Here is a 115,343-nt window from a genome sequence, read left to right as displayed (position 1 = left end):
GCCATTATTTTAATAGGCTGTAATTCCATACTAACTAAACAAAGGCCCGAATTTTTGGGCTTTATTACTGCTTTTATTACGGGAATTGGGATTGATTTGTGGTTATTTTTGTTACACAATCAGTTAACACCTGTAGCTTGGTATAATCAAGTTGTTTGTTTTGGTGTTGGTTTAGTTGTGATTGGGTTAGGGACTGCCACCTATTTACATACGAATTTTGCACCGATTCCTGTTGACCGATTAACATTAATAATTAAAGAGCTAACGAAAAGGAGCATCTTTTTTGCAAGAACGACTATTTATATCCTGTTTTTAGTGCTAGCGTTAATAGTGAAAGGCCCAATTGGCTTTGGCACAATCATAACGGTTTGTTTTGGAGGGTTCATCCTCCATCTCTTTATGCCGATTACTGGTAGAATACTAGATAACATCCTACACCGCTCTACTCCATCTCAAAATGAAGAGCTCAAAAGCTAGTATTCTTGTTTTGAATGGGGGGATGTCATTTGATAAAGTTTTTTTGCCTAGTAGCTGGCAGTCCCCCATTTCTTCCATAAAAAAATCCTGCTACTAACAGGATTTTTAAACGAAATCTATAATGTTACACTGTTTTCTTGAAAAAACCTTTTCTTATCCTCTTCGGTAAATTCTTCTAATGATTGATAGGTATAATGAGGATTTCGATCCTTATCAATGACGACGGAGCGTACACCTTCATAGAAATCCCTATGTCTTAAAAAATTCCTTGCCAAAATGAAATCGGTCTTAAAGCATTCTTCTACTGTTTTTTCACGAGCGTCAATGAGCTGCTGTAACGTAATTTTTAAAGAGGAGGGTGATTTCGATAGAAGCAAGTGCTTCGTGTCACGAGCAAATTCGCTTGGGTCATAGTCTAGGGATTGTATGATTTCCTCTATTGTATTTCTTGAAAAATGATGGTTTATTACTGTTTGAAGCTTCTCAAGTTCACTGTTCGCGGCTGGCTTACCAGAATATTTCTTTATTAGTTGGTTTAAGATTGAGTTTATATTGTTAGAATGCCAGTCCGTCTGTTTTACACTTTGAAGGAAATCAAATAACTTATCACTCGTCATATAATGATCTGCACCATTAGCAAAAAGGACGTCTGCTGCTTTAATAGTGGATGCAGTTAATGCTAGGTAGTAACCAATAAAACCTGGCGCTTTGTTTAAGAAATAGCCCGCTCCAACATCTGGAAAAAAGCCAATATTCATTTCCGGCATCGCCCATTTTGTACGCTCTGTAACGATTCGGTGGCTTGCTCCATAGGTTAAACCGACTCCACCTCCCATGACAATGCCATCAAGACAAGCAATAATGGGTTTAGGATAATGATAGATCACCAAATCCACTTCATATTCTACTTCGAAAAAGTTTTCAGCCCCTTGTAATGCATCTTGACTGGATTGTGCTTGATAAAGTGTTTTGATGTCACCCCCAGCGCAAAATCCCTTCTCCCCTGCCCCTTGTAGTAGAATAAGACGTATTTCATCATTCGCTTCCCATTCTTTTAATTTTTCTCTAATGGGGTTAAGCATGTCAGTGGAAAGAGAATTTAAAGCTTTAGGGCGATTCAATGTAATGATTGCCGCACCTCCATCTTCGACCGAAAATAATACTTCGTTTGCCATGTTGGAACCCTCCTTTAACAATGTTTAAAGTGTGGCTGTCTTTTTTCAATAAATGCCTGCACACCCTCTTTAGCATCATTTGTTAACAATAGCTCAGCAAAACGCGTTCGTTCAAGCTCTAGTCCTTGTTGTAAATTAGCCTTCGTGCTTTGAATTACACATTCAATTGTACGAGAGACACTTGTCATACTTTTACCCTCAACAAAGGACTGTGCAACAGTCTTAGCCGTCATCAAAAGTTCCTCAGGTTCTGTTACGAGTTGGATAATACCGAGCTGTAATGCCTCGTCTGCACTCAATTGTTTACTTGTTAAAATTAATTGGAGCGCCGTTGCTGGATTTGTTATTCTGCTAAGTCGTTGAGTCCCCCCGAATGTAGGGAGTAGCCCAAGCTTTAATTCTGGTAAGCCTAGAATGGCTTGATTCGAAGCAATTCGGAAATGACATCCTAACGCTAGTTCGAGTCCTCCTCCAAGGGCCGGTCCATTAATGGCCGCAATAACTGGTTTCTTCATGGCTTCTACTTCATCGCATAGCGCTTGCCCTGCTTGAGCCATTTGTAATGCTTTGTCCTGTTGGCCAAAGGCTGAAACAAACTCCTTTATATCAGCCCCAGCGACAAAAAATCGGCCAGTGCCTGTAATAATAATGGCACTTGTATCTTCATCCTCCGCTAGCTCTTGGAAAATACGACGCAGGTTTTCAATAGAGGCTGATGACAAAGTGTTTGCAGGTGGATGATCTAAATGAATAATAGAAATAGACCCCTCCTTCGTAACGTTTGCCAATGTATCCATCATGTTGCTCCTCCTAACTAATCATTTTTGGGTTGTCAATGAATGTTCTCGCAAGTGCCCTTTTTTTCATAAATAGATTTTGCTGTAGTGGAATATTTAACTGTCGAATATTATTTAGCAAGCTTACTCGTTTTTGCTCACTGCTTTCAGCAGCCGTAATTATAGTAATCGCACTTTCTTCTATTTTTCGGTAACCCTCTTGGCATAATATGTCTGTCATCAATTGTTTTGTTTGCTCATGTACAGCTTTTTTCGACCTCAGCCAAGCTGATTCCATGACATAGCTTTCCGTGGCTATATCCGCCAACAAACGCATAAATTCTTGCTCCTGCTCGAGTTGAATCTGTGCATTCGTAATGACTGTAATTGCTAGTTGCATCAAATGCTTGGAGAGAAGGATATAATGGTGATTTTTTTCTAATGGTTGACAGTGAATAAAATCATCAGCAATTGCAGTTGTTTGTACATTTTTTTTCCACAGCATTTTAGCCAATGTGAGGCGATTGATTTCATTTGTACCTTCGAAAATACGACTAATTCTTGCGTCCCGATACAAACGTTCCACATCATATTCTTGCATATAGCCATATCCACCATGTATTTGGACAGCTTCATCAGCAATTTTTCCAAGTGCTTCGGAACAATGTACTTTATGGAGTGCGCATTCGAGTGCAAAATCGGATATTTTCTGGACCATCGTTTCCTTACTTCCTGATGCAATAGCCTCATCCATTTTTCCAGCCGTTCGGTATGCAGCACTTTCTGCTCCATAAATCAATACGGCCATGTCAGCAAGTTTTTCCTGTATCATTGTAAAATCAACGATAGATCGTTCAAATTGTCTCCGTCCCTTTCCGTAATTCACAGCTAATTGAAATGCCTGTTTGGCAGTTCCTATATTGGAAAAGGCTAGCTTTAGACGTGCCATATTCAAGATGTTCATAGCGACAATATGCCCTTTGCCAACCTCTCCAAGAACATGATCGATTGGCACTATAACGTCTTCTAAAATGAGCGTTGCCGTTGAAGAGCCTTTAATGCCCATTTTCTCCTCTTCCTGACCTACGGATACCCCTTTAAAGGAGCGTTCGACAATTAACGCAGTCATGCCATTATGCGTCTGGGCAAAAACAACGAAGACGTCTGCTAGCTGAGCATTCGTAATCCATTGCTTTTCTCCGTTTACTACCCATGCTGTACCATCTTCTGTTAATCTAGCATTCGTTTTGGGGCGCAGTGCATCAGAACCTGCATCGGACTCTGTAAGTGCATAGGCACCAACCCATTCTCCAGATGCAAGCTTTGGTAAGTACCTCAGCTTTTGCTCCTCATTGCCAAAATAGACATAGGGTAATGTGCCCACCCCAGCATGGATATTGTAGGAAACGCTGAAAGAGCCCCCAAAACCCATTTTCTCTGCTACAAGACCGGAAATTGTTTTATGGAGCTCGAGTCCTCCATAAGCCTCGGGAATTTCAATGGCCAGTAAGCCAAGATCACCTGCTTTTTGAAATAGTTGACGAGTGATCTCATACTGTTGCTGTTCAATAGATGAAATATTCGGTGAGACATCCTGTTTAATGAAGAGCTCAGCAGTTTTTGCAATGAGCTCCTCTTCATCATGAAAATCCTCTGGTGTAAAGATCGTCATTTTGTCTTCTAGTTGATCCATATGAGTCCTCCTTGAAAGAAAGTGGAGAGAAACCATTCAGCTCCCCTACTTTATTTCCTCCTTAGGTAAAATGGTTTTCGCTAATTCACGATCTAAATCCTCGAATTGATAGTAGGAAATCGTTTCATATAATTCGCTTCTTGTTTGCATATCCTCAACTGCTTCTTGTTGTGTTCCAGTATTTTTTATTAATTCAAATACACGCTCGTATGCTTTCGCTGCAACTCTCATAGACGTAACAGGATAAATGACCATCGAGTAGCCCATTTTTTCAAATTCCTTAGCGGTATAATAAGGAGTTTGACCAAATTCAGTCATATTGGCTAATAAGGGTGCATTTAACTCATTGGCAAATTGTTTAAACTCCTTGTCAGTTTGTAATGCCTCTGGAAAAATAGCATCTGCCCCAGCAGCAACATATGCTTTGGCTCTTAGAATAGCCTGCTCTAAGCCTTCAACAGACCTTGCATCCGTGCGAGCAATAATTACTAATGTAGGGGCTATTTGTTTAATCGTTTTTATTTTTTGTATCATTTCCTCTATTGAAATAAGAGTTTTGCCATTTAAATGTCCACATTTTTTAGGAAGATTTTGGTCCTCTAGCTGTACGGCAGCGACCCCTGCCTCTACCATTTCACGAGCAGTACGGGCAACATTTAATACACCACCAAAGCCCGTATCAATATCCACTAGCATAGGTAAATTAGTAGCCCGAATAATATCACTAGCACGCTGAGCTATTTCATTTGAATAAATCATCCCTAAATCTGGTAGGCCTCTACTCGCTGTATACGCGGCACCCGAAAGATACAGTGCATCAAAGCCAACTTTTTTAGCCATTAAACCTGCCATTGCATCATGTGCTCCGGGTATTTGCAAAATAGCTGAACGAGCAATAAGAGCTTTAAATTGTTCAGCTAATTGTTTTTGTGTCTTCGCTTCTTGAACAATCCACGCCATTTTTAAAAACCTCCTCTTTATTGCGTTCGGAATCCTTCTAAATTAAATAAATAGATTAATAAATTCATGGACAGCAATTTGTTCAAGCAGCTCTTTATTTGCACAAACCTCATTTATTGTATTGAGTTGTTTTTGAGAATAATGCGTACTAATGTTTTGCTGGAATTTATTAATGATCTGAGGAAATGCTTCCTCACGGCGGAAACGATGTCCTAAAGGATATTCACACTCAATTAGCTCGGATGATGTACCATCTTTGTAATAAACTTGAACAGCATTCGCAATGGATCGTTTATCAGGGTCTAAATAGTCGATTGTATATTGGCTTTTTTCCACGACAACCATTTTATTTCGCAAGTCATCAATACGTGGGTCTACAGCCACCTCATCTTCGTAGTGATCTGCTGTAATGTCACCATAAATAAGACCAATAGCTGTAATATATTGAAGGCAGTGATCACGATCAGCAGGATTGTGAAGAGGCCCTTCTTTATCGATAATTCGTATGGCTGATTCATGCGTCGTAATGTTAATGCGGTCAATTTCAGCTAGGCGATTCTTTACTTCAGGATGTAAATGAACAGCACATTCTGCAGCCGTTTGAGCATGAAATTCTGCAGGGTAAGACACTTTAAAGAGGACATTTTCCATAACATAAGATGCAAGTGGTCTCGCAAGCTTTAATTCTTGCTTATTAAAGAGCACATCTTGGAATCCCCAGCCTGGTGCAGATAATGCAGTTGCATAGCCCATTTCCCCTTTCACAGCCATCATTGCTAGTTGTACCGCCCTGCTTGTAGCGTCACCAGCAGCCCATGATTTTCTAGATCCCGTATTAGGGGCATGTCGATAGGTTCTTAAACTTGAATTATCAATCCAAGCATTTGATAAAGCATTGACAATTTCTTGATGAGTACCACCTAAAGCCTTTGTTACTACAGCTGTTGTTGCTATTTTGACAAATAAGACGTGATCTAAGCCAACACGATTTAAGCTATTTTCGAGTGCAAGTATTCCTTGTATTTCATGAGCTTGTATCATCATTTCTAAAACGTCTTTTATTTGGAGAGGCTCTTGCCCTTCTGCAACACCTACACGACTCAAATAATCGGCTACAGCTAAAATGCCACCTAGATTATCAGAAGGATGCCCCCATTCTGCCGCCAACCATGTATCGTTATAATCCAACCAACGGATCATACAACCGATATTAAAGGCACCTTTAACTGGATCAAGGACATAGGATGTTCCTGGAATACGAGTACCATTTGGAACGACTGTACCTGGTACTACAGGACCCAGAAGTTTTGTACATTCAGGATATTGTAAAGCTAAAATGCCACAACCTAACGTATCCAATAAAACATATCGAGCCGTTTCGTAAGCTTCTTCGCTCGTAATCTTTGTGTTTAATACGTAATCCGCAATATCAACAAGAAGCTGGTCTGTCATCGTTTTTTCATTCGTTTTAATCATCTATATCTTCCTTTCAAGGTATGAATTTGATATACTAGTATGCTGATGGGCATTGGTCAGAATGTCCATCAGCTCTATGGCGAGTTGTTAAAACTTGATTATACCGACAATTCTTCAAGGTTATGACGCTCGCCTATATAATGAACACGAGGTCTAAATAATCGATTATTGTCATGTTGTTCGATCACATGTGCACATAAACCAATCGTTCGAGAGCCAAAGAAAATAGGCGTATATAATTCAATTGGTAAGCCCAGCATGTAGTACACTGGCGCAGCATAATAATCTAAATTTGGATACAAGCCTTTTTCCTCCACCATCACTTTTTCACCAGCTTCACACATGTGATATAAGCGGTCATCCCCTTGCTCCAAGCATAATTTATATAAAGCTTCTTTCATGATCTGCGCTCTTGGGTCCATTTTTTTCATATAGACACGATGGCCAAAGCCCATTATTTTCTCTTTATTTTTGAGCTTGTTTTTCAGCATCGCTTCAAAGCCTTCCACTGTCTTAGCTTCAAGCAGCATATACATGACTGCCTCGTTCGCCCCACCATGCAAATTTCCTTTCAATGATGCGACAGCACCAGTTAGAGCACCATACAGATCGGATTGTGTGGAGGCAATAACACGAGCAGCAAAGGTCGAATTCGGCATTTCATGTTCACTATATAAAACAAGTGATTGGTCAAAAATTTCCTCTTCTAATGGTGTTGGTTTTCTTCCAGTAATCATGTAATAAAAATTAGCACTATATGAAAGCTCACTATCCGGTTCTACTACCTCTTGACCATTTAATACACGGTAGCTATTCGCAACGATATTGGGCATTCCGCCTAAAAGTCGATATGCTCGTGTTACATTCTTTTCAGTCGAACGATCATTGATGTGCTGATCATACCCTGCTAACGCTGAAATTCCAGTTCTAAGGCCGTCCATAGCATGTGTCCCATTTGGTAATAAGTTGAAAATTTGAAAAAGCTCTTGTGGAACGTGATAGTTTTCTTTCAATTTATCTTGTAAGTCAGCTTGTTGCTCAGTAGTTGGTAGGTTTCCGTGCAATAATAAATGGACAATATCTAAATAGGAATATCGCTGAGATAGTTCAATCAAATCATAGCCCCGTATAACAATTTGGCTTCCTACTACGTCTAAGAAAGACAGTTTTGTTTCCGCAGCAATAACTCCATCAAGACCTGGTGAATACGTTAACTCCATGAATTACAACCCCTTTGTTTAATCATTCTTGTAAGCGTTACCATTCAAACTCGAAAGAACAACAAAAAAACAACTTCTACCCCTTTAGAAGTTGTTAATCTACAAAAGTATGACAGAACAAAAAACAGTGAACTTACATCCATTCACAATCATCATACAGTAGCTAACACCTCCCTATCCTCGTAGGTCAATTGATGCTTATTTAGCGGCAGGTCTCCTGACTTATCATCAACATTCCTATAACACCTTCCCGTTTTGATGAACAAAACAGTGGCCACGTTATGGAACTCCTACATACAGTTGCGGGACAGTGTTGGACTCACACCAACTTCCCTTTTAATCAAATGGAATCAAACCCATTTGAACCACCAAAATTTAGCATATTCAATTTGTCTTTTTACCTTAACATAGAGGTTTCCAAACAATCAATATAGGTAAAATTCAGAAAAGACTGATTATAAAAAGCTATTTTTCATTTTTGACGAACTATTCTGCATATTTAAGCATTATTTCGCTCAAAAAAAGATTGTTAATCAATCCCAATGAAGCTATATTTATGAAGTCTACTTTAAAAAAGCGAATTATTTTGCATAACGATGAAACGTGGAGTGACGGGATGGGCTATATAACAGAATTAAGAAAGCTTATCGGTAATAGACCGATTATAAGCGTCGGTTCGACAGTTCTTGTTGTTAATGATGATAAGAAGATACTCTTTCAACATCGTTCAGATACGTTGGATTGGGGATTACCTGGCGGCTCAATGGAAATAAACGAAACATTAGAGCAGGTTGCTGCTCGTGAACTTTATGAGGAAACTGGACTCGTGGCTACAGAGTTTGATTTTATCGGTGTTTTTTCAGGACCTGATTATTACTACTGTTATCCGAATGGCGATGAAATCCATACAGTCATTCACCTGTATAGAGCTAAACATGTAAGGGGTGTATTGGAAATGAAAGATGGTGAGAGCTTAAGCCTCACTTATTTCAGTAAGGAAGAACTTCCGAATAATATGGAACAGAGGACGGTCGCTCTCTTAAACAACCTAGAAGGTAAAATATGGGGGTTCGAAAGCTCCTTTACGAAGCTTTCCAAATAACAATGTAAGAATTTTAATAAGGACTTTCTTCGCAAAGACATTCCAGTTCATTCTAAAGTATTCTTGTGAATTCTTTCGCGAGGGTGAGTGGGTAAAATCGCGTTGTATAGCTCAAGTGATGCGGAATGCTTAAATGGTTCACCTTTCATACTTTCCTCTACTAGCTGACCATTTTGCATGACAAGGATGCGATCTGAAATAAAGCGTGTAGCCTGTAGGTCATGAGAAATGAAAATGTATGCAAGTTGCAAATCCTTTTGTAGTGTCTGTAGTAATTGAATGATATGTTTTTGCAAAATCATATCTAAACTACTAATGGCTTCATCTAAAACAATTAATTTTGGGTGTAAGGCAAGCGCTCTTGCAATGTTAACACGCTGTTGTTGTCCTCCGCTAAGCTGGGAGGGATACTTTTCGGTAATAGATTTGTCTAACTCTACATGATCAAGTAATTCCTTTACCTTATAATGTCTCTCAGCTGAGCTATAATGCTCGAAATTTAGGTACGGTTCCTCTAAAATTTGAAAAATGGTCTGCTTTGGATTTAATGAATGATAGCTATTTTGAAAGACTGCTTGTAAATCTCTCCGTATCATTTTTTTCTGTTGGCTAGTGGCATCATAAAGATTAACCCCTTGAAATAGAATCTCACCGGCTGTTGGCCTTTCCATTCCTAATATAATTCGGCCCAATGTGCTTTTTCCTGAGCCACTTTGTCCAACAATCCCTAAGCATTCCCCCTCCTGAAGTGAAAATGATACTTTCTGTAATACAGGGGCATCCTGTCTTCGCTTGAATATGAACGGTCTATGTGCATAGTTCTTCTCAATATATCTCACTTCTAGTAGCTTCAATTTTTTCACCTCTAAAACATAATTCGGGATTGTAATAGTTTTTTTGTATAAGGATGCTGAGGTGCATCAAAAAAATCATAGACATTCGCTTGTTCAATTATTTCCCCCTTATACATCACGGCCACGTCATCAGCAAGTTCAGCAATAACGCCTAAATCATGTGTCACAAGAAGGATGGCTGCCTGTGTTTCCAAGCGAATACGGTCAAATAAGGTCAATACCTGCTTTTGATTGACTGTATCAAGAGCTGTCGTTGGTTCATCAGCTATATATACCGAGGCTTGAATTGCCAGTGACAAAGCAATCATTACACGCTGTAGCATTCCCCCACTTAATTGGAATGGATAATAGTGTAAAAGGCGCTCGGGATTAGGTAAATTAACTTTTGACATGCTTTCAATAGCAATTTGTCTTATTTCATTTTTAGTTATAACAAAATGAGCCTTTAATGATTCACGAAAATGACCTTCAATGGTTTGAACACGGTCAAAGGCAGTCGAAGGATTTTGCATAATAATGGAAAGATGTCTACCACGATAAGCTCTCATTTGAGCAGCAGTTACCTTCAATAAATCTTGTTGATGGTAGAAAATTTGCCCTTTGGTGATCTGTGCTCTAGTCGGCAAGGCTTGCATGATAGCTTGGCAAAGCATCGTTTTCCCACTACCGCTTTCCCCAATAATTCCTAACACTCGGCCTTGATAGGCTGTTAAATGAATGGAGGATAAAATATTCTGTTCTCCAACTTTGACCGATAAGTCTTTCACTTCTAAAACTTTCTTCATAACTACCCCTTTACTGATCAGGCTTCTTCAAACTACTTGCTAAAACATTACATACTAGGACAACAAGGACGATAGCAAGCCCAGGATATAGCATTAATTCAGGATGTTGGCGGATATATTGCTTCCCTTCATTTACCATCATTCCCCATTCAGGGGTAGGAGCCTGCACACCAAGCCCAATAAAGGAAAAGCCCGCAATCTCTAATATGACCTTCCCCATATCTAATGCCACAATCGTTACAATCGGTGGCCAAACATGAGGGAGATAGTGACGAATAATTAATTTCGCACCTGTAGTACCACTAATTCTTGCCGCTAGAATAAAATCTTTTTCATTCATGCCAATAAATAAACCTCGAATTAGCCTCGAATAATAAATAAGCTGTGTTAAACTAAGTGCAATTAACACATTTTTCAAGCTCGGTCCTAATACACCTAAAAGCCCAAATGCTAGTACAAGTGTTGGAAAAGCTAATAAAATATCGCATACCCGAATAAATAGCGCATCTATTATACCTCTTTTTAAGGAGACCCATGCGCCCAATAGTATCGCTACTAGAATAGCAACTATTTGTATGACGAGCGCCGCACCTAAAGAATACCGAATCCCTAAAAGCAATCGGGAGAAGACACATCTTCCTAAATGGTCTGTTCCTAATGGATAGTCCCATGAGGGTGCTAAAAATTTCTTAGAAATATCGACTGCTAAAGGGTCATGAGGCATAATGAGTGGGGCAAACAGTCCGAGTAAACCAATAAAAATCAGTAAGGTGAGACTAATATATCTTCTCATATGTATACGTCCTAAGTTCACTTTACTCTCTCCTATCCTTCATCATCAGATGAGGATCCAATAAACGATGCAATACATCTGTGCCTAAATTGGCGAGCACATAGATGACAGCAATCACCAACACATAGCATTGTACAACGGGGTAATCACGATTCGTTATGGATTCTATTAAATATCGACCGAGTCCAGGCCAACTAAATACTTGCTCGACAATGACAGCACCACCTAGCAAATTTCCGAGTGTCATCCCAAACAATGTTGATATCGGTATAGCAGCATTCCTCCCCACGTGTCGAATGAGAATGACCGATTTTTTCAAGCCTCTAAGCTGTGCATATTTTACATATGGCTGCTCGTATTCTTCGATCATGGCAGAGCGGATAAACTGTGAGAACAATCCGATTGTAGGTAAAGCTAAGGTGAAGGCCGGTAAAACTATATGTGCTATCGAACCTTTTCCATTCGTTGGAAAAATGCCAAGTTTTAAGCTGAAAAGATAGAGTAGGATAAACCCTAACCAAAATGTTGGAATGGATACACTTAGGACTGTAAATAATCGAATGATTTTATCGATAAAGGAATGCTTATATAATGCGCTCACAACCCCTAATGGAATACTAAAAGTTAAAATGAGGATAAATGCTACTAAAGCTAATTCAATGGTAGCGGGTAGTTTAGCAAATAGCTCATGAGCCACGGGTAATTTACTAACAAAAGATGTCCCAAAGTCTAGCTGTAAAATGCCTTTTACCCATAGCAGATACTGCATGATAAAAGGCTTGTCTGTCCCTAATTCTTCTCGTAAAGCTTGTATAGCCTCTGGTGTTGGGGCAATTCTTGAGAGTCGAAGGATGACCTCTGCCGGTTCTATTGGTACGAAACGAATAAACACAAAGGTCAGAATAGATACGCCTACTAATACAAATGGTAGAGTGAGAATTCTTTTTACACAAAACATCCAAGTCGATTCGTACATGCCGTCACTTCCTATTTCATCCGATGATAAAAAGAGAGTTGCCCTATTTCGACACACTCTCTCTTTCATACTTAGTTTTCTTTATCCATTTGCGCATATGGAATGTCATACTCAGAAGCACGTGGTGCAAAATCCTTCATATATGGTTGATAAATAACATTATTTGTTTCATACGATATTGGATAGAATAATGCTTGATCGTGGAACATTGTTAAAATATCCGTATATAGCTGCACGCGTTCCTCTTCATCGGTACCGACTAATAATTGATGTATGTTTGTATCGATCTCCTGAGCATTTGGTAAGCCTAATTTTGCTTCATATACACCACTAGCATTTGGCGTAGCTGATTCATTTGCAAAGCTATGTGGATCAGTCGGCGGTCCATTTGTTCGCCAGAAGTTAATATCAACCTGATCATCCATTAATTTTTGCAGACCAACCATAACATCTGCCCCTTCAATATTTAACTGTACCCCTATTTTTGCTAGCTCGCCTTGCATTAATTCCGCCATAGGTTTTTGAATGGCATCAGTAGCAATATAGATTAAATCTAATGTAAGGGGTTGACCATTTTTCGAACGAATTTTTTCACCCTTCTGTAGCGTCCAGCCCGCTTCATCTAGCAATTTCTTCGCTTTTTCAGGATTATATATAATGGGCGCTAAATCAATATTGGCATAAGGAATGGCATTCCAGAATAGCGTGTTTGCCACTTTTTCTGTACCATGTGTAATATTGTCTACCATTTGTTCTTTATTGATAGCATATTGAATAGCTTGTCGAACCTTTAGCTCAGCTAACGGTCCTGACTGAGTATTGAACAGTAATGCTTTCGTAGACAGCGGCTCAGATGTAGCTGTTTTATATTTGCCACTATCTCTTAAGTACGTATAGTTATCTAAACTAATAATCCCTCGACCATAAATGACATCTAATTCTTCATTTTCAAAGGCTAACGAAAGGGATTCCGAATCTGGAATGATCTTAACCTTTATTTTATCTACGAGAGGTTTTTCACCCCAATAATGTTCGTTACGGCTAAATAATGCATATTCATCTTTTTTATAGTCTGTTAATACCCATGGTCCTGTGCCAATAGCTGATTGAATGGAATCATTTGTCGCATCACCGTCTGGAAAGCCATTATCCCCTAAAAAACGGAAAGGTCTGACAAAGGCTAATTCGTTTAACACAGGGTAATATGGTTCATCTAATTGCAAACGTATTGTTGATTCATCTACTTTGACGACCTCTTTAATATGGTTGACCATACCCATCCAAGAATGCATGTCACGATTCGCTAATACTGCATCAAAATTGCGAATCACATTATCAGCATTAAAGGCAGTCCCATCCGAATAGTTAACATCCTTGCGTAAATGAAACGTATAAGCAGTTTTATCCTCTGAGATGTCCCAGCTTTCTGCTAGCTTTGGTGTAATTGTGCCATCATCGTTATACGCCACTAAAGATTCATAAACCATGGCTTGAGCAGTCATCTGATTTGGTAAATATGTATGGGGATTTAATGGCCCTACATCTAATGGCCATCCAATCGTAATCATTTTTTCATCTGTTTGTTCTGTTGGTGCTGAATTTCCTTTGTCCTTTTCTGAGCTTGTACAACCTGCAAGAAAGCTCAAGGTCAAAACAAGCAGGAAAGGCAGTAAATACTTCGTCCATCTCATTTTTTGTCTCCTATCTCTATTCCCTGTTCATATCTACAAATTGAATAGAAAGAAGGCATAAAAAAACCTTATTCCACAAGAATAAGGACAGATAAACCTACAAATACGTAAGCTTCCATCCATCTCCCTATCTTTCGTAGATCATCAATGAATCTTCTTACAAGCAGGCATTCTGGCTTATGATTCATCATTTTGCTTCACCTTACCAAGAAAGAACTTAGTGGTAATCGAAACAAAACTCCTCATTTACAGCTGCGGGACAGCATGGGATTTACACCCATTTTCCTTTTAATTGAATGAAAAATACTTTCATTCAAACTTGTAATGCAATATTTGAAATTAGTAATAAACATAACATGCTGAAATGTTCACGTCAATTTTATTTTCTGAATATAATAAAACCTCTATACAAAAAGACCAGGTAGATGACCTGATCTTTCTTTAACTCCTTTTATTATATTGTTTTCGTTATCTTGATATAGATTCCTTCACCTCCTGACGCAATATTTTAGTAGCACCTACCATATTAGCTAAAGCCGCGATTGTTTCTGGCTCTTTCCTTGTTTTTAAGCCACAGTCAGGATTAACCCAAAATTGATGTTTGTCTAGAACTTGTAAACTATCTTTCATAATGGCTAACATTTCGCCTTCACTCGGCACACGTGGGCTATGAATATCGTAAACACCTAATCCGATTCCTTTTGTATAAGGATTTACTTGAAGGGAAGAAATTAGCTCTCCATGGCTACGTGATGTTTCAATAGAAATCACATCTGCATCTAGCGCGCTAATGGGTTCTATGAAATCGTTAAATTCGCAGTAACACATATGTGTATGAATTTGTGTTTCATCCTTAACACTTGATGTAGCAAGCTTGAAGGCATTGACCGCCCAGTCTAAGTAAGCCCCCCATTCTTCTTTACGAAGAGGTAACCCTTCACGGAGTGCTGGTTCATCCACTTGAATAATGGAGATGCCAGCCGCTTCTAGTGCTTCCACTTCCCTGCGAAGTGCTAATGCAATTTGATAAGCCACATCTTTTCGAGAAATATCATCGCGTACAAAGGACCAATTTAAAATGGTCACTGGCCCTGTCAGCATCCCTTTTACAAAGCGCTTCGTTAAGCTTTGGGCATACGCAGACTTTTTCACGGTAATGGCTGAAGACCATGCTACATCTCCATAAATAATTGGAGGCTTCACACAGCGAGAGCCATACGAAACAACCCATGCTTTTTCAGTAAAGGCAAAGCCCGTCAATTTCTCACCGAAATATTCAACCATGTCTGTCCGTTCAAATTCTCCATGAACTAGTACATCCATATCAAGATCCTCCTGCAAGTGAATCCAGCGCTTTGTTTCCAGTTCAATAAATGCTTCATAGTCTTCATTCGACAATTGTTTCTTTCGCCAAGCATTACGATTTCTCTTCACCTCATCAGATTGAGGGAAGCTGCCAATTGTCGTTGTTGGGAAAAGGGGTAGTCCTAATGCCTGCTGCTGTATTTTTTGACGTTGACTAAAATCATTATGTCGCTCAAAATCCTTTGTTGATAAGGATTGAGCGGCTTGTTGGATAATCTTATTTTGACGAATTGAATGATTTTTTAGTGCTTCAATGGCCTTCATACTTGCTGAGAAATTATGACGTAGCGTTCCGTCTTGATTTTTTCTATATTTAGTGAGCTCAATAAGCTCTTCGATTTTTTCATCAGCAAACGCCAGTGCTTGTTTGAGAACAGGGTCCAGCTTCTTTTCAAGTGAAGTAGATATTGGCACATGTTGAAGGCTACTTGAGGGTTGAATCCACAATTCCTTAGCATCGCTAAGCTTTTCAATAGCTTGAATCGTGGCGTTAGCCTCCGCTAGGTTGGAACGCCATATATCACGACCATTAACAATACCAATAGCTAAAACTTTATCCTGAGGGAAACCAAATTTTCGAAGGGACTCCATATTCCCTTTATAGCCATGTACGAAATCTAAACCAAACCCTTGGACAGGCAATGTAATCAATGTTTCATAGGAGCATAATGCTTCAAAATATGTTTGTAGCATTAGTTTTGCTGCTGGAACGGTTGTCGCTAACTGAGCATAGATTTCCTGTACTAGCTTCCGTTCTGCTGAGTCGAGTGTCGTCACTAAAGAAGGCTCTTCTAATTGAATCCACTGGGCACCTGCATCTACTAATTCTTGAATAATCTGAGCATAGAGAGGTAATAGAGCTAATAAATATTCGACCTGCGTTAATTTATTGTAGCCCTTAGTTAACTTATAAAATGTATAGGGGCCAATAAGTGTCGGCTTCGCAATAATACCGAACGCTTCTTTTGCCTCTAAAAAGTCGGCCAATACCTTATTTTCAGTTAGTTGCAGCGGTTGCCCTTCATATTCAGGGACAATGTAGTGATAGTTGGTATTAAACCATTTGGTCATTTCACTAGCTACTGCTGAATGATTGCCTCTCGCTACACTGTAGTAGGTATGTAAATCTACCCTTCCACCTTGCCAGTTAAAGCGCTTGGGTACTAAGCCAAACATTAAGGCTGTATCTAACATTCTATCGTACAATGTGAAATCCCCCACTGTCACCATATCGATGCCAGATTGTAGCTGCTTTTCAATCCGCGATAACCGAATACTTTTTAGGGTTTCCTGAAAATCCTCTTCCGTTCGTTCTTGACGCCAAAATGCTTCTAACGCCTTCTTCCATTCGCGATCATCTCCGATATATGGATAGCCAATGAGTGTACTAGTATAAGTCATATTTAATCTCCCTTTCATCAATAAGTTTATGGTTACTTGCTCTTACAAATTTGTGTCATCCCATGCTAGATTCAGTGGCTCTATATGAAAACCAGTGGACTTTGCTCTGGAATACAGAATAGTAGCATGAAAAAAAGCCATTCCCCTTCTCGGAAAATGGCTGCATGGTAAATTTATTAAGACAAAAACAATACGAAAAAGTAGAATTTTCGTAAAATCACTTGTTATCGCACAGTGCCTTTTTGGTCACTATTCACCACCTATTTCCACGTAGGTATTTGGTGTGTACTAGAAATTGGCAGGTCTCCTGGCTTCTCATCAACACGCCTCACAGCCTTCCCGGTTTCCCAGTGGCATTTGTGATTTGCTCCGAATTACAGTTGCGGGACAGCGTCGGATTTGCACCGACTTCCCTTTTAAGCCAGACTTTCATCTGGCACCATTTCTTACACTATATTCAGTTATGCCCATACTATACCATATATTTCAGAATAGTAGAAATTGTTTTTACATAAAACTTTATCTATTTACTCTGTTTTTAATTATCAACAATTGGGCTCTTAGTGATAATGCCTTATATTAATTGAACTGATTCCACATTAATTGTACAAGAAAACTATTTATAATCTTTAATTCCAGCTTCAAAAGCCTGTCTATCTCCATTTTCAATCCCGTGCAATGCTTCTTGTAAAGCAAATGTACTTTTATAAAATTTAACTCGTTCAGAAATTTCCTGACCATTAGGATATAGGTTAATACACATATCAAAAAAATCCTCACCATAGCTAGAAAGTATTCCAGCAAAGTCATACGCTGGATCTCCTAAACCCGAACCACCAAAGTCTATTATCCCAGAAATCATACTTGTTTCTGGATCCCACAAAATGTTAGATGCACCGAAATCTCCGTGTATAAGCGTTATATCTAAATTGGAGAATGCCTTCCCGTTTAAAAACGTTTCAAAAGATTGTGAGATTTCCTGTTGAGCGTCTTTTCTCATAAAAGGAAATAATTTATTTCGAATCTTATTATACAAGTTATACATCTCTTCATGAGGATTACGAACCTTTAGTTTCAAATCTCGACTTGCTTTTTCTCCTGATATAGAATGAAGTTCTACAAGAAAAGAAACAAGTTGTTTTGCCAACCCTTTAACTAAATCAACACGCTTCACACCTATTAAACTTTCCTTCCACAAAGGAACACCATCTATTAGATGATATCCGGTGAAGACCTTACCTGGTTCTAACTCTTCAAAAGATTGATAAATTGGATTCGGAATAGGAGTTGAAATGGTACCTTTAATGTATTTTAAAATTTCCGTCTCTCTTTTTAATTGATTGATTCCAATTTTATATTTTGGAAACCTAAAAACCAAAGATTTGTTTACAATTAACACATCATTATTCTGTCCAATTTCATTAGGATAAATGTCTTCAATGGAAAGGTCGGAATAAAGCGATTGAATGTTTTCAATAAAGTTATTATTCATTAGTAATACTCCCTTTCAGTCTCTTTCTAGCTTTTTGATACGTAAACTCTTGTTGAACTATCTGTTCCTTTAGTTTAAAAACAATTCTTCACAAACTCAACTATACTTTAACAAAAAAATCCAAATCACTTAACAAGATGCTCCACAATCTGGCCATTGCCATGAATAAAGACGCTTTCCTTATTACGAAAAGCGCCTGATTGTTGAATAAACAGTGGTGGGTTTATCTCCAACTCAATATTCAAAACTCAATATTGGCTTTGGTCGTTTATTCCAATTAAAAATCTAATTATGAAACTATCTTCTACTTTCTTCGTATATTAATTAAGTCAACTATTTCTAGAGGTGATCATAATGTACGAATACCATTTCGTTAAAGTGGAACTAAATGCTTGGGGTAGTAAACCAAAAGAAGATTATCAAAATATAATTCACCAATACGCATCTGAAGGATGGAGATTTGTTCAAATTTTTGCTCCTTCAACTAAAGGATATGGTTCCGCAGCTTATTTTGAATTAATATTCGAGAGACCCCTTAATTAGATGTGAGGGGTTTTTCTATTTGGGGAAGCATAAATATCCAACCCTCATTTATATGTGTTATTCACCAATTTACTCCTTTTCAGTAATAAAGAAGCTTTCCGTATTACGGAAAAGTTCCCGATTACTGATTATCAAGACGCTGATTTGTCTTTTGATTGTTAAAGTAATGCATACTATTAGCTGAATACATATTTTACTTTTCCGGTGTAAAGTTCCATCTCACTTATTTTGGGACGATACCTAGCAATCTTCTGCCCATTAGCCATATTGCAAGACCAGTTCCCCACAAGATCAAGGCAGAGCCAAAGCCCACTACAGACATAAATGCATTGATTTGATGTCCCCCCAGTGTGACTGTTCCAGGTACAAATAGCCATGTCATAATAGCAAGTAAACAAAGGAGTGCGCCGGTAAAATAGTAGAGTCTGACTTGAAAAAGAGGTGCCAATGGAAAAAAATGGACACCGACAATAAGAGCTATTATGACAGGTATAAGTTCAGGGTGACGAGTAGCATTACTGACAGCAATTGTGATGGCTATAGCCAAACCCTCTGCTGCAAAAATAATGTTAAACCAAAACGACGTACGCTTCCCATGCCTTAAGTCTGTTTTTGAAACCTGATTCGTCAATTCTCTCGATGCTCGTATTAATGAAAAACCGCCGATGAACAGCGCTATACCTATGGCAACAGCAGTAACTAACAATAATGGAACTCCGCAGCCTTGCAATCCCATAATTCCCGTGTACGCCCACAGAGTACCAAAAAACGCCATAAAAAATACACCAGATGCCGTTCCGCGGACTGCGGCACTAGGAATCGCTCTAGATGTTTGTGTCACAAATAAATACCTCCTTTCAACCTAAGTATATGTTCATTACACCCACGTAACAGCCTACAACAGTATTAGATTTAGTTCATTCAAGAAAAATCAAATATCCTTTTTTATCATTATATTCAGGCAGGCAAATGAATGAACTTCTCTGCCCGGTTATCTCAATACATCTCATTCCACTATAAAGACGATTTCGTTATTTCAGAAAAGCACGAGTATTAAACTCTGAAAGTATGGAACATTTCACTTCAGAATTGGAGAATTTACTATTTACACTAACAAACGAATGAAAGGAAAATTAAAAGGAATGAGCCCTGCCCAATACAGAGTTCATTCCTCAGTAACTGCTTAAACTATTCTATAGATGAGATCCTCCACTTGCATCGAGCAATTGACCTGTTACCCAACGGCTGTCTGAGGAAGCAAGAAATACGGCAATATCTGCCACATCCTCGGGTTCTCCCCATCTGTTGAAAATTGAAAGACCAGCCGCATATTTTTGTCCTTCCAGGTTTTCCAAAGTCTCAGCATTCATTTCTGTATTAATAATTCCAGGCTGGATGGCGTTTACCGTAATATTACGGCTCCCTAGTTCCTTGGCTAGAAGACGTGTAAATGTGTCGATAGCACCTTTGGACATACTGTACGTGAAGACACTTGGCGAAGCTGCACGTGTCACAAAGGATGAAATATTAATAATACGCCCTCCATCTTTTAAACGTGGCAAAGCTTGCTGAGTAACAAAAAGTGGTGCTTTAACATTAATGTTCATTACCTCGTCAAATGATTCTTCCGTCGTCTCATCTAAACTGATAATTTGACCAATTCCAGCATTGTTGACAAGAATATCGAATCCACTACCGCCCATATACTCCCGAATTGTATCATCCAAAGTAGTAAATAAATCTTGAATACCATCTAGAGTACTAAGGTCAGCACCAATCGCGCAAGCATTTCCTCCGCTTTGTTTGATCTGGTGAACAACTGCTTCTGCCTCATTACGTCTTTTCCCGTAATGAACGACAACAAAGGCCCCCTCTTGTGCCAGACGCAATGCAATACTGCGGCCAATTCCTCGACTTGATCCTGTAACTAAAGCGATTTTGCCTGTTAACTTACTCATGCTTCCATCTCCTTGTTCAAACATAGTTATATTACATAGAGAATTATAACAAGGAACATTATTTGAAATGTTGCTCTCCTATTCGGTTTCAAGGAGGTTTTTCGTCACAACTGTAATTCAACTCTACGTGAAAATAGCCCAATTGTCTTGAAGATCGTTGCTTATAGAACTAACATATCTGTTCGTTAAGTGTAACTCTTCACAATTACTTGATATTATATAGATGAATAGAAAGTTAAATTAAAATTTAGTTTAGTAGTTGTAATAATTGCTTATTGATTTTATTCCCTTACAACTTTTCAAAAAGGAGGGTGTATGAAAAAGATTATTATTTTTGTATTAACGTTATTTATATTACTTTCAGGATTTCCAACACCAAGTTATGCGTTGTCAGATTCAAAATCTGCGGCAATCCAAGCGTTGCTAGATGATGCCCGTCATATATCAGGTGTGCCGGGCATGTCAATCTCATTACTTGCTGATGATGAAGTGCTCTACTTTTCTTCAGGGCTTGCAGACCGTGAAAAGGGGTTGCCTGCAAGTGAAAATACACTCTATGAGTTAGCCTCGGTCAGTAAAGCTTTTACCGGTATTGGTATTTTGCTGTTGGAAGAGCAAGGGCTGCTCTCAATGACTGACCCTGTCCAAAAATATTTACCTTGGTTTACGGTAAAGTATCAAGGGAAACTGGTTGATATGCAAAGTCTTACGCTAAATAACTTTCTTCACCATACAAGTGGTCTAACAAATAGTAGACATATTCAAAATATTCCACAAGGCAATACACCAGATATGTTGCAGAAGACTGTGGAAATGCTCGTAGATGCTGAATTGGAGTTCCCTCCCGGCGAACAGTATAACTATGGAACCGTTAATTATGACGTATTGGGTTTGGTTATTGAGATTGTGTCGCGACAAAGCTATGAAGACTTTATGAAGGAACAGGTATTTCAGCCGTTAGGTCTTCACCAGACGTATGTTTATAAAAAAGATGCTCAAGCCACTGGACAGTTGGCACAGGGCTACCGTTCTTCCTTTTTTATGACAACTCCATTTAAGGCTCCAGATTATGCTGGAAATAAACCCGCAGGCTACATCATTTCTAATACAAAAGATATGGCGCGTTGGATGGGCATACAAATGGGTATCGTGCAGAACATACCTGAAATATTTCACAGGGTTATTGAAAAATCACATAAGGGTGATATGTCTGTTTCGTCTGTCAACGATATGTATTATGCGGCAGGCTGGTCGGTAAACGCCGACCAAACGATTATAGAACACACAGGGGGCAACCCAAATTTCAGAACCGAAGTACTTATACTGCTAAATGAACGAACAGCCATCTGCTTGCTGAGTAACGGCGCAAATACCAATATAAACCTGGTACTAAAAGTTAAAGATATATTAGATGGCAATCTAACTCAGTCCTATGAAATAAGTGGCACACAGCTTTTGGATATTATTTTGTCGTCTATCACAATTATTCTTTGCCTATTGGCTGTTTTGCTATTTCTCTTAGGATTACGCAGAAGGAAAACAAATGAGCGACATCTAATGACAAAAAAGAGATCAATCGTAACAGTTATTTTCCTGATCGCTACGATTGCCCTGGGTATACTGTGCTTTGCTTTCGATTGGTCAACGATACTTATTTGGCAAACATATAGCGTTCTTACAGCTTTGATTTCGTCAGTATTATTAACAGCGAGCATTACATGGTTTGTATACACTCACCGATAAAATACCTCGCTACCATGATAAGCATATTGTGAAGGAATTACATTTCAATTTATAGGTATCTTTAAAAAACATAAGACACTTTGGTGTCTTTTTTTATATCCTCGACAATTTTCCCCAGTTAAACCTAATTACTATTGCTTCCACTAACCTGCTCCTCTCGTGGAATAAGGATTTTAATCAACTATATTATTTTTGCACAAGCGTCGTTAGGGAACATTTTTTAAGGATTGTTATCCCTCAATCTTGCCCTTTCCATGAAGAAAGACGCTTTCCTAATTTCAGAAAGCGCCCGATTGTAGAAGATTATTTTTCAGGTCCTCAAACTTTCATTTGGGAACATTTTTTTGTTTAGATTGGTAAAACTTTTTTTCATTAGGCTGTTTTCGTATAGATTGTTGCTCCTGATTTTGACTATCTTCTTTAATTAAAGCCCCTGTTAGTTGAACAAAAATGCATCACAAGCGCCGTTTTAACGTTGCAAATCCGCATTTTTCTGATGGGCCCGCTCATAAATATTAGCTTTGTGTGGCGTCTACGGTTATGTAAGTATTGCTATAAAGAAGCATATGAATTCTCTTTACATTCCAAAGTTTCTTAAATTCATTAATCGGAACTTTTCGATTATAGCTCTTGTTATCATCATCACAATTCACTAGATGCCTTAATGATTCTGAAAGGTAAATATACTCCTTGTCATAGCCTACTACGGGGACAAAATGCAAATTATTTCGATTTTTCTGTACTTTTATAAAAACAATTACGGGAGTTCCTTTACTAACTTCATACTTTAATGTATTTATATTTCCTTTATAATAGTTTGTTTGAAAGCCCTTTCTTCTTAATACTTCACGAATTCCCTTTGAATATACAGTGCCTGCCCTTGTTTTACTAGGAAATTGCGTATATAACGCTTCACCCTCTTCCTCCATACCAAAATGGCGCAATACATACGCTGTTGAAAATGCTGCACATTCCGTATTGTTTTGAAAATCTATTCGGTTGTTTTGTAGAATAAGATAGTTAGCCGGATAATTTCTTTTTCGTAAAACAGGTATGGGTAATGTCATTAAATAGGCATTAATGATAGTTGATATAATAATCCATAAAATAACTGTTCTAACTATAAACATATTACTTCCCCCATTTTTTGCGTCCATATCGAAACAATATTCTAAATTCTTCTTGCATTTACCTGCATCATAGTTGGCTAACAACAATCTTTACGAAAACAGTCTTTCTTTAATTTATTAAGTTTGCTTCTAAGTCCAGTATTTTGCTGTTCAATTCAAATGAAATATTATTAGCGTGTAAATGGAACCTTTCAATTGCTTCCTCTATAATTTCAAAAAAGATATCTAGTTCATCTATATCCTGTGTTAAAGTTTCTTCAATGTTTTTAAAAACAACTTGTAAATTACCTTTTTGTGATTGCTGGAGATTAACTACAATCGAATAGCGCCTCGTTGCTTTCTGCTATCAAATAGTAATTGAATAAGGCTTTCATAATAAGGAATAAACTCTCCGTTTTTGATCATAGTCAAAATTTCTTTCTTGCTTGCCCATTTCACATTTTGTACTTCTTCATACTGTAAAGTGAGCTTATGTAACTGCACATTTTCTTCGATTAGATATATATCGTCAAAACCGTTCTCAAAGTTAATGGTTAAATGAGGACGTATTTGCTGAAGATCTAATTGTAAACCTATTTCTTCATACAATTCTCTTTGTGCTGCAATTTGACTTGTATCCCCAGCTATCGCGCTCCCTCCCACAGTAAGGTCCCACATATTTGGCCATCCCTCTTTGAAGGGCTACCTTTGTTGAATGAGCATTTCTCCACTTGAATTAAAAATACAAACATGAATAACTAAATGCCAATCACCAGGTCGAGGTTTTTCACCACGAACCCACATACGTTTTGTTTTAATACGATTTATATCATACACATCCCATAATTCCACAAAATCATCCATTTTCTAATCATCCCTCTCTTTTGCACAATTTTAAAAATTAAGAAAAAAATTGCAATTACCATATATTTTAACATAAATAACTTACTTAATTTAAAAGTGACTACACAACACATTCAGGTCCTCTAATGCAAATGTTGGTTTAACCACATTTTTTGTTTTCGGTCTCTTTCCAAATTTTCATTTGGGCACATTATTTTGAATGATTATGTATAGCTTAAAAACCTTAAATGAGCTAAAGTATCTTGAATTTAAATCTGCTACCTCAACAATTGCGCCCTTTTCCGTAATGACGACTGACAATTTTGGACAAAATGGGAAAGTAGGAATTGAAATTTCCTCTAACTGACAAATTCATAGTTTTATCTTATAATATCTGGAATGATAATCGAGAGGGGAAATGAATTGATGCTGACTTTAAGAGAATACATCATTAACAAGTTAAAACGATGTGAGGGTAAATGTAGCTAAGCCTCAATCCTTTACATAGCGTTCGGCAACGCTACGTTACCCAAGGAGGAGTCTACATGCAAGACCAAGTAAAATCATTTTGTCAAAAATATAATTTATATAAAGAAAATGAAATTCAACAGATACAATTACGTCATCGTTTCGCGTTAGTCGAGGCGTTTGACATTCAAGGAGGCATGCGTGTTCTTGAAATTGGCTGCGGTCAAGGGGATACAACGGTAGTGTTGGCAGACATTGTTGGTGACACTGGACATGTACTTGCACTTGATATCGCAGCAAGTGATTACGGTGCACCGTTAACCCTTGCACAAGCCCATGCGCAAATTCAGTCATCGCCATTAGGGAAGCGAATCTCGTTTCATGTGGAGACAGATTTTTTAACGTTTCATCTTTTAGAGAACATTGATGTGGTCGTGTTGTCCCATAGTTCTTGGTATTTCAAATCAAAGGAACAGCTACTTCAGTATTTTAAACGCGCGAAGCAATTAGGTGTGAAGCTATGTTTTGCAGAATGGGATATGGCGTATACGAGCTTACAGCAACGTAGTCATTTTTGTGCAGTTTCCATTTTGGCGCTTTATTCAGCCTTTATTGAAAACGAAGGGAACATTCAGAATGTGTGGAGTAAAAGTCAAAGTTTAGCTATTGCGGAAACAGCGAATTTTCAGTTGAAAAAGTCTGTTATCGTTGAAGCGGACTATTTGCAAGATGGTGGGTGGGAACGTGATTATGCAAATGCCATCGCTGATGAATTTGAGATAGCACCACTTTCCATTCAAGCTTTAATAAAGTCCTATATAGAAGTGATGAATGAGACACAAGAGGTCGCTTCTCTCAATAGTTTTGTTCAAGTATTTGAATAGTCGAACGTAACACAATCAACAAAGCGGTATGTTCCGTAAACATACCGCTTTGTTGAATTTATTTGTGATATATTCAATCCTACAAGCTCCATAACATTTAGAATAAGAGGTTAAAGAAAGTGCCTTTTTTCTATTGCATATTTTGGTCGAAGTACTATGTTTCGAGACCGTATTGTTCATTCATTATAACGTAGCATAGGGCCAAGATGACAAAGAAGCCATCTCGGTTTTTATCTATATAGCTTGTGTTTTAAACGCACTTTACAGTTGCCTTTTATAATCTAGCACCTTAAACATCTTAGTCTTATACAAACTTGGATTCGCCCTTATTCAACTAACCTTCCCTGTTAGTTTAAGTGAGAAAAATCACAATCTTATTCTAAGATTTCAACAATAATATCCAATTTAACGAAAACGTTCCTCAACAATAAAAGATCTCACTAAAAAAATCTTATGAAACTTCTCCTTCACCTTGTATCGTTATTTTTTTAATATTTTTTAGAAATGTACATGGGATCGTTAGCTGTCTTTACTGTATCCGTACACCGATAACCAATTCTTAAGCAATGATATTAAAGACGCTACTGCTTTATTTTTTCATGATCTCCCTAACTTAACTGGCGCTTAAATTGTTTAATGGCGAAAATGTAAGCGATAACCATGATGCCGACGCACCAGGAAAGAGCAAGCCAGATATCGTTGCCAACAGACCCTTCATATAAGAGGGCACGAATCGCATTCACGATTGAGGTAACGGGCTGGTTTTCAGCAAACGCACGGACAAATTTTGGCATTGTTTCGGTGGGAACAAAGGCTGAACTGATAAACGGTAAGAAAACCAGAGGGTATGAGTAAGCTGTCGCCCCCTCCATAGTCCGTGCTGCCAATCCCGGAATAATGGCCAACCATGACAGAGCTAGCGTAAACAACCCCAGTATCCCAGCCACTGCAAGCCAATCCAGAATTTCAGCGCTGGAACGGAAGCCCATTAAGAGCGCGACGAGGAAAACCACCACAATCGTTATGGCATTAGAAACAAGCGAGGTCAATACGTGAGCCCACAATACAGACGAGCGCTTGATGGGCATGGTCATAAAACGCGCCATCAGCCCGTTCTTTATATCCGTAAACATCCGTGCGGAAGTGTAAGCGCCGCCGGATGCGATAGCCATCAGCAAGATTCCTGGCAATAAATAATTGACGTAGTTATCCGTACCTGTTTCTATGGCGCCGCCAAATACGTAGACAAACAGAAGCATCATCATAATCGGCGTAATCGCCACTGTAATTATAGTATCCGGGCTGCGCATGATGTTACGCATTAATCGTCCTAATAATACCCATGTTTTGCTTGTCATTTATATTCCCTCCTTTTTGCCTATGATTCCGAGGAAGATTTCCTCCAGTGTCGGCTGCTTTTCAATGTACTCTACTTTCGCTGGCGGGAACATCTCTTTGAGTTCGCTTAGAGTACCAGTTGTAATGATTTTTCCGTCATGTAGGATGGCAATACGATCGGCCATTTGTTCGGCTTCCTCCAGGTACTGTGTCGTTAGGAAGATGGTCGTGCCTCCACAAGCAAGCTCCTTAACAGTTTCCCAGACTTCAATACGAGCTTCGGGGTCAAGCCCTGTTGTTGGTTCGTCTAAAAAAATGACTTCTGGCCTCCCAATTATGCTCATGGCGATGTCTAGCCTGCGCTTCATCCCGCCAGAGTATTTGTCTGCCCGGCGGTTTGCCGCATCGGTCAGGCTGAATTTTGCTATCAGATTGTCTGCGATTTGTGAAGGATTGGAAACGCCTCGCAACTTGGCAACCAGCATCAGGTTTTCCCGCCCCGTGAGCATGCCGTCTAAAGCGGCGAACTGCCCTGTCAGGCTGATGCTCTGACGGACATAATCCGGTTGACGCTGGACATCATGACCGCAAATACCTACTTTGCCACCATCAGGCTTCATCAGCGTTGAAAGGATGTTGACTATCGTCGTCTTGCCTGCTCCATTTGAGCCTAGAAGTGCAAAAATTTCGCCACGATGCACCTCAAAATCCACCCCCTTTAAGACTTCCGTTTCTTTAAAAGATTTTTTTAACCCTTTTACAGAAATCACTTCATTAGTCATACTTAATTCCTCCCTTATAAAAATCTCTTTACCGTTTTCATTCACTTCACTACTTAGTATAACTGATAATCTGTATAACTTAGTACTTAATTAAAAGTAAAACTGAATAGCGAAGGCGGTAATTAACAATTGTAATTAGCTATTCAGTCCGAATCATCGGTTCTATTTATTTTTTTCCTAATCGATTCAAAATGCTCTGATTCAAATCTTCACGATACTTGGCGATATAGGTTTTAGCGTTTGCTACTAGTTCATCAGCAAAGGACGCCACGTCTTCACCTGTGATTTCCAGCACTTGTCTGCCTTCCGCTGCACCAGCTTCAAACAAATCGATCAATTCATACTGCATGTGCAGCATATCCATCCCATTGCCCGATGCGAAATTCCACATGTAGTTTTGAATTTTTTTAAATACAAATTGGTAGTCATCCGGAAGTTCCTCAACCCGTGCCATCATCATCTTGTACTCTTTTTTATCACCAATCAATTTTTTTAACATTTCTATCATGTTATTTTCCTCCTTTTTTATTAAGCATAAAAAGATACTTCAAAATTATTGGACGGAATATCATATGAAACTAGATTGACTTCAGGACATTGATTTTCGAAGATATAAAATCCCATTTTTCCCAAAACAACTTAAGTTCTTCACGTCCAGCCTCATTAAGTGAGTAAAACTTGCGGGGCGGTCCCATATCTGACGGTTTCTTTTCAATACTTACCAGATTTTTCTTTTCTAAACGCACAAGGATGGTGTATACCGTCCCTTCTACGACTTCGGTAAAACCTAAGTCATTCAAGCGTCGAGTAATTTCGTATCCGTAGGTTTCATGGCGGCTGATGATTTCCAGTACGCAGCCTTCCAGCGAACCCTTCAGCATTTCTGTTAAATTTTCCATATTTAGAACCTCCTCTACTTTGTCTGACTTATATTCAGTATAACTTAGTACTTGGGTGAATTTATTCAAAACAGCTTTTGAGTAATCAAGCTATTAAGTATTACTTATTACAACTACATAGTATCAACTAGTAGCGTCAGTGTCAACCATTTTTCTTAAATATTTTTAGAATGTTTTCCGTAGCTATCGACACCATTTTTCTTGAAGCTCTTTATTTTTTTCCGTCCACTAACTTATACAGTGGGCTTTCATCTAGGGAAATTTTTATCTTTTGGGATTTCCAGTACCATTCAATAAAATATAGCTAAGTCCATTAACACTCATTATCAGTAATAAGCTTATTTCAATAGATATTAATCATGCAAATTCAAAAAATGAATTTTATTGAATCAAACAAAAACAAGAGCCTCTACTCCAATTAATATGATGCTCATATTCCTTATTTTATTTACGCCATTTAAAAATACCCCTAAAGATAGATTATCCAAGAAAATGTCTAATTATAGACCTCGTATCAAGTTCGTGATTTTTCTATCGCTTGTTAAAACAAGAAAAAATAAATTGAATAACAACAATAATATAACGAAAAACAAAATAAACATATTGATAAACGATAATAAATAAGCTAATATCATATTATCATTAAATCAATGAGGTGCTTCAAATGAATGTTAAACTAAGTTCAACTTTTTTCTTAAAAATCGTTGCTTTTCTTATTGGAATTGCGGTACTTGCTGTGTGTGTATATTGGTTACCTCAAGCAGCTATACGAGATGCGAAAGTGCGTCCCGGAGATTACTCGATATATCCATTATTACTATGTGCCTACGGAGTATGCATTACGTTTTCTGTTGCGTTGTTTCAAGCATATAAACTATTAAGTTATATCCATCTAAACAATGCCTTTTCTGAGTTATCTCTTAAATCCTTGAAGGCTATAAAAAAATGTGCTTTCACAGTTATTTTCTTCATTTTGATTCTACTAGTTTACTTAAGGTTTTTTGCTATGTTCACGGGTGACGATGCAGCAGGTCCGATTGCACTTGGTCTAATAGGGATTTTAATAACAGCTATCATCGCAGCCATTATAGACGTTCTTCAAAAGCCCATAAAAAATGCTCTAGAATAAATGTAGATGTTAACTACTTTCCCTACTGAACCTTAAATGAAAAATGGGCGCCTTTTCTTTTTGAAATGACACCCCCATTCCATTAAGTTAAACAGCTATGAAGGATTGAATCCGGTATTGTCCCGTGTTAAATCCTTTTAATTTCTCTGCACTCAAGTTTTTCTATTTAAAATAGCCATACATGCTACCTTAGTTTATTGATGATGAGCCAAGAATGGAAAAAGAAATCATAACAGACAAACTTTTTTTACTTATTTCTGACCATCGATCACATTGTCATATAGATAGAATAGTGTTCTCTATCTTCTTTTAAATTTCCACTTTTAATAATTTTTTTCTCAAAATAGTTTGAAGAGGATTAATAAAGGTTATATAACACTATAGCGAAATATTTATAATACAAGATAGGAGATGTACAGTATGAGTTTCATTTGGTTTTTAATAATTGGCGGGCTTATCGGTTGGCTTGCAGGAATAATTTTGGGAAAAGATATCCCAGGTGGCATTATTGGTAATATTATTGCAGGTATTATTGGTGCATGGATTGGTGGTACGCTGCTAGGTAGTTGGGGTCCTAAAATTTCTGATTTCTACATCTTCCCTGCTCTCATTGGAGCAATTTTACTAGTTTTCATCGTGAGCTTAATTATGAAATCATTGCGTCAAGCTGCGTAAGCTAAATAGATTTATGAGTTAAACGAATCAGACACTTAATCAACAATAAATGGTGCTGTATTAATGCTAAAAAAGCGGCCTTCCACAATCTAATCTGTGGAGGACCGCTTTTACTTTGTTCTTATTTACTTAACCATCCTCAGCTCCGTAAATTCAAGAAACAGAATGGCTTATGATTCGCTTAAAAAAAAAGAAAATAATGCAGGCTATTAACGAAAAAATCCCTGTCCCTACAGCAATTGTTCCATTAGCAATGTAAATATTTACTTTTCTTTTTCAGCTTAAATATGAAAAGTAGTCCCGTGGCTGTTGTAATAAGGAAAATTATAAAAAAACCGATAGGCACAATATACATTTAATGAATACCTCCATTGTTAGGTTTAGTTTGATATCCATTTGTATCTAGCAAAAAATAATCTTTTTCAATTCTCATTCTAAAATGATTCATTATTCTTATCAGTTTCCTGAATATATATCACTTCCAGCGTAGCTCAAATGCTAAACATTTCATACCAAGAACTAATAGTAGAAATAAATTCTAGTAAATGGTCTCCCCTCACTTAAAATGAAGAATTCGCAAAGTATGGTAGTGGGATAATTATGTGTGTCTATGACTTACTCAACTAAAAATCTATTTAACCAGAAAAATAGATATATCAAACTGATTCGATTACCTATAAAATCACTTATTAACTCAATACTATAAAGCATTATATAACAAGAATATTTGATATGAGCCCTACATATATTGATGTTAATATTTCTATAAAACAAAAGCCTATGTTGATTCTGTCTGAATGATGGAATGTTCGAATAAACGAAATTATTGATAAAGATAGGATGATGACAATTATTGATAAATCTCTTCTTGCTATGGTTATTTTACGGGTTTTATCTGGAAGTATTGAAGTAAGTGCTGGGTTGTTAATGCTAAAGTTGAATAGTTTAGAAAAAGCATTTTATATTAATACACTGCTTGCTTTGGTTGGTCCAACAGTTTTAATCGTAACGACTGCCATTGCCTTATTTGGACTCGCTGATAAAATTCCTGTCATGAGAATCATTTGCCTATTTACAGGAATTACACTTATTCTAATTAGCTCTCATATTAAGTAAGAAAAAATATCCCACAAAAAGGATGTTATTTAAATTTTAAAACATGACATTTACTTTCTATCATGATCACTAAACAAAGAACCATTCATTTCTTCACAGCAACTAGATATTCTATTCATTAATTACAAGCACCACATGTATCTAACCTATCGAAAACAGATAATATCATCTTTTAACGCGATAACCAACAACAGTCTTTTCTGGCTTTGTTTTTACCAACTTCAATGTGGAACTGACCGAGCGGGTGCCTGTACATCTAGAAAACTCCAGAATACGCTACATTTACTCTTCCATCATTTCTAGATAGCCTTGCTGTAAACATGTATCCGTCACAAACTTCTTATTTCCTGTTGTAAATGACAATTCAATCGTGCTACTTGTAACAGCTACTATTTCACCTTCTCCAAAAATCACATGCATTACTTTCGAGCCAACGATTAACGCTGACTCGGTTGTAATTGTCCGCTCATTATAATATTGCTTCAGTGCTTTCCTCGGGCTTTTCTGCGCTTTCTTTGGTACTTCCTGCGGTGAAACGATTTGTTTTAACTCCTTCATGAAAATCGATGGCACCACACTTGTTTTAAAGCGCTTGCTATACGAAATTAATTCCAAATGGCGAATCGCTCGCGTGATACCTACATAAAAGAGTCGCGTTTCTTCTTCTATTTCTTCTTCCTGCTCACTAGGTAAAATCCCTTCAATTAAGTCAATCAAATACACACGGTCAAATTCTAAGCCTTTTGAACTGTGCAATGTTGTCAGTGTAATGGCATTCAAATCTTTTTTTATGTGAGACGAGCGTGCTAAATGTTCAAGCTGCTTCAAACGACCTGCAAATTCGGTCATCGTCTGCGTATGGCGCGCAATTAAACCAAGTACATCTACAATATCTAGTAAATTTTCATAATTAAAGCCGAGAGTCTCACTCATTTTCTTTAAAGTACGCTCATAACCAAAGTCATAACGGATATGCTCTAGCATGGCGGTTGGCGTCGTTTTATCAAATTGAATGCTTTCATACGTTTTGCGAATTCGCTTAATATATTCTGGCTGATAATCCTTTAACTCAACATGCTCTAACAACTGTGTGAATACACAGCATTCCTCCGGCACCCTTTGTAGTGCCTTCAATTGTGCTGGTGTAATATAAGCATTCATTTTTCTGTAAATTTTTTCAAAGACAGTGATGTTTTTTGTATTGTACGCTAGACGCATGAAGTTCATAATATCCTCCACGACCCAATGCGTAAAAAAGCGAATGGTGGAATCTTTCATATAGAAAGGCAAACCTACTCTGTCAATCGCGTCCATAAGTGGAATGGCTGACGTATTATTTCGATATAAAATAGCCGTTGAGCCACGCTTAGACAGATTTTTCAACTGATCCACTAAATATTTGGCCTGTAAATGGTAATTCTCTAGAATCTTAAATGAGATTGGCTCTGCTGCAGGGTTTTCCGTAAACATTTGTTTGTTATAACGTTTTTTATTACGCTGAATGAACATATTGGCTGGCTCTACAATCGATGCAGATGAGCGATAGTTTTGTGTCATCAGTAAAACTTGCGCCTCCGGAAATACCTTTTGGAAATCCAACAAATAGTCTGGGTCTGCACCGCGCCAGCTATAAATGGCCTGATCCTCATCCGCGACGACGCATAAATTTTGATGCACTGCGACAAGCTTCGCGATAATCTCATGCTGGACGGGCGATGTATCCTGACTCTCATCCGTAAAATAATAATCATAGCGACGTTGGTATTGTGCTAGCACTTCTCGGTTTTTCATGAAAATTTCATTTGCCATTAATAGCATATCGTCAAAATCAATTAACAAATGGTCACTACCTGTGCGCTTATATTCCTCATAACGTTGTAAAATCTGTACTTTTCTTGGCACCTTTACGTTTGCAATATCCCATTCCTGTTCTGGCAGCATTTTATTTTTGATAAACGTTATGTACGTCAGAAGCTCGTCTAGCTGATCTTCAGTAATTTTTGTGTCATTTAATTGTTCAAAAATCTCGCGAAGCACTCGTTTTTTAGAAACAACACCCGGCTTGTCCGATTCTTCAATAATGCCGTACGAAATGCCCTGACGTTCAAGTGTCTGCCGCACAACTTGAAAAGCTAAACTATGAATCGTCGAAAAATCAACCGGTGGCAAATGCGGGAAAAACTTTGCAAAACGTGCCTTCATATCACCTGCCGATGCCTTGCTAAACGTAACAGCCTTTATGCGAGAAGGCTTCACACCAAGCTCCTCAATCATATATCCAATACGCATAATAATCGTCGTCGTTTTTCCTGAACCAGGCGATGCCAATAGTAGCAACGGACCATTCGTTTGCAGCACTGCCTGCATCTGCACATCATTTAGACGAACGCCAAGTGAACGTTCCTTTTCCTCAAAAAACGCTTTTTGCGCTCCATTCATATCCATCGCTCCATTCGAAAAATCTATACTATATTATAACCTAATGAATTCTATGATGAGGATTCTTCAGAGGAAAGTCGTACAATTAGAGCCAATACTGGATCTTAATCCACAATAAAAACCGAAATCAGAAATTCCGGTTCGTCTTTTTTATAAGTAAATTGACTTTATTTCAAACCTATAATTTTGGTGTAAAACTTTTAAAGGTAAAAATCACTTATTTACTTTATGAAAAAAAGCGGATTTGAGATAATAAATCCCTTCCGCTTTTTGTTCTTAGTTGATCTCAGTTTCTAATGTTTCTTTCCAATCTTGGTCAGAGTCATCTTCATCAAGAACAACGTTATAAATTTTCCATTTACCATCATCATTTTTCTTAAGATAAGCAGTACCTGATAAGTCAATGTTCATGTTAAAAGACATATCTGGAGCTGTCATAGATATTTTATATACTAGGTTATCAATGCGAACTTCAGCAAAATGATTAGTTACAGAAACTGCATTGATCACATGTTCACCAATCTGTTCCATCGTGAATTTAGTATCTGCATCTTCTTCAATCATACCTGCCATATCCATACTATCAAGTGAATAAGCTAGTTGGTAACCCATTGTCGTTTCATGATAAAGGGCTTTTAATGCTTCTACGTCTTGTTGTTCAGTAAACTTCATCTCGTCTTTAATGTAACGATCCACTGTTTGAATGCTTGCAGCTGGATCTTCATCTGTTCCTGGCACTAAATGTAAGGCACGGTCAATCATCACGATAGCTTCAGCGCGAGTGGCATCATTGTAAGGTTTGAAGATATTTCCATACCCTTTGATAATTCCTAAAGCTGCCGTTTTCATAACCGCTTCATAGGCAAAATTCCCCTTTGGTACATCCGGGAATACTTTTCCTGTTGCTGAAAAATCAAGCGTTGACTCAAATGCACGGTAAATCATGACTGCCATTTCGTTACGTGTAATCTTATCATTCGGTCGGAAAGTGCCGTCTGGTTTACCATTGATTATGCCTTGGCTGCTAGCAACCTTCACATACTCGTAATACCATTTCGCTGGTTTTACATCAGGGAATGATTTAACTGTTTCACCTGCACGTAAATTCATTGAATTCACTAAAATTTTCGTGAATTCAGCACGAGTAATCGAATTTTTTGGTTTTATAGAGACGTATGTATAATCATATTTCTCCCCATCTTCCTCAAACGATTCTGTTTCCACATATCCGTCTATAATATCTGCATACAGGAAACGTTCCAATTCTTCGTATGCCCAATGATCGTAATCAACATCATCCAAAAAATATAAATCAATGGGTTTTTCTGCTGCGGCTGCTGGTGAAACACAAATAAATCCAAAAAATACAAGGGAAGATAAAAAAACATAAAGTGCTTTCATTGGTGGTTGCCTCTACTTTCTTCTATTAAATTTTTACCAATAGACGTAGTTTACATGACTGCTACAAATATTAATAGAGTGTAAAATATGGAAATGAATAGTGTTTTCAAGAAAAATGGTTTATATAAGATTAGTCGCAGTCCACATGAAAGTCTGGCGGAGGTTTAATTAGCTAATATTTTGGTTATAGGCTAGGAGCATTCAGAATCAAAAAATAAATTATTTCAAGAAAACTTTTCCAGAGGCGAAATGGATTGAATATAAGGAGGAGCAGGAATGGAATCATTAATATCATAAAGACGCTTTCCTTATTTCAGAAAAGCGCCTCATTGTTTTGCATGAAAGCCTAATTTATTTTTTAGCGGTAACTAATTATTTTGTCGTTTGTTCACTTCAATTGTAATGAACTCTGGCAAATAGCTGGGCGTACATCCTTTTGCTACTTTTTCATCTTTGTAAAGACCCGTTTTCTCCCCAAGTCTAATACAACGTTCACGATTCTTTTCATCATAAACACCTATCCATCCTGCGGTGAAATTCATAGCCCACTGCACTTCCGGTTCTTCCTGCATAATATTAGCTTCTAATGCAGATAGCAGGTGTGCAGTGTTATCAGGGGGTATTTGCCCAGTCCATCTCAATCGCCCTTGATAATACCAGAATGCTCGCCTTTGAAGAGTTGAAGCACTATTCTCCCATGACTCCATCAACTCCATTTTCTTCTTGTCTTTGGTGAGCTGATTCGCCATTAACCAATCCATTAAGTTATTTCGCTCATCAAAAGTGTGAGTTTGCATATCCTTATCAAGCTTATTTAGCACATCATGTGAAAGACATTTTTTGTCCATAATTAAAATAGCTAATAGTCTAGGCAAAAACTTTTCGGTTGACCAAAGTTCCATAGCTAGTTCATGGTCTTTTTTAATGTCCTTCGCGATTTTTCGTAGGTCGCCTAGCTTCGTTTTACTATTGATCTGAGATAGAATGTTTTCTGCTTTTGAAGGGCGTGTTATTTCTGTATCTTTTTGTTCATCCATTTTATACAGCTCCTTTATTAAAGCATTATTTCATAATACGATATATATCAAAACTTAATTTCGTTATACGTTTTATTGCCGCGATGTTCCTCCAAAGTTTAACTTTTTTCATAGAAAAAGTCCAAGAAATGTTGGTTTAACAGCATTTCTTGGACTTTGATTTCTTTTTGGGACATTCACGTTTTCTAGAGCATACAAATGATTAATTTTGAGATAGTTGTATCCAATCGTTTTACGTCCCATTGAAGAAAATATCGGTTAAATAAAATGATTTAACTATTTTTTCACATTTATACTGTATCCAACAAATAAGATTAAAAACCAAACTGGTGCGACATATAGCGCAATACGCATGTCTGGAATAAACGCCATTAACACAATCACCATTAATAAGAATGCAATGGCAATATACGTAGAAAGTGGATAAAGCGGAATTTTGAATTTCAGCTCGGCTACTTCCCCTTTCGTTTTTGACTTTCTAAATTTCAATTGTGCTAATAATATAATCATCCAGCTTGTTATGACTGCAACAGTCGCAACAGCAGAAATATAGATGAACACTTTTTCAGGTACTATATAGTTTAAGACAACCGCCATTAATAACACCGCTGAAGAAAATAAAATCCCTCTACGTGGACTACCGTTTTTGCTTACTGTTTTGAAATAGGTTGGACCATTCTTTTGTACCGATAAGTTATGTAGCATACGTCCTGAACCGTATAGACCACTATTAAATGCAGACATTGCTGCTGTAATGACAACAAAGTTAATAATGTGAGCCGCAGCAGGAATGCCAACGTAATCGAAAATTTGAACAAACGGGCTACCCTCTGAACCAACTTCGTTCCAAGGATAAATAATCATCATTACACCTAATGCACCAATATAGAAAATTAATATACGCCAAACGATGTTGTTAATAGCTGAAGGAATTGACTTGCTAGGATTTTTTGCTTCTCCTGCAGAAATACCAACTAATTCAACCCCACCGAATGAGAACATAACTAATACAAGTGACATTAAAATACCATGGAAACCGTTAGGCATGAAGCCACCGTGTGCCCATAAATTATCGAAGCCAATTGCTTCACCTTGGTTGCCAACACCGAAGAAAATAATGGCTAACCCTAGAACGATCATACCGATAATCGCAACAACTTTAATCATCGCAAACCAAAATTCGAATTCTCCGTAGGCTTTTACATTTGCTAAGTTTACAAGAGTCATTATAACGAGTACTACAAGGGCAGTTACCCATTGTGGAATATCAGGGAACCAGTAGTTAATGTATACTCCGACTACTGTTAATTCTGCCATACCAACGACAATCCACATGAACCAATACGTCCAACCCGATAAGAATCCAGCAAAGCGCCCTAAATATTTATTCGCGTACGTACTGAACGAGCCTGAAACAGGTTCCTCTACTGCCATTTCGCCTAATGCACGCATAATTGTGAAAATAACTAATCCGCCAATTAAATAAGCTAGTAAAATAGATGGCCCAGCCATTTGGATGGTTGAACTAGAGCCATAAAATAAACCGACTCCAATGGATCCGCCAAGTGCAATTAATTGCATATGACGTGTACTTAATCCGCGCTTTAGCTGTGAATCTTGATGATTGTCTTTCATAATGTCTAACTCCTATTACGTTTAGATTTTCAAATACTTTGCTCAAAAAAGGAATAAAAAAAAACGCCCTTTTGGATTAACCAAAAGGACGATTCAACTCGTGTTACCACCTTTAATTTATAAGCAATTCACATTACTTACCTTAAGAAGTACGGTCATTTGACGATACTCTCGCACATGATTACGGGTGCTTACCGGTGTAGCCTACTTAGAATGATCTTTTCGGTACACAGCTCCAAGATGAATTCTCAATCGTTTTACATGCACCTCTCATCAACCGGTAACTTTCTGTTCGTAAAAATAATTGATACTATTTCTTTTCATAGCCTTTGTTCTATACAAATATTTTTGAATTGTTTTTCATTTTACAGCAAAAAAATATTTTGTCAATATAAAGTTTCTTCATACCCCATTTAAATTGCAAATGATATTTTTCGATACAATTCACCAATTTAATTTATTTTGGAATAAATACAAGTGTCAGTCAGCTTGCTGCCATCTGCGGATAGATCTTCATTCCTTAATATACCTTCCAACATAAAACCAAGCTTTTCCGGAATAAAACGACTTTTAAAGTTTGTTGAATCACATCTTATTTCAATTCTCTTACATTCGAGGTGATTTAATCCGAAGTTCACTAACTCCTTTACCGCTTCCGTCATATAGTCATTACCGCTATATTTGGTATTAATCCAGTATCCTATTTCACATTTAGGAATACTCCAGTCAATCCCATGAAGGCTCGCAGTTCCAATAAGGTCCTTGCCGCCACTTTTATCAAAAATAAGAAAACGAAAGCTTTCTCTTTTTAAAAAATTTATATGAGCATCCCTTAACAAGATTTCTGTTTCTTCAACTGTAGGGAGTTGTTGGAAAAGTGACAACCATTCTTTTAATTCAGTAAAGGAATCTTTAATGGCCTGGTTCACCATTTCTCCGTCTCCAGTTAGAAGCGGTGCACGAAGAATTAACCTTTCTGCTTCTAATTGTAAAGGAATATCTAAAAACAAAGGGTTCATTTGATTTGCCCCAATCCTTGATTTTTTTAGAATAATAAACAACTACATCAAACTCTTCGATTATGGTGATCCTACCTGTTCTCATTAATGGGAGATCCCGCCCCAGCATTATTCCCCCTCCCCACCTACCGAAGTTCTCTTATCATCATAGCCATATGTACATTTCGTATTGATTAATAAAGTATTTTATCCAAAGGAATAGGTTTAGTCAACGACTATTGTTCGACACTATTTGGCCATTTAGATGATCAAAGAAAGACGCTTTCCTCACTATAGAAATGCGTCCGATTGCTGAAAAATGACTGTTCCAAAACCTATTCCCTTTATTAATTGTCTTCTTCACCTTTGTACGCCAAAATATCAAGTGGCTGGCAACCCAAAGTCTTGCTTCTAATGCGAACCGCTTTTGCTTCCCCATTTTTTACAATAGAAAGATTTTCATATTCTTTCCAACCTTTTTTGGAAAGCTCCGTTAAGTTCATTTTTCATTTTGCTCACATCATATCAATACTCATAATAATTGCTATATATCCACCTCAAACGGTCCAATCATTTTCTGATTTTATAAGAATGGCTTCCTGTAGAAGCCGTTGGAGGATAGAAGCAAAAACAGCAATCATCAACGAAGCGAAAATAATGATGAGCACCATTATACCAATAGGAGGGTCAACTTTTCTTGCTATAAAATGAAAGATTGGCATACCTAAAGCATACAGCCCGCTGATTATAATCGCGCAACACTTGATGTTCTTTAATGACTTTACAGATAACTCAGAGAAAGTAATGTCCTCGTCAATATACTTTAAAAGCTTAATAGCCTGATAGAGAGCAAAGAAAAAAGGCATAGCCGCTCCATACATTACGATGAAAATAAGAGATGTCATTGGAGAAAAATTTGGATACAAACTTGATGCGAAATTAGCTATATGGGGCACTAAAAATATACATAAAGCGAGAATTGCAATCCCAGCGAGAAAAATAATTACCTTTAAGAAAGTCGTTGAACCTCGTTTAACATTCATTTGAAGCACCTCACTTAATTAATAACATAATAAATTTACCACAAAATTTATTGATTAGCGATAAAATTACATTGTTTATAATTATATTTTTATTGTTTTATTTGTATACTTTTTTAAATTTAACATTCGTTAAAATAGTCATAATAAAAACTCGACCCAAAACTAATGGATCGAGTTAAGTTTGACTTCCATCTATTCGATTTTTACTTCTGGATATTTTTGTTTATGGGTGGAGATGTTGAGAGCAGCTTGCATTTCTTTATGAATCGAAGAATGAGGCTTGGTGTTTCACCATGAATTTCTATAAGCGATAATTAACTGTTCCTTCTATTTCCTACTCCAATTATTTAGTCTATAGATTGGGCGAAGGCATACTTCAACTCAATATTGGTCAATCAGGTATTTCTGGATTTTCGTTTGCCAACATGATAAAGACACCAAAGTAAATTCTTTGGTGTCTTTATATTACTTAGTTTTTAGTAATCGAAGTGAATTTAAAATAACAATCAACGCGGCCCCAGTGTCACTTAATACGGCAAGCCATAGCGTTAGCCAACCAGGGAATATCAACATTAGCGCAATAACCTTAATGATAATTGAAAAGATAATATTTTGTTTTATAATCATTAAAGCTTTTTTACTGAGTTTGATTGTATGAGGTAACTTATCAAGGTTATCAGCCATTAATACAATATCTGCCGTTTCCATGGCTGTATCAGTACCTGCGCCCCCCATTGCAATGCCCAAATGTGCAGTTGCAAGAGCTGGGGCATCATTTATACCGTCTCCTACCATAGCGACTGTGTAGCCTTCATTTTGGAGCCTTTGAATGGCATTCACTTTATCTTCTGGTAATAAATTAGCGAAGTAACGACCAACATTGGCTTCTGCAGCAATCATTTTAGCAGCTCCATCATTATCTCCCGTTAACATGACAGTTTGATTAACACCTTGTTGCATCACTAAATTTAAAGTTGAAACCGTTGACGATCGAATCATATCTGATACTGAAACTAAACCTAATATCTCTTTTTCTGTACCAATAATAACCACTGTTTTCCCGTGATCTTGCATTTCATGGATACGTTGGATTAATTTATTTAAAGAAACACCAAGCTCCTCGAAAAGCTTCACATTTCCTGCATAATAAATTGTATCCCCAATTTTTGCTTGAACACCCTTCCCGACAATATTTTTGAAATCTGTCCCGATTTTTTTCTCAATATTGTGGTCCACTACATAATTTGTAATGGCTTTAGCAATAGGATGCGTGGAATATTCCTCTAACGTTAGTGCTAGTGATAGAAATTCTACTTCAGCTATCTCTTCCACTTGAACATCCGATACAGTAGGTTTGCCTTCTGTTAATGTTCCTGTTTTATCAAATGCAACGGCATCGATCTTGCCGGCAATCTCAAGAAATGTCCCGCCTTTGATAAGAACGCCATTTTTAGCTGCGTTCCCAATAGCTGAAACTATGGCGACTGGTGTTGATATAACTAATGCGCATGGACAAGCAACGACCAATAACTCAAGACCTTTATAAAACCACTCGCCGGCTGTTCCAAAGCCAAGTATGGGTGGAATAATAATCAATGCTAATGCAGAGATAAATACTATAGGTGTATAGATACTTGCAAATTTATCAACAAATGCTTCTGTCGGTGCTTTTTTCTCTTGTGCTTCCTCTACCAGATGAATTATTTTAGCGATAGTAGTATCTGCAACTAGTTTTGTTACTTTTACTTCCAATGTACCATGTTCATTAATTGTACCCGCATAAACAATATCTCCAATTTGTTTATCTACTGGAATAGATTCACCCGTTATAGGTGCTTGATTAATACTTGACTCTCCCATTAGTATTTCACCATCTAATGGGATTTTTTCTCCTGGTTTAATAACAATGATTTGGCCAAGTATAATTTCTTCAACAGGTTTCTTTTCAATTGCTGTACCTACTTTAACCCAAGCTTTTGGTGGAGCTAAGTCCATTAAATTTGAGATTGAATCTCGAGTGCGTTCGATTGATTTTGTTTGTAGGTAAGTGCCAATAGCAAACAACCAAACAACCGTCGCGCCTTCAAGCCATTCTCCTATCACCATTGCACCTATTGCTGCACCAGACATTAGAACATTCATATCGAGCGCTCGGCTCTTAACTGCATAAAATGCACTTCGTACTGGTTTATATCCACTAATAATTAGTGCAATCCCATAAAAAAGATTAATTAGCCATTCAGGAAGAGCTGTATATGATCCAATAATCCCTAATACTATTAAAACTCCTGAAAAGATGATGACGTTGTTTTCAGTTTTCGATTGCTTTTGTTTTGTGTTTGAGGATTTATTTTCTACAAGAGTAGCTTTAAATCCAATTTTTGAGACTTCAGAAATAATTTCATCTGAAGTTCCATCGTGTTCAACTTTCATTTTTCCAGTAGAAAAGTTGACGTTTACATTTGAAACTGTTGGTATACTCATTAAATGCTTTTCAATACTTTTCGCACAGCTACTACAATCCATGCCACCTACATCATACGTTTTTAAATGATTATTTTGTAGGATGGGTTCTGCCTTAAATCCTAGTTTTTTTACAGTACGTTCAATAGGCAATAATGCTTCTGAATTATCCGCTCTTACCTGCATTTTTGCAGTACTGAAATTCACTTGAACTGTACGAATATCTGGGAGAGTAACTAACCCTTTCTCTATGGTTTTCGCACATGCTGCACAATCCATTCCGAAAATCCGATACGACATTTGACAATGAACAAGTTCTATTTGGTTTGAGTTACTATGATTTGCTGAAATATCTTCAAGTGAAATAGATGTCTGTCTCGATTCTTCACTACAGCTTGAGTTGTTACTGTTATTAGTAGTTTTTAATGTTGATGTTGTTGATGATGTGGAAGAGCAGCAACTCTTACCTATTTGCTCATCATTAACATTTTGATTTGACTCACAGCAACTTTTATCTATCTGCTCATCATTAACATTTTGATTTGACTCACAGCAACTCTCTTCTATCTGCTTATCATTATCATTATCATTATCATTATGACTATTTGAACTACAGCATTTATCGGCCATATCAATCCCTCTAATCTAAATGATTTGCACAGCATGCAACATCAGAGTAAACATCTTCTAAAACTGTATCAAACATTTCAAGAAGTTCGCGAATACGCTCATTTCTCAAACTATAGTAGCAATACTTCCCTTCATTTCGGCCAACAATTATGCCACAGCCTTTTAAACAGGCTAAATGTTGTGAAATGTTAGACTGATTGCCCTTTAGTTCTTCAACAATTTGAGAAACGGTCTTTTCCTTCTCTTTAATACAATCTAATATTTGAAGTCTTACTTTATTGGAAAATCCATGAATTAATTTAATTTTTATATCTAAAGAATTATCTGTCACAAAATCTCCTCCAATTCATATTAGACTTTGCTAATATGTTTTGTTATTATCATATTCGATATCACTAATATGTGTGTCCATCATATTAGCACTTACTAATATGTCTGTCAAAATTTTTTAATAATCAGTTTATTGGAGGTGTGAATGTTAAAAACACTCTTATTAATGCATTAAACCGTTAAGTGAAAGCGGATACATCAACTAGGATTTTAACATCTAATAAGTGATTAAGAGGCTAGCACAACATACTATCAAATATTCAAAAAACAAAAAAATGAGGTTATGTAACATGAAAAATAAAGGCGCAAAAATCGCTGTTATCCTAACGCTACTTGTTTTTGTATTCGTAGCTTGGATTGTTGTATTAAATCAAAAGAATGATCCTGTTCCAGAGAAAGCTCCTACTGGGCCACCGTCTATAGAAGGTCAACCACTTTTAGGGGAATCAAATGCTCCAGTAACAATAGTTGAATTCGGTGATTTCAAATGTCCGGCATGTAAGGCTTGGGGAGATACCGTCTTTCCTAAATTAGTAGATGAATATATTACAAGTGGAGATGTGAATTTTGCCTACGTTAATGTTCCATTCCATGGGCAAGAATCTATTTTAGCTGCTTTGGCAGCCGAATCTGTTTATCAACAAGACCCAAATGTGTATTGGGATTTCCATAAAACGCTCTTCTCCTCCCAACCAGAAACAGCAAAGCATGATGAATTATGGGTAACAACAGAAAAGTTATTAGAGCTTACCAGCACTATGCCATCCATTTCACCTGAAAAATTAACACAGGACTTGGAACAAGAACAGACAATGCCACAAGTGGAAACAGATACTACTTTATATAAAAAGCACGGAGTCGGGGTTACACCAACGATTATCATTGGCGATACAAAAATTAGTGATCCATTTGATTATGCAGAAATTCAAAAAATCATCAAAGAAGAATTGAGTGCTCCAAATGAATAAAGTGATAAAAGGAAATTCTAAAGACATTTATCTACTTTACTTTGCTTGGCTAGTCTCATTAGTTGCTACTTTTGGTAGCTTATACTTTAGTGAAATTAGAGAGTTTATCCCTTGTGAAAAGTGTTGGTATCAAAGGATCTTCATGTATCCGCTTGTTTTTATTTTGGGAATTGCGATGTTTCAACGTGATGTAACCGCGAGAAAATTTGTTTTACCTCTTTCCATTATTGGAGGCTGTATATCTCTTATACACTATCTTGAACAGAAAATCCCTGGATTTGGGGGATTTAAACCATGTGTAAGTGGTGTACCATGTAATATCCAATATATTAATTGGTTTGGGTTTGTAACGATCCCCTTCCTTGCATTAACGGCCTTTACGCTCATAACTATTAGCATGATAGCTATGTCCAGAGCCAAACGAGAGGTGGAGTGATCTTTGCAAAATGAGATTAATTTATTACTAGTCTTCGGAGCAGGATTATTATCTTTTCTATCCCCTTGCTCATTACCGTTATATCCCGCGTTTCTTTCATATATAACAGGTGTATCGTTAAATGAATTAAAAGAAAACAAAGGGATTTTAAGTAGACATGCAATAAAAAACACACTTTTATTCTTATTTGGTTTTTCTATGATTTTTCTAGCTCTTGGTCTCTCCACTTCGTTTATAGGGACATTCTTTATCCAATATAAAGATTTATTGAGACAAATCGGTGCCATCATTATGGTATTCTTTGGGCTAATAAGCGTTGGCATCCTAAAGTTAGATTTTCTACTCTCTGAAAAGAAATACCAGTTTAAAAACCGACCAAGTGGTTACATAGGTTCGATTTTAATAGGGATAGGATTCGCTGCCGGCTGGACACCTTGTACGGGTCCTATATTAGCTGGTGTAATGGCTTTAGGGCTATCAAACCCTGATAAAGGCTTAATATACATGCTCATTTATGTACTTGGTTTTTCAATTCCATTTCTATTGATGTCGCTATTTATAGGCAAATTGCGTTTTTTCCAAAGAAGAAGCCATCAATTTAAGATCATTGGCGGATGGATTATGATTTTAATGGGCGTTTTATTATATTTTGACATGATGACGAAAATTATTGCATGGGTTACACCTATTTTTGGAGGCTTTACAGGTTTTTAAGAGTTTATATGCTTTAATTTTACTGTTGAAAGATGGGATGACAAATTGAATAATACATGGAACAAGATAATTTACAAACTGGGCTCTTCCTTCTACGATAAATTTTTTAACACAGGTATTTTTTTAAAAACTAGAAAGAGGATTTTTCAAGAAGTACCTTTTAAAAACAAACAAAAAATATTGTATGTGGGCATTGGTACTGGAGCGGATTTAGAATTAATTGATTACGCTAAATATGATATTACAGCCATTGATTATTCTCCTGACATGCTAAATAAAGCTAAAAATAAATTCAAGAACTCTACAATTCATTTTTTAGAAATGGATGCTCAAAAAATGACGTTTGAAGATGAAACCTTTGACTATATTGTAGCTAGCTTAATTCTTTCGGTCGTTCCTGATGGGAGTAAGTGTTTTGGAGAGATGATCAGAGTTTTAAAAAAGGATGGAAAAATTCTAGTTTTTGATAAATTTGCTCCTAAAAATCAAAAAATCACATTCACAAAAAAGCTATTACGCCCATTTATCAGCTTGTTAGGAACCGATATTGGTAGGAATTTTGAAGAGCTCATTAATCAAAACAAACATCGGATAAAAATAGAAAAAGATCATCCTGTAATGCTAAATGGCATGTATCGATATATTGAAGTAAGTAGAGTATCTTAGCTACTACTAAATAGGAATAGTTGCCTTAAACATGCACCCTAGAAAATTAATAGTAACAATGCGTACACTAATATTAGTTACAATTAAATATCTTATGTAAACTGAATGCAATAAATTAAATGCACCAATACATGCCCAATGATTATGTATTGGTGCTCCCGTCAGCAATTAAAAGTATTATTAATATTCATCAATCAACTAAGTTTTCTTTCTTCTATAATATCTCTAACATTCAAAATGGCACCTACTGCTAATGCTGAAATAAGAAATCCAAAGAAATCCGTTTATATTAATTTTTCCTTTAATAACAGCAGGAAGAGTTAAAGTCTCGTCCAAATAATCCTTTAACGAAACCATAATTGGTGCACAATTCTCTCCTACACCAATTATCAGGGATAAATCTTTTGGCGAATAGACAACTGTATGTAATGATGTAGTACATCCCATCGGTGGAAAAGAAACATCATATCCGCTATAAAACTTCACGATAAGGTCTAACTCCATCTCTAGCCCATTGGCCATACCTTTAAGTTCCTCTAAAATACCTGGTAAACAGTCTTTAGTACTTCCTGAGCCTTTGTTGAATTAGAATTAGTACTTAACGTTTGAAGCAAATTAAATTGTTCTAACAACATGGATGTTTTAATTTTTTTACTTTGTTTCAATCCTATATTAGGATAGCTACCTTTTAACTCTACAACGCTTACTATCAACTCTTCCCTGTCTCATACTCCTCTCCTTACAATTTGAGTAACTGACATTAACAAATCTAATTCAGTAAAATCCACACCATGACACCACTCCAGGATTGAAGACGTTGGTGTCCATTCATTTTCGGAAGCATAGTGTAATAATTTGTTGTAACCAATTTGAATTGTTGAGATGGAATCTTGGTAAGACATTGCAATGCAGATGCATTGCGGTATGTGTTCTATAAAGGCTGTTTCTGATCAAGTATTTATTTCTAAATCAATTGGGATACCAAAACCAATTTGTGCTTTAATAAATTCATTACCAGATACTTATTTCAGTAACAATTTTTAATAGGAATTTTTATATTTTTTATTTCATTCCCTCTACGCAAAAAGTGTTCTTTAAATTTTCCTACTTTAGATTCTGCATTATACCAAATAATTTGTTCTGCACTTTTTTCTGTTAGATAAATCTCCCTACTTATAGAATCACTTTCTAAATAGCGTAGGCTGACCGTTAAAAAGTCCTTTTTCTTGTTAATATTATTAATCCAATTCTCCATCATCTGCTTTTGTTTTGCTTCATCGTTTTCTGTTAAATAAACTTTTATAACTTTTTGGTATATCAGCTAAACGTAAACTTGAAATCTACTTTACTGTCGCGATTTGATCATTGGAATATATCCGATAACCATTTGTGCTTCTCTCTCGTGGTAAAAGTAAATTCTTTGCTTCATAATACCTTAATGCACTTTTAAAAATACCAGTTTTTTCAGAAAAAAGCTGTATATTCATGAATTCAGTCAAATTACCATCTACCTAAGTCTAATGTTAAACCTTAAAGTAACTTGAATGTAAAGATAAATTTCTCGGAAAAAATGACTCCCCCCAACCAGCTAGTCAATTCAAGGAAAAGGATTAATTATGTAAGCTTCATTAACCTATAGTACGGAAAATGAACTGCGAACAAAAGATATAAAGAGCTACCAACTAAGGGCAAGTTTTCAAAATTTTAGAATTTATAACCTAAAGTAATAATTTTTTTCCAAAAAAAATTGATTAACCATAACTAAAGAACTATAATTAATTAAAAAGTTGAGATAGTTAAAAAGAAGGGGGTAAGTATCTATGAGTCAACAGCTGAAAAATGGTAAGGTCAGAAAAGGAAGTTTAAAAAATCGCATTATCGGATTTACACTTTTACTGTTTATTTCGGTTATCAGCATTAGTTCCTATTTGAATATTAGTACAGTTAAAGAAAATGTTTCAGATGCGCTATTAGAAAAGAGTATCCAGCAAGTCGATGAAATTGCACGTCAAGCGGAGTATATTTTACTTTCTACATCTAATCCTACAGTGGAATTGCAAAATTTTGTTGAAAACAAGGCTAAGCAAAGTGGGATAGCTTATGCAGTAGTCATTGATAAAAACGTTACGGCAATTGCTCATAGTGATCAAGAGAAAATAGGTAAAAACTATGAAGATGACCCCTACTCAGTAGATGGAGCAAAAAATGGGAAAACTATGACGAGTAGATTTTATGCGGATGTTCAGAAAAGTTGGACGTTCGATATAATGGTACCCATTTACATAGATAATAAGCTTTACGGTTCTATGGATGTTGGCATTTTTGAGGGCGATATCACAAAGGTCACGAATGAAATTTTATTCAAGGAAATTATTACAGTTAGTGCTGGCTGTTTAATAATCATTTTACTAATGATTATTATTTTAAATAAAATGTTTAAGCCTTTGTTGTTAGCAGTTGATAAATGCAATGAAATGGAAAAAGGAGAATTCACTGAGTTAATCAATTTAAAATATACAAGTAGAAATGATGAAGTAGGCAAGCTTACACATGCATTAAATGAGATGCAGAATAATTTTGTTGATTTACTTAATGAAATCAGTCTAACTTCAAAAAAGGTAACTGCATCTTCTGAAGAACTTAAAGATGCTACTAGTATTTCTTTAGAGTCTTCGAAGGATTTATCATCCACTGTTGAAGACATCGCTAAGGGTGCAGTGGAACAGGCAAAAGATACCGAATATGGGACTACAAGTATTGGAGAGCTTGGAGTATTAATTGAAAATAATCAAGGTCATTTAGAAAATCTAAATAAATTTGTCGATGAAGTAAGCAATATAAAAGATGAGAGTTTACTCATATTAAAGGAACTTGTTGCTACAACAGAAGAAAATAATATGGCAGCAAATGAAATTTATACTATCATTCTCACGACTAACGAAAGCTCTGGGAAAATTCAAAATGCAAGTCAGATGATAAGAACTATTGCTGAACAGACGAATTTACTAGCCCTAAATGCGGCTATTGAGGCGTCTAGAGCTGGTGAAGCAGGAAAAGGATTTGCGGTGGTTGCGGACGAAATACGGAAATTGGCAGAACAATCCAATCAATTCACTAAGGAAATTGCCACAGTGATAGGAGATTTAACAGGAAAAACTGCACAAGCAGTTCAAACAATGCAAGAAGTGAATAATCTTGTCAATTCGCAAACAAAAAGTGTTGAAACTACAAATGGTAAATTCGAAGATGTTGCAGTTTCTATTGAAAAAATAAAAACGGTAATTGAGGATTTATATAACTTAGGCAATAATATGGGTGAAAAAAAGGACGAAGTAATAGATATTCTACAAAACTTATCTGCTATATCGGAAGAAAATGCAGCTGGTACGGAAGAAGCAGCCGCATATTTACAGAATCAAACAAACTCCATTTATGAAGTTGCCCATTCTAGTGAAGAATTAGCAAAGTTAGCTAATACAATGGAGGAAAATGTCTCTAAGTTTACTATTCAAACAAATTCAAAGCGATAATAAAAGCAAAGCTCAATTTCTCTAATTTATACAGAGAAATTGGGTTTTTTTCAAAAAAACAGCTTTTTATTCTACCTTAGCGCTACCTATCCGCTATACATAAGGTATATGTAAGAATGCAATAAAAAAAGACGATTTATTGTAAGAACTTTTGCATAAAAACTGAAAGATATTGTCTTGTACCTGTATCTTTTGGTTATTTTGTAATTCCTGCAAAAAGAAATAGTAAATTACTATACAAATGAGTTGAGAAATCAGATGTTCGTATAGAAGAGGGATTCTACACTGAAACCGCAGTTTGGACCGAATCCCTACTTTTCAAAAATTTAATTAGCTGTTTATATAGTGAACTTTTGTAGATTTTCTGAACTAAGGCTATATGAAATCACTTTCTCTTTACGCTTCTTGACTACATCCACATGATCATCGTAGGGAAAAATTAAGAAATCCACATCTTTTTTGCCACTTTTTAAGTTGATGACAAAGGGTGTAACACTCGTCTCAGGTTGTAAAAATAATTTTTCATTGCCCGGAAATATATAATATTTTTTCAAAAAGATAGCTTTATTAAAAAAATCTATAAATCTTATTTTTTCTCCCTCTTCTAAATTATATCCATTAAACGTAACCGTAACTTCCTTTGAGTCCAGTTCTTTGTGAAGCTCAAATTTATTTACTACCCATGCCACAGCTATACTTGGTGGGCTCATTAACAATTTAATAATAGATCCAATCACTATCGTAATGATCAATCCCGTTGTCATCTTATATCAACTCTTTCAGCCATTTTTCTTCATAGCTATTACTTTATTAATAATTTGATTTCTCATTAATATGTAATGTCGCTATATGGATGTTTGATCATCCGCCTTTCAATGATAAAGGATTTTAATTTTTTATCACCATCCAATTTAAAAATTTTTTTACCATCCACTTAGGATTAATACAATTTCATCAAAATAAAAGAAACGTCCAAAACGCCTTGTCCTTTATAAGACAATTAGCTTTGGTCGCTCCTTTTATACTAAGCATTTTCATGTAAGGTGGCAGACATTTGCTAAAATATGAGCCTTCAAACTATGTTTCTACCCTTTTCGAATGAAGAACCTTCGCTCATGAGGTTTGTTCGTCAGCAGAGGGACCGTACATGCCAGGGACGGGAATATCGAGAAGGCGCAAGTATACTCCGAGTTGCCCTCGGTGGTGGACCATATGGCTTAATCCGAAGGTACGGAATGCGAGTGCACGTGGCTCACGGCGAATAATATGGTCACCTTGACGCAATATCCATTCTTGACCTAGCATATTTTCGTCACATTCGGCAAGCATTTGTTCCAGCTTGTCAACGTTTCCGTCAAACTCATTTAGAATATCCGATTGTTTTTCTAAAGGTTCTCTTCTTAGCGGTACGGTTAAGAGATCAAACTCTGAGTATTGAAGTATAGCAATTTGCCAGTTCAGTATATTAATCAAATGTGTGGCTAGCCCACCGAGCGTCATCGACTTCTCGTGAGGTTTCCATGACAGATGCTCCTCAGGCAAACGTTCCAAAATACGACGTGTAGCGGTCAATTCATGCAATGTGTCACCGACGATTAGTTGTTTAATCATGATTTCTCTCCTCGCTTTTGGTTAGTTTACTATAAATTTCATTTGAATAGAAAGCCTCTCTAGTTACTAGACTGTTATAAATAAAACGGTGGTTTCAAAAACATAACATTGGTGTCTTCAGCTATGACGGACGCTTCCACCTTCTAATTACAAATAAACTGTTATGTCCCCAAAAAAGAAGCTGCAATCACAGCTCCTTTTATAAAAACTATAGCCATTCTGCACTATTATCAGCAAGTTTTTGCAGCTCATTCATAAAAATCCCTGCATGATAACCATCACAAACTGCATGATGAAACTGTAGCGAAATTGGTAAGCGATACTCCCCATTTATAGAAGCATATTGAGCACCCGTTATAATCGGTAATAGATAATCTCCACCATTATGAATGTTCAAATTAAATCCAGTGAAAGAACACCATGGTATCATGGAGATAGGAATATTATTTTCTGGTATAGGCATTTTGGGAAACATTCGATCTGTACCATTATATGTTTCTATATCTTGCTCATATTGCGTGTAGAATTCAGTAAATGTAGTGAAATTAGATGTCCAAACGCAAGAAAATGTGCATGACTGTTTATCAAAAATTGTGTATGAAGGCAACATTTCCTCCCAATACCCTAACTGCCCTTCTGCGTTAAAGTTAGTTCTGAATTCTTGATGTGCATTGACTATTTTAGTAATCATAAAAATAAACGCAGGATATAGTTTCAAATTCTTTTTCTTTAAATTCTCCATCAAAACAGTAATATTAATATCATTCGTTATACTGAATGATGTTTGTTGTTGCAAATAGTGTTCAAAATACTCTTTTCGTTGCCAATTCTCGCGGTCTATCAAATAAAATTTCATTTTTTCACGCCTCCTAAAATTTTGGCTGGTTTTAGGAGGCTATTTTCACTGCTTTCTTCATTAAATCATCCTTTTTTTCTAAATCGACCTAGAACTTATTTTACAGCAAAATTTTCCATATAAAAAGAAATTTATAAGTGAGCATTTGCTTTGCCAACATGGGATAACAACCTGAATCGCTTAGTCCATTACTTGATTTTGACTATGATTTTCCCCTTAGCCCTTCCAGACTCGGCATATTCCATTGCTTGTTGAGCTTCTTCAAATGAAAAAATTCTATCTATGACAGGTTTGATTTTACCCGATTCAATATAGTCCGCAATTATACGTAATTGCTCACCACTTGGCTTCATAAATAAAAATGAATAGTGAGCATCATGCTTCTTTTCAAGTGCAGTCAGTTTATAACTTGCTGCTGAAAACAATAATCTTTTAAAAAAACCTGAGCCATGCTCTTTCGCAAAGCGTGCATTCGGTAAGCCTGAAACTGAAACGATTTTTCCTCCACGTTTAATTATCTCAAAGGATTTTTCGAGTGACGTCCCTCCGAGTGTGTCGAAAACTGCATCATAATTTTCTAATAGCTCCTCAAACTTTTCTGTCTTATAGTTGATTACTTCATCAGCACCGAGCGTTGTTACTAGATTTGCCCCAGCTTCACTAGCAGTAGTTGCCACAGTTGCCCCCATTAATTTAGCTAATTGAATAGCAAAAGTACCGACACCACCAGACCCTGCATGAATCAATACTTTTTGTCCTGTTTGTAATTGCATGATGTCATGCAATGCTTGGTATGAAGTTAAGCCAACGAGTGGGATGGACGCAGCTTCCTCAAAACTTAAATTTTTAGGCTTTAACGCTATGTCATCCTCATGAATTGCAATAAATTCGGCAAAGGTGCCAATTTTGCTTTTACGTGGCCGTGCATATATTTCATCTCCTACTTTAAATCGACTTACCTTTGTACCAACCCTTACCACAACTCCTGAAAAATCATTTCCGAGGATTAGAGGCATTTCATACTTAATTAATAGTTTTACTTTCCCATCTCGTATTTTAAAATCGATCGGATTAATACTGGCCGCACGAATTTCTGCTAGAATTTCATATTCACCAATATTAGGTGTAGGCACTTCTGCTAAACGCATGGGAGCAGCGCCATATTTATCAATTACCATTGCTTTCATTGTTGATTCCTCCAATTCATGTCTGATACCAGTCGTTTCAATAATATTCCTTTAACAACGATTCAATATCTGTAACAAGTGTTTTTAGTAAACCTAATCTCGTACGTATATCTATATAATAAAAATTTTTTGTCCCTTCTTTACGCATTAAAATAACGCCAGCATCTCGTAAAATTTTAAGGTGGTGTGACACAGCAGGTCTAGAAAGATGTGTTTGCTCTGTGATTTCCCCAACACGCAAGCCTGTTTGACAATCTGTTGCCATTAAAACAAGTAAAATAGATTGACGTGTTTCATCACCAATTGCCAATAATACCTTTTGACAGTTCATAAAATTTTCTTTAATGATGTGTAGCTGTTCCTCTTTAGTCATTAAGTGAATACCTCCTTTAATTAGTTGAATAGTTTAAGTTATTGAACCGTTATGAATACAACAATATAATACAGGGCTATTCCGTGCAATATTGAGAAAGTAAATCGAGACGAATCAATTTTCGAAGCTCGTCTCTATACAACAAAAAAACACAGAAGTCACATGGACCTCTGTGTTACTTGAGTTACTTGCTTTCCTTAATAAGAGCCTTCATATCTCCAACGATTGTTTCAACTGGTACGTTTGTCGCGCCATCATAGTCTTTTACAACTGTGCCGTCTGCATTCACTAAATAATAGCTCGACATATGTATGACTTGGTCTGAGTTAGGATCATTCTTGACTAATGAATTGAATGATTTACGTGCAAATTGCTCGATAAATTTCTGCTGATAGCCTGTTAATAGCTGCCATTTACTTTCATCTACAACGTTATACGTTTTTAAGTAGTTTGTTAATACGTCTGGCTTATCCACTTCCGGATCTACACTAAATGCAACAATTTGATAATCCTCAAGACCTTCATCCTGTAAGGCCTGCTGTACTTCTGTCATATTAAATGTCATAGGCGGACAGATTGTCGTACAGTTTGTAAAAATAAACATGGCCAACCAAGGCTTGCCCTTTAAATTATCAAGGCTCACTTGTTCATTTTTTTGATTGGTTACATTAAAATCTTGAACCTCAATATTTAGAGATGGCTCAAACTTGTAACTTCCGCAAGCAGCTAAAATGCTACTGAATGCTAGTACTAAAACTAGCAGCATGCTTTTCTTTTTCATTTATTTTGCACACTTCCCTTCATTTCTTCACCTTATTTTATGCATTCTAGATTCCAAATACAAGATAATGAGCTTATCCAAGCGTTGCATTTTGTGTAAGTTGTGAACATTAACTATTTTTGGCATTACATCACTCTACTTCTCCCAAATGGCTCTCCTTTTTTTAAAAATTTTCAAAGCTTTTTTTTATCATTTTCTTTATTTCCCAAAGAAAAATTTCATTGTTATATAACAAACGATTCCACACTATTAATCAACACAGGATATTAATAGCAGAATAATAAAATACAGAAAATTCTCTTTTAAGTGATTATTTTCTCCCGCAGTCATTTTTATTAGCAGTAATCTATTTTAAGAATATTATATCAATAGAAATAAACACTCTCTTTCATACAATATTTTTCTAGTAAACCCTTAATATTTCTATGTTATTCCCATAAAAATGAAATGACTAAAAATTATAAAAACTCAAAAATTAGTATTGCATTATAAGAATATCCCCCATAAAATAAGTGAATATAACGGCGAACGAAAAAGAAATATGTCGTTTAAAACAGAAATATATAACTTTAGGGGGAATAATAATGGCGAATGTTTCTAGTGAAAAACAAGCACAACGCGTTGATTATCATGCAATTGAGGCAATGGAATCGTTCAATAGCTTTGTGAAAAGGAAAAACACCTTTCTTTTCTCGATTACAGCAGTGTTTCTTATTCTTTATATTTTGCTTCCGATCCTTGCATTCCAGCCTGTACTACAACAAAAAATCTTCGGAAATATTACAGGAGTTTGGGTTTACTCGGCTGGATTATTTGTGATGACCATCGTGCTCTGTACAGTATATGTAAAAAAAGCTGCTTCATTCGATAAAGCTGCAGCTGCTGTGCTCGCCGAGTATCATGCGAAAGGTGGTAACTAAATGAACATTGTATCCGTAGGTTTCTTTTTAGCTATTGTTGGTTTAACACTTGTTGTTACCTATATTGCAGCCAAGCGTACTTCCTCAGCAGCTGATTTTTATACAGCTGGCGGCGGATTAAAGGGGTGGCAAAATGGCTTTGCGATTGCTGGTGATTATTTATCAGCTGCAGCCTTTCTTGGGGTGTCTGGTGCGATTGCTTTAACTGGCTTTGATGGTTTCTTTTTCTCTGTGGGCTATGTTGTAGCCAACTTAGTTCTTCTATATATCATCGCTGAGCCTATGCGTAATTTAGGCCGCTATACACTTGCTGACATGTTAACGGCTCGTTTTAATGAAAAGCGAATTCGTGGCGTGGCGGCATCAGGTACGATTATTATTGTCATTCTGTATATGATTGCACAGCTTGTAGGTGCAGGTGCATTGATAAAACTACTATTCGGCATTGAATATTGGATTGCCGTGTTAATTGTCGGTGTGATGATGACTACCTATGTATTATTCGGTGGCATGACAGCAACTTCGTGGGTACAAATTATAAAAGCTAGTTTACTATTATTCGGGACAGGCTTATTAGCTACATTAGTATTAGTGAAATTTGATTTCTCTCTAATGAAAATGTTTGACACCATTGCCGTCGATCATGGGGAGGAATTCCTTGTACCAGGAATTAAATACACAAGCACGATTGATTCCGTATCGATGATGATGGCCTTAGTTTTAGGAACATCAGGTTTACCACATATTTTAATGCGCTTCTTTACTGTAAAAGATGCCAAAACGGCTCGCTCGTCTATATCATGGACAACTTGGATTACAGCTATCTTCTTCTCATTAACAATATTTTTAGGCTTCGGTGCGTTAAATTTTGTAGGTTTAGATCAAATTTTAGCTGAAAGTAAGGCTGGTAACACAGCTGCCCCACTGCTGGCACATTATTTAGGTGGAGATGTGTTAATGGCCTTTATCGGTGCTGTAGCCTTTGCGACAATTTTAGCGGTTGTTTCTGGCTTAGTTTTAACGGGTGCATCAGCGATTTCACACGATATATATGGAGAAATTATTAAAGATGGAAAATTAACGGAAAAGCAACAGGTAGTAGCAGCACGGACAGGCTCTATCTCAATTGCAATTGTCTCCATTGTTTTAGCGCTGTTTGCACAAAGCTTAAATGTTTCGTTCCTAGTGTCATTTGCGTTTTGTATTGGTGCATCCGCGAATTTACCTGTCATTCTTTATACGATCTATTGGAAGAAGTTCAACTCTACTGGTGCTGTAGCAGCGATGCTAACAGGGTTAATTTCTTGTTTGATCTTAGGAGCGATGGGACCAAATGTATGGAGTCCTGTTGAAGGTGCAGCTATTTTTGTTGGTAAACCACTTGTACCACTAGCTGTTCCAGCCATTATTACCATTCCATTAGGCTTTATTGCAGGTTATTTGGGATCGGTCCTGTCATCTAGTAAAGTACCAACTGAAGAGGCTGAACGTATTTATAAAGAAATTCGTGTAAAAGCGAATACTGGTGTTTCTGTATCTGATATTTCTCACTAATTTTTATACACTGTATGCATAATGAATTGAAATTCAAAATATACAAAAAAATAGGCAAAAAATTCGATTTTCGGTCGAGTTTTTCGCCTTTTTTGTTATTCAACAACTAGCAAATTACTTATCGAACAATATTATTTGACTTCCAAAATACAGAAAAAAACCAATTTTCACTAAGGCAATAGTGTTTAAATATGGATAAAAAACCAAGGCATTTTTGTGGATTTATCATTCTTTTTTTGTCAAGAATCTAGATTTCTCTTTGCTTCATTTATTTATCTGAATATTCTAAAACCCTAGATGTTCTTGGTTTCGGAGGTTTTTTTCTCTTTCAGGACTATTTTCAGAAAAATTTTTTTTACATAATTTTTCTGAAATGTATTGCAATTTTGTGAACTCTTTCATAAAATGAGAATGTGAATTCACTAAACTAGCAAAATCAAGTCTTAAGGCAGAAAAAATATACACAAAATGGGGAATGTTAATGGCGAACAATCAAGCAAAAAAAGGTGTCGTGATTGACTATGATGCAATTGCAAACCAAGAATCGTTTAAGTCTCTTGTACGCAGAAAGAACTCTTTTCTTTGGTCTATGACTGCCATATTTTTATTGGCCTACATGTTGTTACCAATTCTGACATCGTACACAACAATTCTACACCAAAAGGCATTTGGGGAAATTACTTGGGTGTGGATTTATTCCGCAGGGCTATTCATCATGACATGGGGGTTATGTCATTTATATGTAGCTAAAGCAAACAACTTCGACAGAGAAGCAAAAGCGATTATCGCAGAATATGAGAACGGAGGTGGCCGCCGATGAATAACGGAATGAGTTTTACAGCCATATTCTTCTTCGTAGCCATTGTTGGTTTAACATTAGTTATCACATGGTGGGCATCTAAACGTACATCTTCTGCAAGTGACTTCTATACAGCTGGCGGGGGCTTAACAGGCTGGCAAAATGGACTAGCTATCGCAGGTGACTATTTATCAGCAGCCTCTTTCTTAGGGATTGCAGGTGCAGTAGCATTATTTGGATTTGACGGATTCTTCTTCTCTATTGGTTATTTAGTAGCTTACTTAGTGGTATTATACATCGTTGCTGAGCCATTACGTAACCTTGGGAAATTCACTTTAGCTGACATGATTACAGCTCGTTTCAATAACTCAAAAGTACGTGGAACAGCTGCTTTAAGCACGATTACAATTGTTTTATTCTACATGATTGCACAACTAGTTGGTGCAGGAGCACTTATTCAATTACTTTTAGGTATCGACTACTGGGTAGCTGTATTGATCGTAGGTTTCATGATGACAACCTACGTATTATTCGGTGGTATGACAGCGACTTCATGGGTTCAAATTATTAAAGCTTGTCTTTTAATGCTAGGTACAGTTATTATCTCATTCTTAGTATTAAAAGAGTTTGGCTTCAGTATTGCAACAATGTTCAAAGAAATGTCTACAGCGACAGATAGTGGCGCTGCTTATTTAAACCCAGGTCTAAAATATACAAATGGACTTGACACAATTTCCATGTTAATTGCATTAGTATTAGGTACTGCGGGTCTTCCACATATTTTAATGCGTTTCTTCACTGTAAAGGATGCAAAAACGGCTCGTTCATCTGTTATTTGGGCTACTTGGATTGTAGGTATCTTCTACGTTTTAACAATTTTCTTAGGTTTCGGTGCAGCAGCATTCGTTGGAAAAGAAGATATTATTGCGGCTAACGCTGCTGGTAATATGGCTGCCCCACTTCTTGCAGAAGCACTAGGTGGCGACATTCTATTCTCATTCGTTTGTGCGGTAGCATTCGCAACAATTTTAGCGGTAGTAGCAGGTCTTGTACTTTCAGGTGCCTCTGCCCTATCACATGATATTTATGGGCAAATCATTAAAAAGGGTAAAATTACTGAAAAAGAGCAAGTTCTTGCAGCACGTATCGGTTCGATTACAATCGCTATAATTTCCATTTTATTAGCACTTGGTGCACAAACTTTAAACGTTGCGTTCTTAGTATCTTTAGCATTCTGTATTGCAGGCTCTGCTAACCTTCCAGTTATTATTTACACAATCTATTGGAAACGCTTTAATACAGCTGGTGCTGTTACAGCGATGTTAACAGGTTTAATCTCTGCTTTAGTATTAGTAGCTATGTCACCAAACGTATGGAATCCAGTTGAAGGCAAGGCGATTTTCGTGGGTGATCCGTTAATTATGTTAACGAACCCTGCCCTAATCTCTGTACCGCTTGGTTTCCTTGGTGGTTTCATCGGCACATTACTTTCTAAAGAAACTGATGATGCAAAATATCGTGAAGTTGACGTTAAAGCAAACACAGGTATTTCTGTACAGGACGTATCTCACTAAATCTATGTCATAAACCTCGTAAGTTCTTGCTTACGAGGTTTTACTTTTTCTTTCATTTTCGTTACTATAATTGTTAAAAGGAGGGAATGAAAATGGCTCAATCTAGGGCGAAAAAGAAGCGAATGCAAATAAAAAGAACTGTTGGCAAGGATGTAGAGAAAAATCGCCAATCCAATTCCTTCAGTACACATGAACGCACCACCAAAACAAAGACAGAGAAATTGAAGCATGATTTTACTAAACATAAAAAGCAGTATACGGATAATTAGTTTGTATCCTATACTGCTTTTATTATTGTAGAAAACACAAGTGTCATTTACAAAATTAGTTTAAAGTCGATAAAAGTTTGTCGTATTTTGAGTGATAATTTGAGCCGCTTCTTGTATAGACAATCCCTTGATGGCTGCAATCACCTCAATCGTCGAATGCATCATCCACGGAGACGTAGGTTTATTTGTAAATGGACCTTCAAACGGCCATGGACCATCTGTTTCAACCATCATTAATTCAATCGGGTAGATTTGAATTAACTGTTGAATTTCCTCTTCATACAATGCATCAGGCGTAACGGAGATAAAATAACCTTGCTGAATCATGCGTTTCACAACTGCCTCGTCCCCTTTAAACCAATGGAAATGTGCCTGACGAAGCTGATGCTTTTCTAGTAATTCGCACACAACGGTAGCATCCTCATACACAGCATGCAATACAATCGGTTTGTCCAACTCTTTCGCCAATACGATAAATCGTTCCAATAAAGCCTCATACGGACGAACATCCAAAGCTTGTTCTTGCCTTAAATAATAGGGTAAACCGACCTCGCCGACTGCTATCATCTCATCACTATGCGAGCGAATCCAATCAAATAAAGCCTTCTCTTCTATTTCACTCGGTAAAGGTTGCTCGGGATGGAAACCAAAAGCTGCCTTCACTTTGGGATAGACCTTCGCTAAATTCAACGTCTTTTGACAGGAGGACAGCTGCATACTTACCGCAATTAATGCCTCTACTTCTTCCAATAAAGAAGGTATTTCCACGTCCTTATACTGATCTAAATGAATATGGGCATCAATCAACATGCAAATCACCCTTTTCTTCCTGTAAATACATGAATAATTGTTGCTTCAAGGCTGTGAATGTGGCCGAATGACGAATTTCTTCTTTGCGAGGACGCTCAAACGGGACAATGATTTCTTTTTTCACCGTTGCAGGTCGTTTCGATAAAACAAGTATACGATCCGCTAAAAAGAGTGCCTCCTCAATACTATGTGTGACAAATAAGATGGATTTTCGATGTTCTTCCCAAATGGACAGTAGCCATGCCTGCATTTCCAGTCTTGTAAATTCATCGAGCGCAGAAAATGGTTCATCTAGACATAAAATAGGTTTATCACTGACAATGGCACGGATGAAGGATACACGTTGTTGCATCCCTCCAGATAGCTGGTTTGGATAAGCATGGCTAAAGGAAGCAAGTCCTACCTTTTCTAGCCACCCCTTTGCACGTTCAACATTAGGCTTTTGCTGCAGTTCCTCAACTATAGTTACATTCTCTAAAATAGTACGCCAAGGCAGTAGACAAGGCTGCTGTGGCATATAGCCAATTGTTCCTCTTTTTTGCAGGATATCCTCTCCATTTAATAAAATCACCCCTTGATCAACCGAAGAGACCCCACCAATTAATTGAAAAAGGGTACTTTTACCACTGCCGGATGGACCTACAATGGCCACAAACTCACCATTCTTGACATCAAAGGAAATATTATCAAGAACATGTAGACTGTTAAAGGACTTAGCGATGTTTTGAATGCTGAGCATGATAACTTCTCCCCTTTACCATTAATTTTTCAAGCAAACGAATACTACTAAATAACAATAAGCTTAACAAGACAATCGCAAAAATTGCGACAAACACTCGATCTGTACGGAAGGAGGATTGTGCTAAGGTCATGTATACACCAATTCCCTTTTTCGCACCAAGCCACTCCGCAATGACTGCCCCCATTACGCTATAAGTTGTAGCAATTTTTACACCTGAGAAAATAGCTGGGTAGGCATGTGGCCATTCTAGTTTCCAAAACGTTTGGGCCTTCGTTGCACCAATCATTTCAAAGTAATGCTTTAACTCGGGTGCTGTTTGACGAAAACCGTCCATTGTCGCTATGACAATAGGGAAAAAGCACACTAGACAAATAATGATGAGCTTTGGTAATAAGCCAAAGCCAAACCAAATAATAAGCAGCGGTGCTAACACAAGAATAGGTATGTTTTGCGACATAATGAGAATCGGGTAAAATAACGACCGAATGAAAGTAAAACGATGCAAAACAATTGCCACTGTTAGACCACAGCCAACTCCAATAGCAAGTCCTAGTAAAGCTAATTGCACAGTAGCCAGAGCATGTGGCAGGAACGTCTGATACGATTGAATGCCTTCTACTACAATTATGCTCGGTGCTGGAAGGAGCCATGGAGGAACATCAGCGATATGCACAACAAGCTCCCATATGAATAAGAGGAAGGCGATAAAAATTATCGTCCTTCCCTTTTGTAATGCCCGTTTCATGACTGATATTTCTCCGTTAATGTAGCCATTGTAATTCCATTTGGTTGATATAAAATTTTTACTTGTGTAATGACATTAATGGCTCCTAGCTCGACCATCTTAATATTCATTTTTTCAATGATTTGAAGGAGAGTTGTAAGCTCACCCTCCATCGTTGTTTCAAGTGGATGAACCTCATATTTCACACCAGATGCATTAATAACTGCAATGGCCGCATCTACATAAGGAATGACATCCTCATACTTCTCTGTCTTCGGAATAATTTGGACACTGATTAATGAATTTGCCATGTTATTTGGCCTCCTTTTTCGGTAAGAACTCATTCGTAAACGCTTGTTTAGCATCAAATTCGCCCTCTAATACTTTGTTGCTCGACATCCATTTAGCATAGTTTTCCCATACAGAAAGCTTTTGCTCACCCCATTGTTTAGCGTCATCCTGATACTTATCAGCCAACCACTCTTGGCTTTTATGCACTAATTCCTTATCTAAGTCTGGGGCTTCTTCTAGTAAAATATCGGCAGCTTCATTCGGATGCTCGATTGCATATTCATAGCCCTTCGATGCAGCCGCAACAAAAGCTTTGACGATGTCTGGATTGTTTTGAAGCATTTTTTCATTAGTTGCTAAAACAGGTGTATAGTAATCTAACTGATCACTGTAGTCCGTTAAATACAGCATATTAATCTTTTCCCCACGAAGCTCTGCCTCAATTCCTGTCCAAGCATAATAAATCCAAGCAAAGTCGATGTCTTTTTTCATCATTGTGAAGAAATCTAAATCTCCTGCATTGACAATCTCTAATTTATTAATATCAGCGTTTTCTTTTTGCATTAATGATTGTAATACTGCTTGTTCGAGTGGCGCCCCCCAGCCACCATAAGTTTTTCCTTCAAAGTCCTTTGGAGATGTAATACCCTTTGATTCTACAGAAGCAAATCCAGATGTATTATGCTGGATGATGGCTGCTATTGAGACAAGTGGCACATCCTGAACACGAGCCTGTGTAATGCCCTCCTGATAGCTCACGCCAAATTCTGCCTTACCGGAAGCTACGAGCTGATCGGCTCCTGCCTCTCCTGGCATAATAATATCAACATCTAAGCCCTGTTCTTCAAAATAACCAAGCTTTTTCGCAACATACAATCCTGTATGATTCGTATTCGGTGTCCAATCGAGAACCACTGACACCTTTTTCTTTGTATCAGCAGCTTGCTTGTCCTCCTTGTCGCTACAACCTACTAACGTCAATAGTGCCGCTATTAAAATAAATAACCATTTTTTCATGCTAGGTCCTCCCAGTTTGTAATATGAAAGCGTTCAAGAATGAATGTTGTCACCAGAAGAAAGCGTAATATACGGTTGGTAAGATATTGATTGAAAAACAAAAAAACGCCTAGGATTCCTCCCAGACGTATTGCAATCAATCTCCAAAACTTTTGCTTTTTTGAATAGATGTTCCCTACGCTGGTACGAGCCAAATCAGGTTCAAAGGGTCAGTGTCTATCGGACACAATCTCAGCTAGCCATAACTAGCCCCCCTACATTCTTTCGCTATGAACTTTTCGATGATTATTATACCCATAGTTGATCTAAAATGACAAGATGCTATTTTTGGATAGTTGTTCCACTCCAACAAGTAGCCCAGCTCTACAATATAGAGACTGGGCATGATTTTAGCTTGGTTTTTGTTCTTTTTTGGCCGTTAAGACATGGGAAATGGCTCCATCTGTTGCAATATCCACTTTAAATGAACCATTAGAATGACGATCAGCACGTGTCAATGCTTGAACATCAATAAACTCTTGGACGCCTTTTTCAGTTTCAATCACAACCTGCTCATCGTTTGTCGCTTGAATCACAGCGACAATTCGGTGAGGATTTGCTTTTAATTCTGTCAGGACTTTAAGACCACGTTTGGCACGACCTGCTATTTCTACCTCTGCGACATTCATTTTCTTGACAGCCCCTCGTTGTGTCACAATAACGACATATTGTGTTTCATCTGGCTGTAAAACATTGACCCCTACTAAAGCTTCTCCATCTTTTAACGTAATCCCTTTAACGCCGCCTGTTTTCACACCAGTAACTGGTAATTCCTCAATAGGGAATCGAATAGCATACGCCGTATCAGTTGTTAAGAGCAATTCCACATCATCCGTCATAAACGATGCATAAATCATTGCATCGCCCGCTTTAACATTCATTGTTTTAATCGGCTTCGAGTAACGCGTCACTGCATAATCTGCGAGCGGTGAACGTTTAATTTGTCCATCTTTCGTAGCAGTTAAAATATACGTATTTGGTTGTTCAAATGTTTCAAAGCCATAGACTGCAATAATTGATTCATCTTCACTTGTTGGCACAATACTAGAAATATGCTGACCAAGGTCCTTCCAACGAATATCAGGCAATTCGTGAACTGGCTGATAAATATAATTCCCTCTATTTGTAAATAACAATAGATGATGCTGCGTATTTAAGTTTGCTTCATACAATAAGTAATCGGAATCCTTCATCGCAAAATCTTGACCATTGGAAGCGGCATGAGATCGTGTAGAAGTACGTTTAATATAGCCATCTTTCGTGACAGTCACCACAACCTCTTCGCTTGGAACAAGGACATCTAATGTAATTTTAATTTCTTCAATTTCTTGTTCAATTCTCGAGCGACGCGGCTCTGTGAAGCGTTTTTTAATATCTAGTAATTCCTGTTTAATGACACGTACAAGCTTGGCCTCGCTTTGTAAAATTCCTTCTAGCTTGGCAATCAATTTATTTAAATCATCCTGTTCTTGGCGGAGCTCTGTAATATCGGTATTCGTTAAACGATATAATTGCAGGCTCACAATCGCCTCTGCTTGTACCTCGGTAAAATCGAACTTTGCTTGTAAATTGAGCTTGGCATCCTTCTTATCATTTGAAGAACGAATTGTCGCAATGACTTCATCTAAAATAGACAATGCTTTAATTAAGCCATCTACGATATGGGAACGATCCTTTGCCTTTTGTAAATCATATATAGAACGATTTGTGACCACTTCTTTTTGGTGAGTAATATAGGCGTCCAATAATAATGGTAATGTCATCATCGTTGGGCGACGATTATGAATCGCAATCATATTAAAATTGTAAGCTACTTGTAAATCTGTTGTTTTAAATAAGTACTGTAAAATCCCTTGTCCAGGAACATCCTTTTTCAGCTCGATTACGACACGTAACCCTGTACGGTCAGATTCATCACGAATTTCAGCAATCCCTTCAAGGCGTTTATCTACACGCTGCTCATCAATTTTTTTTACAAGATTCGCTTTATTCACGTCGTATGGTAATTCGGTAACAACGATTTGCTCTTTGCCACCCTTAATAGGTTCCACCACAGCCTGCGCACGGACAATAATTTTACCACGCCCTGTTTCATATGCCTTTTTAATGCCGTCCACACCTTGAATAATACCGCCTGTTGGGAAATCTGGACCTTTGAGTACCGTCATCAATTCATCCACTGTTGCAGTAGGCTTGTCTAAGCGCATCAATACAGCATCTAGCACTTCATCTAGTGCATGAGGTGGAATATCAGTTGCATAACCCGCAGATATCCCTGTAGAGCCGTTTACTAGTAAATTAGGGAAACGTGCTGGTAAAACAGTTGGCTCCATATCCTGATCATCGAAGTTTGGTACGAATTCAACCGTTTTCTTCCCGATATCTCGTAACATTTCACCCGCAATCGCAGATAGTCTTGCCTCAGTATAACGCATGGCAGCTGGCGGATCTCCATCAACTGAACCGTTATTCCCATGCATTTCAATGAGCATATGACGAGCTTTCCAATCCTGACTCATACGTACCATTGCCTCATAGACAGAGCTATCTCCGTGTGGATGGTAATTACCGATTACATTACCGACTGTTTTAGCCGATTTACGGAAAGGTTTTTCGTGTGTATTACCTTCTGTAAACATCGCATATAAAATTCGACGCTGTACAGGTTTAAGACCGTCACGTGCATCTGGCAACGCGCGGTCTTGAATAATATATTTACTATAGCGACCAAAACGGTCACCCATTACTTCTTCTAAAGGTAAATCTTGAAACTTTTCTGTGCTACTCATGCTTGGCCCTCCTCTTGTTGGATGAATTCATTTTCTAAAATGTTAGCATCATCCTCCATACCGAAGTCTACATTGGCTTCGATCCATTTACGACGTGGCTCTACCTTATCGCCCATTAACGTCGTGACACGTCTCTCTGCACGTGCACCATCCTCGATTGTGACACGAATTAATGTACGTGTGTCAGGGTTCATTGTTGTATCCCATAGCTGGTCTGCATTCATCTCACCAAGACCTTTATAGCGCTGTAATATGTAACCCTTTCCAACTTGTTTGATGGCCTTTTGTAAATCATTTTCTGTCCAAGCATATTCAATCACTTCTTTTTTGCCAGTCCCTTTAGAAACTTTATAAAGTGGCGGTAATGCAATAAAGACTTTACCAGCCTCGATGAGCGGACGCATATAACGGTAGAAGAACGTTAATAGCAATACTTGAATATGAGCGCCATCTGTATCAGCATCGGTCATAATGACTACTTTATTGTAGGCTGAATCCTCAACAGCAAAATCTGTTCCAACACCTGCACCAATCGCATGAATAATCGTTGAAATTTCTTCGTTTTTCATAATATCCTGAAGCTTGGCTTTTTCCGTGTTAATCACTTTCCCGCGCAGTGGTAATATTGCCTGGAATGTACGATCGCGACCTTGTTTTGCAGAACCACCCGCTGAATCACCTTCGACTAAATATAATTCATTTCTCGCCGCATTACGTGACTGTGCAGGCGTTAATTTCCCTGACAGAATCGTACTACCCTTTTTGTTTTTCTTACCATTTCGCGCATCCTCACGAGCTTTACGAGCCGCTTCACGTACTTGCTGCGCACGAATCGCTTTACGCACAAGAGATGCCGACAATTCAGCATTTTCCTCTAGCACATACAAAATTTGCTCAGACACCACACTATCTACTGCTGAACGGGCCTCACTTGTACCAAGCTTGCCCTTTGTTTGTCCTTCAAATTGTAATAAGTGCTCAGGAATACGGACAGATACGATAGCTGCTAAGCCCTCTCGAATATCCGTTCCTTCCAAGTTTTTATCCTTATCCTTTAATAAACCAATTTTTCTTGCGTATTCATTAAAAACACGCGTCAGAGCTGCTTTTGCACCTGTTTCATGGGTACCGCCATCTCGTGTCCGTACATTATTAACAAACGACAAAATCGTTTCAGAATAACCATCGTTATATTGGAAGGCGAACTCTACTTCAATATCATCTTGAATACCTTCCACATATTTCACAGGATGAAGAACATCTTTCTCTTCATTCAAATACGCAACGAAAGCTTCAATGCCGTTCTCATAAAAGAACATATCATTTTTGCCTTCCTCGCGCTCATCAATTAATTCAATTTTTAAGCCCTTTAATAAAAAAGCTGACTCCCTTAAACGTTCTGCTAACGTATCATAATTATATTTTGTAACAGAGAAAATCGTTTCATCAGGTAGGAAATGAACAAGCGTACCTGTCTGCTTCGTTTGACCAATTTCTTCAAGTGTTGTCACTGGATGTCCACCATGCTCGAAGCGCTGGCGATATTTTTTACCATCACGATGGATGGTTACTTCTAAAAATGTGGATAGCGCATTCACGACAGAAGAACCTACACCGTGCAAGCCGCCGCTCGTTTTATAACCGCCTTGTCCAAACTTACCACCTGCATGAAGGACAGTAAAAATAATTTCAGGAGTAGGTTTACCCATCTTATGCATACCAGTTGGCATTCCACGGCCAAAGTCGCGTACGCTAATACTCTGGTCTTTGTGAATCTTGACAATAATATGAGATCCAAAGCCAGCCAATGCTTCATCCACCGCATTATCAACGATTTCATACACAAGGTGATGAAGTCCACGGCCATCTGTGGAACCGATATACATGCCTGGTCGTTTGCGCACCGCTTCTAATCCTTCTAATACTTGTATAGCGTCATCATTATAGACGCTAGGTGACTGTTTATTCGTCAAAAAAATTCCCCTCCAAAAAACAAACACTTGTTCTATTTATGTTCTCATCCTAATAATAATAGCATTTCCTGTCAATAGTTAGCGACAGGTCCCATTAAATTTTTAAAAATTGCTCACAGTTTTAATATACACTTTAAATAGTAAACATCTTCAACAGTTGCTTAAAATTGGAATTTAAGCAAAACAGACTACCACTAGTATCCGTAAACACCTGACGCATCGTAGCTTATTTAGTTGCAATATAGTTGATGCGTCAATGTCATGTAAATGAATAAAGTTAGACTTCTATTCTACCAAAGGAATGAACGAATGACAAAATTGCCTTTTTGCCTATATTTTAATAAAGAATTTTTTCGTTCTTTCATCAATCATGCCTAAAAGCCTATCTCTAACTTACTTTAGTTTCTTTTGTATTGAATTCAAGACTCCTTACGAAATCTCCTTCATAACATTGTAGATTAGCAAGAAAAAGTGTAAAATACTTGTTACAAACTATTAGTACCAAGTGATGGACTATGAATGAAAGGAGTCCAACTATGATCAATGGACTTATTATTTTATGTGCTTATCTAATCGGCTCTATACCTTCAGGGCTATGGATAGGTAAAATTTTTTATAATACCGATATCCGAGAACATGGAAGCGGTAATCTTGGAGCAACCAATACGTTCCGAACATTAGGAAAAAAAGCTGGTATTGTTGTGACTGTGATGGATGTTCTAAAAGGGACTGCCGCTGTCTTACTAGCTGCACTTCCAATATTCTCAGACAGTTCTATCCATTCCTTAATCCTAGGTCTTGTTGCAGTGATTGGTCATATGTTTCCAATCTTCGCCAATTTCCGTGGTGGAAAAGCCGTTGCCACATCAGCAGGTGTTTTATTAGGCTATTCATGGCCATTGTTTGTCTTGCTCCTAATTGCCTTTCTTGTGACATTGAAAATCACAAAAATCGTCAGCTTAACATCTATGATAGCCGCTTTAGTAGCACTTATCTATTCAATCGTTTATTATTTTGTTACAGGTGACTTTGCATTAAGCATCTTGGTAGCCTTTTTATTTACCTTTATTATTTATCGTCATCGTGCCAATATTGTACGTATTAAAAATGGCACCGAGCCAAAGGTAAAATGGCTGTAAGAAGAGAGGAGCATTCGCTATGAAAATTGCACTGACAGATGAAGCCCTACAATGGTTCAAACAAGAGATGGAAGTAGAACCTGGCGATACTATTCGCTTTTATGCACGCTATGGTGGCTCAAGTCCTTTTCACGAAGGCTTTTCACTAGGCATGACGCGAGAAGAGCCCATCGTCATTGGAGCAGAAGCAGTCATTGATGGCGTAACCTATTACATCGATGAAAAAGATTTATGGTTCTTTAACGATCACAATCTACATGTGGACGTGGATGCTAGTTTAGATGAATTACAATACGAGTATCGTACATAAAGCAGTATTTTCCTTTCAGTCTCTGAAAGGAAATACTGTTTTTTTATTTGAAAAATAGTAGCTAGAATTTCATTCCTTTTTTCGTTTATCTCCGCACAAAGTTGTCCATTCTATATATAGTGAACATCCATTTGAGGAGGAAAACCCATGTCCATATCAAACAAGATCGATCCCTCCCCATCCCTTACAACGGACGATTTATTAAATACTTCCCTTGCCAAAAATATAAAAGTCATTCAAAACACTCTCGGTCATAGCAATGACATCATTATACGAGAAATTACCATTGGTGAAGCTGAACCCCATCGACTGGCCATTATTTCCATTGATGGCTTATCCGATAAAACGATGATTTCGGATTCAGTGATTGATAAATTAATGGCGAATATTGAGGAAGAACAAGAAATTGAAATTACTACCATTAATCAATATGTGCGAAGTTCCTATTTAACTGTTGGTGATGTGATGAATATCGAAAATTTCACATCATTGTATTATGCCATCCTTAATGGTGAAACCGTCATTTTATTAGACGGCTTTGCTGAAGGCATTGTAACAAGTACGAAAAGTGCAAAGGATAGAGCTGTCACAGAGCCCTCAACCGAATCCGTTATTAGAGGACCTCGAGAGTCCTTTACTGAAACTTTGCGTACGAATACCGCGCTCATTCGACGAAAAATAAAAAGTCCAAATCTTTGGATTAAGTCTCGAGTCATCGGTGAAGTGACACAAACAGATGTCGCCGTGATGTATATACATGGTATCGCCAGTGACAAAATTGTTGCGGAGGTGTTAGCGCGGTTAGATCGCATTAATATCGATGGCATTTTAGAAAGTGGCTATATTGAGGATTTTATTCAAGATTCTAAAAATACCATGTTTCCAACCATTTACAACTCAGAACGGCCAGATGTTATTGCTGGTGAATTATTAGATGGGAAAGTGGCGATTCTAGTAGATGGTACCCCCTTTGTATTAGTGGTGCCTGCATTATTTACTTCCTTTTTGCAATCAGCAGAAGACTACTATCAACATTGGATGATTAGTTCCCTCATTCGTATTTTACGTTTCTTTGGTATTAGTTTGGCATTGGTAGCACCATCTCTCTATGTTGCGATTACGACGTTTCATCAAGAAATGCTACCGACGGCCATGCTAATTAGTATCGCCTCACAACGAGAAGGCGTGCCCTTCCCTGCCGTAGTGGAAGCACTTATTATGGAGCTTGCCTTTGAGATACTACGAGAGGCAGGGCTTCGAATGCCGCGAACAATCGGTCCAGCTGTGTCCATCGTAGGTACGCTGGTAATTGGCCAGGCAGCGGTAGATGCCGGTGTTGTCTCGGCTGTAATGGTTATTATAGTGGCATTAACGGCCATTTGTAGTTTTTTATTCCCTGCTTATGGTTTGTCCAATACGATTCGTGTACTGCGCTTTCCATTAATGATCTTAGCTGCTATGTTTGGTCTTTTTGGAGTTATGTTTGGCATTATTATCATTATTCTTCATTTATGCAGCATTCGTTCATTTGGTGTACCGTATTTAAGCCCGTTTGCTCCTTTAATTTTACAGGATCAAAAAGATGCATTTTTATTGCTTCCTCGTAGACGTTTATTAACACGTCCACGCTTAGTCAATCAGAAAAACGTTGTTAGAGGGCATAAATATGTCCCAAGAACAGGTCGGAAATAAAACTACTGAACAAATGAGGAATAAAATATGGCAAAAGTAAAAGTAATCTGCTTACTATGCATCCTCACTTTACTGTTAAGTGGTTGCTGGAGTAAGCGTGAATTAAATGAATTAGCCATTGTTGTAGCGCTTGGTATAGACAAAGTAGATGATGAGTATGAGATTACCGTTCAAATAGTTGATCCTAGTGAGGTTTCCATGCGACAAGCTTCCACTCAGCGCTCCCCTGTTGTCAGCTATCATTCTAGAGGGGAAACAATTTTTGAGGCCATCCGCAAAATGACTACCATTGCTGCACGGAAGCCATATTTTGCCCATCTACAGGTAGTCGTTTTAGGTGAAGATCTCGCTAAAGATGGAATCAGTGATTCATTAGATTTAATTGCACGAGACCATGAGTTTAGAAAGGATTTCGATGTCATCATGTCTTATGAGGCTACAGCTAAGGAAGTGTTAAATGTTCTCACACCTATCGAAAAAGTTCCTGCTAATAAAATCTTAAACTCCCTCAAAGTTTCTGAAAAAGTTTGGGGCTCTACTATTGCTATTAATATAGACGAATTGGTCACAAGGCTCAGTGAAAAGGACAATGGGGCTTTGATTTCTGCGATTGAAGTTCATGGGGATAAACGGTTAGGGGCCGATCAAACAAACGTCCAACGTGTTAAAACACCTGTGTTGTTAAAATATGCAGGATTGGCCATCTTTAAAGGAGATCAATACATTGGTTTACTTTCAGAGGGAGAAAGTAAAAGTATTAGTTTCCTCAGTGACAAAATACAAAGTACGATTGAAATCGTCACCTGTCCAAAGCAAGGTACACTCTCAACTGAGATTACGAAATCCTCCACAAAAGTAAAGGGATCATTTAAAAATGGGAAACCGCAAATTGATGTCCAAATAAATGTGGAACAAAATGTAGGAGAGGTCGAATGTGATATCAATCTAACGAAAAATAAAACGGTGGATTATATCAATAAAAAAACAGCACAAGGCATCGATGAACGTATTGAAAAAACATTAGAAAAAATTCAACAGCAATACCAAGTGGATGTTTTAGGCTATGGTGATGCCCTACATCGTGCAGATGCTAAACAATGGAAAAAAATCAAAAACGATTGGCCAAATATCTTTCCTGATCTACCAATCCATGTTCATGTAAAAGTGACAACACAAGGTTTAGGCACAATGCAAAACTCATTATTAAAAAAGCCAAAGGAGGGATAGTGGATTGGTACTAGCAATAGCCATCTTAATCATTTCAATCATTATTGCGATACTATATATCCCGAAACTCAAAAAGCAACAAGAGACCAAAACCATTCTTGTTTTTTCAATCCTATTACTAATTGGAACAGCGCTTAATATGGGCATTGCTCTCAAAATAAATATCCCGAGTCCTCTAGATTTTATAACCTTTATTTTTACACCAATTAAAGATTTTATCGTTTCACTCACAAAATAGTAGACACATCGTCATGAATTGGAGGACACTTATATGGAAAAAGAAGTAATTAGTTCAAGACAATTTACAATTATCACATTCCTCCTTTCTATCGGTACTGCCATCTTAATCATCCCTTCAAGTATTGCAAGCTCTAGTAAGCAAGATGCGTGGATTGCTGCAAGTATTGGTGTTGTCCTTAGTTTGCTTGTTGTGAAATTATTTGTGACGTTAGGGGACCAAACACCGACACTGAATTTTATTGAAGCAAATGAAAAACTTCTCGGTCGCTTTTTTGGAAAAATCACAGTGGTGGGCTTCCTTTCTCTTACCCTATTTGCGGGAGGAGAATTACTGTATTTTATTGGTGCTTTTATGAAAACAGAGGTAATGCCAGAGACGCCTACTATGGCATTTGCCTTGTTGTTTATTATTATAATTATGTATGCTACCTATTTAGGGATAGAAAACTTTGCTCGTTCAGCAGAAATACTTTTCCCTATGTTTGTCTTAATTTTTATTTTCTTTGTTGTCAGTATCACCCCACAAATTAAGTTTGAAAATATACAACCGATTATGGAAGCATCCAAAACATCCATCTTATATAGTATCATCCGCTTTGTAAGTGTCTTCTCTTTTTCGTTAGTTATGTTATTAATGATTTACCCTGCTAGTGTCAATGTCCAGCAATCCTCAAAGAAAGGATTTTACATAGGCATGCTTCTCGGTGGATTTGTTCTAGTAACATTGATTACTCTATCTATTTTAGTATTAGGGCCAGCCAACACGGCTTCGCGAACTTTCCCTAGCTATGCCCTAGCACAAAGAATCTCTATCGGAAATTTTTTACAGCGCATTGAAATTATCATGGCTTTTATGTGGATTGTATCCATTTTTATTCGAACGTTTATGTACTTCTATACAACTGTTGTCGGGATTGCACAAATTATGAAATTGAAGGATCACCGTCCACTTATCCTACCAATGGGTATTATTATGGTCGGACTTTCGCAAATTGTTCACCCAGACATCGTCCATTCCAACATTTATAATGATGAGATTTGGCCAATTTATGCATTTGTTTGCACCATATTATTACCCATACTTCTACTCATTGTAGCTGTTATTCGTAACCGAAAATCACAAGGTAATTCGACTGAAATGGGTCATGCGGATTCTAATCAGGGGCAAATGACTGATGCGAGTAATGCGGTTTCTAATCAAGGCAATCAGACGAAACCTGATAATATGGATTTCAATCAGGAGAATCAGACGAAACCTGTTAATACGGATTCCAATCAGGATAATCAGACAAAACCTGTTAATACGGATTCCAATCAGGATAATCAGACAAAACCTGTTAATACAGATTCCAATCAGGATAATCAGGCGAACGATACTAATACAGGTACCACTCAAGTTAATCAGGCTAAACCTGCGACTATGGCTTCCAAGCAAGACAATCAGGCGACACCAGATAATACAGTTTCCAATCAGAAAAAAACAGATAATCCAGTCTCTACTCAAGACAATTCTGAAGCGGGCAACGCTACATCCAAACAGGACGACCAGGCGCCACCAGATAAAACGAGTTCTGACAAGAAAAATCTAGAATAACAAAGTCTAATTCCTTCAAGCTGCTTAGCGAAGAAATTAGACTTTTTAGTGTTATTTAAATATGATATTCAATTTCGTCCACAAAATCCCATTCATATGGTGTCTCTTGGTATACGTAGTAGTTCAACCAGTTGGAGAACAATAAATGCGTATGGGCACGCCATGTATTCATCGGTGCCTTTGCTGGATCATCATTTGGGAAGTAGTTTACTGGAACGTCTATATGGATGCCCTTGGCAACATCGCGACTGTATTCATCGGCTAATGTTGTCGCATCATATTCTAAATGACCAGTAATCATAATGTTTTTATTATCTTTGGATTGCACGATAAATACACCTGCATCCTCTGAATAGGATAATAAGCGTAAGTCTGGATGATTGCGAACCTCGTCAATCGAGACAGATGTATAGCGAGAATGAGGGGCTGTAAATAAATCACTAAAGCCTCGTACTAAATCTACTGTTAAATCAGTAATCACATGAGAATAAACGCCGGAGCATTTAGCAGAAAGCTCGACCTTTCCAATCCCATAATGATGATATAAAGCAGCCTGTGCCCCCCAACATATATGTAGCACGGATGTCACATTCTTTTTTGACCAATCCATAATTTCAGCAATTTCCTGCCAATAGTTAACCTCTTCAAATGGCATTTTTTCTACTGGCGCACCCGTAATGATCATACCATCATAGCGTCGATGACGAATTTGGTTAAACGTTGTGTAGAATAATTGTAAATGAGACTTACTGACATTTTTAGATTCATGAGTAGCTGTGTTTAAAAAAGTAATATTCACCTGTAATGGTGTATTTCCTAGTAATCGTAGTAATTGTAGCTCAGTTTTTTCTTTTTCAGGCATCAAATTTAAGATTAATATATTTAATGGACGTATTTGCTGTGTTCTCGCACGGTCCTCTTCCATTACGAAGATTTTTTCCTCACGTAAATGTTCTCCAGCAGGTAAATTTTTCGGAATATTAATTGGCATCTTGCGTTCCCCTCTCTTTTTTTGCTCCTTTTTCGAAAAAATTAAAAAATCCTCCACATTCCATATGAGATAGAATGAGAAGGATTTTTTTCACGTTCACTCTTATCTCTCAAAGGAAAAACCTTTGCTGGAATTAGCACCTTTCTAACATTTGTTAGAGGTTGCTGAAGCGTCATCGGGCCAAATCCCTCTGCTTCTCTTGATAAGATTATTTAATTATCTTGAATTGTAACATGGACTAGTTAGAATATCAATAATTCATAGAATATTTTGTTATTCCTATGCATGTTCTCCAATCATTTGATAAACACTAAGCTTGCTGTATATGGTTATTCTACATGAAATTTTATGGTAAACATGCCGCTATTATGTTACCATATATCTTTAGTAATAGAGAGGAACGTGAATACTTTGATTAATATTGAATTTCCAAAACCAGATGTAGTCATTCGCCAACGCGAACAAGATGTAAAACCAGGTGATGTCCCAATTACACCATACTTTGGTTTCATCGACTTCCACAAAATCACACGTGATAAAGGCGGCATTTTCTTATTCTATAATGAAAAGAATGAGCTATTATTTGTCGGCAAAGCACGTAAAATTCGTCAACGCATTAAAAAACATTTTGAAGACAATGTATCTCCGTTGAAAAACTATCGTGACGAGGTCTTTAAAATTGAAGTCTATGAAGTAGAAGATCCTATGGAACGTGAAATTTATGAAACATATGCGATTAATACGTTCCGCTCCAAATACAATGTAGATAAAGTATTTTATTAATATCAACAAAAACCGAAATCTCTTTTTTAGGGATTTCGGTTTTTTTATTACATCATAGTCATGCGATCTATCGCCATGCTTTTGCCGTTAATATATAGCTCAATAATCGTCAGCTTCGGGTTTTTATTGATGGCATAGACATACGGTTGAGCTTCTTTCTTTTGCTCGCTTCCTTCCTTGAAATGAATGACTAACCGATCTTCATTTGCTGCCACACTTGCTAGCACATTTCCTTTCGAAAACATGACAAGATAGTACGTCATGTCATCTTCATACAATAACTGAATTCTTTCTTGAGCTATAATATGCTGTTGGATATGGTCAGGAACGATGGTTAGCTCCTGAATCTTAGGTGGAACTAGCAGCGGTGCAGAATCACATCCGCCAATCCATAATACATAAAACAATACTGGCAACATCCATTTTTTCAAGATGCTCCCCTTCCCTTATAGCTACTCTAAGAAAAATGCTTTACGTTCTTTAGCAATCCAGTCCTCAAGCTCTTTATCATCACGCTTCACTAGTCGATTGATAAGAACATCATGCCAAACATAATCCTCTAATAAATAAATATGCACAGGATCATTCGTTATAAAAGCGGTTTCCTGGTTTGACGGCGAGTGACCATAAATCATTTCATGTCCATCAACCGATAAAATAAACCAATGGGGTGTAGAAGTCTTTCTCGTATAGTGTGTGGCTCTGTGCTGATCGATAGATGCCAGATGTTCCCCGACATATAAGGTAATGCCATGCACCTCCACATGCTGTGATACCCCTTCGATATCCTCGCGTAAGGCATCGTACATATCTTCCCACATCGATAGGATGACTTTTGTCTCTGCTTTTTTTAATAAGGTTTGACAATAATTGATGATTGTCTGCTTCCCTTTTAGCATTAACACTTTAGGTTCCGTTTCTTGTTCTTTCGTTTCTAGTTTTTCTAATTGATCACTAATCGACGTAAAATTCGATTGCCACCGCTGTTGAACTTGCTGCAAAAACATCTCGACAGGAATGGAAGAATAAGTCGTTTGATCCGCCGTTTCCTCTTTCAGTACGAATCCCTTCTCAACAAGACCATTTAATATGTCATAGATTCTAGCTCTTGGTATCCCAGAGTTTTTGCTAACTTGGTAGGCACTGACATGACTATTTTGTACGAGTGCTGTATAGGCCTTTGCCTCATATTCTGTCAATCCCAGTTCTTTTAATTGGGCGATTAATTCATTCATATCATCCCTCCATATTTTTATTATAGGCTACTGTTGTGAACATTTGCCAATGAAAAAATTAGGCTTTACAGCATCGAATAAATTAGTTACTATTTCAGTAGTAACTAATAAAAAAAGAGGTGTAAGCATGGTTTTTGATGTGGATGTACATATTTTAATACTATTGATTTCCTTTGGATTTTTGGCAGCATTTATCGATTCTGTCGTTGGAGGTGGTGGTTTAATTTCCTTACCAGCCTTATTGTTTGTTGGCTTAAATCCCGCCGCTGCAGTAGCAACCAATAAATTAGCTGGCGCGATGGGCTCACTCACATCGTCCATTTCCTTTTACCGTTCTGGTCAGCTTGAAATTCGATCTGTCCTGAAATATTTCCCTCTCGCCTTCATTGGATCATTATGTGGTGCTTGGACTGTTCATTTAATTAACCCAGCCCTATTAAAACCATTAATGCTTATCATGCTGGCGGCTGTTGGGATATATACGATCTTTAAAAAGGATTGGGGCGCTGTCTCAACGGTTAAAAATCTATCTAAAACGCACTTATTTTTATTTATGATGCTATTATTTGCTATTGGGTTTTATGACGGGTTTCTTGGTCCTGGAACGGGCTCTTTTTTAATCTTTAGCTTCTTGCTTGTTGGCTTTGATTTTTTAAAGGCGGCAGGAAATGCGAAATTTTTAAATTTAGCAAGTAATGTGGCAGGTGTTTGTATGTTTGCTTACTTAGGTCAAATCCATTATGTATATGGTTTAGTTATGGGGGTTGCTCAAATTGGTGGGGCTATGCTTGGCTCTCGTATGGCCATTCAAAAAGGAAGCGGCTTTGTCCGTACGCTTTTTATCATTGTGACGATGACGCTCCTTGCAAAAAATGCCTACGATTATATGATTCATTAAATAAAAACAACGCCACAGTCAAAAATCTGCGGCGTTGTTTTACATTATATGAGGAAATGCTCGTCCTTGAATTTATGACTAGTAGCAAGACTGACGATTACAAAAATAATGAAGGAAGCTATAATAGGAATCGTAACGGTATGCATACCGAAAGCGGCCGGATAGAACCGGTCAATGAAAATATACAAAGCCATACCTGAAATCATTGACGAAATGCCGCCATATTTGTTTGCTTTCCTCCAGTATAACCCGAGAACTACCGTCCAAATAAAGACTGCCTCAAGTCCACCAAATGCAAATAAATTTAACCACACTAATAAATCAGGTGGATGGAGTGCAAAGAGGACAACCGCTAAGCCAATGACCGTTGTTACTATAAAACTGGCACGCTTAATCTCTGCATCACTTGCCTTTGGCTTCATGTAATTTAAATAGATGTCTTTGACAACCGTAGAGCTTACTAGCATGAGCAGTGCATTGACAGTAGACATGGTAGCGGCCATTGGTGCTGCTAAGACAATCCCTGCTAAAAATGGCGGCAGTACCTTCAATGTTAAGAGTGGCATGACTTTATCACCAATATCGATGCCAGGTAGGACAGGTCGTGCTAACACACCAATTAGATGCATCCCAAACATGATCGTCCCGATGGCAATCGTGCCTATAATGATCGCTAAGTGCATACTTTTAGAATCCTTATAACTCATCGCACGCACGGCGATTTGCGGAAGACCGACCACCCCCACACCAATTAATATCCAAAATGTTGAAACATACAGAGGTGTTAAATCCCCTTCTGCTCCAAATGGAGATACGAAATTGGGATTCTCTGCGACCAGCGAGGTCATAATTTTATCGATGCCTCCACCTGCAATAATAGTACCGATTAATAAAATGACAGTTCCGATAACCATGATGGAGCCCTGTACAGTATCCGTTAAAGCAACTGCTCGGAAGCCACCAATAATAACATACACTAAAACTGAAATCGCAAATATAAACAGTGCCGCCGTATAATGTAAGCCTGTTAAAGACTCAATTAAACGGGCTCCTCCTACCCACTGCGCCATCATCGCTGAAAATAAAAAGACAATAATACTAATAGCAGACAGAATGACAATGACATGGCTTTTATAGCGTTCTCGTAAAAAGTCGATAAGCGTAATAGCTTGGTAACGACGAGCAATAATCGCAAATTTTTTCCCTAAAATCATCAGGACAAAATAGCCAGCAGGTAGCTGTGCCATGGCAAGTAGCACCCAGCCCAGCCCTTTCGTATAAGCTACTCCTGGGCCTCCGATAAAGCTACTCGCACTACCATATGTAGCTATCATTGTCATCGCTAGGATAAATCCACCCATTTCTCGACCACCAAGGAAATACTCCTGTAGAAACGAGTTAGAAGAGCGGACATGTTTATTGGCCCACAAACCAATTCCAAAAATAATAATTAAAAATAATAGCAATGGAAATACAACTTGCCAATGCATTAGCGCTCCTCCCCCTCATCTTCAAATGGAACCTCTTTAAAGAAGAGCTTCATAACGATCCAGATGAGCAGGATCATAAAGCCTGTCCCTGCGATACAGCTATAGAAAAACCAAGCAGGAAAACCCAAAACATACGAATAATTTGCGGGATCCCCTGCACCTAGTCCATAAGCAAAGCCAAACCAAATCGCAAAGTTGACAAGGACTAATCCAATTCCAATAAGCGCCTCTCGATGCGCAATTTTAAAGCGTTGATCTTTCACAAGACAATCCCCCTAACCTACTCTATTTTACTGATATGTTGGTCTGATGGGAAGAGATGTGAAAAAATAAGCGGTAACAAGAACTAAACAACGATAAACAGAGGTTCTTGCACGATTACCAGTCTTAAAAGCGCAATAACCTTCGCCTATTACATGAGACGAAGGTTATATGCAAAGTCAATTTTTATTGGAGCTTTTCCCAAACTTAAAATGTTCCAACGCTAAAGAATTGTGCATGTTGAATAAAAATAATAGGTTCTCCTTGTAACGACGCTATTTTTGATGGCTCTGTCGATTCCGATAATAGAAACACGAGCACTTTTATTCACATGGCGTAGCATCTACAAACATATGCAAAGCCTTTTTATCGATTTTACCGACGCTTGTTTTCGGTAATTCCTCTAAGAAAAGGATTTGTTTAGGGATTTTAAACCTACCTAGCTGTTGATGACACAGGTCGTGGAGTTCATCTAAAATGGTCGCTACTTGATTGTGACAGACAATGAAAGCTGTCACGACCTCTCCCCAATAGTCGTCTGCTATGCCAATTACGGCAACCTCCTGTACATCAGGATGCTGTAATATACACTGTTCGACTTCCTGAGGATAAACATTTTCACCACCAGAGATGATCATTTCTTTTCTACGTCCAACAATAAAGAAATCGCCATCCTCATCCATCATAGCTAGATCGCCCGTTTTTAACCAACCATCTTGCATAATACTGGCCGTTTCCTCCTTGTTATTCCAATAGAAACGAAACATATGCTTGCCTTTTACTAATAGCTCCCCCACTTCACGAGGTGCACAATTATGTCCAGTCGGTTTGATGATTTTAGCTTCAATGAATTGCATGCTTTTCCCAACGGCTCCTTTTTTGGCATAGGCATCCTCGCGAGCAATGAAAAAGTTATTAGGTCCTGCCTCCGTCAAGCCGTAGCCCTCTTTAAAAAATAACCCTTTCCTATAAAATGCATCGTAAATTGGATGAGGACATGGGGCACCACCTGATAAAAATACTTTCATCGAAGGAAATTGATTTTCATGAAAATATTTCGAGGCAATCATTGCTTGATACATCGTTGGGACAAAAAGTGAGATTGTTGTTTCATATTGGTTTGTAGCTCGCAGTGCTGCCTCCGCTTCGAATTTATCACCAATAATAACAGTCCCACCAGCCATCAGTAAGGGGATACAAAGCGCATTTAAGCCACCTGTATGAAACATGGGCATATAATTTAAAGTACGATCTTTGTCGTGCAAACCCCAGCTAATAATTGTATTCATGGCATTCCAATTGACTGACTCAAAGGATAACACGACCCCCTTTGGCCGACCTGTTGTCCCCCCTGTATAAATCATGAGCCAGGGATCATCTACTTCCATAGTTTGCTTATTAACGCTCCCTTTTTTCTGTTGCTGGATACTATGCAGCGAAAACATTTTGTCTAACACGATTGGACAAGTATCCTCCTCTTCAAACAAGAGGATTGAAGGGGTAGCATCCTCCAAAATTTGGGCTAGTTCCTCCTTACTCAAACGCCAATTTAACGGCACATAAATAAGTCCGCGCAGCCCACAGGCAAAGAGAACAGCAAAAAGTTGAATATGATTTTTGGCAAAAACTGCGACTCTACTTCCCTTCAATAGCTGCTGACCCTGGAAAAATTGACACCATTTACTGATTTCCTCACTTAATTGCTGATACGTCCATTGCTCTGCTGTAGCTAGATTAATCAATGCAATGTGGTGAGGTGTTAATGCAGCTCGCTTTAAAATCCACTCGTGCTCAACAAACATGTAGAAAACCTCCCGTCACATCATAATGGCGCCATCCACATGAAGCGTATGACCATGGACGTAGGAGGCTTCATCAGATGCTAAAAACAAGTAAGCATTAGCAATATCGCGAGGTGTACCTAAACGCTGCAATGGGACGATCGATCGCATTTGAGCAAGGATATTTTCAGGCATTTTCTTTACCATATCGGTTTCTGTAAAGCCAGGAGCAACCGCATTGACATTAATCCCTTTCCGCCCTAATTCCTTTGCCCATGTTTTAGTCATTCCTACAATCGCCGCTTTTGTGGCTGCATAATTCGTTTGACCAACATTGCCATAGACACCACTTACAGAGGATGTATTAATAATTTTGCCGCTCCCAGCCGCAACCATATGGGGAATGACTTCCTGTGTACAGTGAAAAACACCTGTCAAATTGACATCTAACACTTGTTGAAATTGATCCTCCGTCATCTTAGTTAGCATGGCGTCTCTTGTAATCCCTGCATTATTCACTAGAATATCGATACATCCTACTTGCTCAATGACGGTTGCCACTAATTGTTTTACGCTCTCCCGATTCGCTACATCCACTTGTATAAATGTCGCCTTTTCACCTAAATGTTGTGCTACAGCATTCCCCGCATCATTATCATAGTCAGCAATAAAAACCACTGCCCCTTCTTCCATAAAACGCTCAGCAGCCGCATAGCCAATACCATTGGCGGCACCTGTAATAATGGCGACTTTATTGTTTAAGCGCATAATTTCTCCCTCCAATTTCTAAAAAGGTTTCAATTTCAGCTGTCAGCTGTGCGACATCATCCACTAATGGCGAGTGCCCACAATCTTTTAAGCCCACAAATTGAGCTTGCTTGCCCAAATCCTGAAGCAATTCTGCATTCATTTTTTCCGTAATGACTAAATCACGATCTCCTCTTAATACTAAAATGGGAATAGTAAGAAGTAGGGCTTCGTGTGTCCCTTTAGCCACCTCATGATCAACTACACTTATATTAAAAGTATTCAGTGCATGATAAACTTCCGCTAAATTTCGCTGTGTCAGCATATCCTCAACATATTCTTCATATTTTTCCTTGGTCGGCTGGTGATGGGTATAAATCAAAGAATTCCACAGTGACTGTAAGCCTTCTCTATTTTTCGTATGATAGAAGCCCTGTATAAGCTTCGTTTTCGATGTATCCACAAGTACCTCTTCATAGCTATACGCTCTCTTAAATGAGGCAGGATTGCCCGTTCCTAAATCCGTGTAAAATGGATAGCCACGTGTGGAAGCAGATGCTAGTAAAATCAGTCGTTGACAATAGCCTGGATAATTGGCGGCAAACTGTAGACAGACTGCTCCACCCGTTGACCAGCCAATCATATCAAAGGTTTGTAATTGCAAAGCATCCACAAATAATTTGACATCCCCACTAAAATCTCTGATGGACGAAATAGGCTGATGGTAGGAAGATCCACCAAAACCTCGTAAATCAATAGCATAAATCGTAAATTTTTCATCTAAAGCATCCATTAGTAAGTCCCAATGCTTAGAGGAGGTCATATTCCCATGAACCAGCACTAAAGGATGCCCTCCACCCGAACGTTTTCGATAGGCAATCGTTTCCCCATTTGCTAACTGAACCGTTTTTAACATTGCACTTCCCCCTTATCCCCAACGTATTGTAATAGCCCCCCATACATAGCCAATGCCTGCACTAACCAATGTAACAATATCGCCAGCTTGTATTCGATTTTGTTCTAAGGCAAGCTGTAAGGACAATATTTGATCAATCTGACCAATATGCCCATATTCTTGTAAATAAATAGATTGCTCGGGCTGCAGACCAAGCTCCGTTAAAATATAGTCATGGGCGGATCTTTTCATATGCAGCATCGCTAAATAATGTAACTGCTCTTCCCTATATCCACTTTTCAATAAAGAGCTACGAATGACCTTCAAAAAGTTGCTTAAAGATTTCTGTTCTAACCGTTCTTTCATGCCAATCGGATCTAGAACATCCAACTGATATAAATGTTCTGTTAAATGAGAGGGTGTTAATGGTGTTTTCGTGCCACCAACAGGAACGACGACATCCTCAGAAAAGGTGCCATCTGTCATGATATCCGCCTCTAAAAGCTGGTTTTTTGGATAGTTTTTTTGTAACAGCATAGCGCCTCCACCAGCTGCCAAATTATACATAAAGCGTGTTCGTGGATTGCTATAATTGATAAAATCAACATTGCGATAACCACCAGCGATGAGAATTGTGTTGATCGTGTCGTCGGAGGCCATTAAGCTTTTTGCGACCTTCAGCGCCATAATGGTCGTGCCACAACGTAATTGCACATCAAATGCCCACGCATTGACTGCACCAAGCTCTTCCTGCATTTTGATGGAGGCTGTCCATAAAGGATATTCCTTATGCTCCTCTCCCATATAAATAACAACATCAATATCTTTCGGCTCTATATGTGCTTTTTTAAGGGCATCCTGTGCTGCCCATATCCCCATTTGCACGGTATGATCATGCTCTCCAGGAATCGGTTTTTCATGAATGCCCATTTTTTGACGGATAATATCCTCTGGAATATTGGAAAGATCCGCAATTTCATTGGATGACATTCTGTTTTGTGGTAGATAAATACCTGTACTGACAATCCCTACTGTCATTCAAATCGCTCCTTTTCCTGCGGCAAGGCAACCTGTGTTTTTCTGTTCTTTACTTTTCCTCGCCATTTCCATATGAGCAAGCGAAGTGTACCAATAAGGCCCTTTGGGAAAAAGATCACCGCTAAAATATAAAGAATGCCAAAGAAAATAATCCAACGTTCAAAAATAGGATAATCTCGTGCCAATCCAGATAATGTGTGCTGAGCATATTCAATGACTGCTGACCCTAATAATGGTCCCACTAAAGTGCCGACACCACCAATAATGGTCATTAATAAAGCATCGAGTGTAATATCCATCGTCATTACACTTGTATTAACGAAGCGTAGGGATACGGCATATAAAGAACCTGCGAAGCTCGCAACAATGCCTGCCACAACTGAAGCAATGACTTTATAATGCAAGGTGTTGAAGCCTAATGATTTCGTCCGTTGTTCATTTTCACGAACAGCAATTAAAATTCGACCTGTCGGAGAATTAACGAAGCGATAAAGGGCTAAAAAGATTAAAACTAGGCTCCCGAGTACAAAAAAATAGAACGTCATACGATCTCTAAACATATCTGGTGCTCGAAATGTAAAGCCATCATTGCCGTAAGTAACCGTGCGCCATTTTTCAGCTAGTACTAGAAATAACCCTGAAAAGGCTAATGTCAGCATAGCAAAGAAATGACTTTTCAAACGAAGTGTCAGTAGCCCTACTAAGAAGCTAATGAGTCCTGCTAACAGCATGCCAATCACGATGGAGAGGACAAAAATAACCATAGTATTTTCCATCTGCTTGAGCATAACCGCTGTTGTATAGGCACCAATACCAAAAAACATGGCATGCCCAAACGACACGATTCCTGTATAACCTAGTAAAATATCATAGCTCATTGCTAGTATCCCAAAAATGAAAATTTGCGTTAATAAAATAAGTAATGTCCTTGAATCATTAACGAAAGGAAGTATGAAAAATATCCCAAATAATAGGAAAAATGCGATATGGCGTAAGGCAATTTTTGGCTTCATGATGTTCGCTCCTTTCGCAATGCAAACAGTCCTTGAGGGCGGAAGATTAATACAATTGCCATTAATATCATATTGACTGCAAGTGATAGGACGGGCACATAATAAGCCATAAAGCTACCTGCTAGTCCTACTAAAATAGCCGCCAGCAAGGAGCCGGAAAAACTGCCCATTCCACCAATGACTACCACAATAAAGCCTAAAATAGCGTATTCCATACCCATTTCTGCATAGATTACGCCTGAATAGGGAGCCATCAACATGCCACTTAGTGCTGCAAGTGCCGCACCAATCATGAAAACATATAAAAACACACGTTTAATATGAATACCAAGAGCCTGCGCCATTTCCTTGTCTTGAACGCCTGCCCGAACAATTAAACCAATCTTCGTGCGCTTCAGCATATATTGGAAAATCCCAAAAATCACAAATCCAATGACAATAATAAATAACCGATATTTGATGATAATAACGTCACCAATTTCCCAGCTACCAGCTAAATAACTTGGTGTTTTCACGGCAACACCATTCGGGCCAAAGACTACTTTAATTAGCTCCTGCAAAACAAGCATCAATCCTAACGTTATTAAAATTTGCTGAATATGATTGCCGTAAACAGGTGTGATAATTAATTTTTCTGTGATAAATCCTAGCAATGCCCCCGTTAAAATAGCACCAATAATCCCTACGATGAAACTTTCCGTATACATATAGGTGAAGATTCCCGCATAAGCCCCCCAAACGAATAACCCACCATGCGCGAAATTTAACACATCCATTAAGCCGAAAATTAACGTCAAGCCTGCCGCTAGTAAAAATATCAGCATGCCTGTTGCCAAGCCATTAATGATTAAATTGACAAACAGCTCCAATGATGGTCACCCCCTTTATCCAATGCCCAAATACTTGCGTTTTAGTTCTTCATTATCAATAAGTTCCTTCATATTGCCTGAATGTACAGTTCTGCCATCATCAATCAATGTATAAGTATCACCGATTCGGCTAGCCATCATAAAGTTTTGTTCCACAAGAACAATGGACGTCTTCTTTTTCATTTCCACAATGGCTTCCATCACCTTTTCAACGACTATTGGTGCTAGCCCTTTCGACGGTTCATCAATCAAAATTAACGGACTATCATTGATAAAAGCTCTTGCCATTGACAGCATTTGCTTTTGGCCACCTGATAAATGGCCGCCAGCCTTCTTCCAAAACTTCTTTAAGTCTGGAAAAAGCTCAAGCACATATTGCTGTCGCTCTACCGTCGCTGTATCCTCCTTACGCATCGCTACCTTCATATTCTCCTCTACCGATAAATCAGCAAAAATCCCTTGATTTTCTGGAACATAGCCTATCCCTAATTTGGCCACCTTGTAAGTAGGACTTTTTTTAATAGAGTGGGAGCGAAAGGCGATTTCTCCCTTTGTGGCAGGTGTTAAGCCCATAATCGTTTTCAGCGTTGTCGTTTTACCTGCACCATTCCGACCTAGCAATACTGTCACCTGCCCCTCCTTCGCTTCAAAATTTACGCCCTGTAAGATGTGATATTGTCCGATATGCGTATGAACCTCATTTAGTGTCAGTAAGGTGTTCATCGTACAATCCCCCCAAATATGCATGTTGTACGGTGTCATTATCCATGATTTCCTCAGGTGATCCATCTGCTAATAATTGACCATTAAACAACACCATTATCGAATCCGATAAATCTAAAATCATATCCATTTTGTGTTCAATAAGCAAAATGGTCTTATTTCCCTGCTGTTTTATTGTGCGAATCACTTCTAAAATGGTTGGTACTTCCTCTAAAGACATGCCAGCAGTTGGTTCATCCAGTAACAGAATTTCCGTATCTAACGCAAGCAGCATAGCAATCTCAAGCTTCCTTTTCTCCCCATGTGAAAGCATCGTTGTAAGGGCGTCGCGTTTATTATCTAGTAACACAAGTGCTAATAGCTCTTCTGCTTTTTCAGTGATCGCCTTATAGCTTTTATAGTGCCGAAATAGCTGATAACGGATTTTCTCCTTGGACTGCACAGCTAAACGAACATTTTCTAAAACCGTTAAGTTTGGAAAAACATTCGTAATTTGAAAGGATCGACCTAAACCCATACGTGTTCTTTCAATGGCCGACTTTTGTGCCAATGATTGCCCCTTAAAATAAACATCACCCGCAGTTGGCTTTAATTCACCACTAATTAAATTAAAGAATGTTGTTTTACCCGCACCATTCGGTCCAATAATGGACTTCAGATGCTTTTCAGGCATTTGAAAATTGACACCATCCACCGCTGTATGCCCACCAAAACGGATTGTTAAATTATCAGTGTGTAATATAGGCTCCATCTCTACTCCCTTCCCTTCTACTAGTTATGTAGAGAGACAGAATTTCTGCCTCCCATATGCTAATTCATAACAGGTGGGGCTGTTTCCTCAGGACTCAGCTCACGAATAAGGACTGGTACTGGGTAATCCACACCTTCTTGATTTTCTAATCGAATGGAATACATAGATTGAAGGGCTTGGTGATCCTCTTCACGGAAGGTCATCGTGCCTTTCGGTGTCTCAAATGACATGCCTTCCATCACATCAATTAGCTTATTGGCATCGGCATCCCCATCCGATTTCTTCAATGCCTCTACAATCGAAATAGCTGCGGACATACCTCCAGGTGTAAATAAATCCGGTACCTCATTGAAACGTTTTTGATGCTCCTCCACTAACCATTTATTCACATCATTTTGAGGTAACGTATGATAGTACACGGAGAAGCCTTCCATACCAACTAATGGATTCATAAATTGAAGCGCAATAATATCAGGCGCACCCGTAGAAATTTTAATGCCTTTTTCTTGAATTTTAAGATCAGCAATTTGATTCCAAGGAGAATTTGCCCCTGCCCATACGACAAATAAATAATCTGGCTTAGCATCCATCACCTTTTGCAGATTCGACGTAAAGTCTGTTGCGGCTGGATCTGCATACTCCTCTAGCACAATTTCTGCTCCCAACTTCTCTGCAGCTGTCTTAAATGCATTCACACCGTCCCAGCCAAATGAATAATCTGGCGCAAACGTTGCAATCTTCACACCATCTCCCGCAATAGCTGCCGCCGCAGCATACGCATCCTGTGATGAATTACGTCCTGTACGGAAAATATATTCATTAAATTCTGACCCTGTAATACTATCTGCTACCGCAGGCTCCACGACCATAATTTTTTCATACTCCTCTGCAAGTGGAAGGACAGCCAACGTATCACCAGAGCTTGACGAACCTACTAGAAAATCAACCTGATCATCCTCTAATAGCTTTGTGGCCTTTTGTACAGCCACCTCAGGCTTCGTCTCCGTATCCTCATAAATAATCTCAATTTTTTTCCCATTGACCTCCATCGTACCCCCAGTGGCATACTCTATCCCTAAATCAAATCCACGCTGCGTTTGTTTTCCATAAGACTCAAGTGCCCCTGTTAACGAAGCAAGCACCCCAATCCTAATCGTTTCCCCTTCCGCCGTAACAGCCTTCGTCTCACCATCAGTAGTATCTGCATCCGCAGCCTCTTCCTTCGTATCTTTTTCGCTACAAGCCACCAACAACACAGCTACCATCACTAAAAGAAACCAAAACCAATGCTTCCTCATCCCATATCCCCCTTCAAAATTCTCTCCAAAGAAAGCGCTTTCGTTGCTATGACCTCACTATATAAAAGACCAGTTACAAATTAGTTACAAAAAATGATCCGGCCAAGAGGACCGGATCATTTTTCTGTCCCGAAAGTGAAGTGAAACGCAACGGCAGGGACAAAACGGGTTTTAACGAAAAGTGCAGAGTATTTTTCTGTCCCGAAGGTGAAGCATAGCGTAACGGCAGGGACAAAACAGGTTTTTATCTGCACGAAAAGTGCAGAGTATTTTTCTGTCCCGAAAGTGAAGCATAGCGCAACGGCAGGTCAAAACTCACCTCTAAATTAAAAAGCGTGTGAAATTTTACAATCAGTAAAATTTCACACGCTTTGCCGTACAATTACAAGAAAGGGATATCGCTTCTGCCACCCACCATTTAGTCGAAAATAATCCAGAGATATCCTTCTAGAAATTGTATTAAGTAATCTTCAGACAACTCCAAAGATTACTTTTTATAATGACTACTTTATTCATGCAAAAAGACCCTTTCAAAAGTAGAAAGAGTCTTTTATAGAAAAATGTTGAAATTAACGTTTTGAGAACTGAGGTACACGACGAGCGCCACGTTCTAAATTCAAACCGATAAAAAAAGAAGACAAAAACGTTGAAAGTACAACATTTTTGTCTTTTATATTTTGGAGCTATTCTTTCGATACTCCCGACTGCATACTGTAATTTCTAATGAGCATACCATTGGATTTCATCATTCCAAATTTCTCATACAAAGGAACTAAGTCATCGTCACAACATAGATCAATCATGTATATATATTGAAGCTCAATGAGCATTCTATTGATTAATTCCTTGCCAATACCTTTACTTTTATAAGGAGGAAGCACTTCAAGAAATGGTATATAGGCAGATAGAACTCCATCACTAATGGCTGTTATAAATCCAACTATTTGATTGGATTGCTCATCAAGAGCCATAACGACTTTGCTGCTATTTTCCAACAGCTTTAGATGTGTTTGTGGGCTTGGTGGGTTCGGCCAATCGACAAAAAAGCCCTTTAACATATCAGATGAAATATCCTCTAGATTGTTTTTATATAGTAACAAATACTAGCTCCCCCATTCATTTAGCATATCCTATCGATAGTTTACTAGCCATTTGTTGACCGCCTCAAACATCGATTTAGCTTGTAGGTACCTATTTTGACCATTCCTGTTTTAATACGCTATACAATAATGAATCTCGCCAAACATCATCCTTCATTAACAAGTTTTCGCGCAGAATCCCTTCTTTTGTCATTCCTATTTTTTCTAACACTTTGGATGATCCAATATTTCTTGGGTCGCATGTTGCATAGATGCGGTGGAGGTTTAATGTTTCAAAACCGAAAGTTATGACTAACTTAGCACTTTCCGTAGCTATGCCTTTTCCCCAGTATTCAGGGTTTACGATGTACCCAATTTCTCCAACCTTGTTTGTAAAATCCCTCATCATGAGCTCTACCGCACCTATTAGCTTTCCTTGATAAATAATGGCAAACACATATCTTTCTCTTGGCGTCAGCTTTGCTTCTTTCAGTACATCATGAATAAACTCTTTAGAATCCTCCTCAGTATTCGGCCCCCAGATTTGATACTGACAGACAATTTCTTGTGAGGCATATTGATGAACATCTGCCCAGTCATGTTCCATGAATTCTCGTAAAATGACCATGTCACTTGCTAGTATTAAGTCATTATTTTTAATCATTTTGATTATGCCTCCCTTGTTCTGCCTCTACTCGATTCAACCATTCACTCATTAAATTGGTAAACAACTCAGGTTGTTCAATTTGCAAATTATGACCAGCGATATCTACTATTGCGAAGGTTGCTCTAGGGAATTTTTTTAAAATCGCAAAGGCATCCTCATAACCAACAACGGAATCCTGTTTGCCTAATAGGAAGATGGATGGTTTAGCAAAGGACTGTTCATCCACAGCAAAAGAGAAGCTGTAACTTTGCTGAATTTTTTCTAAAAATGCATGATCTGCTATACTACATCCTACTAGAACCTCTGCTGTATATCGCTTCCAATTATAAGCATTCAGAACAACTTGATTTGACTGAAAATCTACTAGCTCCTGCTGGCTTAATGTTGATAAAAAGGCATAATCTGATGTCACAACACAATGTTCTGGCACTGTACGTTGCTCCTTCTCTGGAATAATAAGAGGACAAATAAAGGCAGCCCCTAAAAGCCGCTCAGCTGACTTTCGCATAATTCCACGCGCTAAATAGCCCCCATAAGATTCACCCACCAGCAAGTAGGGTTCATCGGGAATCAGTGCTTGTATAAATTCATTGACCACTTCTAACATTTCATCTGAGTTTTGAATCGATGAATAGTTCGTAGTCTTACCCATCCCAGGAAGGTCAAAATAGATACGTTTCCACCCCTCTTGCTCTAAAAAAACCGGCTCCATACACCCCTTCATTAACCGATGATCAGGCGTAAAACCGTGTAGCATAATAATAGGTATTCCTGTTCCGATTATTTCATAGTAAATATTCGCTTTACTAGTCTGACAAAATGGCATTGTTGTACCTCCGAATATATGGTCTAAAATAAAGTTTTCTTTCACGTTCGAATCATGAGTCCCCCACACTGAGTAAGCTTTTTTTGCCAACATTCTCTACCCCATAATCAAATCATAAACAGCCATTGTTGATTCCATTGGAGTAGTGTTCAATTCCTGCTGTAATTGTTGGACGCATTTTTCATACCATTTCAAGGCTAGTGAACGGTTTTGAAGTTGGTAATGACTATACATGAGCAGACGATACCCTTCCTCCCATAACGGGTCCTCTCGAACCATCCTCTCTGCGTAGCCAATAGTCTTTTTATACTGTTGCTGTCTTGTAGCGTTTTGAGCTAGGCGTTCAAGTACCTCAATATATAAATACTGTAGTTTTTCGCGATCCTGTGTCAGCCAGTCTAGTTGTTTTTTTTCCGCATATAATGCGTCCGTATAACTCGCTAGAGCTAATTGTAGCCATTCATTGGACAGCTCTGGATCAAATTCCTCCATGCCTAAATGGAAGTAATAATGAAAGCGTTCTACGTCAATTTGAAGAAAAGAGATATGCTGTAACTGATACATATTATTTTTCCGCTGAATAAAAAGGCTATCCTGTCTGGCATGTCGTTGTGGTTCCAGTACTTTTAGTAAGGTATTCAAAACCACTTTAAAATCTCGATCCAAGGACTCAACGCTCCGTTCAGGCCATAATGCTTGTGCAATTTCTTCCTTCGGTGTAAAGCGATGACGATGACAATACAAATACACGAATAACTCCTTTGCCTTATCACGCTGCCACTCTTTATCTTCAAGCTTTCGTTGTCCCCTTATTAGGCTTACGCTCCCGAAAAGTTGGAGCTGAATTTCGTCATGCGAGTAGCTCATACTATCTTCCGCCTGTAAAAATTGTCGCAGCCCAACGATGGCTGCATGCTCTTCACTACCGCATTGTTGACTGTATTGTAATAGCTCATAAAAAATCATTTGATTGCTTGGGCCAAGGATCATTTTCTTTTGCAGAAAATAATGATAGCCATTTGTCATGCACGATTGGGCGAACTGTTGAAATAAAGATTGAAATTGTTCGATTGACTTCTCTTGAAAGGCAATCACAGATTGATAAAATAAAACATGCATCAGCCCATTACGATCACCACATTCTTGAAACAGTTGCTGGGCTTTTATTAACAACTCCTTCGCCTGTGCCGTTTCATGCTGGGAAACATTGATTTTCACCTCTGCTAGGAGAATTAGCGCCGTCATCCAAGCATCTTGGACCTGTTCCGTTTCCTGTAAGCCAAGCGCTAAATATTTCTTAGCAGCTTCCATATCCCCTAGCATATGTTTGACGATGGCCAGTCCCATATATGGTTCTGCCTTAACCCGTGAGATGTTAATCGTATTCATTAATGTCAATGCTTTTTCATAGGCATGACAAGCCCCTTGATAATCTGGGTACTCCATTAATAACAAAGCATGTGCTTTTCGAATATAGCCAACAGCCTCAATGAAGACAGACTTTTCGCGTAAACCTCTCTGAATACCGTGCTGGGCCGCATACCAAGCATCCTTTCCTTCCCCTAACAATGTATAGACAAAAGCTGCTAACAATTCACTTTCACGATGAGTTGCGACGAGCTGAGGTGGTAATTCAAGCCGTTTTCCTAATAATTCTTTTGCCTCTTGCAACTGCCCTGTGCGCAGTAAGACACGTACATCGACATTGGCTCGTTGTACAACATCCTCTGGTAAAGCCACATTATCGATAAATAATTGTGCCCCCTTTGCCTTCCCTAAGTTTACTAAATTTTCAGCGTATTGACGTTGGAGCTCTACTAATTCCGTCTTCGGTAAGGGAGTATATTTGGCGAGCTCTAAAGCTTTTTCTAAATGAGGTTCTGCCAATGCTGGCTGAATTGTGTCTAAATAGATATGGGCTAATCCTGCTTGTGCTTTTGTCACATAAACATCATCCCGCTGCCGCTGTGCAATGGTTGCACATTTCTCATAGGATTGCTTAGCTTTTTCATAAAAAGCACGGTAGCGATGGCATTCTCCCTCAAAATAATATAATTTATAAAACTTTGTTTTTTCTTGTACGGTAAAGCGATTGATTTTTTCTAACAACCATTCGAATTGACCAGCTCGAATTAATGGCTCTGCATGGAGCTGTAAGAGCTCTCCGCAAAAATTGGGATCATTCGTTTTAAAGGCATGATAAAGGGCAGCTTGAACATTATGTTGATCCACATAAAACAACGCAGCTTGTTGATGAAGGTCATTATATTGATGCGGATACTGTTGCCATTTTATTTCTAAAAAACGACTAAACAACGCGTGGAATCGATAAATGCCATCTGTTGTAGCGGGCTGAATAAATACGTGGCGTTGCGTGAATGGATTCAACATTTGTGCAAGTTCAGAGCCATAAAAATCCTCTAATAATTTTGCTGAAAAGTTTGGAAAAATCGCCAATTTTAAGATGGCCTCTTGTTCAGTGGATGTCATCGTACTATAAACTTCTTCCGACAAATAGCGGAAGAGATCATTTGTCGGGATGGTTAGCCAATGATCTAAGGGAGCATGATGCCATTGCTCTGCTAGTAAAGAAATGCTAATAGCCCAACCTTCTGTCATTTCCAAAATCTTTGCGACTTCAGAGCTTGATAAATGCACATCTACATATTCTTCAAAAAATACAGCAATCTCCTCGTTTGAAAATGCTAGCTCCTTCTCTGTGATAACAAGTAATCTTTTTTGTAGCTTTAATTTCCTCGTAATATCCCAATTAGGTAATGTTCTAGAGGCGATAATGAAATGAACAGTTGGCGGCGCAAACTCAATGATTTTCTCCATTAAATAATTTATGTGAAATACATGATCGACGAGATGATAGTCATCTATAACAATTAGGAGCGGCTCATCCATGTTACATAAGCAATTGACAAACAGCTTATACCAGCGATTGAGCTCCTCCATTTTCGGAAAGCGAGATAATTGGTCCCATGTATCAAATGTCTGACCAAAATTAGGCACAATTCGTTGTACACTGAAAAAAAGATGCGTCAAAAAGGGTAAAATCGTATCATCTTCATCAGAAATACTGTACCAGGAAAATCGTCGAGATTCGTGGTACAGAAATTGAGTGAGGGTGGTCGTCTTGCCATACCCTGCCCCACTATGAATAAGTGTGCATGTATGCTGATGACTTTTTTTTAATGTTCTCATCAGTGACGCTCGATTAATACAATGATTGGATGGATTTGGTGCTATACATTTGGATTGTATGATAATATCTGTCATGGAAACGATAACCTCCGTTTGTGTAAGGTTACAAAAATTCAGATTATTAAATTATTGACAGTTTACCATATTTTTATAGCTTTGATGGAAATAAATAAAAAACCCGACTATCAAATAATGATAATCGGGCTTTTGTTCTATGATTATAGTAATTCTTTACGTAATTCAGCAGCTGATTTTGGTGAAAGCAGACTGAATGGGATATCAAATACTGTTTTCGCCCCTTTATCACCAGCTTGGCTTAGACGGTGTGCTGCACGTGCATAAGCGACTAAAACACTAGACGTGAAGTTTGGATTACTTTCTAATTTTAATGAGAATTCAAGAATTTGTTTATCGTTTGCACCACTATCACCACTGCGGATCACAAAACCACCATGTGGCATACCTGTGTGGTTTGCTGTAAATTCTTCTTCAGAAATGAAGTTTACAGTTGTATTATATTCATCGAAGTAGTTAGGCATTGTCACAATTTCTTGTTCTACTTTTGCCGCATCTGCGCCGTCTTCTAGTACAACCCAGCATTCACGAGCATGTTTCTCACGTGTTGTTAGCTCTGGATTTTCACCGTTACGTACACGATCTACTGCTTCTTTAATTGGTAAAGTGTATTGCACAGCATTTTTAACGCCTTCAATACGACGAACTGCATCCGAGTGACCTTGACTTAGACCATCTCCCCAGAAAGTATACGTTGTACCAACTGGTAATACAGATTCACCTAATAGACGATTTAATGAGAATAAACCTGGATCCCAACCAACTGAGATGACAGATACTTTGCCAGACTTTTGAGCTGCTGCATCAACCGCATCGAAAAATTCAGGAATTTTCGCATGTGTATCGAAGCTATCAATTGTATTAAACCATTGAGCAAAATGTGGACCTTGCTCTGGTAAATCTGTTGCTGAGCCCCCACATAAAATCATAACATCAATGTCATTTTGGAATTTTTCAGCGTCCTCTACTAAATATACGCTCGCATTGCTAGCTACGTTTACTGTTGAAGGGTCTCGACGTGTGAACACCGCTACTACTTCCATATCTGGATTTTGTGATATAGCATACTCCACACCACGACCTAAATTTCCATAACCAACAATACCTACTCGAATTGCACTCATTAAAATTCCTCCTCACGATTACGCGACTTTGTGAAAACCTTCACGTTAAATCTAACTACAATAATACTTCGTGTTAGAAAAATTCACAATAGTTTGAGTATGAGTTTTTTTGAAAGAATATATATCAGTTTTCTATGATTTTTATCCAATGATGGTATGAATACGGTTACAAATTACTAAATATTCCATGAACCTTTAAGTTTTCGTTAAAGCCTTGTAAATGACGGCTATTTTTCGAACCAGTCTTGTACAATAAATGTAACGACAAAAGGGGGCATGTTGAATGAAAAGTACTGGTTACTCATTAAGCACAACAACGGCACAAGGAGAACTACTTGCATTCCATATGACACAAAATTCTGTGGATCACAACAGTGAAGCGTTTCAAACTGTAAGGAAACCGCTTGAAAGTTTTTCACCAAACAAACATTTATGTATCGGTGTTCTACCTTTTGACGTTTCGGAAGACACCTTAGACAAATCCATCCAAAAAAACAGGGTTAATGAAGTCGACTTTTATAATAGCGGTAAGGAAATTGCTCGCTGGCTCATAAAAAAAAGCGAATACAACAAATCTAGCTATGACTTCTTAACTTGAAGTCTGAAGAACAGTATTATCGAGTCTAGATCATGCTCCTCCTAATTTTAATTCCCCAACTACTGAATCTCCTGAGCCAATTGTGCGAGGCGTTTTTCATCAATAATATGGTAGCCAGTCTTGCGTTTCTCTAAAATTTTCTCCTCACAAAACTGAGCCAATACATATAATAAATGGCGATAGGAAACCCCTAAATACTCACAGATTTCTGTATGTTTTTCCTTATAGACACCCTGATCAGCCGATAATTGAATAAATGCTGCTAAACGACTTTCAAAAGGATATGCCTGATTTTGTGTATATTTGGAGGTCATTTTTGTTGCCTTTTCCCCTAAAAATACGCAAAGTCGGCGTAAAAATAATACATCAGCAAGTAACTTTTCCTTACATGACTGAGTAATGGAGTAACAAATTGTCTTCGTTACTGTTTGAATACCCTTCGTATATCTTGCCTCATTTAACAATTCAATTTCTCCCATAAATAAAGGCCCCTCTAAATATTCGATAAGCGAAACCTTGCCATTCTTATGCGTCATATAAAGCTTCGCCTTGCCTTCAATCATGTAATACAATGTTTCTGGAAAGGAGCCTTCCTGGAAAATCCATTCTCCTTTATCAAATTCACAAACTTCTAAATAGGGATCAATATCAAATGAGAAAAAGTCATGGATCGGATATTTTTCGAGATAATGGGTGCGATTTTCTGCTGTTAGAATATGCATTTTTTACTCTCTCCTCTGAAAAATATGAGATATCTCACATTATTGTAGCGATGAACGTGCTATTATTCAACATAGTTAAATGGAGGTACGGTAAATTTATGAATAATCAACGATGGCTTTCTCAAAATTTCTTTACATTTTTTATTACTTGGGGCATATTCTTACCCTACTGGACAGGGTGGCTTGTGGATGCTAAACATCTGACTGTGTCGCAGGCAAGCGTTGTAATGGGCTGTGGGTTACTCGCCCGTGCCACGTCTAATCTTTTCTTCTTCCCTACGCTTGCTAAATATGTAAATAATAAACGACTCATTACCATTTTAGCAGTCGGTGCTCTTCTGACAGCACTGCTGTACATACCTAGTTCAGGCTTTAGTGCATTATTAGTTGTAACTATTTTATTTAGTATTTTTTACCCAGCACTGTTACCAGCTGTAGAAAGTAGTGCCGCAACGCTTGTCCAATATGGCAACATTCATTATGGTAAAAGCCGCTCCTATGGTTCCTTTGGCTTTGTTATTGCCGTATTAATTATTAGTATGCTAACAGGAGTATTCGGTAAAAACATTATCTTTTGGAGCATGATCATTGGTTTAATTGGCATGTTGCTTATGCAGCTATTCGCTACACCAAAGGAATTGCTACTTGTTCCGACAAAAGAGCAACGTGCAAAATCATTGTCCATGAAAACACTATGGAATATTAAAGGCTTCCCTATTGTCTTATTCATTGTTATTTTATTGCAAGGTGCACATGCCTCCTATTATAGCTACGGTTATATATACTTGGAAGACTTACATGTAGATCCATTTTATATGGGCATGATTATTAACATCGCGGTTATTTGTGAAATTTTATACTTTATGAAGGCCGATACATTATTTACGAAATGGCGTTCTTCTTCTTTATTACTGTTAGCAGCTAGCGGGTCTTCTCTTCGTTGGTTACTAATATTTATATTCCCAAATGTTTGGGTATTTATTGCCTCTCAAACTTTGCATGCGTTCTCCTTTGCTCTGGCACATTTTGCTTTTATTCGTTATCTAACGCAAACCCTACCAAAGGAGCAAATTCCAAACGCACAGGGTATATATTCTGCATTAGCGATGGGGTTAAGCACAGCCATCCTGACATTTTTGGGAGGCTATTTATACGAAATATCGCCTGGTTTGTCCTTTGCAGCTATGTTAATTTGTACCGTTCCAGCCATCGCTATATTGCTCATGACACGTAGCAAATATCAATATTAATTTAAAACGCAGGTGAGAATTACTTCACCTGCGTTTTTCATTTCGGATAATAGGAAAATCCAGGATATTTCACCACAGGCCACTTTTCTTTTCTTAGCGCTTGTATTAGCTCCGGACCAACGTGTAGATTGCTTTGTACCAGTTCGATTGGTGTTAGCGCCATCCATTGATTTAAAGAGACGTCCTGGAAACGGTCACTTTTAAACATTTCTAAAAACCATAATGGCTCCGTACCCGTATTTTCAATATAGTGACCGGTCGCAAACGGCACATAGCCGACATCTCCTGCACGATAATCGAATGTTCGTGCAGTTCCATCCCCAGTGAATACCGTCATACGCCCTTTTCCTTGTAGATAATATTGCCATTCATCATTATTCGGATGCCAATGCAGCTCCCGCATTGCCCCAGGTTCAATTTCCACTAATGCTGCCGCAATATTTTTAGAGATTGGGAAATTGGTCGAATCAACAATACGGACACTGCCACCTGGTGTTTTCAAGGGTGGCTGAGCTAGCAAACGGTGCTTAAAGGTTTGTGGCACCTTACCATAGGGAGATTGAATTTTTTGCGAGTCAATCGATCCAGGAACATTGTCTTGATAAATATACACCTGTTCACTCGGAATATCGTCAAAGGCACTAATCGGTACACCAAAGTTCGCTGACAGCACTTCCTTTGGCGTATGAGCAAACCAATCAGAAATTGAAAGTGTATTGAGATCAGAGAAATTCCCATCATCAAAGACTAATAAAAATTCACAGCCACCCGCTAATCCCTGTATGGAATGAGGAATTCCTGGTGGAAAATACCATAAATCCCCTGGACCTACATCCGCAATAAAGTTACAGCCATTTTGATCGACTGCCGTAATACGCGCGTGCCCCAATAGCATATAAGACCACTCTGCCTGCTGATGCCAGTGTAGCTCACGTACGCCCCCCGGTGTCAAACTCATATTAACACCTGCCATTGTTGTCGCAATTGGTAATTCACGGACCGTAATTTCGCGCGACCAGCCCCCTTGATTCAAGGTCATATGCGTGTCTGAAAATGAAAATCGTAGGTTTGGAATCAAACCTGCATCTGTTGTCGGCGGCACCAGCATATCAGGATTTTCTAAATCTCGCATAATATCGCGTGGCCCTTTATCTATGCCTCCTGCCCCATCACTACGCATAGGCTGAGGCACCTGAAAATAACCTGACGACATATTTTCCAATTATTCACCTCTTTATGTTAGAAATCGAACTAAAATGCTATGATTCTCTAAAATGTATGGGTATACAGCTTGGATTATGCACTTTACTTTCAGGGACGGTTTTCACCTATTATTTCGTTTCACTGATTTTGAATTCAACTCTTACTTTTTGCAAACTGTGCAGCCATCATGTACGTGCGTTACAAAATATCCGTAGCCTCCATCACACATTCATGCAAAATTTCTAAGCCTTCCTCCAATTCCTCGTAGGTTGCATATGCATAGGATAATCGAATATGATGCTGATCCTGAAGATCGTAAATATAGCCTGGGTTAATTAAAACACGACGCTGTAATAGCTTGAGAAAGAAATCCTTATCGATAACAGGCTTGTGGAACTTAAGCCAAATGTAAAAGCCTCCCTTTGGCTTATGCCAGTCAGCCACCCCTCTAAATTTTCCCTGTAAAATTCGTTCTGTAAAATCAGCACGATTCTGTAATTGTTGACGTAAACGTATTAAATGTTTTTCATATTTTCCTGACCGTAGCCAATGCAGCACAATTTCTTGTGAAATAGCACTGGAGCCATAGTCTGTTTGCATTTTTATATCTGCTAATCGTTCAATAACTGTCGTTGGTCCAATTAGCCACCCAATGCGTAATCCAGGGCTTAAGGTTTTCGAGACACTACCAATATAAAGAACCTGTCCACTACTATCCATTGCCTTTATCGGTGGTAATGAGTCCTCAAAAAGCAATTCATGGTAAACATCATCCTCAATTATAGGAATGCGTTCTGCTTGGCAAACCTCATAGAGCTGCTTTTTTTCCAAAGATGTCCATACATAGTTAGTTGGATTATGCAAGGTAGGAATGGCATAAAACACGGCTTGTTTTTTTCGCTTCCTTTGAGACAGCGTCTGAGCAAGCTGTTCATCACGTTGTATCCCAATCATTTGCATTCCAACTGATTGAAAAGGATGAACAGAATTCAAATAGGAGGTTGGTTCCTGAAAGACGATGGACCCTTGCTCTAATAAACCAACGGCAATTAGCTGTAAAGCTTGTAGTGCGCCAGAGACAATACAAACGTTCTGAGGCTCCGCTTCAATCCCTCGTTTCTTTACATAATCACAAATAGCTGCCCGGAGTTCGTCTTTGCCCTGTGGGGATGAGTAGCCTAATGTTTTGGGCTGCAATGAAAGCTCCCTTAGGGAAGCTTCCATTTCCTCTGTTGGTAACAGACTCGGTGCTAGTTCTCCTGTTCCTAATCGAATCACATCATCTCGCTGCTCATATTCGTTAATTAATTGGATCGTATGGTAATTTGGCTTATGCAGGCTCGTTTCAATATAGTTTTGCCAGTTTGGCTGTGTTTGTTGAAGGAGAGCATGCCAGGAATTGCTTGTGACATAAACTCCTGAGCCTACCGTTGCTTCAAGGACGCCCATCGCCTTTAGTTCCTCTAAAGCCTGTTGAACTGTACTGCGATTCACGCCAAATTGCATGGCCAACTGTCTTTGAGTAGGTAGTTTGGTCCCTGCTGCCCAATCACCTCTTTCGACTTGTGCTGTTACCCATTGAACAATTTGTTGCTGTAATGTGCTGTCACTTTGTCTATTTGGCTGCCAGCTCATGGTCATCACCTTCCATTTAAAATTGGGTGGATAAAAAACCATCCAATTGGTCGTTTTCTTTTAGTTATACCATAGCTAAAATGAATAAAGAAAGGAGGGATTAATCGTTGGAAGCATTTTTTCATGGCATCATTTTAGCATTCGGTCTCATTTTGCCATTAGGTGTACAAAATGTTTTTGTTTTTTCACAAGGTGCTACACAGCCAACTATATGGCGCGCTCTGCCAGCAAGTGTGACAGCTGCTATTTGCGACACAATGTTAATTTTACTGGCGGTTTTTGGTCTATCATTAATCGTCCTACAATTTGAATGGTTACGTATTACCTTGATGTCGATTGGTATATTGTTCTTACTTTATATGGGCTATACGATTTGGCGCTCTAGTCCAGCAACTGCCGATCCGAGTGAAGCACTTCCCGTAAAAAAACAAATTCTTTTCGCACTTTCTGTGTCACTTCTGAATCCACATGCCATATTAGATACGATTGGGGTCATTGGCACAAGTGCCTTAAAATATAGTGGTACAGAGCAAATCATCTTCACTACGGCATGTGTCCTCATTTCTTGGCTATGGTTTTTCGGCCTTACTTTAACCGGAGCCTCTTTCCAAAAGCTCGATAGCTCTGGTAATCTGATGAGAATTTTTAATAAATGCTCAGCCATTTTTATTTGGGCAACAGCTTGTTATCTCGCTTTTGGCTTCCTGTAACCTACATAGAAAATGCTCAGGATTTCTCCTGAGCATTTCTTTTATAAGGAGACAAAAACCATGAGCTTTTCATCAAATAGCTCTGTTTCTGCCGATCTCCCCTCTGTCCGTTCTTCACCATAATGTATGGATTTTACTAATACATTGGCTTGTAATAACGCTTCATGCTGCTGAATGATGGAAAGTACCTCTTCACTACCGCGAAAGGCAATCGATATATATTGTTCAACAGGCAGCTGCCACTTTTTACGAGAATCTTGGATGAACCGAATTAATTCTCGCATTTGCCCCTCTTGTAGCAAACTCTCGGTTAGTTGAACATTCATCAATACACGGCAAGTGCTATCTTCAGCTAAAATATAGTGGTCTTTCACAATCGCTTCAGCTATGACATGGCTTGATAACAAGTTTAGCTGCTGCCCTTCTAACATGATTGGTAATTCCGCATTTCGCTGTAGCTGTTCTTTCTCTTGATCCGTTAACGTCATCATATACGACTTTACTTGATTGACCTTTGAACCAAATGCTGCACCAGCTGTTTTAAAATTAAGCTTATATTGGATGCTTTCATATACAGAGAAATCATGTGTCCATTTGCAAGCTTTCATGTTTAATTCCTCTTGAATTAGCTCGCTATAGGCTTGATAATCAGTCAGCTCTCCAGATATAGCAACAATAAGCTCACTTAAGGGCTGTTTAACCTTCATCCCCTGACTATTACGAATACTCCTGCCAAGCTCTACAACTGTTAAAACCGTAGCCATTTCTTGTTCAAGCTGGCGATTCACTAGTTTTTCGTCGTAGATTGGATAGTCTTCTATATGCACACTCTTGCCTGTTAATTGTCGGTAAATATCCTCTGTGATAAAGGGTGTGAATGGTGCAAGTAATCGGCAAATGTTCGTTAAAACCTCATAAAGGGTACTAAATGCGCCCCGTTTATCCGCTGTCAGCCCATGTGCCCAAAATCTGGCACGGGATCGACGAATGTACCAATTACTTAGCTCTTCCATTAATTGTGCAATTTCTCTAGTTGCATGTGTAAATTGATATTCATCCATAGCAGTTGTCACAAGCTGGATTGTATGATGCAGTCGGGACAATATCCACTGATCTAAAGGTGTTCGTGTACCAGTATTTGTAGCATCATACGTAAATTCATCAATGTTGGCATAGAGCTGATAAAACTTAAAGGTATTTTCCAATGTATCCACTAGCTTTGATTTAGCATCAACCACAATCTTTTTGGAAAAACGCTTTGGATTCCAAGGCGAGCTATCAACTAAAAACGCCCAACGTAATGCATCTGCTCCATATTGCTCTATTAGCTCTACAGGCTCTAAAGCATTGCCTTTACTTTTTGACATCTTTTGTCCATGTTCATCTAACACATGCCCTAATGATAACACCTGTTTATAAGCTGGCTTTCCTGTGAATAACGTCGATACCGCTAATAAGCTATAGAAAAAACCTCGAGTTTGGTCGATCCCCTCAATTACAACATCTGCTGGAAACTGATTGTGAAAAGTTTTAACATCTTCGAAAGGATAATGTTGCTGAGCAAAAGGCATTGAGCCGCTGTCAAACCATACATCAATTACCTCTGGTGTACGCGTCATATCCCCTTGACAAGTAGGACAAATACAAACAATTTCATCAATAAATGGTTTATGAAGCTCGATTTGTTGTTCGACATCTCCCTTGGCTAATTTTCTTAACGTTGCGATACTGTTGGGAGCCTCCTCATGCCCACAATCCTGACAAATCCAGACATTCAACGGTGTACCCCAATAGCGGTTACGGCTTATATTCCAATCCACTATATTTTCTAGAAAATGGCCAAATCGACCGTCCTTAATATGATTAGGATACCAAGTCACTTGCTGATTGTTTTGTAATAACTGCTCTTTTAAAGCGGTCATTTTGATAAACCAGCTGTCCGTTGCATAGTACAATAATGGAGAATCACATCGCCAGCAATGCGGGTAGCTATGCTCATATTTTTCTTTACTAAATAAGAGCTCCTTTTTCGCAAGCATTTTTATAATGTCCACATCACAATCTTTCACAAAGCGTCCGACTAGCTCTGGCACCTCTTCTGTGTAACAGCCTTTCAGATCCACTACATTGACAAAGGACAAGCCATGCTGTTGAACTGTTTTATAATCGTCCTCCCCATACGCTGGAGCAATATGCACAATCCCTGTACCGCTATTCTCAGTGACATAATCAGCCATCACGACAACATGACCTGGATGAACAGTTACATATGAAAATAATGGTTGATACGACACACCAGCAAATTCCTGCCCAGTATGCTCACTTAAAATTTCCACAGCTTCAGTGAAAACCTTTGATACCAATGATTTGGCTAGAATAAACACTTGATCCCCTTGCTTTACTCGTACATATTGTAGAGATGGATTCATCGCCAATGCCACATTAGCAGGTAATGTCCATGGTGTTGTTGTCCAGCCTAAGAAGTATTCATCACGATCAGCAAGCTTAAACATGGCTGTGACAGATAAATCTTTCACATCCTTATAGCCCTGTGCTACTTCATGTGAGCTTAAGGATGTTTGACAACTCGGGCAATATGGTGAAACTCGATGCCCTTTATATAAAAGTTGTTCCTTATGAACATGGCTTAAAATATGCCACACTGATTCTATATAGTCATTACTTAATGTGAGATATGGATCATCCATATCCAGCCAATAGCCAAGCTGTTCTGTAAAGGAACGCCATTTCTGTTCGTAGGTAAAAACACTATTTTTACACGCTTGAATAAAACGCTCCACTCCATAATTCTCGATCTCCTGCTTCCCTGATATACCTAATGCCTTTTCTACACCTAGTTCTACAGGTAAACCATGTGTATCCCAGCCTGCTTTTCGTTCAACTAAATACCCTTGCATGGTTTTAAAGCGGGCCACTACATCTTTAATCGTTCTACCAAAGGCATGCCCGACATGTGGTAAACCATTTGCTGTTGGTGGTCCCTCATAAAATACAAAGGGTTGCTGTCCAGCTCGATTTGTGACGGAAGTTAAAAACGTTCCCTCTTGCTCCCACAATGCCCGTATCCGAGTTTCTCGTTCAAGCGTCGTTTCCTTCTTTTGTTCTGCTTTCATTTTATTTCCTCCTATACAATATTATTTTGTATAAAAGGCATACAAAAAACCCCGTCCCAAGGAAAGGGACGGGGTTAACCGCGAATACCACCCTAATTCTATTGACATCTTAGTCAATAGCACTCAGCAACGTACTATCATACGTGTTCTTTTTAACGGTAGACACCCGAGTTAGCTTACTATTTTCAGCCAACCTTCTCAGAGAGGATTTTCATGTAACACCTGCACACCGACTTCCACCAAATGTCGGCTCTCTGTAGAACAAAATGAAACATTACTTTTTCTCATCAACGAATTTGTATGCTTTTATTGTCACTCATCTTATCAAATTACCAATTGTCTGTCAACGGTGGACAATCTTAATTAATTTCATTTAGACAAGTGACAATGCTTTGATGTAAAGATGCATATTGAGCTTGGTGATTCGTTTGAATAAAAAAGCTCTTTAGCAATGTTTTACAATTAAACCTTATAATATAAAAATTCGCTTCATCCAATTGGTCTTTTAATGTCGATAAGGTTGCTGGCATTTGCTGTATTAATTGGACGACTTCATTTTGTGCTAATCCTCGCTCCAACATCGCAAAAATGGGCACTAACAGCCTTTCATCCTCATCATGGATAAAGATATAATGAGGCTGTAAATACATGGACCATAAGGCATGTAACATATCATCATAGGCAGTTTTCTTTATTTTAGGATTTTTCACAAGTTCATCCATCGCATCTGATATATGTGCCACACTATGAGCCCATCCCTTGCCAGGTACAAAGCCCCTTACATCCATTTCAGCTTTTACATAGGCCAGTAACTTTGTTTGACCTTCCTCTATGCTGTCCTGCGATAAAAAGTTATCCTTTAAATCTCTTGCTAATATAAGCGCTACTAATAAAGTCGTAAAGGAACGAGTAAAGACCCCATCTGATTCCTCTTCCTCAATACCATTCAGTAATAAATGATCCAAACAATAATGCCATAGCTTAGTCAAGCAACGATGATCCAGCAGATTTTTTTCTAGTATCCATTCATAGAAGCTACTATAAATATAAGTATCTCTTAGTTCACTGTCAGTAGAGCCGATATGGGCTAGCATAGACTGTAAAAGCTGTTCTTGATTCACTTGTTCCCATGCTGTTTGACCTTGTTTTATTGCGCTTAGCTTATCCTTTAAATCCCCTGCCATCAATATATTCTGTATCAATTGTCAGACTCCCCTTTGTTCATTATTGTTATGTTCTCACTGTAGAGCCCATCTAACTTCCAACCATCATAAAAACGGACATATGTAAATTCCTTTTGCCAATTGTCCATGTGCACTATTACCTTGCTACGCCAAGGTAATGTGGAAGCAACTATTTTCCCCTTGCGAACCTCAGCTATATCATCTGCTACACCCAGAAGTGTGGAAGGGGCAATTGTGTGATGCATCAAATAATCCTGACGATCTGGATTTGACTCAATCTCCGCCATTACCTGTCGGTGAAAAGCAATAACCTGGTGATTTGCCTGAAATAGTGAATAGACTAGAGTACCACCGAATAGAACCATGAAGGACCCTATAATAAGTACATATTTCTTCTTCAAACCTATGTAAAAAGCCCAATTCTTTTCTTTATTAAATAAATGAATATACATTGTTATACTTAAGGGCCACAAAAATAGTAACTGCCAACATAGGACTACCCAAAACAATTCTCCAAACGAAACAAAATATCGAATGCCTAAGTAATTGAAAATCCATAATGGCATCGACCAACGCCAAGTGGATTCTCCCTGTGGCTTACTTTTCAAATAAATGAGTAGGAGTGGAAGGCTTAGGAAAAAAGCAGTCGCATTATCCAATAGAGCAAATATCAACTCATCAAACCTTTCTCTAGAAAATTATTACAACTATTGTAACTGAATCCAGCAACTAAGAAAAGCTTGGCTACAAACAAAAAAGAGCCTGCTATTTACAACAGACTCCCTTATTGAAAATTATTAGTCGATACTGCTTTGCCATTCATCTCGCTATAGGGCACTTCCACTCAATCACCTTTTCAAAACAGCCGATGTCTCATGAAGCTTACATATTATCGTTAAGACCCGTAAAAGGTGTGATCACCTTTTTTTCATTTGAAGATAATACGATATTCGTGGAGGGTGTACCATAGGGCATGGTCGCATCAATAAATTGCTCTAATGTTTCTACTGAATAGGTTGCTAGTTTAACAATATAGCTAATCTCCCCTGCTACACGATAACATTCAAGAACATCCGGGTGACTATTACAAAAAGCAGATAGGCTTTTACAATCGATGGATTTAAATAAAATAATCGCCTGAATGGTACGTTCCATTTTTTTGATGTTCACTTTAGCGTGATATCCTTCAATCACACCTTGTTCCTCGAGTTTTTTGACGCGTTCAATTACAGCAGGAGAAGATAAATGAACGATAGCGGCTAATTCCTTCATTGAGATTTTGGCATTCTGCTGTAACTGCTGTAAAATTTGAGTATCAATTTGATCCACCACTAATCACCTTTCTTAATCAAGTTTTTTTCGTATAATTCCTGTTTTAATAAGGAGATTTATCTAAAATACATTATACAGCTTCTGTTATTGGTTGGCTTCTTTAATTACAATAAAAGCATAAAGGAGGCAGAAACAAATGAAAAAAATAATGTTACTTTTAGCAAATGGCTTTGAGGCCGTGGAAGCAAGTGTTTTTACAGATGTACTTGGTTGGAATAAATGGGAGGGTGATGGATCAACAGAGGTTGTCACTGTAGGATTACATACACAGCTTCAATGCACATGGAATTTTAAGGTCGCTCCTGAAAAATTACTCCATAACATTGATTTAGCAGAATTTGATGCATTGGCTATCCCAGGTGGCTTTGAGGAAGCGGGCTTTTATGAGGATGCCTTTAGTGAGGAATTTCAAGCGGTTGTCCGGCATTTTCATGAACAGCAAAAGCCAATTGCAACGATCTGTGTAGCTTCCTTAATATTGGGACATAGTGGTATACTCCACAATCGTCAGGCAACAACCTATAACCATCCAACTAGTAAACGATTAGCACAGTTAGAAAGCTACGGTGCGATTATTGTCAACGATCGAATTGTGCAAACAGATCATATTATTACTTCCTCCAACCCAGGAACAGCCTTTGATGTAGCCTTTCGCTTACTAGAAACACTGACATCTACCACCAATACAGCAAGAGTAAAAGACCTAATGGGTTTTCATTAATTGATAAAAAAGTAGGCTACGCCATGTATTTGGCGTAACCTACTTTTAAATTCACTATTATTTGCTTACTGGTGGCACTGTTTCAGGTGTGCTTAAATCGATTTCCTTCGCATTGTCTAGCACATCTTTTGGAATTGTAATTGTCGTCACTGCATTGAAATCATGATATTTGATACTCATTTGCTGTTTTGTTTTAATCGTATTGCCTTCTACTTTCATGCTTAATGACATATCCATAGCAATCTCTTCAACATTAAATGTCTTTTTATTAATCACTAATTTGTAAGTAAGGCTATCAAAAGACATATTGCCTAATTGTCCATCCAAATCAGCATCCATTCCTAAATCCATGGCACCAATTTGCTGCTTCACCAACTCTGTGAATTTATCACCAGAACCTTTCAAGGTTAATTCATAACGTTCTGCTGTTTCCTTTAAAGTGAAATCCTCAGCAAAAGATTGTAGCATCTCTAATTGTTCCGCTGCATCTGGCTGCATGCCTGTTTGACTGAGAACATCTTCAAATAATTGTTTCGGGAATTTTACCCAAGCCTTCTGCTCTGCCTCATACATATACATACCATCTTTAGCCGTCATATACATTTTAATTGGCAAATTAATCGCTTCACCGCTTGTTGGCTCTGTTAATGACATCGTACCATCTGCAAAGAATTGCATCGGTTCTGTAACAATCTCCATCTTCATATTGCCTTTAGAATCCATTTTCATGGTTTCCTGACCATCTTTTGCTTCTACTGACTGCGACATTGTCATTGTAGCCTTCATGCTTTTTAATTCTTTTTGCTTAGTTAATGCTTTCGTGAACACTTCTTCTAGTAAAGCATGATCGTTTGCTTCAGGCTTTTCTTCCGTTACCGGCTCCTTATCTTCCCCAGTTGAAGGCTGTTCTAAGCCTAAGGCGTTAACAATAAATGTCGCTAACTGACCACGCGTTACATTTTTATCCACCCCGAATTCTGTTGCCGTCACGCCCTTCGCAATTCCTGCTTCATGCAATGCCGTTACAGCATCTGCAAATGGACTAGTTTGAGGTACATCCATAAATGGACTTTTTCCTTCTGCTGTTAAGCCTGTTGCCTGTGCCACCATAACCGCCATCTGTCCACGCGTAATCGTCTCATCAGGTCGGAAAGTATCATCCTCATAGCCATTTACAACACCTAAATTAACCAATGTAACAATCGCCTTATAGTATGGACTAGTTGAATCGACATCCTTGAAATTCGGATTTTCTACATCCGTTGTTGTGAGATCGAAAGCCACCGCAATCATCTTCACTGCTTGTCCGCGTGTTACATCCTGTGTTGGTTTAAATGTTCCATCCGGAAAACCATTAATTATATCAGCTGCATATAATGTTGAAATACTTTTATAATGTGCATAATCTTCACTTACATCTTTAAATGGACTAGCTGCCGATGCAGGTACAACAGCCACCGCCGTAATGGCCACCGCCGAAGTTGCCGCCATAAAAAACTTACTTTTTTTCTTTGTCATGATAACTCTTCCCCCATTTATGTAAAAATTTAAAGGCTTACCCTTTAATTTTATATAAACATTTGGGAAAATGCTATGTATTTGGAAATTTTCAAGCTTATTGGTTTTTCTCTCTGTCACATTTAGGGCTTTATCCGTCACTACTGCCTCGCTATCCGTCACTTTCTCCGTTTTATCCGTCACTTTTGCCCCACTATCCGTCACTTTCTCCGTTTTATCCGTCACTTTTGCCCCGCTATCCGTCACTTTCTCCGTTTTATCCGTCACTTTGGCTGTTCTCTCCTTTTCTCTCCATGACTTCATAAGGATTTCATGAGCAAACAAAAAAGCCGACCTCCTAAGAGATCGGCTTGTGAATGTTATGATTACTCAGCAGCTTTTGCGCGTAGAACCATTTGTAGGATACCACCATGACGGTAGTAGTCTACTTCTACTTCTGAGTCGAAACGAGCTAAAGCTTGGAAAGTTTTAACTGTGCCGTCTTCAGATTTAGCAGTTACTGTTAAGATTTCACGTGGTTTCACGTTATCAGTAATGTTTACAGAGATTTCTTCTTTACCAGTTAAGCCTAGAGTTTCAGCAGATTCACCTGGCATGAATTGAAGTGGAAGAACACCCATCATTACTAAGTTAGAACGGTGGATACGCTCGTAAGATTGTGCGATAACAGTTTTCACGCCAAGTAGGAATGTACCTTTCGCAGCCCAGTCACGAGAAGAACCCATACCGTAGTCGTTACCAGCAAGTACGACTAAGCCAGTACCTTGCTCTTGGTATTTCATACATGCGTCATAGATGTACTCTACGTCGCCTGTTGGCCAGTAAGTAGTGAATCCACCTTCTGTACCTGGAGCAACTTGGTTACGGATACGGATGTTTGCAAATGTACCACGCATCATTACTTCGTGGTTACCACGACGAGAACCGTAAGAGTTGAAGTCACGGATAGCAACACCGTTTTCAATTAAATATTTACCTGCAGGTGTATCTTTACCGATGGCACCAGCTGGAGAAATATGGTCAGTTGTGATTGAGTCACCGAACTTCGCCATAATGCGTAAGCCGTCTAAGCCTTTGATAGCTTCTGGTTCTTTCGCAAGACCTTGGAAGAATGGTGGGTTTTGGATGTAAGTTGATTTATCATCAAATGTATATAGAGACTCAGTTGATGTTTCAATTGCATTCCATTTTTCGTTAGCTGTGAATACAGTTTCGTATTCTTTTTGGAATAATTCACGGTTAACTACAGTACCTAATACTGCGTTAACTTCTTCAGTTGAAGGCCAGATATCAGCGAAGAATACTTCGTTGCCATCTTTGTCTTTACCAAATGAATCTTTTTGTAGGTCAACATCCACTGTACCAGCAAGTGCATAAGCAACAACAAGTGGTGGAGAAGCTAAGTAGTTAGCTTTTACAAGTGGGTGTACACGACCTTCGAAGTTACGGTTACCAGAAAGAACTGATGTTACAAATAAGTCATTTTCTTTAATTGCATCTTCGATTTCAGGTAATAATGGACCTGAGTTACCGATACATGTTGTACAACCGTAACCTACAGTGTTGAAACCGATTTGGTCAAGGTAAGTTTGTAAACCTGAATCTTCAAGGTAACCAGTTACAACTTTAGAACCTGGTGCTAAAGAAGTTTTAACCCATTTAGGTACTGTTAGACCTTTTTCTACAGCTTTTTTCGCTACTAAGCCCGCAGCAATTAATACGTATGGGTTAGATGTATTTGTACAAGAAGTGATCGCAGCGATTGCAACAGCACCTGTTGGAATTTCTACATCGCCTTCAGCGAATTTTGCTACAGATGTTTTTGCGAATTCATCTTCTGTTAAACCGAAACCTTGTGTACCTTGTGGTGCCACTACTGCTTCTTTGTAACGAGAACGCATTTGAGATAGTGGAATTAAGTCTTGTGGACGTTTTGGACCAGAAAGGTTTGGTTCGATTTCAGCTAAGTTTACTTCTAATACGTCAGTGTAAACTGGCTCTAAAGTTGGATCGAAGAACATGTGGTTAGACTTTAAGTAAGATTCTACAACCGCGATGTGCTCTTCGTCACGACCAGTTAAACGCATGTAGTTTAATGATTCTTCGTCAATTGCGAAGTAACCACATGTAGCACCATATTCAGGAGCCATGTTAGAGATTGTCGCACGGTCAGCTAGTGGTAATTTAGATACGCCAGGTCCGAAGAACTCAACGAATTTACCAACTACGCCACGTTGACGTAATACTTGTGTTACTTTTAATGCTAAGTCAGTAGCAGTAGTTCCGTTTGGAAGGTCGCCCACTAATTTAACACCGATAACTTCTGGAATTGGGAAGTATGAAGGTTGACCAAGCATACCTGCTTCAGCTTCGATACCACCTACGCCCCATCCAAGAACGCCAATTCCGTTGATCATAGTTGTATGAGAGTCAGTACCTACTACTGAATCTGGGAATGTTTCGAATGTGCCATCAGCATTTTCGTTTACGTGTACAACTGGAGCTAAGTACTCTAAGTTTACTTGGTGAACGATACCTGTTGCTGGTGGTACAGCACGGAAGTTATTGTAAGCAGTTTGAGCCCATTTTAAGAAGTTATAACGCTCAGCGTTACGTTCAAATTCTAGGTCCATGTTTGCTTGTAGTGCAGATGCATTACCGTATTTGTCAACTTGTACTGAGTGGTCAATTACAAGGTCAACTGGAATAGCAGGGTTGATTTTGCTTGGGTCGCCGCCCATTTCCTTCATTGCTGAACGAAGAGATGCAAGGTCAACAACTACTGGTACACCAGTAAAGTCTTGTAATACAACGCGAGAAGGCTTGAATGGTACTTCTGCTTCTGGATCAGCACCATTGCCCCATTTTGCTAATTCGTTTACGTGCTCTTCTTTAATTACATATGCATCATATTGACGTAAAACAGATTCTAATAAAACTTTAATTGAGTAAGGAAGGTTTGAAACTTTTGCAACGCCAGCTTTTTCAATCGCAGCTAAATCATAGTAATTGTAAGTTTTACCATTTACTTCGAATGATGCGCGGCTGTTGTGTAAATTACCTTGTGCCATTTGCGGATCCCCCTAAATATATCTTTTTGAAAAGGCTTTATAAAAGTGTAGCATCTTTTCTCCAATACCCATGATAACGCATTTATATTCATAAGTAAATTACATTAATATTATCTTTTTTGATAAGCATAACTTATGACCTTGGTTGCTATCCTGATGTTTTTATTTTTTTGATGTGCATAATATCAAGGTTTTGTTTTTATGAGTGTTTCTATACCTTTCTAACTAAGTGTATTTAAATGTATTTAACTGGGGCACTTTGTGGGGCCTTGCTGGGGTACCTTTTTTTAAAAAAAGGTACCCCAGTTAGTAAAATGAAAATGTAAAAAAGTGTGGTCAGTACTTTTTTATATAATATAGAAGAAAAAATTTAAAGTGCTTAAAGTTAATATTATTTCTTTGCCACATCCTGTGGCATTTTTTTATGTACTGACAACATCCCACAATATCGATACAATTTTATTATTACAAATAACTAACAAGAGCGTAAATACATTTGGAGAAATTCTTTTTTAATTCAACACTTTTTATTTTTATTTCTCTATTACTTAGCGTGATGTGTAGACTCTTCCGAGAATAATACCTATAAATTTTACCAGGTACTGATTTTCATTTTAAAGCGTGATTTTTATTTTAATGACTGATTAATAATTTTTCTACTTGTTTTTTCTACTTGTGTTTTAAGAGCCATATTAGCATACCTGAGTACAACATCATTACCAGCTGTTGCAATTTGGACATCACTAAAATACTCGTCAATCTTCTCTATCCTTACTAACCTTATTTTGTCTTTTACCAATAATCTTTTTGAATGGTAATAATCTTGGGTTATGTCTTTTAGTAATTTTTCAAATCACGTTGTAATGATTGAACTGACATTTCTAGAATTAAAAATTTATGAAATAGTCGCCGTTGTTCAGGATTCAACATACAACTCCATCCCCTCAATAAGAACATTCGTTTGTATTATTTTAGAACAGTTGTTTGTATTTTGACAAGATAAAATTTCTGGAAATAAAAAATGCTATCGTATTTGATAACCTTTAAAATCTTTCTTTGAAATTTACAGCTATAATATTCTCATCTCTATGGACCATTCTGATTACGTTGTAACCCTGTTATTTTAAAAGGTATAGAGCTACATCATCTGTTAGTGCTTCATGTTCTTCGTGAGTTAAATGCAGGCTTGATAAACCTATAATTGGTACATTATCAGGCTTACGTTTGAATAAAAATTTTACTGGCACTATTACTTCATAGCTCATAATCTTCACCCCTTATTATAGATGTTTCTACATTTTAGGTTAATTCCCTTCAATAAAATCGATGACCCACTTTTATTTCTATGTACAAAACATATCTAATTACCTAAAATGGAAATAGTAGTTAGATATATTGAGGTGAATAAAAATGAATAATTGTCCTAATTGTTTAGCCAGTAATCCTTTTAAGAAAGTATATAGAGATGGTTTAGTATTTGTGAAATGTGAATTTTGTAATACGATTTTTGAAGATACTTCAACGAGAAAAACTAGAGAATCTAGAGAATTATCAGGGAGTATACGAAACGAAGTCCAAAACAAAGCCCCAACCGAAACAGATTTTCTCTCGTTTGGAATGTTCACTGTGATGAAAAAAATAGCAATTGTCGTTGCACTTGCATTAGTAGTAGCTGTAGGAACATTTTATATATATACCAATATTATAGACTCAAGATATGAAAAAGAAGAATTCTTATATGGTTTTCCAGTACCAAAAGATGTGGAGATAAAATCTAAAGGCAAAATTGGTTCAGTAAGTTCATATATAATAACATGGGATAGAGTTTCTGGTAAAAGAATCCCAATCGATTATAAACTTATTATAATGAAGAATGGGTGGAAAATTAAAAAGGAAGGAGATTCCGAATTAGACGGAATTGCATACCATGCAGTTAAATATAAAAAAGGGGATGTTTTTGTTTCAATGGTTATCAGGGATCCTGATT

At 38.0% G+C, this 115,343-nt stretch carries 108 protein-coding genes, 5 riboswitches and 2 other annotated features (2 of these 115 running past the window's edge); of the genes, 31 read left to right on the top strand and 77 right to left on the bottom strand.

The annotated features are described in order from the left end of the window. Positions 1 to 477 carry the 3' portion of a YczE/YyaS/YitT family protein gene (locus AC1Q6O_RS18255; RefSeq protein WP_043990382.1) on the top strand. The gene continues 156 nt to the left of window position 1, outside the view, so only the last 477 of its 633 coding nucleotides appear in the window; its start codon lies off the left edge, out of view; the stop codon is at positions 475 to 477. A 116-nt stretch (positions 478 to 593) separates the two neighbouring features. Here AC1Q6O_RS18255 and AC1Q6O_RS18250 read toward each other — a convergent pair whose 3' ends face one another. The 6 genes from AC1Q6O_RS18250 to mmgD all read right to left on the bottom strand — a co-directional run bounded on the left by AC1Q6O_RS18250 (position 594) and on the right by mmgD (position 7,777). Continuing rightward, entirely contained in the window at positions 594 to 1,652 is a 1,059-nt protein-coding gene (locus tag AC1Q6O_RS18250; protein WP_043990381.1) for an enoyl-CoA hydratase/isomerase family protein, read from the bottom strand. A gap of 14 nt (positions 1,653 to 1,666) precedes the next feature. After that, on the bottom strand, positions 1,667 to 2,452 hold the full coding sequence (locus tag AC1Q6O_RS18245; protein ID WP_008177734.1) for an enoyl-CoA hydratase-related protein: 786 nt from the start codon (positions 2,450 to 2,452) through the stop codon (positions 1,667 to 1,669). 10 nt (positions 2,453 to 2,462) lie between these two features. Next, the gene (locus AC1Q6O_RS18240) at positions 2,463 to 4,121 is read right to left on the bottom strand and encodes an acyl-CoA dehydrogenase FadE (RefSeq protein WP_239354635.1); all 1,659 of its coding nucleotides are present in this window, start codon (positions 4,119 to 4,121) and stop codon (positions 2,463 to 2,465) included. Between the two features lie 45 nt (positions 4,122 to 4,166). After that, positions 4,167 to 5,081, bottom strand: coding sequence for a methylisocitrate lyase (gene prpB, locus AC1Q6O_RS18235; RefSeq protein WP_089986474.1), 915 nt, complete (start codon positions 5,079 to 5,081; stop codon positions 4,167 to 4,169). A 42-nt stretch (positions 5,082 to 5,123) separates the two neighbouring features. Further along, a complete protein-coding gene (locus AC1Q6O_RS18230; RefSeq protein ID WP_346037952.1) occupies positions 5,124 to 6,557 on the bottom strand; it encodes a bifunctional 2-methylcitrate dehydratase/aconitate hydratase in 1,434 nt (477 codons plus the stop codon). Positions 6,558 to 6,655: 98 nt separating this feature from the next. Further along, on the bottom strand, positions 6,656 to 7,777 hold the full coding sequence (gene mmgD, locus AC1Q6O_RS18225) for a citrate synthase (RefSeq protein WP_089986473.1): 1,122 nt from the start codon (positions 7,775 to 7,777) through the stop codon (positions 6,656 to 6,658). Positions 7,778 to 7,967: 190 nt separating this feature from the next. After that, a riboswitch (cobalamin riboswitch) is annotated at positions 7,968 to 8,162 on the bottom strand. 231 nt (positions 8,163 to 8,393) lie between these two features. Here mmgD and AC1Q6O_RS18220 point away from each other — a divergent pair. Further along, positions 8,394 to 8,879 (top strand): NUDIX hydrolase, encoded by a 486-nt coding sequence (locus AC1Q6O_RS18220; RefSeq protein WP_043990380.1) that lies wholly within the window; start codon positions 8,394 to 8,396, stop codon positions 8,877 to 8,879. Positions 8,880 to 8,926: 47 nt separating this feature from the next. On the opposite strand, the gene AC1Q6O_RS18215 is transcribed toward AC1Q6O_RS18220, so the two are convergent. The 7 genes from AC1Q6O_RS18215 to AC1Q6O_RS18185 form a co-directional block, all read right to left on the bottom strand. Further along, entirely contained in the window at positions 8,927 to 9,742 is an 816-nt protein-coding gene (locus tag AC1Q6O_RS18215) for an ABC transporter ATP-binding protein (RefSeq protein ID WP_107922294.1), read from the bottom strand. A 2-nt stretch (positions 9,743 to 9,744) separates the two neighbouring features. After that, positions 9,745 to 10,518: an ABC transporter ATP-binding protein gene (locus AC1Q6O_RS18210; RefSeq protein WP_089986470.1), complete on the bottom strand. Its 774-nt coding sequence runs from the start codon at positions 10,516 to 10,518 to the stop codon at positions 9,745 to 9,747. Between the two features lie 10 nt (positions 10,519 to 10,528). Further along, positions 10,529 to 11,311, bottom strand: a complete 783-nt coding sequence (locus AC1Q6O_RS18205; protein ID WP_253734800.1) for an ABC transporter permease subunit — start codon at positions 11,309 to 11,311, stop codon at positions 10,529 to 10,531. Positions 11,312 to 11,333: 22 nt separating this feature from the next. Further along, positions 11,334 to 12,287, bottom strand: coding sequence for a nickel ABC transporter permease (nikB, locus tag AC1Q6O_RS18200; RefSeq protein WP_255250321.1), 954 nt, complete (start codon positions 12,285 to 12,287; stop codon positions 11,334 to 11,336). 71 nt (positions 12,288 to 12,358) lie between these two features. After that, positions 12,359 to 13,978: a nickel ABC transporter substrate-binding protein gene (nikA, locus tag AC1Q6O_RS18195; RefSeq protein ID WP_492401903.1), complete on the bottom strand. Its 1,620-nt coding sequence runs from the start codon at positions 13,976 to 13,978 to the stop codon at positions 12,359 to 12,361. Positions 13,979 to 14,123: 145 nt separating this feature from the next. Further along, a riboswitch (cobalamin riboswitch) is annotated at positions 14,124 to 14,316 on the bottom strand. Between the two features lie 130 nt (positions 14,317 to 14,446). Beyond that, positions 14,447 to 16,744 carry a 5-methyltetrahydropteroyltriglutamate--homocysteine S-methyltransferase gene (gene metE, locus AC1Q6O_RS18190; RefSeq protein WP_492401902.1) on the bottom strand — a complete coding sequence of 766 codons (2,298 nt, stop codon included), beginning with the start codon at positions 16,742 to 16,744 and terminating at the stop codon, positions 14,447 to 14,449. Between the two features lie 280 nt (positions 16,745 to 17,024). After that, positions 17,025 to 17,203: riboswitch (cobalamin riboswitch) on the bottom strand. 157 nt (positions 17,204 to 17,360) lie between these two features. Beyond that, positions 17,361 to 18,236 (bottom strand): phosphotransferase family protein, encoded by an 876-nt coding sequence (locus AC1Q6O_RS18185; protein ID WP_089986468.1) that lies wholly within the window; start codon positions 18,234 to 18,236, stop codon positions 17,361 to 17,363. A gap of 354 nt (positions 18,237 to 18,590) precedes the next feature. On the opposite strand from AC1Q6O_RS18185, the gene AC1Q6O_RS18180 reads away from it, so the two are divergent. Beyond that, complete coding sequence (locus AC1Q6O_RS18180) at positions 18,591 to 18,779, top strand: DUF4177 domain-containing protein (RefSeq protein WP_008177708.1); 189 nt, start codon at positions 18,591 to 18,593, stop codon at positions 18,777 to 18,779. Between the two features lie 223 nt (positions 18,780 to 19,002). Here the strand turns inward: AC1Q6O_RS18180 and AC1Q6O_RS18175 are convergent, their stop codons facing one another. Both AC1Q6O_RS18175 and AC1Q6O_RS18170 read right to left on the bottom strand, forming a co-directional pair. Then, the gene (locus AC1Q6O_RS18175; RefSeq protein ID WP_239354648.1) at positions 19,003 to 19,620 is read right to left on the bottom strand and encodes a DUF7010 family protein; all 618 of its coding nucleotides are present in this window, start codon (positions 19,618 to 19,620) and stop codon (positions 19,003 to 19,005) included. Positions 19,621 to 19,972: 352 nt separating this feature from the next. After that, positions 19,973 to 20,737: an SDR family NAD(P)-dependent oxidoreductase gene (locus AC1Q6O_RS18170; protein WP_115648598.1), complete on the bottom strand. Its 765-nt coding sequence runs from the start codon at positions 20,735 to 20,737 to the stop codon at positions 19,973 to 19,975. Positions 20,738 to 21,052: 315 nt separating this feature from the next. On the opposite strand from AC1Q6O_RS18170, the gene AC1Q6O_RS18165 reads away from it, so the two are divergent. Then, positions 21,053 to 22,480, top strand: a complete 1,428-nt coding sequence (locus AC1Q6O_RS18165; RefSeq protein ID WP_239354649.1) for a serine hydrolase domain-containing protein — start codon at positions 21,053 to 21,055, stop codon at positions 22,478 to 22,480. Between the two features lie 515 nt (positions 22,481 to 22,995). On the opposite strand, the gene AC1Q6O_RS18160 is transcribed toward AC1Q6O_RS18165, so the two are convergent. From AC1Q6O_RS18160 to AC1Q6O_RS18150, 3 genes are all read right to left on the bottom strand, one after another. Beyond that, on the bottom strand, positions 22,996 to 23,610 hold the full coding sequence (locus AC1Q6O_RS18160; RefSeq protein ID WP_342550324.1) for a cysteine peptidase family C39 domain-containing protein: 615 nt from the start codon (positions 23,608 to 23,610) through the stop codon (positions 22,996 to 22,998). A gap of 312 nt (positions 23,611 to 23,922) precedes the next feature. After that, positions 23,923 to 24,267, bottom strand: a complete 345-nt coding sequence (locus AC1Q6O_RS18155) for an NUDIX hydrolase (protein ID WP_492401900.1) — start codon at positions 24,265 to 24,267, stop codon at positions 23,923 to 23,925. Between the two features lie 24 nt (positions 24,268 to 24,291). Continuing rightward, the gene (locus tag AC1Q6O_RS18150; protein ID WP_492401899.1) at positions 24,292 to 24,453 is read right to left on the bottom strand and encodes a hypothetical protein; all 162 of its coding nucleotides are present in this window, start codon (positions 24,451 to 24,453) and stop codon (positions 24,292 to 24,294) included. 524 nt (positions 24,454 to 24,977) lie between these two features. Between AC1Q6O_RS18150 and AC1Q6O_RS18145 the strand changes: the two genes are divergently transcribed. Continuing rightward, the gene (locus AC1Q6O_RS18145; protein WP_342550325.1) at positions 24,978 to 25,784 is read left to right on the top strand and encodes a class I SAM-dependent methyltransferase; all 807 of its coding nucleotides are present in this window, start codon (positions 24,978 to 24,980) and stop codon (positions 25,782 to 25,784) included. Between the two features lie 608 nt (positions 25,785 to 26,392). Here the strand turns inward: AC1Q6O_RS18145 and AC1Q6O_RS18140 are convergent. The 4 genes from AC1Q6O_RS18140 to AC1Q6O_RS18125 form a co-directional block, all read right to left on the bottom strand. After that, positions 26,393 to 27,142 (bottom strand): ABC transporter permease, encoded by a 750-nt coding sequence (locus tag AC1Q6O_RS18140; RefSeq protein ID WP_090001378.1) that lies wholly within the window; start codon positions 27,140 to 27,142, stop codon positions 26,393 to 26,395. After that, positions 27,143 to 27,904 (bottom strand): ABC transporter ATP-binding protein, encoded by a 762-nt coding sequence (locus AC1Q6O_RS18135; RefSeq protein WP_090001376.1) that lies wholly within the window; start codon positions 27,902 to 27,904, stop codon positions 27,143 to 27,145. A gap of 166 nt (positions 27,905 to 28,070) precedes the next feature. Next, positions 28,071 to 28,412, bottom strand: coding sequence for a DUF1048 domain-containing protein (locus AC1Q6O_RS18130; protein ID WP_090001374.1), 342 nt, complete (start codon positions 28,410 to 28,412; stop codon positions 28,071 to 28,073). A 70-nt stretch (positions 28,413 to 28,482) separates the two neighbouring features. Continuing rightward, positions 28,483 to 28,803 carry a PadR family transcriptional regulator gene (locus tag AC1Q6O_RS18125; RefSeq protein ID WP_090001372.1) on the bottom strand — a complete coding sequence of 107 codons (321 nt, stop codon included), beginning with the start codon at positions 28,801 to 28,803 and terminating at the stop codon, positions 28,483 to 28,485. Positions 28,804 to 29,467: 664 nt separating this feature from the next. Here AC1Q6O_RS18125 and AC1Q6O_RS18120 point away from each other — a divergent pair. From AC1Q6O_RS18120 to AC1Q6O_RS18110, 3 genes are all read left to right on the top strand, one after another. Beyond that, entirely contained in the window at positions 29,468 to 29,932 is a 465-nt protein-coding gene (locus tag AC1Q6O_RS18120) for a DUF2975 domain-containing protein (protein ID WP_090001370.1), read from the top strand. 420 nt (positions 29,933 to 30,352) lie between these two features. Further along, positions 30,353 to 30,607, top strand: coding sequence for a GlsB/YeaQ/YmgE family stress response membrane protein (locus tag AC1Q6O_RS18115; RefSeq protein WP_089987405.1), 255 nt, complete (start codon positions 30,353 to 30,355; stop codon positions 30,605 to 30,607). Between the two features lie 840 nt (positions 30,608 to 31,447). Further along, a complete protein-coding gene (locus tag AC1Q6O_RS18110; RefSeq protein ID WP_008177674.1) occupies positions 31,448 to 31,723 on the top strand; it encodes a YqhV family protein in 276 nt (91 codons plus the stop codon). A 282-nt stretch (positions 31,724 to 32,005) separates the two neighbouring features. Here the strand turns inward: AC1Q6O_RS18110 and AC1Q6O_RS18105 are convergent, their stop codons facing one another. The 9 genes from AC1Q6O_RS18105 to AC1Q6O_RS18065 form a co-directional block, all read right to left on the bottom strand. Beyond that, a complete protein-coding gene (locus AC1Q6O_RS18105; protein WP_342529375.1) occupies positions 32,006 to 34,162 on the bottom strand; it encodes an ATP-dependent helicase in 2,157 nt (718 codons plus the stop codon). Positions 34,163 to 34,438: 276 nt separating this feature from the next. Next, positions 34,439 to 35,563, bottom strand: coding sequence for an S-layer homology domain-containing protein (locus tag AC1Q6O_RS18100; protein WP_089987172.1), 1,125 nt, complete (start codon positions 35,561 to 35,563; stop codon positions 34,439 to 34,441). 368 nt (positions 35,564 to 35,931) lie between these two features. Further along, entirely contained in the window at positions 35,932 to 36,600 is a 669-nt protein-coding gene (locus tag AC1Q6O_RS18095) for a DNA alkylation repair protein (protein WP_089987173.1), read from the bottom strand. Between the two features lie 276 nt (positions 36,601 to 36,876). Then, positions 36,877 to 38,235 carry an amino acid permease gene (locus AC1Q6O_RS18090; protein ID WP_089987174.1) on the bottom strand — a complete coding sequence of 453 codons (1,359 nt, stop codon included), beginning with the start codon at positions 38,233 to 38,235 and terminating at the stop codon, positions 36,877 to 36,879. An 81-nt stretch (positions 38,236 to 38,316) separates the two neighbouring features. Next, positions 38,317 to 38,568, bottom strand: a binding site (T-box leader). Positions 38,569 to 38,687: 119 nt separating this feature from the next. Then, positions 38,688 to 39,254 carry a GNAT family N-acetyltransferase gene (locus tag AC1Q6O_RS18085; protein ID WP_492401927.1) on the bottom strand — a complete coding sequence of 189 codons (567 nt, stop codon included), beginning with the start codon at positions 39,252 to 39,254 and terminating at the stop codon, positions 38,688 to 38,690. A 326-nt stretch (positions 39,255 to 39,580) separates the two neighbouring features. Then, positions 39,581 to 39,736 (bottom strand): helix-turn-helix domain-containing protein, encoded by a 156-nt coding sequence (locus AC1Q6O_RS18080; protein WP_239354662.1) that lies wholly within the window; start codon positions 39,734 to 39,736, stop codon positions 39,581 to 39,583. 54 nt (positions 39,737 to 39,790) lie between these two features. After that, the gene (locus AC1Q6O_RS18075; protein WP_090002680.1) at positions 39,791 to 40,276 is read right to left on the bottom strand and encodes a DUF2975 domain-containing protein; all 486 of its coding nucleotides are present in this window, start codon (positions 40,274 to 40,276) and stop codon (positions 39,791 to 39,793) included. 465 nt (positions 40,277 to 40,741) lie between these two features. Next, on the bottom strand, positions 40,742 to 43,369 hold the full coding sequence (locus tag AC1Q6O_RS18070; RefSeq protein WP_492401896.1) for a heavy metal translocating P-type ATPase: 2,628 nt from the start codon (positions 43,367 to 43,369) through the stop codon (positions 40,742 to 40,744). A 10-nt stretch (positions 43,370 to 43,379) separates the two neighbouring features. Continuing rightward, entirely contained in the window at positions 43,380 to 43,700 is a 321-nt protein-coding gene (locus AC1Q6O_RS18065) for an ArsR/SmtB family transcription factor (protein WP_089987177.1), read from the bottom strand. Positions 43,701 to 43,989: 289 nt separating this feature from the next. Here AC1Q6O_RS18065 and AC1Q6O_RS18060 point away from each other — a divergent pair, with 289 nt between their 5' ends. The 4 genes from AC1Q6O_RS18060 to AC1Q6O_RS18045 are packed head-to-tail and all read left to right on the top strand — an operon-like array spanning position 43,990 to position 46,483. Continuing rightward, positions 43,990 to 44,667, top strand: a complete 678-nt coding sequence (locus tag AC1Q6O_RS18060; RefSeq protein ID WP_089987178.1) for a DsbA family protein — start codon at positions 43,990 to 43,992, stop codon at positions 44,665 to 44,667. Next, positions 44,660 to 45,103: a disulfide oxidoreductase gene (locus tag AC1Q6O_RS18055; protein WP_089987179.1), complete on the top strand. Its 444-nt coding sequence runs from the start codon at positions 44,660 to 44,662 to the stop codon at positions 45,101 to 45,103. The genes AC1Q6O_RS18060 and AC1Q6O_RS18055 overlap by 8 nt, the downstream gene beginning before the upstream one ends. Positions 45,104 to 45,106: 3 nt before the next feature. Beyond that, positions 45,107 to 45,817 (top strand): cytochrome c biogenesis CcdA family protein, encoded by a 711-nt coding sequence (locus AC1Q6O_RS18050; protein ID WP_089987180.1) that lies wholly within the window; start codon positions 45,107 to 45,109, stop codon positions 45,815 to 45,817. A gap of 45 nt (positions 45,818 to 45,862) precedes the next feature. Beyond that, on the top strand, positions 45,863 to 46,483 hold the full coding sequence (locus AC1Q6O_RS18045; RefSeq protein ID WP_239354664.1) for a class I SAM-dependent methyltransferase: 621 nt from the start codon (positions 45,863 to 45,865) through the stop codon (positions 46,481 to 46,483). Positions 46,484 to 46,708: 225 nt separating this feature from the next. On the opposite strand, the gene AC1Q6O_RS18040 is transcribed toward AC1Q6O_RS18045, so the two are convergent. The 3 genes from AC1Q6O_RS18040 to AC1Q6O_RS18030 all read right to left on the bottom strand — a co-directional run bounded on the left by AC1Q6O_RS18040 (position 46,709) and on the right by AC1Q6O_RS18030 (position 47,970). Beyond that, complete coding sequence (locus AC1Q6O_RS18040; protein WP_089987182.1) at positions 46,709 to 47,005, bottom strand: hypothetical protein; 297 nt, start codon at positions 47,003 to 47,005, stop codon at positions 46,709 to 46,711. A gap of 505 nt (positions 47,006 to 47,510) precedes the next feature. Continuing rightward, positions 47,511 to 47,741: a hypothetical protein gene (locus AC1Q6O_RS18035; RefSeq protein WP_239354666.1), complete on the bottom strand. Its 231-nt coding sequence runs from the start codon at positions 47,739 to 47,741 to the stop codon at positions 47,511 to 47,513. An 82-nt stretch (positions 47,742 to 47,823) separates the two neighbouring features. Then, the gene (locus AC1Q6O_RS18030; RefSeq protein WP_239354762.1) at positions 47,824 to 47,970 is read right to left on the bottom strand and encodes a MerR family DNA-binding transcriptional regulator; all 147 of its coding nucleotides are present in this window, start codon (positions 47,968 to 47,970) and stop codon (positions 47,824 to 47,826) included. Positions 47,971 to 48,303: 333 nt separating this feature from the next. On the opposite strand from AC1Q6O_RS18030, the gene AC1Q6O_RS18025 reads away from it, so the two are divergent. Continuing rightward, positions 48,304 to 50,013 (top strand): methyl-accepting chemotaxis protein, encoded by a 1,710-nt coding sequence (locus AC1Q6O_RS18025; protein ID WP_239354668.1) that lies wholly within the window; start codon positions 48,304 to 48,306, stop codon positions 50,011 to 50,013. 338 nt (positions 50,014 to 50,351) lie between these two features. Here AC1Q6O_RS18025 and AC1Q6O_RS18020 read toward each other — a convergent pair whose 3' ends face one another. From AC1Q6O_RS18020 to AC1Q6O_RS17995, 6 genes are all read right to left on the bottom strand, one after another. After that, on the bottom strand, positions 50,352 to 50,777 hold the full coding sequence (locus tag AC1Q6O_RS18020; RefSeq protein ID WP_008181333.1) for a YfmQ family protein: 426 nt from the start codon (positions 50,775 to 50,777) through the stop codon (positions 50,352 to 50,354). A gap of 349 nt (positions 50,778 to 51,126) precedes the next feature. Next, entirely contained in the window at positions 51,127 to 51,624 is a 498-nt protein-coding gene (locus AC1Q6O_RS18015) for a DinB family protein (protein WP_008181330.1), read from the bottom strand. A 208-nt stretch (positions 51,625 to 51,832) separates the two neighbouring features. After that, entirely contained in the window at positions 51,833 to 52,480 is a 648-nt protein-coding gene (gene catA, locus AC1Q6O_RS18010) for a type A chloramphenicol O-acetyltransferase (RefSeq protein ID WP_008181328.1), read from the bottom strand. A 188-nt stretch (positions 52,481 to 52,668) separates the two neighbouring features. Then, positions 52,669 to 53,667, bottom strand: coding sequence for an NADP-dependent oxidoreductase (locus AC1Q6O_RS18005; protein ID WP_342529405.1), 999 nt, complete (start codon positions 53,665 to 53,667; stop codon positions 52,669 to 52,671). A 37-nt stretch (positions 53,668 to 53,704) separates the two neighbouring features. Next, positions 53,705 to 54,040 (bottom strand): ArsR/SmtB family transcription factor, encoded by a 336-nt coding sequence (locus AC1Q6O_RS18000; protein WP_275443985.1) that lies wholly within the window; start codon positions 54,038 to 54,040, stop codon positions 53,705 to 53,707. A gap of 184 nt (positions 54,041 to 54,224) precedes the next feature. Then, on the bottom strand, positions 54,225 to 54,821 hold the full coding sequence (locus tag AC1Q6O_RS17995; protein WP_008181322.1) for an SCO family protein: 597 nt from the start codon (positions 54,819 to 54,821) through the stop codon (positions 54,225 to 54,227). Positions 54,822 to 55,405: 584 nt separating this feature from the next. On the opposite strand from AC1Q6O_RS17995, the gene AC1Q6O_RS17990 reads away from it, so the two are divergent. From AC1Q6O_RS17990 to brfA, 5 genes are all read left to right on the top strand, one after another. Next, positions 55,406 to 55,741 (top strand): DUF485 domain-containing protein, encoded by a 336-nt coding sequence (locus tag AC1Q6O_RS17990; protein ID WP_089987187.1) that lies wholly within the window; start codon positions 55,406 to 55,408, stop codon positions 55,739 to 55,741. Continuing rightward, on the top strand, positions 55,742 to 57,295 hold the full coding sequence (locus AC1Q6O_RS17985) for a solute symporter family protein (RefSeq protein WP_008181316.1): 1,554 nt from the start codon (positions 55,742 to 55,744) through the stop codon (positions 57,293 to 57,295). 481 nt (positions 57,296 to 57,776) lie between these two features. After that, the gene (locus AC1Q6O_RS17980) at positions 57,777 to 58,115 is read left to right on the top strand and encodes a DUF485 domain-containing protein (RefSeq protein WP_025116302.1); all 339 of its coding nucleotides are present in this window, start codon (positions 57,777 to 57,779) and stop codon (positions 58,113 to 58,115) included. 8 nt (positions 58,116 to 58,123) lie between these two features. Then, complete coding sequence (locus tag AC1Q6O_RS17975; protein ID WP_043990796.1) at positions 58,124 to 59,668, top strand: solute symporter family protein; 1,545 nt, start codon at positions 58,124 to 58,126, stop codon at positions 59,666 to 59,668. 92 nt (positions 59,669 to 59,760) lie between these two features. Continuing rightward, on the top strand, positions 59,761 to 59,937 hold the full coding sequence (brfA, locus tag AC1Q6O_RS17970; protein ID WP_164908714.1) for a ribosome rescue factor BrfA: 177 nt from the start codon (positions 59,761 to 59,763) through the stop codon (positions 59,935 to 59,937). A gap of 60 nt (positions 59,938 to 59,997) precedes the next feature. On the opposite strand, the gene AC1Q6O_RS17965 is transcribed toward brfA, so the two are convergent. The 7 genes from AC1Q6O_RS17965 to parE all read right to left on the bottom strand — a co-directional run bounded on the left by AC1Q6O_RS17965 (position 59,998) and on the right by parE (position 68,322). Then, positions 59,998 to 60,747 (bottom strand): TatD family hydrolase, encoded by a 750-nt coding sequence (locus AC1Q6O_RS17965; RefSeq protein ID WP_008181306.1) that lies wholly within the window; start codon positions 60,745 to 60,747, stop codon positions 59,998 to 60,000. Beyond that, positions 60,737 to 61,486 carry an ABC transporter ATP-binding protein gene (locus tag AC1Q6O_RS17960; RefSeq protein WP_089987190.1) on the bottom strand — a complete coding sequence of 250 codons (750 nt, stop codon included), beginning with the start codon at positions 61,484 to 61,486 and terminating at the stop codon, positions 60,737 to 60,739. The genes AC1Q6O_RS17965 and AC1Q6O_RS17960 overlap by 11 nt, the downstream gene beginning before the upstream one ends. Further along, positions 61,461 to 62,234, bottom strand: coding sequence for an ABC transporter permease (locus tag AC1Q6O_RS17955; RefSeq protein ID WP_239354672.1), 774 nt, complete (start codon positions 62,232 to 62,234; stop codon positions 61,461 to 61,463). Before AC1Q6O_RS17955 ends, AC1Q6O_RS17960 begins: the two co-directional genes overlap by 26 nt. Beyond that, positions 62,231 to 62,524 (bottom strand): thiamine-binding protein, encoded by a 294-nt coding sequence (locus AC1Q6O_RS17950; RefSeq protein ID WP_008178760.1) that lies wholly within the window; start codon positions 62,522 to 62,524, stop codon positions 62,231 to 62,233. Before AC1Q6O_RS17950 ends, AC1Q6O_RS17955 begins: the two co-directional genes overlap by 4 nt. A gap of 1 nt (position 62,525) precedes the next feature. Next, positions 62,526 to 63,521, bottom strand: a complete 996-nt coding sequence (locus AC1Q6O_RS17945) for an ABC transporter substrate-binding protein (protein ID WP_089987192.1) — start codon at positions 63,519 to 63,521, stop codon at positions 62,526 to 62,528. Positions 63,522 to 63,676: 155 nt separating this feature from the next. Next, positions 63,677 to 63,787: riboswitch (TPP riboswitch) on the bottom strand. A gap of 123 nt (positions 63,788 to 63,910) precedes the next feature. Then, complete coding sequence (parC, locus tag AC1Q6O_RS17940; RefSeq protein WP_089987193.1) at positions 63,911 to 66,349, bottom strand: DNA topoisomerase IV subunit A; 2,439 nt, start codon at positions 66,347 to 66,349, stop codon at positions 63,911 to 63,913. Continuing rightward, positions 66,346 to 68,322, bottom strand: a complete 1,977-nt coding sequence (gene parE / locus AC1Q6O_RS17935) for a DNA topoisomerase IV subunit B (protein ID WP_008178755.1) — start codon at positions 68,320 to 68,322, stop codon at positions 66,346 to 66,348. The genes parC and parE overlap by 4 nt, the downstream gene beginning before the upstream one ends. Positions 68,323 to 68,858: 536 nt before the next feature. Between parE and plsY the strand changes: the two genes are divergently transcribed. From plsY to AC1Q6O_RS17905, 6 genes are all read left to right on the top strand, one after another. Beyond that, positions 68,859 to 69,461, top strand: coding sequence for a glycerol-3-phosphate 1-O-acyltransferase PlsY (gene plsY / locus AC1Q6O_RS17930; protein ID WP_008178753.1), 603 nt, complete (start codon positions 68,859 to 68,861; stop codon positions 69,459 to 69,461). A 19-nt stretch (positions 69,462 to 69,480) separates the two neighbouring features. Beyond that, positions 69,481 to 69,771, top strand: coding sequence for a HesB/YadR/YfhF family protein (locus tag AC1Q6O_RS17925; protein ID WP_089987194.1), 291 nt, complete (start codon positions 69,481 to 69,483; stop codon positions 69,769 to 69,771). Positions 69,772 to 69,918: 147 nt separating this feature from the next. Beyond that, the gene (locus AC1Q6O_RS17920) at positions 69,919 to 71,463 is read left to right on the top strand and encodes a spore germination protein (RefSeq protein ID WP_008178750.1); all 1,545 of its coding nucleotides are present in this window, start codon (positions 69,919 to 69,921) and stop codon (positions 71,461 to 71,463) included. 27 nt (positions 71,464 to 71,490) lie between these two features. Further along, positions 71,491 to 72,690, top strand: coding sequence for a Ger(x)C family spore germination protein (locus tag AC1Q6O_RS17915; protein ID WP_089987195.1), 1,200 nt, complete (start codon positions 71,491 to 71,493; stop codon positions 72,688 to 72,690). Positions 72,691 to 72,694: 4 nt separating this feature from the next. Then, positions 72,695 to 72,928, top strand: a complete 234-nt coding sequence (locus tag AC1Q6O_RS17910) for a hypothetical protein (protein WP_008178745.1) — start codon at positions 72,695 to 72,697, stop codon at positions 72,926 to 72,928. Positions 72,929 to 72,961: 33 nt separating this feature from the next. Continuing rightward, entirely contained in the window at positions 72,962 to 74,524 is a 1,563-nt protein-coding gene (locus AC1Q6O_RS17905; protein WP_492401884.1) for a GerAB/ArcD/ProY family transporter, read from the top strand. A 55-nt stretch (positions 74,525 to 74,579) separates the two neighbouring features. Here the strand turns inward: AC1Q6O_RS17905 and metA are convergent, their stop codons facing one another. Beyond that, on the bottom strand, positions 74,580 to 75,515 hold the full coding sequence (metA, locus tag AC1Q6O_RS17900) for a homoserine O-acetyltransferase MetA (protein WP_036227305.1): 936 nt from the start codon (positions 75,513 to 75,515) through the stop codon (positions 74,580 to 74,582). A 99-nt stretch (positions 75,516 to 75,614) separates the two neighbouring features. Further along, positions 75,615 to 75,724: riboswitch (SAM riboswitch) on the bottom strand. Between the two features lie 202 nt (positions 75,725 to 75,926). On the opposite strand from metA, the gene AC1Q6O_RS17895 reads away from it, so the two are divergent. Next, a complete protein-coding gene (locus tag AC1Q6O_RS17895; protein WP_008178740.1) occupies positions 75,927 to 76,298 on the top strand; it encodes a nucleotide excision repair endonuclease in 372 nt (123 codons plus the stop codon). A gap of 47 nt (positions 76,299 to 76,345) precedes the next feature. On the opposite strand, the gene AC1Q6O_RS17890 is transcribed toward AC1Q6O_RS17895, so the two are convergent. Then, positions 76,346 to 76,729, bottom strand: coding sequence for a hypothetical protein (locus AC1Q6O_RS17890; protein WP_239354682.1), 384 nt, complete (start codon positions 76,727 to 76,729; stop codon positions 76,346 to 76,348). A gap of 21 nt (positions 76,730 to 76,750) precedes the next feature. Further along, positions 76,751 to 77,533 carry a TrmB family transcriptional regulator gene (locus AC1Q6O_RS17885; RefSeq protein ID WP_492401882.1) on the bottom strand — a complete coding sequence of 261 codons (783 nt, stop codon included), beginning with the start codon at positions 77,531 to 77,533 and terminating at the stop codon, positions 76,751 to 76,753. A gap of 127 nt (positions 77,534 to 77,660) precedes the next feature. On the opposite strand from AC1Q6O_RS17885, the gene AC1Q6O_RS17880 reads away from it, so the two are divergent. Next, positions 77,661 to 78,431: a TSUP family transporter gene (locus tag AC1Q6O_RS17880; RefSeq protein ID WP_008178734.1), complete on the top strand. Its 771-nt coding sequence runs from the start codon at positions 77,661 to 77,663 to the stop codon at positions 78,429 to 78,431. Between the two features lie 44 nt (positions 78,432 to 78,475). On the opposite strand, the gene panF is transcribed toward AC1Q6O_RS17880, so the two are convergent. The 16 genes from panF to AC1Q6O_RS17800 all read right to left on the bottom strand — a co-directional run bounded on the left by panF (position 78,476) and on the right by AC1Q6O_RS17800 (position 96,278). Continuing rightward, positions 78,476 to 79,921 (bottom strand): sodium/pantothenate symporter, encoded by a 1,446-nt coding sequence (panF, locus tag AC1Q6O_RS17875; protein WP_492401880.1) that lies wholly within the window; start codon positions 79,919 to 79,921, stop codon positions 78,476 to 78,478. After that, the gene (locus AC1Q6O_RS17870) at positions 79,921 to 80,184 is read right to left on the bottom strand and encodes a YhdT family protein (RefSeq protein ID WP_008178730.1); all 264 of its coding nucleotides are present in this window, start codon (positions 80,182 to 80,184) and stop codon (positions 79,921 to 79,923) included. The genes panF and AC1Q6O_RS17870 overlap by 1 nt, the downstream gene beginning before the upstream one ends. Before the next feature lie 321 nt (positions 80,185 to 80,505). Then, positions 80,506 to 81,984, bottom strand: a complete 1,479-nt coding sequence (locus AC1Q6O_RS17865) for a class I adenylate-forming enzyme family protein (RefSeq protein ID WP_239354684.1) — start codon at positions 81,982 to 81,984, stop codon at positions 80,506 to 80,508. Between the two features lie 15 nt (positions 81,985 to 81,999). Next, on the bottom strand, positions 82,000 to 82,731 hold the full coding sequence (gene fabG, locus AC1Q6O_RS17860) for a 3-oxoacyl-ACP reductase FabG (protein WP_239354686.1): 732 nt from the start codon (positions 82,729 to 82,731) through the stop codon (positions 82,000 to 82,002). Then, the gene (gene phaZ, locus AC1Q6O_RS17855; RefSeq protein ID WP_239354688.1) at positions 82,715 to 83,626 is read right to left on the bottom strand and encodes an intracellular short-chain-length polyhydroxyalkanoate depolymerase; all 912 of its coding nucleotides are present in this window, start codon (positions 83,624 to 83,626) and stop codon (positions 82,715 to 82,717) included. Before phaZ ends, fabG begins: the two co-directional genes overlap by 17 nt. A 12-nt stretch (positions 83,627 to 83,638) precedes the next feature. After that, on the bottom strand, positions 83,639 to 84,643 hold the full coding sequence (locus tag AC1Q6O_RS17850) for a 3-oxoacyl-ACP synthase (RefSeq protein WP_090002695.1): 1,005 nt from the start codon (positions 84,641 to 84,643) through the stop codon (positions 83,639 to 83,641). Then, positions 84,640 to 85,656, bottom strand: a complete 1,017-nt coding sequence (locus tag AC1Q6O_RS17845; protein WP_008178720.1) for a branched-chain amino acid ABC transporter permease — start codon at positions 85,654 to 85,656, stop codon at positions 84,640 to 84,642. Before AC1Q6O_RS17845 ends, AC1Q6O_RS17850 begins: the two co-directional genes overlap by 4 nt. Then, positions 85,653 to 86,525 carry a branched-chain amino acid ABC transporter permease gene (locus AC1Q6O_RS17840; protein WP_089987202.1) on the bottom strand — a complete coding sequence of 291 codons (873 nt, stop codon included), beginning with the start codon at positions 86,523 to 86,525 and terminating at the stop codon, positions 85,653 to 85,655. The genes AC1Q6O_RS17845 and AC1Q6O_RS17840 overlap by 4 nt, the downstream gene beginning before the upstream one ends. Before the next feature lie 15 nt (positions 86,526 to 86,540). Further along, complete coding sequence (locus tag AC1Q6O_RS17835) at positions 86,541 to 87,248, bottom strand: ABC transporter ATP-binding protein (protein ID WP_008178717.1); 708 nt, start codon at positions 87,246 to 87,248, stop codon at positions 86,541 to 86,543. Then, entirely contained in the window at positions 87,223 to 87,999 is a 777-nt protein-coding gene (locus tag AC1Q6O_RS17830; protein WP_492401876.1) for an ABC transporter ATP-binding protein, read from the bottom strand. Before AC1Q6O_RS17830 ends, AC1Q6O_RS17835 begins: the two co-directional genes overlap by 26 nt. A 59-nt stretch (positions 88,000 to 88,058) precedes the next feature. After that, positions 88,059 to 89,297 (bottom strand): substrate-binding domain-containing protein, encoded by a 1,239-nt coding sequence (locus AC1Q6O_RS17825; RefSeq protein WP_342529440.1) that lies wholly within the window; start codon positions 89,295 to 89,297, stop codon positions 88,059 to 88,061. A 683-nt stretch (positions 89,298 to 89,980) separates the two neighbouring features. Next, positions 89,981 to 90,397: a GNAT family N-acetyltransferase gene (locus AC1Q6O_RS17820; RefSeq protein WP_328005606.1), complete on the bottom strand. Its 417-nt coding sequence runs from the start codon at positions 90,395 to 90,397 to the stop codon at positions 89,981 to 89,983. A 91-nt stretch (positions 90,398 to 90,488) separates the two neighbouring features. Next, entirely contained in the window at positions 90,489 to 91,040 is a 552-nt protein-coding gene (locus tag AC1Q6O_RS17815; RefSeq protein WP_107922619.1) for a GNAT family N-acetyltransferase, read from the bottom strand. Continuing rightward, positions 91,033 to 91,869, bottom strand: a complete 837-nt coding sequence (locus tag AC1Q6O_RS17810) for an alpha/beta fold hydrolase (protein ID WP_089987391.1) — start codon at positions 91,867 to 91,869, stop codon at positions 91,033 to 91,035. The genes AC1Q6O_RS17815 and AC1Q6O_RS17810 overlap by 8 nt, the downstream gene beginning before the upstream one ends. A 96-nt stretch (positions 91,870 to 91,965) precedes the next feature. After that, entirely contained in the window at positions 91,966 to 95,154 is a 3,189-nt protein-coding gene (locus AC1Q6O_RS17805; RefSeq protein WP_492401873.1) for an AfsR/SARP family transcriptional regulator, read from the bottom strand. Positions 95,155 to 95,297: 143 nt separating this feature from the next. Next, positions 95,298 to 96,278 carry a diaminopimelate dehydrogenase gene (locus AC1Q6O_RS17800; RefSeq protein WP_036126156.1) on the bottom strand — a complete coding sequence of 327 codons (981 nt, stop codon included), beginning with the start codon at positions 96,276 to 96,278 and terminating at the stop codon, positions 95,298 to 95,300. 283 nt (positions 96,279 to 96,561) lie between these two features. Here AC1Q6O_RS17800 and AC1Q6O_RS17795 point away from each other — a divergent pair, with 283 nt between their 5' ends. After that, complete coding sequence (locus AC1Q6O_RS17795; RefSeq protein WP_107922620.1) at positions 96,562 to 96,876, top strand: hypothetical protein; 315 nt, start codon at positions 96,562 to 96,564, stop codon at positions 96,874 to 96,876. Positions 96,877 to 96,935: 59 nt separating this feature from the next. Here the strand turns inward: AC1Q6O_RS17795 and yeiL are convergent, their stop codons facing one another. Then, positions 96,936 to 97,598, bottom strand: coding sequence for a transcriptional regulator YeiL (yeiL, locus tag AC1Q6O_RS17790; protein ID WP_008178698.1), 663 nt, complete (start codon positions 97,596 to 97,598; stop codon positions 96,936 to 96,938). A 98-nt stretch (positions 97,599 to 97,696) separates the two neighbouring features. Between yeiL and AC1Q6O_RS17785 the strand changes: the two genes are divergently transcribed. Then, a complete protein-coding gene (locus AC1Q6O_RS17785) occupies positions 97,697 to 98,848 on the top strand; it encodes an MFS transporter (protein ID WP_089987383.1) in 1,152 nt (383 codons plus the stop codon). A gap of 37 nt (positions 98,849 to 98,885) precedes the next feature. Here AC1Q6O_RS17785 and AC1Q6O_RS17780 read toward each other — a convergent pair whose 3' ends face one another. Together AC1Q6O_RS17780 and AC1Q6O_RS17775 are read right to left on the bottom strand one after the other, a co-directional pair. Further along, a complete protein-coding gene (locus AC1Q6O_RS17780) occupies positions 98,886 to 100,061 on the bottom strand; it encodes an oxalate decarboxylase family bicupin (RefSeq protein WP_153062682.1) in 1,176 nt (391 codons plus the stop codon). 188 nt (positions 100,062 to 100,249) lie between these two features. Continuing rightward, on the bottom strand, positions 100,250 to 101,686 hold the full coding sequence (locus tag AC1Q6O_RS17775; protein ID WP_492401870.1) for an aminotransferase-like domain-containing protein: 1,437 nt from the start codon (positions 101,684 to 101,686) through the stop codon (positions 100,250 to 100,252). 107 nt (positions 101,687 to 101,793) lie between these two features. Here AC1Q6O_RS17775 and AC1Q6O_RS17770 point away from each other — a divergent pair, with 107 nt between their 5' ends. Continuing rightward, complete coding sequence (locus AC1Q6O_RS17770) at positions 101,794 to 102,396, top strand: LysE/ArgO family amino acid transporter (RefSeq protein WP_090002704.1); 603 nt, start codon at positions 101,794 to 101,796, stop codon at positions 102,394 to 102,396. Positions 102,397 to 102,437: 41 nt separating this feature from the next. Here AC1Q6O_RS17770 and ileS read toward each other — a convergent pair whose 3' ends face one another. The 4 genes from ileS to AC1Q6O_RS17750 form a co-directional block, all read right to left on the bottom strand. Then, positions 102,438 to 105,530 (bottom strand): isoleucine--tRNA ligase, encoded by a 3,093-nt coding sequence (gene ileS, locus AC1Q6O_RS17765; protein ID WP_492401869.1) that lies wholly within the window; start codon positions 105,528 to 105,530, stop codon positions 102,438 to 102,440. Between the two features lie 61 nt (positions 105,531 to 105,591). Then, positions 105,592 to 105,830, bottom strand: a binding site (T-box leader). Between the two features lie 59 nt (positions 105,831 to 105,889). After that, positions 105,890 to 106,732 (bottom strand): DUF2785 domain-containing protein, encoded by an 843-nt coding sequence (locus tag AC1Q6O_RS17760; RefSeq protein ID WP_089987388.1) that lies wholly within the window; start codon positions 106,730 to 106,732, stop codon positions 105,890 to 105,892. Beyond that, entirely contained in the window at positions 106,729 to 107,166 is a 438-nt protein-coding gene (locus tag AC1Q6O_RS17755; protein WP_492401868.1) for a hypothetical protein, read from the bottom strand. Before AC1Q6O_RS17755 ends, AC1Q6O_RS17760 begins: the two co-directional genes overlap by 4 nt. A 430-nt stretch (positions 107,167 to 107,596) precedes the next feature. After that, a complete protein-coding gene (locus AC1Q6O_RS17750; protein WP_036148580.1) occupies positions 107,597 to 108,043 on the bottom strand; it encodes an Lrp/AsnC family transcriptional regulator in 447 nt (148 codons plus the stop codon). Between the two features lie 139 nt (positions 108,044 to 108,182). Between AC1Q6O_RS17750 and AC1Q6O_RS17745 the strand changes: the two genes are divergently transcribed. Continuing rightward, positions 108,183 to 108,767, top strand: a complete 585-nt coding sequence (locus AC1Q6O_RS17745) for a DJ-1/PfpI family protein (RefSeq protein WP_107922624.1) — start codon at positions 108,183 to 108,185, stop codon at positions 108,765 to 108,767. 57 nt (positions 108,768 to 108,824) lie between these two features. Here AC1Q6O_RS17745 and AC1Q6O_RS17740 read toward each other — a convergent pair whose 3' ends face one another. The 4 genes from AC1Q6O_RS17740 to AC1Q6O_RS17725 all read right to left on the bottom strand — a co-directional run bounded on the left by AC1Q6O_RS17740 (position 108,825) and on the right by AC1Q6O_RS17725 (position 114,621). Next, positions 108,825 to 110,588, bottom strand: a complete 1,764-nt coding sequence (locus AC1Q6O_RS17740; protein ID WP_492401867.1) for a DUF6612 family protein — start codon at positions 110,586 to 110,588, stop codon at positions 108,825 to 108,827. A gap of 62 nt (positions 110,589 to 110,650) precedes the next feature. Further along, positions 110,651 to 113,356, bottom strand: coding sequence for an aconitate hydratase AcnA (acnA, locus tag AC1Q6O_RS17735; protein ID WP_008178676.1), 2,706 nt, complete (start codon positions 113,354 to 113,356; stop codon positions 110,651 to 110,653). Between the two features lie 628 nt (positions 113,357 to 113,984). Beyond that, the gene (locus AC1Q6O_RS17730; protein WP_492401865.1) at positions 113,985 to 114,155 is read right to left on the bottom strand and encodes a hypothetical protein; all 171 of its coding nucleotides are present in this window, start codon (positions 114,153 to 114,155) and stop codon (positions 113,985 to 113,987) included. Between the two features lie 319 nt (positions 114,156 to 114,474). Continuing rightward, entirely contained in the window at positions 114,475 to 114,621 is a 147-nt protein-coding gene (locus AC1Q6O_RS17725; RefSeq protein ID WP_170844215.1) for a hypothetical protein, read from the bottom strand. 145 nt (positions 114,622 to 114,766) lie between these two features. Between AC1Q6O_RS17725 and AC1Q6O_RS17720 the strand changes: the two genes are divergently transcribed. After that, positions 114,767 to 115,343 carry the 5' portion of a hypothetical protein gene (locus AC1Q6O_RS17720; RefSeq protein WP_089987390.1) on the top strand. The gene runs 32 nt beyond the window's last position, so only the first 577 of its 609 coding nucleotides appear in the window; its start codon is at positions 114,767 to 114,769; its stop codon lies beyond the right edge, outside the window.

It is taken from the genome of Lysinibacillus sp. GW823-FHT06C08, assembly GCF_058795135.1.
The sequence above is the reverse complement of the archived record's forward strand: the minus strand, read 5'-3'. Positions and strand labels throughout refer to the sequence as shown.

Excerpts from the sequence above, each read along its gene's own strand:
- AC1Q6O_RS18250 (WP_043990381.1), bottom strand. The coding sequence starts at position 1,652 with ATGGCAAACGAAGTATTATTTTCGGTCGAAGATGGAGGTGCGGCAATC.
- AC1Q6O_RS18245 (WP_008177734.1), bottom strand. The coding sequence starts at position 2,452 with ATGATGGATACATTGGCAAACGTTACGAAGGAGGGGTCTATTTCTATT.
- AC1Q6O_RS18240 (WP_239354635.1), bottom strand. The coding sequence starts at position 4,121 with ATGGATCAACTAGAAGACAAAATGACGATCTTTACACCAGAGGATTTT.
- prpB (WP_089986474.1), bottom strand. The coding sequence starts at position 5,081 with ATGGCGTGGATTGTTCAAGAAGCGAAGACACAAAAACAATTAGCTGAA.
- AC1Q6O_RS18230 (WP_346037952.1), bottom strand. The coding sequence starts at position 6,557 with ATGATTAAAACGAATGAAAAAACGATGACAGACCAGCTTCTTGTTGAT.
- mmgD (WP_089986473.1), bottom strand. The coding sequence starts at position 7,777 with ATGGAGTTAACGTATTCACCAGGTCTTGATGGAGTTATTGCTGCGGAA.
- AC1Q6O_RS18220 (WP_043990380.1), top strand. The coding sequence starts at position 8,394 with ATGGGCTATATAACAGAATTAAGAAAGCTTATCGGTAATAGACCGATT.
- AC1Q6O_RS18210 (WP_089986470.1), bottom strand. The coding sequence starts at position 10,518 with ATGAAGAAAGTTTTAGAAGTGAAAGACTTATCGGTCAAAGTTGGAGAA.
- AC1Q6O_RS18205 (WP_253734800.1), bottom strand. The coding sequence starts at position 11,311 with ATGAGAAGATATATTAGTCTCACCTTACTGATTTTTATTGGTTTACTC.
- nikB (WP_255250321.1), bottom strand. The coding sequence starts at position 12,287 with ATGTACGAATCGACTTGGATGTTTTGTGTAAAAAGAATTCTCACTCTA.
- nikA (WP_492401903.1), bottom strand. The coding sequence starts at position 13,978 with ATGAGATGGACGAAGTATTTACTGCCTTTCCTGCTTGTTTTGACCTTG.
- metE (WP_492401902.1), bottom strand. The coding sequence starts at position 16,744 with ATGACTTATACTAGTACACTCATTGGCTATCCATATATCGGAGATGAT.
- AC1Q6O_RS18185 (WP_089986468.1), bottom strand. The coding sequence starts at position 18,236 with ATGAATAATAACTTTATTGAAAACATTCAATCGCTTTATTCCGACCTT.
- AC1Q6O_RS18180 (WP_008177708.1), top strand. The coding sequence starts at position 18,591 with ATGTACGAATACCATTTCGTTAAAGTGGAACTAAATGCTTGGGGTAGT.
- AC1Q6O_RS18170 (WP_115648598.1), bottom strand. The coding sequence starts at position 20,737 with ATGAGTAAGTTAACAGGCAAAATCGCTTTAGTTACAGGATCAAGTCGA.
- AC1Q6O_RS18165 (WP_239354649.1), top strand. The coding sequence starts at position 21,053 with ATGAAAAAGATTATTATTTTTGTATTAACGTTATTTATATTACTTTCA.
- AC1Q6O_RS18160 (WP_342550324.1), bottom strand. The coding sequence starts at position 23,610 with ATGTTTATAGTTAGAACAGTTATTTTATGGATTATTATATCAACTATC.
- AC1Q6O_RS18155 (WP_492401900.1), bottom strand. The coding sequence starts at position 24,267 with ATGTGGGACCTTACTGTGGGAGGGAGCGCGATAGCTGGGGATACAAGT.
- AC1Q6O_RS18150 (WP_492401899.1), bottom strand. The coding sequence starts at position 24,453 with ATGGATGATTTTGTGGAATTATGGGATGTGTATGATATAAATCGTATT.
- AC1Q6O_RS18145 (WP_342550325.1), top strand. The coding sequence starts at position 24,978 with ATGCAAGACCAAGTAAAATCATTTTGTCAAAAATATAATTTATATAAA.
- AC1Q6O_RS18140 (WP_090001378.1), bottom strand. The coding sequence starts at position 27,142 with ATGACAAGCAAAACATGGGTATTATTAGGACGATTAATGCGTAACATC.
- AC1Q6O_RS18135 (WP_090001376.1), bottom strand. The coding sequence starts at position 27,904 with ATGACTAATGAAGTGATTTCTGTAAAAGGGTTAAAAAAATCTTTTAAA.
- AC1Q6O_RS18130 (WP_090001374.1), bottom strand. The coding sequence starts at position 28,412 with ATGATAGAAATGTTAAAAAAATTGATTGGTGATAAAAAAGAGTACAAG.
- AC1Q6O_RS18125 (WP_090001372.1), bottom strand. The coding sequence starts at position 28,803 with ATGGAAAATTTAACAGAAATGCTGAAGGGTTCGCTGGAAGGCTGCGTA.
- AC1Q6O_RS18120 (WP_090001370.1), top strand. The coding sequence starts at position 29,468 with ATGAATGTTAAACTAAGTTCAACTTTTTTCTTAAAAATCGTTGCTTTT.
- AC1Q6O_RS18115 (WP_089987405.1), top strand. The coding sequence starts at position 30,353 with ATGAGTTTCATTTGGTTTTTAATAATTGGCGGGCTTATCGGTTGGCTT.
- AC1Q6O_RS18110 (WP_008177674.1), top strand. The coding sequence starts at position 31,448 with ATGATGACAATTATTGATAAATCTCTTCTTGCTATGGTTATTTTACGG.
- AC1Q6O_RS18105 (WP_342529375.1), bottom strand. The coding sequence starts at position 34,162 with ATGAATGGAGCGCAAAAAGCGTTTTTTGAGGAAAAGGAACGTTCACTT.
- AC1Q6O_RS18100 (WP_089987172.1), bottom strand. The coding sequence starts at position 35,563 with ATGAAAGCACTTTATGTTTTTTTATCTTCCCTTGTATTTTTTGGATTT.
- AC1Q6O_RS18095 (WP_089987173.1), bottom strand. The coding sequence starts at position 36,600 with ATGGATGAACAAAAAGATACAGAAATAACACGCCCTTCAAAAGCAGAA.
- AC1Q6O_RS18090 (WP_089987174.1), bottom strand. The coding sequence starts at position 38,235 with ATGAAAGACAATCATCAAGATTCACAGCTAAAGCGCGGATTAAGTACA.
- AC1Q6O_RS18085 (WP_492401927.1), bottom strand. The coding sequence starts at position 39,254 with ATGAACCCTTTGTTTTTAGATATTCCTTTACAATTAGAAGCAGAAAGG.
- AC1Q6O_RS18080 (WP_239354662.1), bottom strand. The coding sequence starts at position 39,736 with ATGAACTTAACGGAGCTTTCCAAAAAAGGTTGGAAAGAATATGAAAAT.
- AC1Q6O_RS18075 (WP_090002680.1), bottom strand. The coding sequence starts at position 40,276 with ATGAATGTTAAACGAGGTTCAACGACTTTCTTAAAGGTAATTATTTTT.
- AC1Q6O_RS18070 (WP_492401896.1), bottom strand. The coding sequence starts at position 43,369 with ATGGCCGATAAATGCTGTAGTTCAAATAGTCATAATGATAATGATAAT.
- AC1Q6O_RS18060 (WP_089987178.1), top strand. The coding sequence starts at position 43,990 with ATGAAAAATAAAGGCGCAAAAATCGCTGTTATCCTAACGCTACTTGTT.
- AC1Q6O_RS18055 (WP_089987179.1), top strand. The coding sequence starts at position 44,660 with ATGAATAAAGTGATAAAAGGAAATTCTAAAGACATTTATCTACTTTAC.
- AC1Q6O_RS18040 (WP_089987182.1), bottom strand. The coding sequence starts at position 47,005 with ATGGCCAATGGGCTAGAGATGGAGTTAGACCTTATCGTGAAGTTTTAT.
- AC1Q6O_RS18035 (WP_239354666.1), bottom strand. The coding sequence starts at position 47,741 with ATGATGGAGAATTGGATTAATAATATTAACAAGAAAAAGGACTTTTTA.
- AC1Q6O_RS18030 (WP_239354762.1), bottom strand. The coding sequence starts at position 47,970 with ATGAATATACAGCTTTTTTCTGAAAAAACTGGTATTTTTAAAAGTGCA.
- AC1Q6O_RS18025 (WP_239354668.1), top strand. The coding sequence starts at position 48,304 with ATGAGTCAACAGCTGAAAAATGGTAAGGTCAGAAAAGGAAGTTTAAAA.
- AC1Q6O_RS18020 (WP_008181333.1), bottom strand. The coding sequence starts at position 50,777 with ATGACAACGGGATTGATCATTACGATAGTGATTGGATCTATTATTAAA.
- AC1Q6O_RS18015 (WP_008181330.1), bottom strand. The coding sequence starts at position 51,624 with ATGATTAAACAACTAATCGTCGGTGACACATTGCATGAATTGACCGCT.
- catA (WP_008181328.1), bottom strand. The coding sequence starts at position 52,480 with ATGAAATTTTATTTGATAGACCGCGAGAATTGGCAACGAAAAGAGTAT.
- AC1Q6O_RS18005 (WP_342529405.1), bottom strand. The coding sequence starts at position 53,667 with ATGAAAGCAATGGTAATTGATAAATATGGCGCTGCTCCCATGCGTTTA.
- AC1Q6O_RS18000 (WP_275443985.1), bottom strand. The coding sequence starts at position 54,040 with ATGACTAAAGAGGAACAGCTACACATCATTAAAGAAAATTTTATGAAC.
- AC1Q6O_RS17995 (WP_008181322.1), bottom strand. The coding sequence starts at position 54,821 with ATGAAAAAGAAAAGCATGCTGCTAGTTTTAGTACTAGCATTCAGTAGC.
- AC1Q6O_RS17990 (WP_089987187.1), top strand. The coding sequence starts at position 55,406 with ATGGCGAATGTTTCTAGTGAAAAACAAGCACAACGCGTTGATTATCAT.
- AC1Q6O_RS17985 (WP_008181316.1), top strand. The coding sequence starts at position 55,742 with ATGAACATTGTATCCGTAGGTTTCTTTTTAGCTATTGTTGGTTTAACA.
- AC1Q6O_RS17980 (WP_025116302.1), top strand. The coding sequence starts at position 57,777 with ATGGCGAACAATCAAGCAAAAAAAGGTGTCGTGATTGACTATGATGCA.
- AC1Q6O_RS17975 (WP_043990796.1), top strand. The coding sequence starts at position 58,124 with ATGAGTTTTACAGCCATATTCTTCTTCGTAGCCATTGTTGGTTTAACA.
- brfA (WP_164908714.1), top strand. The coding sequence starts at position 59,761 with ATGGCTCAATCTAGGGCGAAAAAGAAGCGAATGCAAATAAAAAGAACT.
- AC1Q6O_RS17965 (WP_008181306.1), bottom strand. The coding sequence starts at position 60,747 with ATGTTGATTGATGCCCATATTCATTTAGATCAGTATAAGGACGTGGAA.
- AC1Q6O_RS17960 (WP_089987190.1), bottom strand. The coding sequence starts at position 61,486 with ATGCTCAGCATTCAAAACATCGCTAAGTCCTTTAACAGTCTACATGTT.
- AC1Q6O_RS17955 (WP_239354672.1), bottom strand. The coding sequence starts at position 62,234 with ATGAAACGGGCATTACAAAAGGGAAGGACGATAATTTTTATCGCCTTC.
- AC1Q6O_RS17950 (WP_008178760.1), bottom strand. The coding sequence starts at position 62,524 with ATGGCAAATTCATTAATCAGTGTCCAAATTATTCCGAAGACAGAGAAG.
- AC1Q6O_RS17945 (WP_089987192.1), bottom strand. The coding sequence starts at position 63,521 with ATGAAAAAATGGTTATTTATTTTAATAGCGGCACTATTGACGTTAGTA.
- parC (WP_089987193.1), bottom strand. The coding sequence starts at position 66,349 with ATGAGTAGCACAGAAAAGTTTCAAGATTTACCTTTAGAAGAAGTAATG.
- plsY (WP_008178753.1), top strand. The coding sequence starts at position 68,859 with ATGATCAATGGACTTATTATTTTATGTGCTTATCTAATCGGCTCTATA.
- AC1Q6O_RS17925 (WP_089987194.1), top strand. The coding sequence starts at position 69,481 with ATGAAAATTGCACTGACAGATGAAGCCCTACAATGGTTCAAACAAGAG.
- AC1Q6O_RS17920 (WP_008178750.1), top strand. The coding sequence starts at position 69,919 with ATGTCCATATCAAACAAGATCGATCCCTCCCCATCCCTTACAACGGAC.
- AC1Q6O_RS17915 (WP_089987195.1), top strand. The coding sequence starts at position 71,491 with ATGGCAAAAGTAAAAGTAATCTGCTTACTATGCATCCTCACTTTACTG.
- AC1Q6O_RS17905 (WP_492401884.1), top strand. The coding sequence starts at position 72,962 with ATGGAAAAAGAAGTAATTAGTTCAAGACAATTTACAATTATCACATTC.
- metA (WP_036227305.1), bottom strand. The coding sequence starts at position 75,515 with ATGCCAATTAATATTCCGAAAAATTTACCTGCTGGAGAACATTTACGT.
- AC1Q6O_RS17885 (WP_492401882.1), bottom strand. The coding sequence starts at position 77,533 with ATGAATGAATTAATCGCCCAATTAAAAGAACTGGGATTGACAGAATAT.
- AC1Q6O_RS17880 (WP_008178734.1), top strand. The coding sequence starts at position 77,661 with ATGGTTTTTGATGTGGATGTACATATTTTAATACTATTGATTTCCTTT.
- panF (WP_492401880.1), bottom strand. The coding sequence starts at position 79,921 with ATGCATTGGCAAGTTGTATTTCCATTGCTATTATTTTTAATTATTATT.
- AC1Q6O_RS17865 (WP_239354684.1), bottom strand. The coding sequence starts at position 81,984 with ATGTTTGTTGAGCACGAGTGGATTTTAAAGCGAGCTGCATTAACACCT.
- fabG (WP_239354686.1), bottom strand. The coding sequence starts at position 82,731 with ATGCGCTTAAACAATAAAGTCGCCATTATTACAGGTGCCGCCAATGGT.
- phaZ (WP_239354688.1), bottom strand. The coding sequence starts at position 83,626 with ATGTTAAAAACGGTTCAGTTAGCAAATGGGGAAACGATTGCCTATCGA.
- AC1Q6O_RS17850 (WP_090002695.1), bottom strand. The coding sequence starts at position 84,643 with ATGACAGTAGGGATTGTCAGTACAGGTATTTATCTACCACAAAACAGA.
- AC1Q6O_RS17845 (WP_008178720.1), bottom strand. The coding sequence starts at position 85,656 with ATGAAGCCAAAAATTGCCTTACGCCATATCGCATTTTTCCTATTATTT.
- AC1Q6O_RS17835 (WP_008178717.1), bottom strand. The coding sequence starts at position 87,248 with ATGAACACCTTACTGACACTAAATGAGGTTCATACGCATATCGGACAA.
- AC1Q6O_RS17830 (WP_492401876.1), bottom strand. The coding sequence starts at position 87,999 with ATGGAGCCTATATTACACACTGATAATTTAACAATCCGTTTTGGTGGG.
- AC1Q6O_RS17825 (WP_342529440.1), bottom strand. The coding sequence starts at position 89,297 with ATGAGGAAGCATTGGTTTTGGTTTCTTTTAGTGATGGTAGCTGTGTTG.
- AC1Q6O_RS17815 (WP_107922619.1), bottom strand. The coding sequence starts at position 91,040 with ATGATTAAAAATAATGACTTAATACTAGCAAGTGACATGGTCATTTTA.
- AC1Q6O_RS17810 (WP_089987391.1), bottom strand. The coding sequence starts at position 91,869 with ATGCCATTTTGTCAGACTAGTAAAGCGAATATTTACTATGAAATAATC.
- AC1Q6O_RS17805 (WP_492401873.1), bottom strand. The coding sequence starts at position 95,154 with ATGACAGATATTATCATACAATCCAAATGTATAGCACCAAATCCATCC.
- AC1Q6O_RS17800 (WP_036126156.1), bottom strand. The coding sequence starts at position 96,278 with ATGAGTGCAATTCGAGTAGGTATTGTTGGTTATGGAAATTTAGGTCGT.
- AC1Q6O_RS17795 (WP_107922620.1), top strand. The coding sequence starts at position 96,562 with ATGAAAAGTACTGGTTACTCATTAAGCACAACAACGGCACAAGGAGAA.
- yeiL (WP_008178698.1), bottom strand. The coding sequence starts at position 97,598 with ATGCATATTCTAACAGCAGAAAATCGCACCCATTATCTCGAAAAATAT.
- AC1Q6O_RS17785 (WP_089987383.1), top strand. The coding sequence starts at position 97,697 with ATGAATAATCAACGATGGCTTTCTCAAAATTTCTTTACATTTTTTATT.
- AC1Q6O_RS17780 (WP_153062682.1), bottom strand. The coding sequence starts at position 100,061 with ATGTCGTCAGGTTATTTTCAGGTGCCTCAGCCTATGCGTAGTGATGGG.
- AC1Q6O_RS17775 (WP_492401870.1), bottom strand. The coding sequence starts at position 101,686 with ATGAGCTGGCAGCCAAATAGACAAAGTGACAGCACATTACAGCAACAA.
- ileS (WP_492401869.1), bottom strand. The coding sequence starts at position 105,530 with ATGAAAGCAGAACAAAAGAAGGAAACGACGCTTGAACGAGAAACTCGG.
- AC1Q6O_RS17755 (WP_492401868.1), bottom strand. The coding sequence starts at position 107,166 with ATGTATATTCATTTATTTAATAAAGAAAAGAATTGGGCTTTTTACATA.
- AC1Q6O_RS17745 (WP_107922624.1), top strand. The coding sequence starts at position 108,183 with ATGAAAAAAATAATGTTACTTTTAGCAAATGGCTTTGAGGCCGTGGAA.
- AC1Q6O_RS17740 (WP_492401867.1), bottom strand. The coding sequence starts at position 110,588 with ATGAAGTCATGGAGAGAAAAGGAGAGAACAGCCAAAGTGACGGATAAA.
- acnA (WP_008178676.1), bottom strand. The coding sequence starts at position 113,356 with ATGGCACAAGGTAATTTACACAACAGCCGCGCATCATTCGAAGTAAAT.
- AC1Q6O_RS17725 (WP_170844215.1), bottom strand. The coding sequence starts at position 114,621 with ATGAGCTATGAAGTAATAGTGCCAGTAAAATTTTTATTCAAACGTAAG.